88 protein-coding genes, 1 tRNA gene and 5 pseudogenes (1 of these 94 running past the window's edge) are annotated in these 115343 nt (G+C 41.1%); 55 read left to right on the top strand and 39 right to left on the bottom strand.

The features are described from left to right. Together V7K45_RS12425 and V7K45_RS12420 are read left to right on the top strand one after the other, a co-directional pair. Positions 1-282, top strand: the final stretch of a protein-coding gene (locus V7K45_RS12425; RefSeq protein ID WP_335003764.1) for a calcium-binding protein. It extends 1263 nt beyond the left edge of the window; the window shows 282 of its 1545 coding nt (coding positions 1264-1545); its start codon lies beyond the left edge, outside the window; its stop codon occupies positions 280-282. 625 nt (positions 283-907) lie between these two features. Continuing rightward, positions 908-1417, top strand: coding sequence for a DUF6174 domain-containing protein (locus tag V7K45_RS12420; protein WP_335003762.1), 510 nt, complete (start codon positions 908-910; stop codon positions 1415-1417). A gap of 423 nt (positions 1418-1840) precedes the next feature. On the opposite strand, the gene V7K45_RS12415 is transcribed toward V7K45_RS12420, so the two are convergent. Further along, a complete protein-coding gene (locus V7K45_RS12415) occupies positions 1841-3034 on the bottom strand; it encodes an FAD-dependent oxidoreductase (protein ID WP_335003760.1) in 1194 nt (397 codons plus the stop codon). Between the two features lie 438 nt (positions 3035-3472). Between V7K45_RS12415 and V7K45_RS12410 the strand changes: the two genes are divergently transcribed. Then, complete coding sequence (locus V7K45_RS12410; RefSeq protein WP_335003758.1) at positions 3473-4021, top strand: (2Fe-2S)-binding protein; 549 nt, start codon at positions 3473-3475, stop codon at positions 4019-4021. Between the two features lie 39 nt (positions 4022-4060). Here the strand turns inward: V7K45_RS12410 and V7K45_RS32985 are convergent. From V7K45_RS32985 to obgE, 3 genes and pseudogenes are all read right to left on the bottom strand, one after another. After that, positions 4061-4163 (bottom strand): annotated as a pseudogene (locus V7K45_RS32985) (IS701 family transposase); the annotation flags it as partial. A gap of 504 nt (positions 4164-4667) precedes the next feature. Then, positions 4668-4910, bottom strand: coding sequence for a hypothetical protein (locus tag V7K45_RS12405; RefSeq protein WP_335003756.1), 243 nt, complete (start codon positions 4908-4910; stop codon positions 4668-4670). Between the two features lie 721 nt (positions 4911-5631). Then, positions 5632-6660, bottom strand: a complete 1029-nt coding sequence (gene obgE, locus V7K45_RS12400) for a GTPase ObgE (protein ID WP_335003754.1) — start codon at positions 6658-6660, stop codon at positions 5632-5634. A 194-nt stretch (positions 6661-6854) separates the two neighbouring features. On the opposite strand from obgE, the gene aroA reads away from it, so the two are divergent. Further along, on the top strand, positions 6855-8135 hold the full coding sequence (aroA, locus tag V7K45_RS12395; protein WP_335003753.1) for a 3-phosphoshikimate 1-carboxyvinyltransferase: 1281 nt from the start codon (positions 6855-6857) through the stop codon (positions 8133-8135). 19 nt (positions 8136-8154) lie between these two features. On the opposite strand, the gene V7K45_RS12390 is transcribed toward aroA, so the two are convergent. Continuing rightward, on the bottom strand, positions 8155-8817 hold the full coding sequence (locus V7K45_RS12390; protein ID WP_335003751.1) for a class I SAM-dependent methyltransferase: 663 nt from the start codon (positions 8815-8817) through the stop codon (positions 8155-8157). Between the two features lie 170 nt (positions 8818-8987). Here V7K45_RS12390 and V7K45_RS12385 point away from each other — a divergent pair, with 170 nt between their 5' ends. The 4 genes from V7K45_RS12385 to V7K45_RS12370 all read left to right on the top strand — a co-directional run bounded on the left by V7K45_RS12385 (position 8988) and on the right by V7K45_RS12370 (position 11732). Continuing rightward, positions 8988-9422, top strand: coding sequence for a CoA-binding protein (locus V7K45_RS12385; RefSeq protein WP_335003749.1), 435 nt, complete (start codon positions 8988-8990; stop codon positions 9420-9422). A 215-nt stretch (positions 9423-9637) separates the two neighbouring features. After that, positions 9638-10576, top strand: coding sequence for a phosphoribulokinase (locus tag V7K45_RS12380; protein ID WP_335003747.1), 939 nt, complete (start codon positions 9638-9640; stop codon positions 10574-10576). 456 nt (positions 10577-11032) lie between these two features. Further along, complete coding sequence (locus V7K45_RS12375; protein ID WP_335003745.1) at positions 11033-11335, top strand: type II toxin-antitoxin system HigB family toxin; 303 nt, start codon at positions 11033-11035, stop codon at positions 11333-11335. Then, positions 11316-11732: a helix-turn-helix domain-containing protein gene (locus V7K45_RS12370; protein ID WP_335003743.1), complete on the top strand. Its 417-nt coding sequence runs from the start codon at positions 11316-11318 to the stop codon at positions 11730-11732. The genes V7K45_RS12375 and V7K45_RS12370 overlap by 20 nt, the downstream gene beginning before the upstream one ends. Positions 11733-12045: 313 nt before the next feature. Here V7K45_RS12370 and V7K45_RS12365 read toward each other — a convergent pair whose 3' ends face one another. Next, positions 12046-12459, bottom strand: coding sequence for a hypothetical protein (locus V7K45_RS12365; RefSeq protein ID WP_335003741.1), 414 nt, complete (start codon positions 12457-12459; stop codon positions 12046-12048). A gap of 348 nt (positions 12460-12807) precedes the next feature. On the opposite strand from V7K45_RS12365, the gene radC reads away from it, so the two are divergent. Then, complete coding sequence (radC, locus tag V7K45_RS12360) at positions 12808-13539, top strand: RadC family protein (RefSeq protein ID WP_335003739.1); 732 nt, start codon at positions 12808-12810, stop codon at positions 13537-13539. Between the two features lie 112 nt (positions 13540-13651). On the opposite strand, the gene V7K45_RS12355 is transcribed toward radC, so the two are convergent. The 3 genes from V7K45_RS12355 to V7K45_RS12345 form a co-directional block, all read right to left on the bottom strand. Beyond that, positions 13652-14443 (bottom strand): SDR family NAD(P)-dependent oxidoreductase, encoded by a 792-nt coding sequence (locus V7K45_RS12355; RefSeq protein ID WP_335003736.1) that lies wholly within the window; start codon positions 14441-14443, stop codon positions 13652-13654. A 245-nt stretch (positions 14444-14688) separates the two neighbouring features. After that, the gene (locus tag V7K45_RS12350; protein ID WP_335003734.1) at positions 14689-16161 is read right to left on the bottom strand and encodes an alpha/beta hydrolase; all 1473 of its coding nucleotides are present in this window, start codon (positions 16159-16161) and stop codon (positions 14689-14691) included. 158 nt (positions 16162-16319) lie between these two features. Further along, complete coding sequence (locus V7K45_RS12345) at positions 16320-18275, bottom strand: hypothetical protein (RefSeq protein ID WP_335003732.1); 1956 nt, start codon at positions 18273-18275, stop codon at positions 16320-16322. Between the two features lie 730 nt (positions 18276-19005). Here V7K45_RS12345 and V7K45_RS12340 point away from each other — a divergent pair. The 9 genes from V7K45_RS12340 to V7K45_RS12300 all read left to right on the top strand — a co-directional run bounded on the left by V7K45_RS12340 (position 19006) and on the right by V7K45_RS12300 (position 29778). Continuing rightward, a complete protein-coding gene (locus tag V7K45_RS12340; RefSeq protein ID WP_335003730.1) occupies positions 19006-20400 on the top strand; it encodes an NADH:flavin oxidoreductase in 1395 nt (464 codons plus the stop codon). Between the two features lie 66 nt (positions 20401-20466). Then, positions 20467-21933 (top strand): c-type cytochrome, encoded by a 1467-nt coding sequence (locus V7K45_RS12335; protein ID WP_335003728.1) that lies wholly within the window; start codon positions 20467-20469, stop codon positions 21931-21933. Between the two features lie 12 nt (positions 21934-21945). Then, positions 21946-22356: a hypothetical protein gene (locus V7K45_RS12330; RefSeq protein ID WP_335003726.1), complete on the top strand. Its 411-nt coding sequence runs from the start codon at positions 21946-21948 to the stop codon at positions 22354-22356. A gap of 89 nt (positions 22357-22445) precedes the next feature. Then, the gene (locus V7K45_RS12325; RefSeq protein WP_335003725.1) at positions 22446-23879 is read left to right on the top strand and encodes a c-type cytochrome; all 1434 of its coding nucleotides are present in this window, start codon (positions 22446-22448) and stop codon (positions 23877-23879) included. A 92-nt stretch (positions 23880-23971) separates the two neighbouring features. After that, entirely contained in the window at positions 23972-25612 is a 1641-nt protein-coding gene (locus V7K45_RS12320) for a lipoxygenase family protein (RefSeq protein ID WP_335003724.1), read from the top strand. Positions 25613-25641: 29 nt separating this feature from the next. Further along, the gene (locus V7K45_RS12315) at positions 25642-25947 is read left to right on the top strand and encodes a putative quinol monooxygenase (RefSeq protein ID WP_335003722.1); all 306 of its coding nucleotides are present in this window, start codon (positions 25642-25644) and stop codon (positions 25945-25947) included. A gap of 19 nt (positions 25948-25966) precedes the next feature. Then, entirely contained in the window at positions 25967-27019 is a 1053-nt protein-coding gene (locus V7K45_RS12310; protein WP_335003720.1) for a saccharopine dehydrogenase family protein, read from the top strand. 347 nt (positions 27020-27366) lie between these two features. Continuing rightward, complete coding sequence (locus V7K45_RS12305; RefSeq protein ID WP_335003773.1) at positions 27367-28920, top strand: cation:proton antiporter; 1554 nt, start codon at positions 27367-27369, stop codon at positions 28918-28920. A 231-nt stretch (positions 28921-29151) separates the two neighbouring features. Further along, on the top strand, positions 29152-29778 hold the full coding sequence (locus tag V7K45_RS12300; RefSeq protein WP_335003718.1) for a pentapeptide repeat-containing protein: 627 nt from the start codon (positions 29152-29154) through the stop codon (positions 29776-29778). Positions 29779-30140: 362 nt separating this feature from the next. Here V7K45_RS12300 and V7K45_RS12295 read toward each other — a convergent pair whose 3' ends face one another. The 5 genes from V7K45_RS12295 to ruvC form a co-directional block, all read right to left on the bottom strand. Continuing rightward, complete coding sequence (locus V7K45_RS12295) at positions 30141-30695, bottom strand: DUF3124 domain-containing protein (protein ID WP_335003716.1); 555 nt, start codon at positions 30693-30695, stop codon at positions 30141-30143. Between the two features lie 75 nt (positions 30696-30770). Then, positions 30771-31448, bottom strand: coding sequence for a potassium channel family protein (locus V7K45_RS12290; RefSeq protein WP_335003714.1), 678 nt, complete (start codon positions 31446-31448; stop codon positions 30771-30773). A 271-nt stretch (positions 31449-31719) separates the two neighbouring features. After that, the gene (locus tag V7K45_RS12285) at positions 31720-34725 is read right to left on the bottom strand and encodes an MFS transporter (RefSeq protein WP_335003712.1); all 3006 of its coding nucleotides are present in this window, start codon (positions 34723-34725) and stop codon (positions 31720-31722) included. Positions 34726-35061: 336 nt separating this feature from the next. Beyond that, complete coding sequence (gene infC / locus V7K45_RS12280; protein WP_099103961.1) at positions 35062-35595, bottom strand: translation initiation factor IF-3; 534 nt, start codon at positions 35593-35595, stop codon at positions 35062-35064. Between the two features lie 406 nt (positions 35596-36001). Continuing rightward, the gene (gene ruvC / locus V7K45_RS12275) at positions 36002-36493 is read right to left on the bottom strand and encodes a crossover junction endodeoxyribonuclease RuvC (protein ID WP_322638139.1); all 492 of its coding nucleotides are present in this window, start codon (positions 36491-36493) and stop codon (positions 36002-36004) included. A gap of 243 nt (positions 36494-36736) precedes the next feature. On the opposite strand from ruvC, the gene V7K45_RS12270 reads away from it, so the two are divergent. From V7K45_RS12270 to V7K45_RS12260, 3 genes are all read left to right on the top strand, one after another. Next, positions 36737-38122, top strand: a complete 1386-nt coding sequence (locus V7K45_RS12270) for a gluconeogenesis factor YvcK family protein (RefSeq protein ID WP_335003709.1) — start codon at positions 36737-36739, stop codon at positions 38120-38122. A gap of 189 nt (positions 38123-38311) precedes the next feature. After that, complete coding sequence (gene tsaE, locus V7K45_RS12265; RefSeq protein WP_335003707.1) at positions 38312-38767, top strand: tRNA (adenosine(37)-N6)-threonylcarbamoyltransferase complex ATPase subunit type 1 TsaE; 456 nt, start codon at positions 38312-38314, stop codon at positions 38765-38767. A gap of 1269 nt (positions 38768-40036) precedes the next feature. Continuing rightward, positions 40037-40675, top strand: coding sequence for a PadR family transcriptional regulator (locus V7K45_RS12260; protein WP_335003705.1), 639 nt, complete (start codon positions 40037-40039; stop codon positions 40673-40675). A 94-nt stretch (positions 40676-40769) separates the two neighbouring features. On the opposite strand, the gene V7K45_RS12255 is transcribed toward V7K45_RS12260, so the two are convergent. Together V7K45_RS12255 and V7K45_RS12250 are read right to left on the bottom strand one after the other, a co-directional pair. Continuing rightward, positions 40770-41768, bottom strand: a complete 999-nt coding sequence (locus V7K45_RS12255; protein ID WP_335003703.1) for an aldo/keto reductase — start codon at positions 41766-41768, stop codon at positions 40770-40772. A 62-nt stretch (positions 41769-41830) separates the two neighbouring features. After that, positions 41831-42562 (bottom strand): SDR family oxidoreductase, encoded by a 732-nt coding sequence (locus V7K45_RS12250; RefSeq protein ID WP_335003701.1) that lies wholly within the window; start codon positions 42560-42562, stop codon positions 41831-41833. 208 nt (positions 42563-42770) lie between these two features. Here V7K45_RS12250 and V7K45_RS12245 point away from each other — a divergent pair, with 208 nt between their 5' ends. Further along, complete coding sequence (locus V7K45_RS12245; protein ID WP_335003699.1) at positions 42771-43685, top strand: AraC family transcriptional regulator; 915 nt, start codon at positions 42771-42773, stop codon at positions 43683-43685. Positions 43686-43812: 127 nt separating this feature from the next. Here the strand turns inward: V7K45_RS12245 and V7K45_RS12240 are convergent, their stop codons facing one another. After that, on the bottom strand, positions 43813-44499 hold the full coding sequence (locus V7K45_RS12240) for an HAD family hydrolase (RefSeq protein ID WP_335003697.1): 687 nt from the start codon (positions 44497-44499) through the stop codon (positions 43813-43815). A 236-nt stretch (positions 44500-44735) separates the two neighbouring features. Here V7K45_RS12240 and V7K45_RS12235 point away from each other — a divergent pair, with 236 nt between their 5' ends. After that, on the top strand, positions 44736-45515 hold the full coding sequence (locus V7K45_RS12235; RefSeq protein ID WP_335003695.1) for a glucosamine-6-phosphate deaminase: 780 nt from the start codon (positions 44736-44738) through the stop codon (positions 45513-45515). Positions 45516-45827: 312 nt separating this feature from the next. Here the strand turns inward: V7K45_RS12235 and V7K45_RS12230 are convergent, their stop codons facing one another. Beyond that, entirely contained in the window at positions 45828-46319 is a 492-nt protein-coding gene (locus V7K45_RS12230; RefSeq protein WP_335003693.1) for an orange carotenoid protein N-terminal domain-containing protein, read from the bottom strand. Between the two features lie 963 nt (positions 46320-47282). Here V7K45_RS12230 and V7K45_RS12225 point away from each other — a divergent pair. After that, complete coding sequence (locus V7K45_RS12225; protein WP_335003691.1) at positions 47283-47660, top strand: hypothetical protein; 378 nt, start codon at positions 47283-47285, stop codon at positions 47658-47660. Between the two features lie 108 nt (positions 47661-47768). Here V7K45_RS12225 and V7K45_RS12220 read toward each other — a convergent pair whose 3' ends face one another. Both V7K45_RS12220 and V7K45_RS12215 read right to left on the bottom strand, forming a co-directional pair. After that, on the bottom strand, positions 47769-49217 hold the full coding sequence (locus V7K45_RS12220) for an AAA-like domain-containing protein (RefSeq protein WP_335003689.1): 1449 nt from the start codon (positions 49215-49217) through the stop codon (positions 47769-47771). Positions 49218-49794: 577 nt separating this feature from the next. Continuing rightward, positions 49795-50190, bottom strand: a complete 396-nt coding sequence (locus tag V7K45_RS12215) for a hypothetical protein (protein WP_335003687.1) — start codon at positions 50188-50190, stop codon at positions 49795-49797. Positions 50191-50783: 593 nt separating this feature from the next. On the opposite strand from V7K45_RS12215, the gene V7K45_RS32980 reads away from it, so the two are divergent. The 3 genes from V7K45_RS32980 (at position 50784) to V7K45_RS12205 (ending at position 54380) form a co-directional block, all read left to right on the top strand. Further along, positions 50784-50906, top strand: a complete 123-nt coding sequence (locus V7K45_RS32980) for a Coq4 family protein (protein ID WP_442941986.1) — start codon at positions 50784-50786, stop codon at positions 50904-50906. A 70-nt stretch (positions 50907-50976) separates the two neighbouring features. Continuing rightward, on the top strand, positions 50977-51246 hold the full coding sequence (locus V7K45_RS12210; protein WP_335003685.1) for a Coq4 family protein: 270 nt from the start codon (positions 50977-50979) through the stop codon (positions 51244-51246). A 401-nt stretch (positions 51247-51647) separates the two neighbouring features. Beyond that, positions 51648-54380, top strand: coding sequence for a zinc-dependent metalloprotease (locus V7K45_RS12205; RefSeq protein ID WP_335003683.1), 2733 nt, complete (start codon positions 51648-51650; stop codon positions 54378-54380). A gap of 75 nt (positions 54381-54455) precedes the next feature. Here the strand turns inward: V7K45_RS12205 and V7K45_RS12200 are convergent, their stop codons facing one another. From V7K45_RS12200 to V7K45_RS12190, 3 genes are all read right to left on the bottom strand, one after another. Further along, positions 54456-55343, bottom strand: coding sequence for an alpha/beta fold hydrolase (locus V7K45_RS12200; RefSeq protein WP_335003681.1), 888 nt, complete (start codon positions 55341-55343; stop codon positions 54456-54458). Positions 55344-55501: 158 nt separating this feature from the next. Next, positions 55502-56011, bottom strand: a complete 510-nt coding sequence (locus V7K45_RS12195) for a HugZ family pyridoxamine 5'-phosphate oxidase (protein ID WP_335003679.1) — start codon at positions 56009-56011, stop codon at positions 55502-55504. A 163-nt stretch (positions 56012-56174) separates the two neighbouring features. Beyond that, positions 56175-56831 (bottom strand): DUF3386 domain-containing protein, encoded by a 657-nt coding sequence (locus V7K45_RS12190; RefSeq protein WP_335003677.1) that lies wholly within the window; start codon positions 56829-56831, stop codon positions 56175-56177. A 100-nt stretch (positions 56832-56931) separates the two neighbouring features. On the opposite strand from V7K45_RS12190, the gene V7K45_RS12185 reads away from it, so the two are divergent. Beyond that, positions 56932-57603, top strand: coding sequence for a LuxR C-terminal-related transcriptional regulator (locus tag V7K45_RS12185; RefSeq protein WP_335003675.1), 672 nt, complete (start codon positions 56932-56934; stop codon positions 57601-57603). Positions 57604-58093: 490 nt separating this feature from the next. Next, positions 58094-58771, top strand: coding sequence for a hypothetical protein (locus tag V7K45_RS12180; RefSeq protein ID WP_335003673.1), 678 nt, complete (start codon positions 58094-58096; stop codon positions 58769-58771). A 229-nt stretch (positions 58772-59000) separates the two neighbouring features. On the opposite strand, the gene V7K45_RS12175 is transcribed toward V7K45_RS12180, so the two are convergent. From V7K45_RS12175 to V7K45_RS12165, 3 genes are all read right to left on the bottom strand, one after another. Continuing rightward, on the bottom strand, positions 59001-60512 hold the full coding sequence (locus V7K45_RS12175) for a BamA/TamA family outer membrane protein (RefSeq protein ID WP_335003671.1): 1512 nt from the start codon (positions 60510-60512) through the stop codon (positions 59001-59003). A gap of 72 nt (positions 60513-60584) precedes the next feature. Further along, complete coding sequence (locus V7K45_RS12170) at positions 60585-61394, bottom strand: DUF3598 family protein (RefSeq protein WP_335003669.1); 810 nt, start codon at positions 61392-61394, stop codon at positions 60585-60587. A gap of 24 nt (positions 61395-61418) precedes the next feature. Next, positions 61419-62321 carry a cell division protein FtsX gene (locus V7K45_RS12165; protein ID WP_335003667.1) on the bottom strand — a complete coding sequence of 301 codons (903 nt, stop codon included), beginning with the start codon at positions 62319-62321 and terminating at the stop codon, positions 61419-61421. A gap of 512 nt (positions 62322-62833) precedes the next feature. Here V7K45_RS12165 and V7K45_RS12160 point away from each other — a divergent pair. The 3 genes from V7K45_RS12160 to V7K45_RS12150 all read left to right on the top strand — a co-directional run bounded on the left by V7K45_RS12160 (position 62834) and on the right by V7K45_RS12150 (position 64399). Continuing rightward, on the top strand, positions 62834-63121 hold the full coding sequence (locus V7K45_RS12160; protein WP_335003665.1) for a Mo-dependent nitrogenase C-terminal domain-containing protein: 288 nt from the start codon (positions 62834-62836) through the stop codon (positions 63119-63121). Between the two features lie 500 nt (positions 63122-63621). Next, positions 63622-64185, top strand: a complete 564-nt coding sequence (def, locus tag V7K45_RS12155; protein WP_322668450.1) for a peptide deformylase — start codon at positions 63622-63624, stop codon at positions 64183-64185. A 10-nt stretch (positions 64186-64195) separates the two neighbouring features. Then, positions 64196-64399: a hypothetical protein gene (locus V7K45_RS12150; protein ID WP_094351396.1), complete on the top strand. Its 204-nt coding sequence runs from the start codon at positions 64196-64198 to the stop codon at positions 64397-64399. Positions 64400-64462: 63 nt separating this feature from the next. Here the strand turns inward: V7K45_RS12150 and V7K45_RS12145 are convergent, their stop codons facing one another. The 4 genes from V7K45_RS12145 to V7K45_RS12130 form a co-directional block, all read right to left on the bottom strand. After that, on the bottom strand, positions 64463-67990 hold the full coding sequence (locus V7K45_RS12145; RefSeq protein WP_335003662.1) for an NB-ARC domain-containing protein: 3528 nt from the start codon (positions 67988-67990) through the stop codon (positions 64463-64465). Between the two features lie 329 nt (positions 67991-68319). Then, the gene (locus V7K45_RS12140; protein WP_335003660.1) at positions 68320-69666 is read right to left on the bottom strand and encodes an efflux RND transporter periplasmic adaptor subunit; all 1347 of its coding nucleotides are present in this window, start codon (positions 69664-69666) and stop codon (positions 68320-68322) included. Between the two features lie 446 nt (positions 69667-70112). Then, positions 70113-73577, bottom strand: a complete 3465-nt coding sequence (locus V7K45_RS12135) for an efflux RND transporter permease subunit (RefSeq protein WP_335003658.1) — start codon at positions 73575-73577, stop codon at positions 70113-70115. Between the two features lie 78 nt (positions 73578-73655). Next, positions 73656-74204, bottom strand: a complete 549-nt coding sequence (locus tag V7K45_RS12130; RefSeq protein ID WP_335003656.1) for a PadR family transcriptional regulator — start codon at positions 74202-74204, stop codon at positions 73656-73658. Between the two features lie 983 nt (positions 74205-75187). Between V7K45_RS12130 and V7K45_RS12125 the strand changes: the two genes are divergently transcribed. From V7K45_RS12125 to V7K45_RS12060, 15 genes and pseudogenes are all read left to right on the top strand, one after another. Further along, the gene (locus tag V7K45_RS12125) at positions 75188-75433 is read left to right on the top strand and encodes a hypothetical protein (RefSeq protein WP_335003654.1); all 246 of its coding nucleotides are present in this window, start codon (positions 75188-75190) and stop codon (positions 75431-75433) included. 258 nt (positions 75434-75691) lie between these two features. Next, positions 75692-76492, top strand: coding sequence for a PD-(D/E)XK nuclease family protein (locus V7K45_RS12120; protein WP_335003653.1), 801 nt, complete (start codon positions 75692-75694; stop codon positions 76490-76492). Between the two features lie 186 nt (positions 76493-76678). Beyond that, a complete protein-coding gene (locus tag V7K45_RS12115; protein WP_335003651.1) occupies positions 76679-77320 on the top strand; it encodes a GNAT family N-acetyltransferase in 642 nt (213 codons plus the stop codon). Positions 77321-77507: 187 nt separating this feature from the next. Next, on the top strand, positions 77508-79559 hold the full coding sequence (locus V7K45_RS12110) for an amylo-alpha-1,6-glucosidase (protein WP_335003649.1): 2052 nt from the start codon (positions 77508-77510) through the stop codon (positions 79557-79559). Between the two features lie 139 nt (positions 79560-79698). Beyond that, positions 79699-80721 carry a glutathione S-transferase family protein gene (locus V7K45_RS12105; protein ID WP_335003647.1) on the top strand — a complete coding sequence of 341 codons (1023 nt, stop codon included), beginning with the start codon at positions 79699-79701 and terminating at the stop codon, positions 80719-80721. Between the two features lie 34 nt (positions 80722-80755). After that, complete coding sequence (locus V7K45_RS12100; protein WP_335003645.1) at positions 80756-81211, top strand: VOC family protein; 456 nt, start codon at positions 80756-80758, stop codon at positions 81209-81211. A gap of 204 nt (positions 81212-81415) precedes the next feature. Beyond that, positions 81416-82090, top strand: a pseudogene (locus V7K45_RS12095) (response regulator transcription factor). 55 nt (positions 82091-82145) lie between these two features. Continuing rightward, the gene (locus V7K45_RS12090; RefSeq protein ID WP_335003643.1) at positions 82146-82358 is read left to right on the top strand and encodes a CopG family transcriptional regulator; all 213 of its coding nucleotides are present in this window, start codon (positions 82146-82148) and stop codon (positions 82356-82358) included. A 287-nt stretch (positions 82359-82645) separates the two neighbouring features. Beyond that, positions 82646-83995: a hypothetical protein gene (locus V7K45_RS12085; RefSeq protein ID WP_335003641.1), complete on the top strand. Its 1350-nt coding sequence runs from the start codon at positions 82646-82648 to the stop codon at positions 83993-83995. Between the two features lie 180 nt (positions 83996-84175). Further along, positions 84176-88846 carry a response regulator gene (locus V7K45_RS12080; protein WP_335003639.1) on the top strand — a complete coding sequence of 1557 codons (4671 nt, stop codon included), beginning with the start codon at positions 84176-84178 and terminating at the stop codon, positions 88844-88846. Positions 88847-89076: 230 nt separating this feature from the next. After that, complete coding sequence (locus tag V7K45_RS12075) at positions 89077-89703, top strand: hypothetical protein (protein ID WP_335003637.1); 627 nt, start codon at positions 89077-89079, stop codon at positions 89701-89703. Between the two features lie 118 nt (positions 89704-89821). Continuing rightward, a complete protein-coding gene (locus V7K45_RS12070) occupies positions 89822-92002 on the top strand; it encodes an OmpA family protein (protein WP_335003635.1) in 2181 nt (726 codons plus the stop codon). 50 nt (positions 92003-92052) lie between these two features. Continuing rightward, positions 92053-92577, top strand: coding sequence for a Rab family GTPase (locus tag V7K45_RS12065; protein WP_335003633.1), 525 nt, complete (start codon positions 92053-92055; stop codon positions 92575-92577). A 5-nt stretch (positions 92578-92582) separates the two neighbouring features. Then, positions 92583-93350 (top strand): annotated as a pseudogene (locus tag V7K45_RS32975) (PAS domain-containing protein); the annotation flags it as partial. A gap of 12 nt (positions 93351-93362) precedes the next feature. Next, a pseudogene (locus V7K45_RS12060) lies at positions 93363-95012 on the top strand (ATP-binding protein); the annotation flags it as partial. A 20-nt stretch (positions 95013-95032) separates the two neighbouring features. On the opposite strand, the gene V7K45_RS12055 reads toward V7K45_RS12060, so the two are convergent. Beyond that, on the bottom strand, positions 95033-95461 hold the full coding sequence (locus V7K45_RS12055; protein ID WP_335003628.1) for an ATP-binding protein: 429 nt from the start codon (positions 95459-95461) through the stop codon (positions 95033-95035). 150 nt (positions 95462-95611) lie between these two features. On the opposite strand from V7K45_RS12055, the gene V7K45_RS12050 reads away from it, so the two are divergent. Further along, positions 95612-96799, top strand: coding sequence for a PP2C family protein-serine/threonine phosphatase (locus V7K45_RS12050; RefSeq protein WP_335003626.1), 1188 nt, complete (start codon positions 95612-95614; stop codon positions 96797-96799). Between the two features lie 42 nt (positions 96800-96841). On the opposite strand, the gene V7K45_RS12045 is transcribed toward V7K45_RS12050, so the two are convergent. The 4 genes from V7K45_RS12045 to V7K45_RS12030 all read right to left on the bottom strand — a co-directional run bounded on the left by V7K45_RS12045 (position 96842) and on the right by V7K45_RS12030 (position 103185). Then, positions 96842-97168 (bottom strand): STAS domain-containing protein, encoded by a 327-nt coding sequence (locus V7K45_RS12045; protein WP_335003623.1) that lies wholly within the window; start codon positions 97166-97168, stop codon positions 96842-96844. Positions 97169-97241: 73 nt separating this feature from the next. Continuing rightward, on the bottom strand, positions 97242-97955 hold the full coding sequence (locus V7K45_RS12040; RefSeq protein ID WP_335003621.1) for a PIG-L deacetylase family protein: 714 nt from the start codon (positions 97953-97955) through the stop codon (positions 97242-97244). Between the two features lie 72 nt (positions 97956-98027). Next, a complete protein-coding gene (locus V7K45_RS12035; protein WP_335003619.1) occupies positions 98028-100022 on the bottom strand; it encodes a glycosyltransferase in 1995 nt (664 codons plus the stop codon). Positions 100023-100272: 250 nt separating this feature from the next. Next, positions 100273-103185, bottom strand: a complete 2913-nt coding sequence (locus V7K45_RS12030; RefSeq protein ID WP_335003617.1) for a DUF3131 domain-containing protein — start codon at positions 103183-103185, stop codon at positions 100273-100275. A gap of 107 nt (positions 103186-103292) precedes the next feature. On the opposite strand from V7K45_RS12030, the gene V7K45_RS12025 reads away from it, so the two are divergent. Together V7K45_RS12025 and V7K45_RS12020 are read left to right on the top strand one after the other, a co-directional pair. Continuing rightward, positions 103293-103421 carry a hypothetical protein gene (locus tag V7K45_RS12025; protein WP_335003615.1) on the top strand — a complete coding sequence of 43 codons (129 nt, stop codon included), beginning with the start codon at positions 103293-103295 and terminating at the stop codon, positions 103419-103421. Between the two features lie 195 nt (positions 103422-103616). Then, positions 103617-104936, top strand: a complete 1320-nt coding sequence (locus V7K45_RS12020) for a hypothetical protein (RefSeq protein WP_335003613.1) — start codon at positions 103617-103619, stop codon at positions 104934-104936. 30 nt (positions 104937-104966) lie between these two features. Here V7K45_RS12020 and V7K45_RS12015 read toward each other — a convergent pair whose 3' ends face one another. Beyond that, a complete protein-coding gene (locus V7K45_RS12015) occupies positions 104967-105641 on the bottom strand; it encodes an S-layer homology domain-containing protein (RefSeq protein WP_335003771.1) in 675 nt (224 codons plus the stop codon). Positions 105642-105889: 248 nt separating this feature from the next. On the opposite strand from V7K45_RS12015, the gene rpiA reads away from it, so the two are divergent. Beyond that, on the top strand, positions 105890-106597 hold the full coding sequence (gene rpiA, locus V7K45_RS12010) for a ribose-5-phosphate isomerase RpiA (RefSeq protein WP_335003610.1): 708 nt from the start codon (positions 105890-105892) through the stop codon (positions 106595-106597). A gap of 426 nt (positions 106598-107023) precedes the next feature. Beyond that, positions 107024-108652, top strand: coding sequence for a serine/threonine protein kinase (locus V7K45_RS12005; RefSeq protein WP_335003608.1), 1629 nt, complete (start codon positions 107024-107026; stop codon positions 108650-108652). A 186-nt stretch (positions 108653-108838) separates the two neighbouring features. On the opposite strand, the gene V7K45_RS12000 is transcribed toward V7K45_RS12005, so the two are convergent. The 3 genes from V7K45_RS12000 to V7K45_RS11990 form a co-directional block, all read right to left on the bottom strand. Continuing rightward, positions 108839-110017 carry a CapA family protein gene (locus tag V7K45_RS12000; RefSeq protein WP_335003606.1) on the bottom strand — a complete coding sequence of 393 codons (1179 nt, stop codon included), beginning with the start codon at positions 110015-110017 and terminating at the stop codon, positions 108839-108841. A gap of 217 nt (positions 110018-110234) precedes the next feature. After that, positions 110235-110319: transfer RNA gene (locus tag V7K45_RS11995), tRNA-Ser, on the bottom strand. Between the two features lie 343 nt (positions 110320-110662). Next, positions 110663-112108 (bottom strand): PQQ-dependent sugar dehydrogenase, encoded by a 1446-nt coding sequence (locus tag V7K45_RS11990; RefSeq protein ID WP_335003604.1) that lies wholly within the window; start codon positions 112106-112108, stop codon positions 110663-110665. A gap of 68 nt (positions 112109-112176) precedes the next feature. On the opposite strand from V7K45_RS11990, the pseudogene V7K45_RS11985 reads away from it, so the two are divergent. The 3 genes and pseudogenes from V7K45_RS11985 to ilvD all read left to right on the top strand — a co-directional run. Further along, a pseudogene (locus tag V7K45_RS11985) lies at positions 112177-112469 on the top strand (IS1 family transposase); the annotation flags it as partial. A 189-nt stretch (positions 112470-112658) separates the two neighbouring features. Next, on the top strand, positions 112659-112931 hold the full coding sequence (locus tag V7K45_RS11980; protein WP_335003602.1) for a hypothetical protein: 273 nt from the start codon (positions 112659-112661) through the stop codon (positions 112929-112931). Between the two features lie 194 nt (positions 112932-113125). Continuing rightward, positions 113126-114832 carry a dihydroxy-acid dehydratase gene (gene ilvD, locus V7K45_RS11975; protein ID WP_335003600.1) on the top strand — a complete coding sequence of 569 codons (1707 nt, stop codon included), beginning with the start codon at positions 113126-113128 and terminating at the stop codon, positions 114830-114832. The last annotated feature ends 511 nt before the right edge of the window (positions 114833-115343 follow it).

Here is a 115343-nt window from a genome sequence, read left to right as displayed (position 1 = left end):
ACTGACTTCAGCAACTTTAGCGATAAAATTGTCCTCGATAAGACAACTTTTGCCGGACTAAATAATCTGTCCCAAATTAAGATAGTAGCTAATGATGCAGCAGCTGCAACTAGCTCTGGACTCATTACTTACAGTCTTGGAACTGGCAACTTGTTCTTCAACCAAAACTTGACATCACCAGGCTATGGGACAGGTAGTTTGTTTGCCAACATTGATAACGATAACAATCAATTCACAGCCCCACCATTATTATCAGCGACAAACTTTGAGATTGTTGCGTAAACATCTTTCAAAATCCATAGAAGTTAAGGCATGTCTGCAAGCTCACAGCTAAATCATAATTAGCAACATTGATGATTGTTAATTAGGGATAATTGAATCCTCCTCATACTTGAAGTATGAGGAGAATTATACAGCAGTTCTTTTTTTGCATGAAGCATGAGGCTGCGAAGGCAAAAGCCAGAAACTCTTTATATCTCAATACGCTTGGGTTAAGAGTTATTAGTGTAGATAATTGGTCTTTCAAGATGCGATAAAGGCTTGAAAGTCTCTTGTTGCCCTTGTTTCTTTCATTAGTTAAATCCAGATAGATACGAAAAACTTAAGAATTACTGCGTAGGCGTAGCCAGCACTTCGAATGCGCTCAGTACAAGAAGCCTGTTATCACCGTAGGCATCGCTTTGGAAAAGGAGGCAATTTTGAGCGATCGAAAATATCCCGGCAAAGTTCCTAATTTATGTATTGAAAGTTAGATTATGGATGGACATTCTGAAAAATACACCTTTATTTATCTACATAAAAAAATAATTCAAAGATAAAGTTTATTTAAACAGAACCTGGGAAATAAGTTGAAATTTGCTGTAGCATAATAATAGTTAGATTTTGTACAATTAATAAATCGATTAATATGCGTTTACCTATCATCATCAGTGCAACCCTATTGCTTTCTCTAGGTATGAACCTACCAGCTATATCCGAAACTAGCGCAGAGAAAGCACAATATCAAACGCAAACAAATAATAGCTTGAATTCAAGACGGTTGAGATTTAATAAGCGTTTGTGGGAGCGGGCAAATATTTATAACTATCGCATTACGGTTAGCAATAGTTGCTTCTGCATACCAGATGCTAGAGGGCCAGTAGTTATTCAAGTACGTAATGGTCAAACAATTTCAATCACTTCTGTAGCAACTGGTAAACCAGTTAATCCGCAATTCTTTCAAAAATATGACACCATTCCCGAACTCTTTAATGTGATTCAAGATGCTATCAATCGTAAAGCATTCAACCTGGATGTAGAATACAATGCTAAACTTGGCTATCCAACTAAAATTAATATCGATTACAATAGTCAAATAGCTGATGAAGAAATCTTTTTGACAATTGAAAATTTTCAGGAACTGAAAAATAAACGCTAAACTGATTACTTGCGCTCCGTCTCGGTCAAAAAAAAACGGTAAATTAGCAACTCCAAAGCGAGATTTAATACTTCAAGTTACCCCAAAAAGCTAATAGCGATCCAATACGCTTGGGTTAAAGGTCATTCGTGTAGATAATTAGTCTTTCAAGACGCGATAAATCGCGTCTCTACATCTGGATTTTGTTGCTTATTCTGAACTGTATTGGATAGCTATTAGCTTTTCACAAAAATTAACACTTTGATTAAGTTATGTTGATTTTGTGCGACTAATTCTCAATTATTCAACGAATTTGTTGTGTTTGAGGGCTTGACTAAAAACAGTTACTTCTGATAGCCTCAAATTACTCGATAAGATTAGCGCTTGCTGTAAGTTTATACGCTAGTTGCGATCGCAGTAACTTTACTAATACCACAATAGAATTTAACTTTTTACAGATGGCTTAAAGTCGTACACCCATTTGTGAAAATCATCATTCATACTCATTTGCCGCTCTTGCGTCTGCCCGTTAGATGCCACGGTGTTAATATCGTAGTACCGCATTTCACCCAAGGCACTACGAGCTTGAATGAGTTTTGTCCGTTCGATGCGACATTGTTCGTAGCTAGTCAGAGCTTCTTGCAGATTAGCTGAATCAGAAAAACACTCTCGTAGTTGGTATGCATCTTCAAAAGTGGTATTGGCTCCTTGTCCCATTGCAGGTGCCATTGGATGAGCGGCATCGCCTAAGAGAGTAACTCTGCCTTGACTCCATTGAGTTAACGGTGGGCGATCGCAAATCGGCCCTTCCCAAATTTCCTCGGCTGGTGTCGCTTCTACCACCACCCGGAAGGATTCATCCCAGTCGGCTAATTCGTGGAGAATACGAGACTTCACTTCATCAGCGCTGTGCGAAAGGGAGTATTCAGGCGAGAACTTCCGACTAATCCAACTGGTATAGCCGCCGCCTACATTCAGAAGGTACATAAACTGTTGATTGCCTTTGGCAAAAACTAGTTCATAGTCATTAAATAGCTCGTGGCGATACTTAATGACGGCACGCCAACACATACTACCGATATAATTAGGCTTACCCTCGCCAAATAAAGTTTCTCTGATGACAGAGTTGACCCCATCAGCCCCAATTAGCAAATCTGCATCTACCGATTTTTTGCCATCAAAATGAATTTTCACACCGTTTGCATCTTGCTCAAAGCCGATGCAGCGATGATTGAGGTGAATGATGTCAGACGGCAATCTTGATGCTAAGACTTGCTGTAGACGATACCACCAAACAGTTAACAACGGTTGTCCGTATTGCTCTAAATATTTAGTTGCGTTAGTTCGGATTGTCTCTCCCTGAATACTCTTTAAAACCGTGTGGTGAACTTCGCATCCTGAACTTTTGAGGGTTTCGACAATTCCCGGCGCGATCGCATCTAGAGAATACAAGCCATTGGGAGCTAGTCCGAGTCCAGTTCCCGCCGGACGAAATTCTTGGGCTTTTTCGTATACTTGAACCTCTATCCCTTGGCTTCTCAGTGCGATCGCAGCAGCCAAACCGCCTGGGCCAGCACCGACAATAGCAACTTTCTCTACTAGGGGTTGGGATAATTTCTGAGTTAAATTTGTTTTCATATTATTAAGTTCGAATTCAGAATATTCTTACGAATCTATACGCTTCTTCCATATCTGAAAGTAACTTTACTTTTGAGCTATATCCACAGTCATTACTTTTACTTTTAAGTAGTTTTATTTTTTAGTCAATCTTCCTTAAGAATCAACCCTGAATTTGTGTTCTAATGGATTATCATCACTTTTGCGGTTACTGGAAGTAATAATTGCACACTTCAGCATTTTTTACCAATCCGAAAAATGCAAATACTTTTAGTCAGTTCATTGCCGCTTATTGTAAATTTCCTACAAGTCCTTGCTTAAGAGATTAGCTTTTATGCCTTATGCCATGCGATATTATGGTTACTTTTTGGAGTCTAAATATCAGGAAGTCAAGCTAGAACAACAGCAGGCTTTTTTTCGCTACTATAGTAAATGATGTAATTTTTATCTACGTGAGACATGGAAGGAAATTCCTTAGCTTCAATAACTTCAGACTCATTTACCCAAGAAGTGAAAATATTCGGTTCAGAAGAAGTAGAATTATCACTGAATATCAATAATATATCTTACTCGCTGAAGCTAGAACCTCGTGTTACATTACTAGATGCACTTCGAGAAAAGCTGGGTTTGATGGGCACTAAAAAAGCTTGCGATCGCGGTGAATGTGGTGCATGTACTGTATTAGTTAATAATCGGCGAATTAACTCTTGTATAACTCTAGCAGTAATGCACACCGATGCTGAAATTACCACAATTGAGGGATTAGCACAAGATGGGAAACTCCATCCTATGCAAACAGCCTTTATTACCCATGATGCTTTTCAATGTGGTTACTGTACATCAGGTCAAATTGTCTCAGCAGTAGGGATGATATTGGAAGAATCGCCAAAATCTGAAGCAGAAATTAGAGAAAAGATGAGTGGAAACCTTTGCCGTTGTGGAGCATATCCAAATATTATTGCGGCGATTCAGGATGTGCTAGAGGAAAAGCAAGATGCAGCCATTTAGTTATGCTAAAGTCACCTCAGAAGAAGTGGCATCGCCACAGTTGTGACTAATCAGTTCTAAATGCTCTGCCAAAAAAGTGAAGAGTGTAATTAATCTGACTACTTAACAAGTACTGGCAATAGTTAAGTTTAGTAAATTTCATGAAATACATAATTTATATTATGTATCCTCAACTGATTTTCTGATGATTTGAAGAATACTTAACGCAGTCGATTACTGTTACTAATTTCAGCAATCCCCTTTGAGTAGGCCACTTCTTTATAGTACAAAAATACTGCAAAGAGCGATCGTACTATGCCAGAGCGTAAGTCCTAACTAAATTACAAAAAGTGTGACAAAAAAGGAATTTTGACTCTATCAGGTATTGCACCGAGATAGACCTAATAAACCTGCAAGATGCCTACTTTAGCTTATAGGATCTTCCAACTATGGAGCAATACGCTTGGGATAAGCTTTTTTCTCCCCCCTGCTTCCCCTGCATCCTCTGCTCCCCCTGCCTGCCTCAACGGATAAATTTCTTAACCCAAGCGTATTGAACTATGGAGGCTCTTTGAACTTCAAGCTGCTTATCCAAGTCTGAAGGCAAGCTTTCCCCCATGAACTAAATAGACTTTTTACCGAAAATCTCTCACGCTTTGTCTCTCAATCAGCTAGGGTCTGCCTCTAACAAAGACATCAAGTCTTTGAAACGTTTATGCTGTGCTAACCATTCTTTACAAACTTCTTTAGTAAGCTGTATCTCTTCTTGTGTCAAAACTTCATCAGGCTTCTGTAGCGCTAAAATCTCAGATGCTTTTCTTGCTTTTTCATATTCCACACCGAACTTGACTAATTGTGTATGAAATAATTTTTGTTTCTCCTCGACCGTTAGTGGAAATTTTTGTTGCATCAGTAAAAAATTGTTGAAACTTCAAATCTGAAGTATCTAAATGAGTTTACAATTTTTCAAAATATACGTTTTTAAACTTGTTAACTTCTACTCTTGGATAGATGAGAACACAAAACTTAATTATTTTTTAATACTTAAATTTACCCTTAAAAATTGGCGTCTATGACCCAATTTTTGTCAAAAACCGTTAACATCGTTGGGTATTACTTAACGATCGCTACTGTAATTTTGTCGGTCATAGCCGAGAAGAATTAATTGGTAAGTCATATCGTGTTCGGTTAAAGACTTATCATTAAGACGGCAGGGGAGCAGGGGGACTTGGGGCCCCCTTTGGGGATAGCAGGGTGGTTTCATACAAGCAGAGAATAAATTAAAACCGGGTTTCAAAGGCTCTACCCCCGTGGGGGAGAGGAATGGAAGTGAGGAAAAAAACCTGGACACAAAACGAAAAATCAAGACTTATGTATTTTTATTTTTTCATATGAAACTACCCTGCTTGTTTACCACCAACCCCATCGGCCAAAGTACGAGGATGGGTCTTGCCATGAGCTACCAAATCATTACAGAAAAACATGCGGTTCTTTAGAATATCTTTCGCAGCTAGGACAAGGCGCTGAGTTTGCGATTAAGATTTCCCCGATCTAGGATAAGTCAGCATAATTCGTAATTGATAAAGTAGTAATTACGAATTACGTTAGCGACGCAAGAGCGTCATTGCGAATTAGCTAAATACCTCCACCTCTTCGGGAACCTTCATTTGGTCGATAATTCCCCAAATTTCCTGTAACATCGGCTCTAATCCGATGCGAGTAACCGCAGAAATCACAAAAACCGGGGCGTAGGAGAGATGATTAAGTTGGGTAGCTAACGCCTCTAAATCGACGGTTTCGCGATCGACTGCATCAATTTTATTCAGCGCCAAAATTTGCGGACGTTCTGCTAAACCCCGTCCATAAGCTTGTAATTCTTCCTGAATTGTGTAGTAGTCTCTAACCACATCATCACTAGTAGCATCAATTAAGTGAAGTAGCACCCGCGTGCGCTCGATGTGGCGCAAAAAATCATGTCCCAGTCCAGCACCATGAGCCGCTCCCTCAATTAGTCCGGGAATATCGGCGAAAACAGTACCATCGCCAGTAGGTTTCCGGACTACACCCAAATTTGGAATCAGGGTAGTGAAGGGGTAGTCTGCGATTTTTGGACGTGCAGCTGATAAAGATGATATTAAAGTGGATTTACCAGCATTTGGTAAGCCAATAATCCCCACTTCTGCCAAAAGTTTTAACTCTAGGCGCAGCTGCTTTATTTCCCCTGGTAATCCTGGGAGGGCATATTCTGGGGCGCGGTTACGGTTGCTCAAGAAATGCTGATTTCCCAGTCCGCCTTTCCCACCTTGGGCAATCAGCAAAGTCTGCTTAGGTTCAATTAAATCTCCTAGCAGTTCGCCAGTTTCAGCATCATAAATGGTTGTACCGCAGGGAACTTCGATAATTAAATCCTTTCCTGCTGCCCCAGTGCAGTTATTTGGCCCCCCACGAGTACCCTTTTCTGCCTGAAAGCGATGGTTGTATCTGAAGTCCAACAAAGTTTGTAGGTTTTCTTCGGCAACGAAAAATACCGAACCACCTCGTCCCCCATTACCACCAGAGGGGCCGCCAGTCGGCACGTATTTCTCTCGCCGGAAAGCGACAATACCATCGCCGCCTTTACCAGCTTCAACTTCAATTTTTGCTTGATCGATAAATTGCATCTTTCCAGAGTCCTGTTAGCGGATAGCTAGGGTTTAGCCCGTGCTGAGTTATAGGCGAGTTATAAATTATAAGTTTTAAAATCTTATTCCTCACTACTTTACTTGTAACTCACACTCCCTACTCCCCTGCTCCTTTTGCTCAAGATATGGGAATATTATAAAGTTGTAGCTAACCGCCTACGTAGAGGTTTAAAGTGGATACCATTGCAATTCCTGCTCTGAATCGGCCAGTGGATGCCACGGTAGAAATTCCTGGTTCTAAAAGTCTTACCAATCGAGCGTTGCTTGTCGCTGCTTTAGCACAAGGTGACTCTATTTTAGAAAATGCTTTATTTAGTGAAGACAGCGAGTATTTTGCTAAATGCGTAGAGCAATTGGGCATTCCCATTACTTTGAATCCTCAGTTGGCACAAATTCAAGTGGCGGGAAGGGGAGGCGAGATTCCAGCTAAACAAGCAGATTTATTTGTGGGTTTGGCAGGTACAGCAGCACGGTTTATTTCGGCGCTGGTAGCACTGGGAAACGGCGAATATCGCCTAGATGGTGTTCCCCGGATGCGAGAACGACCGATGGGCGACTTGTTGACGGTGCTGCAAACGGGTGGAGCAACCATTAACTTTGAGGGAAACTCCGGGTTTATGCCGTACACCGTCTATAGTCGGCAATTCGCTGGCGGAAATTTTCGGGTGAAAGCGAACCAAACAAGTCAGCAACTTTCGGCATTGCTGATGATTGCGCCTTATGCTCAACAAGACACAATTGTTGAGGTTGAAGGTACGTTGGTTTCTCAGTCTTACGTCAAAATGACCTGTCGTTTAATGGCAGATTTTGGCGTGGAGGTGATTCAAATCGGCGATAATCAATTTCAGATTAAAGCAGGTCAACGTTACCAAGCTCGACATTACACAGTAGAACCCGATGCGTCAAATGCTTCTTACTTTTTTGCCGCCGCCGCCGTCACGGGTGGACGGGTGCGGGTAAAACATTTGACCAAACAATCCTGTCAGGGTGATATTCTCTGGCTGAATGTTTTAGAACAGATGGGTTGCCAAATTAAGGATGGGGATGATTACACCGAAGTGACGGGGCCGAAGCAATTGCAAGGCATCGATATTGATATGAATGATATATCGGATCTAGTGCAAACATTAGGAGCGATCGCACCCTTTGCCAGTTCACCAATTACCATTCGGAACGTGGAACATATTCGCTATAAGGAAACTGACCGAATTAAAGCTGTGGTGACAGAGTTGCGGCGGCTAGGAGTTGAAGTTGAAGAATTTGCAGATAGACTGAAAATTCAACCTGGCCCCATTACCCCAGCGGCGATTGAAACTTATCACGATCATCGAATGGCGATGGCTTTTGCTGTCACTGGCTTGAAGGTTCCAGGGATTGTAATTAAAGATCCTGGTTGCACAGCGAAGACTTTTCCAGATTACTTTACCCGATTTTTCCAAATGCTCGAACAATAAAAAGCTATTTTCGCTCAACTTACTTTTTCAGTGCCAGAGTTAAGCCATCTGCGATCGCTACTACACTAAGACTAACTCGCTGGTCTTGATGCAGTTTTTGATTAAAGGCACGAATTCTTTTAGTTCTATTATCTTGCACTTCGGGGTCGGCAACCCTGCCTGACCAAAGAACATTATCGATCGCAATCAATCCCCCCGAACGCACTAATTGCAGCGATCGCTCATAATAGGCATCATAGTTGCTCTTATCTGCATCGATGAAAGCAAAATCAAAAGTTTCTGCTTCTTTTGTTGCCAGAAGCCAATCCAAAGTCTGCAAAGCTGGGGCAATGTGCAGTTGAATTTTATCTGCCACTCCTGCTTGCTGCCAATAACGCCGAGCGATCGTTGTAAATTCTTCACTAATATCACAGGCTACCACTTTACCGTCCGTCGGTAACGCCAATGCCACCACCAGGGAACTATAACCTGTAAATACCCCAATTTCTAAAGTTTTCTTAGCTCCCAGCAATTGCACCAGTAACGCCAAAAACTGCCCCTGTTCGGGAGCAATTTGCATTCTCCCGATTGGATACTGGGCTGTTTCTTGTCTCAGTTGGGTTAAAATTTCTGGTTCTCGGAGAGAGATTGACAGTAAATAGTTATAGAGGTTTTGTTCGAGTCCTAATGTTTTAGTTGTCATAGGCATTGGGCATGGAGAATAGGGGACGAGTCTTTGATACTCGTGAATGATTTTTTAAAAGTCAAAATTATATTTAAATACAACTCAGTATGATAAACAAAGCGATGTCTACGATGGTCACTGAGCTTGTCGAAGTGCGGGCTGCGCCTACGCTCAGGATATTTTAAATCATGCCAAACCTTAAAGAAAATGATAACGCTCTGCGCGAGGTGTTGACCCAAGCCAAAATCATAGCTGTTGTAGGTCACTCTGATAAACGCGATCGCACCAGTTATCAAATCGCCCAATTTTTGCGACAAACAGGCTATACAGTTTATGCCGTCAACCCACTAATTAAAGAAATTGACGGTCAACCCAGTTATGCTGCACTCCAGGAATTACCCGAACCCGTGGATATTGTTAACGTGTTTCGCCGTTCTGAATACTTGCCAGAAATTGTAGATGAAGCAATTTCTATCAATGCGAAAACTGTATGGACACAACTGGGTATTTGGCATCAACCATCAGCACAAAAAGCTATAGATGCAGGACTGAATGTGGTTATGGATGCTTGTATCAAAATTGAATATCTGCGTCTAAAAGTAGGGTTAACAGGGGATATTTAGTTTTTCTGCGTACAGATATTCTAACAATCATGTAAATTGTTATTATTATGCAAAAAGCGTAGTTTACCGCCGTAGGCATCGCACAAACATTTTATGTATGTGTAGAGATATTGCATACCAGGTCTTTGTTTGAGTTACTAGCTTAAACCCTTCTAGAATAAAAACTATTGTAGGTAATTTTATTACTAAAGTTGTTTTTATTGTGGGAGGTTATGATGAGCCGTCCAATAATTCTTGGTATTGTCGGCGACAGCGCGGCTGGTAAAACAACATTAACGCGAGGAATCGCTCAGGTACTCGGCCCAGAAAATGTCACGCTCATTTGTACAGATGATTATCACCGTTACGATCGCCAACAACGTGCAGAAATTGGCATCACTGCCCTTCACCCCGATTGCAATCACTTAGATATTATGCAGCAACATCTATCGTTGCTACGCACGGGACAACCAATTCTGAAGCCAGTTTACAGCCATAAAACCGGCACATTCGAGCCACCACAATATATCAAGCCGAATAAATTCGTCATTATTGAAGGATTACTCGGTTATTCTACCCGTGCTGCTCGTGATTCCTACGATGTTAAAGTTTACCTTGCACCCCCAGAAACACTACGTTCTAAATGGAAAGTTAAACGAGACACCCAAAAGCGCGGCTACACAGCTGAACAGGTATTAGCGGAATTAGAAAAGCGCGAACCAGATTCAGCAGAGTTTATCCGTCCGCAGCGGCAATGGTCTGATATAGTCATTAGTTTTTATCCACCCACCGAGGAAGATGATGAAACCAATGGACATCTGAATGTCCGTCTGGTATTACGTCCGACAATTCCCCATCCAGATTTTACCCAGATTGTCAACTCTGGCTATGGTAATTCTGACTCAGCGATCCGTCTAGGGTTAGACAGAGATATGAGTAAGCCTGTAGATGTCTTAGAAGTTGATGGTCATGCAACCTTAGACCAGGTAAATAAGCTAGAGCATATTATTTGTTCTGATATGCCCCATTTACGAAGTATTTGCGATCGCGAAAGTAATCCAGAACTGGGTAAAATTGCTGGTACAACTGGAGAAACACTGCAAAGTTATCCTCTGGCTCTGACTCAGTTGATTATTACCTACCACATGCTGAAAGCAACGCAAACTTATCAGTAATTAGCGACAATGAAGAGGTTTGAATCGTTTGCGATCGCGTGCAGTATTGGACTGTTAAATTATGCGATGCCTACGGCGGTAAACTACACACTATTAGTCTGTCAAGTTTAAATTGATGGGTAAGTAAGTTCGTAGTAAGGACTTTAGTCCTTATTTTCTAAGCACTTTAGTGCTTACTACAAACCCTCAAAACTATCTTGACAAAGTAATATAATTATGATCCTAAACTTAGATGCTCATGATTGTGACTTGACGGGGGCTTGCAGCAACTCAATATTGCACTTATTAAACTTGGTAACAAGCATATTTTCACTGAAAGTCTATTGTCGTTAGGGGTAAAGCGAAAAACCTAATCATTAAACTCTTGACATCAACTTAGCAATTTGCTAAGTTTGAATAACTACGACGCTGAGAAGGACATTCTTATGAGCTTTATTTTGAAAAAATTCATTTATTATGCATATTATTTCCAATACAGCACTAAAACTTTTTTATCAAAAGTATCCCGATGCTGAATCTAGTTTACGTGGTTGGAATAAAGTTGCAAAATTAGCCAAGTGGCAAAATATACTTGAAGTTCGCCAAGCTTTTAACTCTGCCGATTCAGTAGGTGAACTTACAGTTTTTAATATTCAAGGAAACAAGTATCGCCTTATTACCTATATTGACTATCAAAGTCAAAAAGTCTTTATTCGCAACGTATTAACTCATACAGAGTACGATACAGATAAATGGAAAAATGACCCTTGGTTTAAATAAACGTCCTACCTACATTGAACTGCTGCAAGCATTTCCTCCTCGTCCTATCAAGACTGAGGATGAGTTATTTGCTACCCAAAAAGTTATTAATTATTTGATAGATAGCGCTCCGTTAACATTGGATGAAAAAGATTATCTTAATATTTTAGGCACTCTAGTTTACGAGTTTGAACAAACGCAAGAGCCTGTGCCTGATATTTATGGAATAGATTTACTTAAAGTTTTGATAGAAGAAAATGGGCTACTTCAAAAAGATTTAGTACCCATTTTCAAAACAGAATCTATTATATCGGCCATATTGAAAAAGCAGCGTAAATTAACAACTAGACACATTGAAGAACTGGCGAAGTTTTTTCATATTTCACCTGCTGCTTTCTTCCCAAATAGCCTTGAGTAACTTGTTATTGGTTGATTGTGGAAGTGCGATCGCCTACGGCGGGCGGGTACGCCATCGCAACTTTTAAAACTGGTAACAAGTTTTATTAATTTACTGGGGAAAAATTACTATCAAAACTTTATCTTGTCAGTAGAAAGATAATATCACAGTTTTGATGTATTTATATTTATAAAAATAATATGTTAATAGTAGCCTAAGTAGGTCAAAATAAATTGAACTAAATTGATTAATAAAACAATATTCAGATTACTTTTTAGTGAGGACTTTAGTCTTCAAATGGGGGCTAAAGTCCTTACTAAAAATCTTTAATTATTTACGCTGCTCTGCTTATATAAAAATTTTCTAACATCTTCTTATCTTTTAAATTTTCTAATGATGAAGTCAGTCTTCCACAAAAATTTTCTATATCAGTTGCTTTATCCCAAGCTTTGATTATTAAAATATTTTGATGTATATATAAGAGCTTTTCTATTGTATAATCAATAACATTTTCATCTTTAATTACTAGTCTGTTTACAAGTTCAACTAGCGTAAATTGCATGTAATCTTGATAATATTCTTTGTTTTTAGCTAGTGAATTTTCTCCATTTTCATCTTTACAATTTAATTCTGTGAATATTGTTATTTCATGTTTTAGTTTATTTATCAATGAATTTAAAGGAGATAAGATTGTATCTAAATCTTCTTTTGACAGATTGTCCAGTTGTTTCCTTAACATTTCAGACATATTTTTGTTAAAATTTGTACACTAAATTTAGTATCTTCTGAATAATTGCTTACGTCAACGGTAAAAAAGATAACTAATCAAGGACAGATTAAAAAATTTTCTAAAACCTAGCTTTAGACGATAAATTTTGGACCAAAGGTTGCTGGAATGTAGTCAATCCGAGCTTGATCGCAGATTGGCAGCCAGTGGCTAAGGAGAATAGGGTTCATGATTCTAATCAGAGCAAGATATATAGGAATAGAGAAAATTTCCTAAAATTAAAGATTTTCTCAAATAAAGATGATTTTGAGAGCAAACGAGGGATAACTAAGGATAGTTCTATGTGTGGTGCTATTTTCTTAGTTTAATATGACCTATTGCCTCAGAATTGCCGACCTACCTACAAATGAGCGTCCGCGTGAACGCTTAATGACGCATGGTGCAAAAATTTTAGCCACAGCGGAGTTAATCGCAATTCTTCTAGGCACTGGTCAAGGGCCGGGAAAACTATCTGCTGTGGGTTTGGGACAATATATCTTGAGCGAATTAGCTAAACACCAACGCGATCCTTTGGTAGTTCTGCGAGAAGTCAGCCCTGCTGAGTTGATGCAAATTTCTGGTGTTGGCCCAGCGAAGGCGACAAGTATCTTAGCAGCAATAGAATTGGGTAAACGCGCTTTTCAATCTCGACCCAATGATGGCACATTAATTGATAGCCCACTTGCTGCTGCTGCTACCCTCAGTCAAGATTTGATGTGGCAGGTACAAGAACGTTTTGCTGTGGTGCTATTAGATGTCAAGAATCGTTTGCTGGGTACGCAAGTAATTACCATTGGTACTGCAACCGAAACCCTAGCCTCTCCCCGTGATATTTTTCGAGAAGTTATTCGTCAAGGCGCAACGCGGGTAATAGTTGCCCACAATCATCCTTCTGGGAACCTTGAACCCAGCCAGGAAGATATAGAATTGACGCGTCAGTTATTGTTAGGGGCGCAGCTTTTGAGCATTCCAGTACTAGATCATCTGATTTTGGGCAATGGCAATCATCAAAGTTTACGGGAACTAACAACCTTGTGGGATGAGCATCCACAGGGGGATTAGCAGGGGAGAGGGGAGCAGGGGGGCAGAGGGGACAAGAGGTAATAACTTGCAACAAGTCTTTCTCCTTGTCCCCAAGTCCTCTTCCTCCTGCCTTAATTATTTACGCCCACTACTACTTACTTTCCTGCATATTTCTGACTAGTTTTGTTACCAGCTTTCTGGGAGTAAATCTTACAGATTCAGCGAGTAGCTTATTTTTAATTCCAGGAACGACAACAGTTTTGTTTTCAAATAGACCACGATAGCCGATTTCGGCTACTGTTTCCGCAGTCATAATTTTTTGACCGCTTACCAACTTTGAGTCTTCCATTGCGGCTCTTTGTTGAAAACCAGATTCTGTAGGCCCTGGACAAAGTGCTGTTACAGAAACGCCTGTACCTTCTAACTCATTAGCGATCGCTTCTGAAAACGATAAGACATAAGCTTTACTAGCGTAGTATACTGCCATCAGCGGCCCCGGTTGAAAAGCAGCCGTGGAAGCCAGATTTAATATCTTTCCAGATCCCCGTTTAACCATACCTTTGAGAAATAACTTGGTTAAATGTGTCAGACATAAAACATTAACCTGTAGCAATTGCATTTCAGCATTCAGGTCAATTTCGTTAAATAATCCGTAGGTAGCAAACCCGGCATTGTTCACCAACACATCAACATTGATTGATGCTTGTTCTAGCTCAGTGAAAATTTCTTCTGGGGCTAATGGGTTAGATAAATCCTTGGAAATAACTTTGACATCAATGCCAAATTTCTTTTTAAATTCATCGGCAATTTTATTCAGTTTTTCCAGACTTCTAGCTACCAACACCAGATTGTAACCATCCTGAGCAAATAATTTCACAAATTCATAACCGATGCCGCCAGATGCACCAGTGATAAGAGCCGTTTGTTTGCGATTAGTCTGCATAATTTTCCTCTATTAACAGCTTGAAATAAATAGACATTTGGTGAAAATAACTATGTGTTAATCTAGAAACACTATAGATATGTAGGTTATATCTCTCCATTCTTTTTCACACATGTCTTTTATAAATCATTAGTTATTAGTCATTATTAACCTAACATTCTTGAAGCTTGATTATTCTCTCTCCAGAATAATTAAAAAGTGCTAAGTAAACACAACTAATCACTGACTACACAACAAGCACTTATTTATTTCCATTGGGAAATTTCCAAGCGAACTGCTGCATTTGTTCCTAAGACTTTTTGTCCGCGTTCAGGTAAGGAAACATACGCAACATATATACCTGGACTAGATTCTGAAGTCGGATTTAACTTTGTTACTGGCTCTTTTTCTTCAGAATTCCAACTGTATTTAGCCTCATAAGTGCTATTTGATTCGGCAACATCAGTAATTAGATAGTCAGACCACAAAGGTACTTGGTCGAGATGATGGTCACGTAACCAATTCGTCTCTTGTTTTGTAAAGGAATGCAGTGCTAAACGCAGGGCATATCTACAGGTATTATCATCATTGACTGAGTTTCTGGGGATTAAGAAAGCTGTAAATAGCGGAATAGGTTTATCTGTTCGAGTTAACTCTTGTGTAATTGGGCAATAATGAGCGATCGCTTGCTCATATATAGGAATAGGAAGACCACGCAAAGCTACCCTAGTTTCTAGTTGATAAAAGTTCTTGTCCAGGTCTTGTAACTCAACATTGCTCAGGGACAGTTTCACTTGAATATCACCGAACAAAAATCGTTGCAGGTTTTGATAACCTTCTTCGGAGTTCAATATGCCATAACGTCCACCATGAGAGCGATGAACATAAGCACGATGAGATCCAAGGATATAAGCTTTATCAATCTGAACTAGACCATCACTTTTCACACCAACAAGATTGCGTGAAAGACCAAAAGCTTCTTCATAATCATGTGCATTCGTGCCGATTAGAGAAAAAACGCGGTTTGGCGAAAATGCAGTATCTATGCTTTGTAATTGTTGTAGCTGAAAGTTATCGGGTAACTCAGTTGTTGGCTTTATACCAGGTGTTAAATACTGATACATCCGCTGGGGGCCAAAGTCATCAGAATTATTCAATTGGAACCTGTCTCTAAGGTTTTCAATTAAGCCACCCCCGACCTCAAAATAAATACCGCCATGAGGTGTAGCGTAAGTAAAGAATTTGTCAATGTGATCGGCAGCTTGTTCGCCTTGTTCTGGATAAATCTTTTCAATCAAACTGCGACAAACAAGACCTCCCATCGAGTGGGCAACAAGATAAATTTTGTCAGCACCCGTCGTTTTTTTGACATTCTGGATCAAGTCTCTTAAACCCTTAGCTATCTCCTCCATCTCTTGTCGAACTACACTTGAGGAGCCAAAGCTAGGTGTAGATATATCATAAAATCGATAGATCCAAATAGTTTGATGAAGTTGACCGGACAATCTTTTAATCTGATTGCTCACATTCTGATTGTCAACAATCGGTTGATAACCATGATCGGTCATTAGCCGCAGCAATGGACTCTCGAAAAAAAACTTCTGGGGATTTTCCTTCTCATCTACTCGAATATGGGTTGAACCACTATTGAATCCATAAAAGGGATCGTTGACTGTTTGCTCAACGTCTTTTTCTGTACCTGCATATCCACGAACGAAGACGATTGGTAAATACGGCATATATATCCTTGCTATTTAATCAATATTTTTTCTCGTTCCCAGATTTAACCTGGAAACGAGTGCAGAATATCAAGACAATTTGTCTTAGTACAACATTTTATTAATTCGTAGCGAATTCTCTGCGTTTAAAACACTACGATTTTATACGGAAGTTGTACTTAGAAAGTTTTCACAAACTCAATTAGGGCTTTCTTATCTTCATCTGGCAGATTTGAACCAAAATAATGACCCTCATCTTCTACAAAGTCAGGAGATTTGTTGGCTCTTAAAAGTACACGTGCCAACTTACCCTTAATTCCACCCTCCGGTTTCAAGTCTTGAAAAAGGCTGCCGAGATTGAGAGATGTAATCGCCTCTCTCATGTTGATGCTTGCCAGCAAATTCACAGGTGTACCTTTAGGAACAGGAAGTTTAAATCTTGGATTCGGATCTCCTGGAGGAAGCTCTAATTTAGTATCTCGATCTGTCCTGCTGATAATTCCCTCACGCTTTTCAGGCCACAGCAGCTTTTCCATCGCATCCGTATAGGCTTCTACACGTCCTTTCACTGAAGGATCTTCGTTGTAAAGTCCTAGTGTATTGTTGTGAAGAAGTGGTGCTGTTGCCCAAATGCTCACTAGTGAAGGTGTACGGTAATAACCCAAACCGCCATCAGGTATCTTGAATTCGATGGGTTTTTTCTCATTGAAGGGATTGTACAGCGTCAAAGTACCTGGTGATGGCAGTTCTTTGAACGTCTTCGACGAGAACTGATCCCAAATATGCCCCTTAGAGGCATTTGTCCCTAGCGATCGCGCCGCATTAGTACCAATTAAAGTAACTGGGTAACGTTGATCGTCAGACAAGAAGTTGTGGTCGAGGAAATTACTACTGAGTACAGACTCTTCGTACCATTTTTGAGCCTGTTCTGGGTCAGCAGCGATCGCAGCAGGTGGCTTTTTGCTGGAATGGCAACTAGCACAAGTGCTGGCAAAAACTAGCTTGCCACGTTTGAGAACTTCTTCATCTTTAGTCAAGAACTTTTCACCATCTGGTGCATCTTTCAGGTGCATCGGCTTGATGGTTTTTAAGAATGCTTCGGCATCAGCCATACGTGCTTCTGTCTGTCTCCAGCCTTCGCACTCCTTCCGCGCCTTTTCGATATCAAAAGGTTTTTGGGGAGTTCTGCCTAATAAAGGCTCATGGAGACTTGTCCAGTAATCGCCGCACATCCCAATGTTGACGTAGACGCGTAATGAGGCATTTGCCACTCCTGTAGAGTCTGCACCATCCTTGAGAATATGATTAACATCCTTGATTGAACCATCGTTCATCACCTCTGGATATTTGGGGCGATCGCCTAAATTAAAAATGGCATTAATCGCATTCGGATTGTTAATATGATCGGTGGCAATCCGAGAAGTATCAGAGGTACCAGGTTTTTGAGAGTCAAGTACTTGCTTAATAAAACTATTATTTGCAACGCTGCTTCCAAATAATTTGTTTTCCTTGATGTACTGATTACCCAATGCTGGTACCAGGTTTTCCCATCTTGGATGTTCCTTGTCTTTAGGTGGATTAAGGGGATCTAACGCTACGTGACAGATGGCGCAGGACTGGCCAATTACGTATGGAGGCTCAATTTGTGAAGTTTTGGCATATTCAACAGGGTTCCATTTTGTCGAGTCGAAGTTGGGGTTTTGAAACTTACGCAACCCAATAACGCCAGTTGAAAGTGGATCTTTACACTCATCTAGCCACAAACCATATTTATCTGGTGCTGTTGCTTTTTCACATCCAGGATCGTTAATTGCACCATAACGTTGCAATCGCTCGTCATGCACGCGCGAGTCAATCAGCTTTAACAAGTCAACACCACCACGCGTTCGCTTGGCTAAATCGCGATAGTACTTAGAATTACCGCCAGTCCATAAGTACCAAGTGCAACGACCCCGTTTCTCGGCATCTGTCAAATTCTCCTTTGTGTACTCTGGGAGATAACCGATACCCTCGCAATTATCAGGGTATTCAGATGCACCCGTATCCGAATACTTACTACTTATGGGCGCAGGTGTTTCACTATACTCATCGGCTAGAGCTGTAGGCGTTCCATAAAAACCGCAGACTATAAACATAGTCGCGAATAGCAGGAGCAGACAGCCCTTAAAAATTAGACTTGTCTTTTTCATAAAACTCTCTGGTCATAACACCTAAACCTTTCCCACTGCACCTCACATTTGCAGAGGTACACTAATGCTTCATCACCAATTTCCCATTTTCCAGATTTAGTCTTGGGATATTTTGATGATTAATGTACCCTACTGAGGTTCGTTATATATGAAGTTACTACACAAATTTGCAAAACGTCATCAATAAACTTTTATACATTTCTAAATCAAAAATTTAAAAAATTGTAAATTTATAATGGTGTTCAATAACCAATTTGCTATGGTTGTATCGATTTCCTAGATACTTGGTTAAGTTTGTAACAAATTGTTAGCAGCTACTTTTAGCTACTTTTAAGGTTGCCTTAACCTTTTAAGAGAAATAAAAGACGGAAATTTTCACTTTTTTTAAGAATTGCTCTGTAAATACCGTAGGTTTACAAATTGCAAAAGTCTTTATATAACTGTAAAAACCAATAAGGATAAATATCCATGCTGAAACTGGTTAAGTAAATTTAAGTAACAAAAACTTAATACTTAGCGATCGCATCCGAAAACCTCCACTGTAGATTTGTAGACATAAAAAATTGCTCTCCCAGAGACACTAGAAAAAATAGTTCTCTGGCGAGACTGTTAGTGCTACGAATAATTTTGACTTCTAATTTTATTGCCGAAACAATAGATAAAGACAGAGAAACACATGGAAAACGATATTATATTTGAGCCATTGAGATTCCGTAATCTCACAGTAAAAAATCGAATATTTCGCTCAAGTATTTCTGGCAGATGGGATAACTATGATGGTTCAGGTACTCAAGCCCGAATCAACTGGGAAGAAAAGTTTGCTCGTGGTGGTGTAGGAGCGATTATTAGTTCTTTTGTCCCAGTCGCCATCCGGGGACGAATTATGCCCAATTATGCCACCATTAACTGTGACGATCGCATTCCATTTTGGCGAAAAGTAGGAGAAAGAGTCCACGAATATGACTGTAAATTTATTTTGCAATTAAGTCATTCGGGACGACAGCAAGATATTGGTGGTGTAGAAAACTTAGGAAAAAAAGCCTTAAGTTCCACTAGCCAAACAGAGCCATTCCACGGCTTTTTGTGTCAAGCGATGACACTAACAGAGATTAAAGAAACAATTCAATACTTCGCCGATGGTGCTAGACGTGCCCGTGAAGCAGGTTTGGACGGAGTGGAATTGCACAGTGCTAATGGATATCTTTTTAATCAATTTCTCAGTTCTGGAATTAACGACCGTCAAGATGAATATGGTGGTTCATTAGAGAATCGAGCGCGGTTTTTGCTAGATGTAATTAGAGCAATCCGCAAAGAAGTAGGCAACGACTTTCATTTGCAATTCAAAATTAGTGCCGTTGACTATAACAACGCCGTCACCTTTTGGGAAAAACCGGGTAATACCATAGAAGATTCCATCCAAGTTTGTAAATGGGCAGAAGAAGCTGGAGCTGATGCCGTCCATGTCTCAACTGGTAGCTTATTTCCTCACCCACTCAATCCCATTGGTGATTTTAATTTTGATGTCATTACTAGAACTTATGATGCCATGTTGTCGAGTGGTGTCGAAACCACACGCAACTACATTTTATTTCGCAAAGCATTTTTGCATCCAATTTTCAATTTTTTATGGAATCGTGTAAAAAAGCAATTGCCTCCTCAAGCATTTAGTGGTGATGATGTAAAAGACCCGAAAATCAAGCAGCTACTAATAGAGAACCAAGGCAGAAACTTACTAGATTCCAGAGAAATTAAAAAGCACGTTAATATTCCTGTATTATGTACAGGTGGTTTACAGCAAGCTTCTTATATTCGTCAGGCAATAAACGATCGTTATTGTGATGGCGTCACAATGGCTCGTACTCTAATTGCTAATAATGACCTAGCTAAATCTTTTCAAGCAGGTAAAGACCTAGCAGATAAACCCTGTACCTATTGCAATAAATGTCTGCTGAATGTAATTGAAAATCCCTTGGGTTGTTACGAGCAGGATCGCTTCAATAGCTATGAAGAGATGATGGAAGAAGTAATGTCAGTCTTTCATGAAACTCAGTTTGCTAATTTATCTAGATAAAAAAGCGATGCGGATCGCATCGACAATTTCGCTTACAAATAATCTCGACAACATGGGGAGTGTTTCATGACTGAACAAACAAACCCTACCCTACTTCCAACCTCAATCAAAGGAATCTTCCAGCGGATTTGGGTTGTGATTGTAGGTATTGTAGCAGTAGCAGTATTTTTCCTTTGGCCTGTTTTGTCTAACTCCCCAGTGGATTATGCTGATATTGAAAGCCACTTTAAATATGGTTCAATCGGCAGCGAACCTATCAATGGCATCCCTTACTGGATTTGGAAAGTTTTACCAGAATTATTCCCAGATAAATTACCTGGAAAAGGTTATACTTCTCTGGGATTTATCAAAGAACCTGACAAAGATTTACCTATAGGTTTTTCGCAACGGCGAGTCTTTATCGATAGAGTTGCGTTGAATTGTGCTGTATGTCATACAGGAACGCTACGAAATACCCCTAATAGCGAACATCAAGTCATCACGGCAATGCCTGCTAATGTAGTTAATTTGCAGGGATATATCAAATTCTTATCAGCAGTTGGTGTAGATGAGCGCTTTACTGCTAACCGGATGTTGCCAGAAATTGAAAAAATCAGTGGTGGTCTTAATCCCATTGAAAAATTACTTTATCGCTTCATTGCAATTCCTCAAACTAGAGATGCACTAATTAATCAGGCATCTCGACTTAATTTCGTTGAAAAACAGCCAGATTGGGGCCCAGGAAGAGTAGATACTTTTAATCCTTATAAAGCAATTCAATTCCATTTCCCAATGGATAAATTGCGTGAGGATGAACTGATTGGTACTTCTGATTTTCCCTCAGTTTGGAATCAAAAACCCCGTGAGGGATTGCAGTTACATTGGGATGGTAATAACACTTCTGTTAATGAACGAAATAAGAGTGCAGCTTTAGGTGCCGGAGTCACACCCACAACGATTGATTTGCCTCGAATTCAGAGAGTTGCCGATTGGCTTTGGGAACTACCACCACCAAAATATCCCTACGAAGTTAACGAAACTATAGCAGCGAAGGGAGAACAGCTTTTTGAAAGCAATTGTGCTAGTTGTCACGCTTTTGGTGGTGCATATACAGGCAAAGTTGTCCCAATTCAAGAAATTGGTACAGACCCTCATCGTCTCGACTCATATACCTACGAAACGATGTCTAACCAAAATACTTTGTATACAGGGTATCCGTGGCGCTTTAAGAATTTCCGCAAGACTAATGGCTATGCAAATATGCCCCTTGATGGTGTTTGGTTACGTGGCCCTTATCTGCACAATGGCTCAGTTCCCACCTTACGGGATTTACTAGAAACACCAGAAAATAGACCTAAAGAATTCTATCGTGGCTACGATGTGATTGACAGAGCAAAAGTTGGCTTTGTATCTGATGTCGGTGTAGAAAACGGTAAGCAATACTTTAAGTTCGATACCACAAAACCTGGAAATAGTAACAGTGGTCATTTATATGGGACCGATCTTCCTACAGAAGATAAAAATGCACTAGTTGAGTACATGAAAAAACTTTAAAAGGAGAAAAAAATGAATAATTACGCTAAATGGTTTAGTCGCGTTACTTGGCTTGGCATTATTGTTAATATGCTTTTTGTCATTCCTTCTTGCTTCTTTCCAGAATTAATGCTGACGTTCCTTAAAATGCATATACCAGATCCAATTATCTGGGTTCGTGCTGCGGGAATGCTGTTGTTTATTATTAGTGCATTTTATATTCCTGGGGCACTTGACCCGTACCGATATCAGGCAACTGCCTGGATATCAATATTTCCTTCAAGAGCTTTTGGATCGACATTTTTCATTTGTGCAGTACTTTTCTTTGGACAAGATAAAGGATTTTTATCCATTGCCTTTGTAGACCTGTTTTTTGGATTAGCGGAACTAATTCTTCTGACCTTAGCAATGCGTAGCAAAATGCAATCGCTGCAATTCCAGTGAAGCAATTCTCCTAATTTTATCCCTATTCTAGTGTGGGTATATTTCCTGCACTACAAACAGATTCTTCTGCAAAGGAGCAAAAGAGTGCCATGACAATACTCAAAAATAAAATAGGTAGGGTAATCACAAGCATTGTTTTAATTGTGGTTCTTTTAGCTGGTGTAGTTGGGTATGTGGGATGGTACAACCTTTTTCGAGAGGTTCCCACATATTATGAATCGTCTGAAGAACACTTTAAATATGGTTCTATTGGCACAGAAGAAGCGCAAGGTGTTCCCTATTGGATTTGGCTGGTACTACCACGAATATTCCCGGATAAATTACCAGGACCAGGTGGTTATACTTCCTTGGGAATCACATGGGAAGAGGGTAAAGAAATGCCAGTTGGGTTTACGAAAAAAACCATTGGCTTCCCTCGTGTCGGTATAACTTGCGCTGTTTGCCATACTGCTACCTATAGAAAAACAGAGAAAGATAAACCCACAATTGTGGCCGCTGCTCCTGCTAATAAGTTTGATTCACAAGGCTATTTACGATTTTTGAGTGCAACTGCTGGTGATGCCAGATTTACAGCAGATTATATCCTTGACGAAATCAAATATAATTACAACCTTTCTTGGCTAGAAAATTTACTTTATCGCTATGTGCTAATTCCTCAAACTAAGAAAGCATTGCTGCAACAAAAAGCAGACTATAGTTGGACAGATTCTCGTCCTAACTGGGGGCCTGGTCGAATTGATCCTTTTAATCCAGTTAAATTCAATACTTTAAAGTTGCCCAAAGATAACACTATTGGCAACTCTGATATGATGCCTCTTTGGAATCAAAAGATGCACAAAGGGTTTGCACTTCATTGGGATGGGTTAGAAACTTCACTAACGGAAACTGTTCAAACTGGAGCAATTGGTGACGGTGCTACCAAAAAATCACTTCCTGTAGCCGATTTACAACGAGTAGAAGATTTTATCCAAGAACTACCACCTCCTAAATATCCATTTGCTATTGATGAGCAAGTGGCTGCAAAAGGAAGTCAAATTTTTGCTAATACTTGTGCATCTTGTCACGCTTTTGGTGGGGAAAGAACGGGTACTATCATCCCTGTGGAAGAAGTGGGAACTGACCGCCATCGGTTAGATATGTGGACGCAAGAAGGAGCAGATACTTATAATCATTTTGGTGATGGCTACCCTTGGGATTTTAAGAACTTACGTAAAACTAATGGGTATGTATCTGTTTCCCTAGATGGATTGTGGTTAAGAGCGCCATATTTACATAATGGTTCAGTCCCATCTCTACAAGATTTGTTCGAGAAACCAGAGAATCGTCCTCAAGTTTTCTATCGGGGATATGATGTCTACGATCCGAAAAAAGTTGGTTTTATTACTGAGGGAGATGAAGCCAAAGCTATAGGTTTTAAATACGATACCAAGGTAACTGCTAATTCAAATCAGGGACATATTTATGGCACTGATTTATCTGATGGGAATAAAAAAGCTTTGATTGAGTATCTGAAAACTCTGTAATTCAAGTTATTGCTAAATCACATCAGTATTTAGCAAATTTCTGATGTCGATCGTTTACTACCAAATGCTAAAAAACCGAATTGGAGATAATCGTGAAACCATATTTACCACAAAACGATCCTGATGTTAATGTCCGAATTAATTGGCTAGATAAAAATCGAGAAGAGTACAGATTTAATTACGATTATCTAGCTCCTTTACCAGTAATAGATAAAGTTCCTCATAAGGAAATATTCTCGGCGGAATATACTGCTAAACGTTTGGCAAGTATGGCAACTCTTGCACCAAATATGCTAGCTGCCAAAGCTAGAAACTTCTTAGACCCGTTAGACGAATTGGAAGAATATGAAGAACTTTTGTCACTCTTACCAAAACCTGATGTTATAAAAAATTACAAAACAGACTCTTGTTTTGCAGAACAACGACTTTCTGGAGCGAACCCATTAGCTATTCAAAAAATTGATGTATTACCTAAGAATTTTGCTGTAACTGATTCCCATTTTCAGAAGGTAGCAGGTACAGAATTTACTTTGGAAAAGGCACTTAAGGAAGGCAAGCTATATTTCTTAGATTATCCTTTGTTATCTGATATTAAAGGTGGTGTCTATGAGAATGTTAAAAAGTACCTTCCCAAGCCACAAGCTCTATTTTATTGGCAAAGTAATGATAGTCCTAATGGTGGTTCTCTAGTACCTGTTGCTATCCAGATTAATCATGACTCTGGTGCAAAAAGTGTAATTTATACACCAGATGACCCCCATTTAGATTGGTTTTTGGCAAAAACCTGCGTTCAAATTGCTGATGGCAACCATCAAGAATTGGGTAGTCATTTCGCCTATACCCATGCAGTTATGGCTCCGTTTGCGATTGTTACTGCGCGGCAACTAGCAGAAAATCATCCCATCGCTTTACTGTTAAAACCCCACTTCCGTTTCATGCTATTTGATAACGATTTGGGACGCACTCAGTTTTTACAGCCTGGAGGCCCGGTTGATGAGTTTATGGCAGGTTCATTGGCGGAGTCTCTTGGATTTGTGGCGAAGGTTTATGAAGAATGGAGTGTGGAAAAGTTTACCTTCCCTCGATTAATAAAAAGTCGTCAAACAGACGATCCAGAAATTTTACCGCACTTTCCTTTCCGGGACGATGGCATATTAATTTGGAATGCCGTTGAAAAGTTTGTGGCTGAATACTTGCAACTCTATTACAAAACCTCACAGGATATCAGTGACGACTATGAGTTGCAAAATTGGGCTAGAGAATTAGTGGCTCAAGATGGTGGTAAAGTCAAGGGAATGCCAGCCAAGATTGAGACTCTAGAACAACTGATTGAAATCATCAGTGTGGTAGTATTCACTTGCGCTCCTTTACACTCTGCTTTGAATTTCTCTCAGTACGAATATATGGCTTTTGTACCCAATATGCCCTATGCAGCCTATCACCCAATTCCAGAAACTAAGGGTGTCGATTTGGAAACTATCATGAAGATACTTCCTCCCTTTAAACAAGCTGCCGACCAGGTAATGTGGACTGAAATTTTAACATCGTACCACTATGACAAATTGGGTTTTTATGATGAGGAGTTTGCCGATCCATTGGCGCAGGAAATTGTGGTGCAATTCCAACAGAATTTGCATGAAATAGAACGGCAAATAGACATTAAAAATCAAACTCGTCCCATACCTTATAACTACTTCAAGCCTTCGCAAATTATTAATAGCATCAATACTTGAATTGGTTTTAGTAAAAAAGAGGAATCACAATGTCAAATCACAAAGTAACCGTCACCGCTCGATTAAAAGTGAAGCCAGGTTTGGAAGACAATTTTAAGCAGGAATTTCAACCTGTAATAGCTCTCACTCTTGCAGAAGAAGGTTGTATTAATTACGATTTGCACCAATCTTTTGACGACCCATCTTTGTTTCTGTTACATGAAAACTGGGTCAGCCAAGAAATTTTGGCTCAACACTTAGAGCAGCCGTATATTAAAGCTTTGAACGAAAAATCAGGACAATTTTTGGTTGAACCACCTGAAGTCAGGTTATGGCAGCAGATTGCAAACAATTAATTCCTAGCTGGTGATAATAATGACATCAAGGGTGTTATTGTATGGTGCAACTGGCTATGCTGGAAAACTGATTGCTGAATCTGCTAAAAATAACGGACTGGAATTAATTTTAGCTGGACGCAATCAAAGTTCACTAGCAGCTGTAGCCAATGAATTAAGTTTGGACTTTCGGGTTTTTGGCTTAGACGATCCGCGATCGCTCGCTCTCTCTCTTAAAGATATAATTGCTGTCATCAACTGCTCTGGGCCTTTCTCCAAAACCTCAAAGCCGCTTATCGATGCCTGTCTCCAAACTAAAACTCATTATTTAGACATAGCTGGCGAAGTACCTGAATTTCAGGCGCTACAAGCACGAGATGCTGAGGCTAAAAGTGCAGGGATAATGCTTCTCCCTGGTGTGGGATTTGGGGTTGTCCCTACTGATTGTGTAGCTGCTTACCTCAAACAGAAGTTAGCCGCTGCAACGCGACTGATTTTAATCTACGAAACAGTTGGCGGTGTATCTCAGGGAACTGCAAATACAGTACTGCCAACTTTACATCATATCGGGGTAATCCGAGAAGCAGGTAAGCTCATCCCATCTCGCCCAGCATCGAAAAGACGTAAAGTTGATTTTGGTTATGGGCCTGAGACAGCAGTAACAAATCCTTGGCGTGCTGATATTATCACTGCGTTTCAGACTACGGGTATTCCCAATATTGAGGTTTATACTGTATTTCCCAATCCTGTGCGCTTTTTGATGGAGTCGAGCCAGTATTTGGGATGGTTATTTAACTCGTCTTTATTCCAAAGTGCTTTAGCAAGTCTAATTAAAACTCTACCAACTGGGCCAACGGCGGCAGAACGAGCCAAAGGGCAAGTTAGAGTAATTGGTATTGCTGAGGATGAAACTGGTCAACAAGTAAGTGCAAAGCTCTTAGGGCCGGAAGCATACGATTTTACGGCATTAGCAGCTGTAGCAGCGATCAAACGGGTAATTAAAGGCGAAGTTAAAGTAGGATTCCAGACTCCTGCATCTGTATATGGGGCAGATTTTGTCCTTGAAATTCCTGGAGTTACCGGGTTCGAGTAAAGATACAACAGAAAACTGGGTTTTTTAGGCTTGATTGCGAAAAAACCCAGCTTTTTTTTGCAGACTTAACATATTGTTTCTCTGATGTATCGATTCGGGGTTTAGCTTTTGCTGCTTTGCAAGCAAACATTACCTACCTTATTCCACAAGGGAGTTATTGCTGTAGCAGTGAGCACAGGATTAGCGGTGGCGATCGCTTTGACTCTAGATTAGCTGGTGAAGTTGCCGAGCTATGTTAGCGAGTACTGGCTGGTTCCATTCTGAACCCACACCCTGAACTTGCTAATTTGGCATGAATGAAGAGAGAATCTATCAGTCAAGTCAAACTAACTTTCCAAAACGCAATAGTGGATGTTACCGAATTAGTCAAAGTTTCAATTATTCTCTTGGTTGTGGCTACAGGAGTAGCTTTGCTGTCCCGGCGGTTGGGAATCCCTTATGTTACGGGTTTAGTATTAGCAGGTTTGCCCATCACTGAGCTTTTGTCTCGTCGGATTGGTTTAAGTCCAACCCTTGTTTTGGATCTTTTCCTGCCAATTCTCATCTTTGAAGCTGGTATTAATACAGATGTCAGTCGCCTACGCAGTACTTTTAAACCAATTGCCTTACTAGCTGGGCCAGGGGCTGTGATTTCCAGTGCAATTATTGCCGTCCTGTTGAAATTTGGGCTGGGACTGAGTTGGATACCTGCGTTATTTGTCGGAGTAATTCTGGCAAACACTGATACTGTTTCCATGATTGCTGTATTTAAGGAGATACCAGTACCCTCGCGGCTTTCCACCATTGTTGAAGGGGAAACTTTATTCAATGATGCCGCTGCCCTAGTTTCCTTCAACTTGATTGTGCAAGTATATTCAACAGGCTCACTCACATTTATCGAGGGAATCCAACAGCTGCTATTTATCTCTCTAGGAGGCTGCGTTGTCGGGTTAGTCTTGGGTTACTTGAGTATACCTGTATTCGCCCGTTTAGATGATGCTCTTAGCAGTCTTTTACTGACAGTCGCAGTTGCATTAGGAACTTTTCAGGCTGGGCAATTTCTCGGTGTATCAGGCCCTGTGGCTGTAGTTGTTGCTGGATTGATTTTCGGGAATTTTGGGCTTTCTCGCAATACTTCTGCTTCTAGCCGCATCACTTTGTTGAGTTTTTGGGAATATGCCAGTTTTACTGTCAACACCTTTATTTTTCTGTTGATTGGTGTAGAAATAAATTTGGTAACGCTTTGGAAAACTTTACCTGCAATTCTACTTGCAGTTTTGGCTTTTCAAGTCGGGCGAGTTCTTACAGTTTATCCGCTACTAGCATTAGTTCGTTGGATTGACCGCCCAATTCCGCTGCGCTGGCAACATTTACTGTTTTTAGGCAACATCAAAGGTTCACTCTCAATGGCTCTAGCGTTGAGTTTACCTACAACACTGCCAGGGCGAGAAGTTTTGATAGCTATAGTCTTCGGCTGTGTGCTGGTGTCGTTAGTGGGACAGGGTTTAAGTTTGCCTTGGGTGGTAAAACGCTTAAAATTATCTAAATTTTCCGAAGTTCAACAACAGGTTGAAGAGTTGCAAGCCCAGCTGATGACGGGTAAGGCGGCACAAGATGAATTAGATAGCCTATTGAAATCAGGGGTATTACCAAAAGCCGTTTATGAAGAGATGCGTTCAGCTTATCAGGTACGAATTGCCGGTGCAGAAAAGACACTGCGGGAACTATATAATCGTCGCCCTGATGAGGTGGAAGGTAGAAGTGGCAAGAGCAGTAAACTTGAAGCTATTCGCCGACGTTTACTCTTGGCAGAAAAAGGAGCGCTCAATGAGGCAATGCGAAAGCGAATTCTCTCAGAAGAAATTGTGCGCGGGCGGATACAAACTCTTGATGAACAATTACTGAAATTAGAGGATGATTAAATATCAGTAAATCGCAAAGTTTTTTCCGAGAGAGTGAACGTCAAGATTTTGTAAATTGAGATACATTTTTTGCTGAACTATCTGAAATCGGAGGTGAGGAGTAATTACTTTTACTTATATTAAAGTAACTTCTCAAGTGTTCTAACCACATGGAATATAAATACCTTTAACAGTACCAAAAAGTTTTCAGACATCCTTTTAGAGCATGTTGGTGATTGCGGAGGTGTATAGATGAGAATAACTGTTGAGGAGTTGTTGGAGCAGTATGCTGCTGGGGAAAGAGATTTTACTGGAGTTGATATTTTTCTGGAATTGAGGGAGGAAGGAATGTATGGCATCAATCTGAGTGGAGCTAACTTCAGGTATGCCAACTTACAAAGACTTATTACCTGTAGCCAAGGAATCAATTTGAGTGGCTCTGACTTGAGAGGTGTCAACTTGGAATACGCTCATTTTGAACGAGCCAACTTGAGCGGGGCTGATTTGAGTTACACCAACTTGTGGCGAGCTTGTTTTGACAACGCCAATTTGAGTAGAGCCGATTTGAGTGGCGGCACCTTGGATGAGGTTATTTTCTTCAAAGCTAATTTGAGGGAAGCTAATTTGAGCGGTGCTAGCTTAAGCCAAACTTGTTTCCTTTGTGCTGATTTGACTGAAGTTAACTTCAGTTTTGCCAGGTTTTATCAGACCGACTTCTCCGAAGCTAATTTGACTAAAGTTAACTTCAGAGGAACTCAGTTGGAAATCATCGATAATATCGAAAGTCTTGTACTCTGTGAAAGAGTTGTTTTCAAAGATACTCTTTTCAAAGATACCATCATGCCAGACGGTACTATCAGAACTAAATATATTGACTGAGAAAGCTATCAATTCTGTGTCGCTTAGAAGAGATGTAAATAATTAATATTGAATGTTCAAATTAAGAAAATTCAGGACAAAGTTTCTTACTTTAAGCTAATCAGCATTAAAGTTGCATAATCAGGGCGGGCAAGATGCCCAACCCACAAGACATTGAGAAAATTTTAATATGCAAATTAAATGTGTTTTAGCTTAATTGCTGTAAACGAGCAATGTCAAGAGGAATATATTCCCATGCGGAGCATAGGAACGAGGAATTAACTTGATTAGGAATTACGTTAACGTCCCGTAAAGCGAGTCCGCGTACTCTGTAAGAGTTGCAAGCTACGCTTTTAGCGTCTGGTAGAGAGCGTGATTACGAATTATTTTAAAAGCGATCGCTTATCGTTATTTTGACTTTTAATTACTCTACCAGGACTGATAAAAGAAATTCCTTGTTGAAAGTCAGTACCAATCATGACTGCCTCTACTATCGGTTCGGATATTTCGGTTTGGGCTACCCACTCGACAATGAAATTTGCGCCTAAACCTCCACTGGTGTCATTTCTATTGATAAAAAAATCTGTTGAAGCCAGTGCATCAAGTTGAATAGGGCGCTCTAAATACTGTTTAACTAATTTCCCTTCTGAGTTGTAGTAGCGCACAGAAGTAACAATAATCGGATTGGTCAAATCTGTATTGCGAATACTAAGCGTAGCTGCTAACTCAAAAATCTCTTGGCGATTGTGATGATAGATATGAGAGTAGACTGGAACATAAACAGTTTGACCGCTGGCTATCTTAAAATTCTTATCCAGCGTCACTGTTTTTTGCAATGGGGTTGCTGGAATGGCATTGGGTTGTGACTTGGGTGTTGATTCACAAGATGCAAGAATAATAACAGCGATCGCTAAATAAATATATTTATACAGCTTCATCAAAACTATTTACACCAATTTTTTATATATGTGTAGCTAACCCCGCCAAATAAGCAGTTTAGCTAGTAACTGCGCTCAACATCTTTGTTGAATAAAATTAATGACTTGATGTAAAGATCCTGGTTTAGTCACAATCAGCACAGTTGAATGAGGTTCCAGTATTGTACTACCGTTAGGAATGATCAAATCTTCGTGGGGATGGGATTGATAGCCAATAATTAGCGAACCAGTAGGGAATTGGGAATCTTGAGCAATTTCGGCAACGGTACGACCAGCAACATAGCAGTTGTTGGGGATGGAAAGTTTCAGAACCTCAATCTGTCCCTGCTCAAAATGCATCATTGATTCCACTTGCGGATACTCAATGGCGTTCACCATTGTTGAAACTGATAGTTCAACAGTACTGATAATATGGTTGGCTCCAGCTATCCGTAGTGGTTCGGCAAAATCGGGATGGCGCATCCGACTTAAAATATGGGTGACGCCGTAGTGTTTAGCAAGAGTTACCATTGCTAAGTTTAAGGCATCACTTCTCAGAACTGCTGCCAAGGAACCGGCTTTGCGAATCCCCGCTTCTAACAATACTTCTGTACTCACAGCACTGCCTTCAAAAGCCATTGCTCCCACTTGTTCGCGGGCGTAGCGGCAAGCGATAGGGTCAATGTCAATTACAGCAACAGTATGTCCTAGTTCTACCAGTTTTTGCGCTAAACTTAAGCCCACTAAGCCTGCTCCACCGATGAGTACGTACATGATTCCTGATATTCTTTGAATTTTTACTTCAGTCTACAGGTTAACAAATAGTCATTTGTCATTTGTTATTACAGTAATTTTTATGTATTTGAACCACATCTATCGTAAGGGCACAGCAATGCTGTGCCCCTACCACGTGGTCTATTTACCTGAAAATAGCTGTAATTCTGCTCCCTCTGCTTCAGAATAACTTGCACAGTTATTGGATATTTTTTTATTTGAAATCCTTTAGCAGGAATGGAAATCACAAAATTATTCACGCGGAGGTTTTTTAATTGTAATTTTTGAATTGGTATTTTTCGAGCAACTCTTTAACTTGAGCGGACACTAAAGGATGTGGATCTTTTTGTAACTGGGGGAGGATTTGCAGGAGAACGCGATATGAAACCATATTTAAATATGCGATCGCAGCTTCTCTGACAAAGCCAGTGGGATGACGCAAACTCACTAATATCTCAGAACTGGTCAGTCGGATTCGTGTCACTTGAGCATAATGAAAACAGCAAGCTAGACACCAGTCAGAAAGGAAATTACCCAACATCAGCAATCTGTGGAGGCGATCGCTAACTACCATGTTCTCATATTCTACGATCTTGGCTTCGACAAGATATTGCAATTTTTCGGTTTGTGGGCGGTTGTCTAAAATATTCAGCAATAAAGACTTTGAAGACAAAGTTACCGTATGCTCTAAGATTTCTAACCCTCGCGCTAAGTTTACCACTGAGAGCGATCGCAGATTGAAGGATGCTGCCTGCATCTTTTCTGGCGAATAAAGCAGTTTCAATAATAGTAGCAGCCGCTCTTTCACATCCAATTCCAATTCTAGAAGGGCGCGTTGCAGTAATTCAGAGACAATCACAATCCTTTGATTGGATTGGTGATTTTCTTTTTGGTCTAGTGTTTGGAAGTCAATACATGCAGCGTAAATTTCACCTAAAAACTTTAATTCCTGCTTAATTAAATTTTCTACCCGACTTTCATAAAATCGATCTACTAAACCTTTAATTCCTGGTTGTTTGTGGATTTTTAGTAAGCTGCGAAGAATATGATCTCTAGTAGTACCCCAGGATATTTCCAAGTTTTCCCATAAAGTCTCCAATGCTTGCTGGGTTCCGACTTGAGCAATGGTACGCCAAGCATACATCCGCACTACTTCTGGTTTGTAAATATTGGTTGCCAACCGCAACAGCATTTCTAAAGCTTCATTTTCTAGCCGCACTAGGGCTGACATGGCTGTACTGCGGGTTGATTTGTAATAAAGTGCTGCAATCAGTGCTGAATAATACTCTTCTAAATGAGTGGCTGAAATCATTTCTAATACGGCACAGCGCACCCGTAACGACTCATCTTGTAATAAATTCGGGATATGAATCCGCAATGCCTGCAAATAAACTGCTTCTCTCAGCGCTCTGACTCCATTCATCCGTTCCCGTTCTTGCTTATGAGTCAGCATCCGGCGCATGGTTTGAGTAGCTGCTACCTTTTGCATGGGCGTTCCCTGGCGTAAGACTAAAGCGGCGGCGGTGGCGCGGATGAGTGAGTTTTGCCGGGGGTGTAAATAGCCTTCTAAAAGGCTTAAATTGGGGTTTGGTTCAGCCAGCCAAACGTAACGCAGCGCTAAGGCAAAAACTTCGGGGTTAGTTTCTTGGGATTCTTCTAACAAAGGACGGATGGCGGATAGATAAACCGGATTTACACCTCCCATCAGCATCACTTCCAAACTTTGGCGCTGCAAATCTGGGCTTAACTTCACTAGTAACGGGGCTAAAACTTCCGCCGCTCCTTGGGAGTCAATTTGGGCTAAAAGTTCAATGCAAGAGCGTTTATCAGCCTCACTGCCTTTTTCTGCTAAAGCTTTGACTACACCCTGTTTGAAAAATCGCAAGCCGACATTGGTTGCGCTCAAGTGACCCCGCGCCACACTCAAGACTAACAGTTCCACATAGCGCGATCGCAATTCCCAAACTACTGTTAAACAAGTGCCAGTTATCAGCATTGTTTCTGCTACCAACACCCATTTTTGTAGTGATACGGGTACAAACCGCCCACAAACCAAGATAGTTGCAAAAATTAGCGCTCCTGTCAAACCTGTGGCGATCGCTTCGGCGGTTCCGCCAGATAAAGTCTGCATCCGGCTGCGAATTCCCTCTGGAATCGGTTGATACAGAATGGGGCCGCTACTCATAACAAAGGTGTAGCGCAGAAGTTCATCGCAGAATTTAACAATTATCAAACCCCAGAAAAAGCTTTGCGATTGGATGGCTGGAATTAAATGCAGCAATACCAGCACTCCTGGGAGTGAAAAGCCGACGGTGATTGGTAAAAGCGTCGCAGTGAAAAATACCCCCATACGTTCGATGAGTCGGCTGGAAAAAAACCACTGCAACAATAACTCACACAGTCCCAACATCCCACCAAAAAGACCCAAAAAGCTCGCAAGTTCTCGGTCGCTCAAATTGGATTGGAGTTCGCGCAGATACTGAAAATCTATTAACAACCCAATAACTTGCAACAGTCCCACAAAAGCAAACAACTGCCAGACGTACCGCTTCAGGGGACTTTTAATGAAACGCTCCCGTGAAGCTTGTTGTTCGGGAACTAGTCTTTGTGGGGTTTCAGGGAAAGCTGCTCGATAGCGATGAGTTAAATAGAATAGAATTCCCGACCCTAATAAAATCACCATACAGGCGATGAAGATGATCTTATTCAGCGTGGTGTATTGCACTAGCCAAGGCAAACTAAAGCCACTGATCACATCTGCTACTAAAAGCCCACTACTCACCAGTGGGTAAGTCCGTTTAATCTCCCGAATATTAAATATTTGGTTGGCGACAATGGAAGTGTTGAGGTCATTGACCACATAAAGTGCATCTACCCACAGTCGCAGCAGAAATGCCGAAATCACTGCCAGGTAGGAAAAATGCGATCCCCAACGTAATACAACTAATAAAACTAATGGCATCAACATGCAAGGTGCGATCGCCACAATTACCCGACGTAAGGGAAAAATCTTTTGCAGCCAAGAGTATAAAAAAACCAGTCCGGCACTCATTGCCGCACTAGCAATATACATCCACGGCAGCAGGTGAGTTCCATATTCATCTAAAAACAGCGCTACCGTACTGTCTTCTGCCCACCGCAATCCTACACAGACCATTGTGTAAAAAAGAAACATTATCTGGGTGCGTTCGCTCTCCTCTGGCCGGAGATTCACCCACTGTAGTAGTCGTGGTAAAGCAACTTTATTTGCAGCCAACCAGTGATTTTTCAGTTCCATGCAGTTTTATTTTCTGGTAGTATCACCGCGTAATGGGGAGCGGGGGCAGGAGGCAGGGGGGCAGGGGTGCAGAGGGGCAGAGGGGAAAGAAATATACCTCCTTGTGCCCTTGTCCTCCTAGCTCCCTTGGAAATAGCAAAAGTCCTGAGCAACTGAGTATTATGTTTCCCACTCAGCGTTCAGGATTATCGATTTTAGATAAATTTAAACGCTTTTGTAGGAGTGCATAGCTAACTGTGCGCTCAAAGCGTATATTGCATTCAAATTAAAGATGAAAAAATCCCCTGGCTAGAAGTCAGGGGATTTTCAAACTTGGTCTATTAAATAGTTAAAGAATTATTTTTTAGGCGAGATGAGCATCATCATGTTTCGTCCTTCTTTTTTTGGCGCTTGTTGAAGCTCACCAAAAGGCTCCAAATCCGTTGCCATTCGCTTAAGCAAATCTTCTGCTAGGTCGCTGTGTTGAATTTCTCGACCCCGGAACATCACAGTTGCTTTGACTTTATCGCCATCTTTCAAAAAGCGCTCTGCTTGCTTAACACGCACATTGTAGTCGTGTTCTTCTATTTTGTAGCGCATCTTAACTTCTTTGACATCAGCCGTGTGCTGTTTTTTCCGGGCTTCCCGCGCCTTTTTTTCCTGCTCAAACTTGTATTTCCCGTAGTCCATAATCCGACAAACCGGCGGGTCAGCTTTATCGCTGATTAGCACCAAATCTAGCTCTTTTTCTTCTGCTAGTTGTAGTGCTTCCAGTGGGGGCATAATTCCCAGTTGGGCACCGTCAGTGTCAATGACCCGAATTTTCGGGAAGCGAATTCGTTCGTTAATTTGGGGCAGATCGCGAGTTCTTTTCTTCTCAATCACAGCCATTATGATTAGTGGGAGCTCTTAAATGAAGGATTTGGTGTGGTCTAAATTAATATGCCTCAGAGGCAAAATACAGAAGTAACTCAGGACTGAAAACATAGTCTCCAGTTCTAGGGTAACTAATCTATAAAATAGTTGCCTCGTTGTATTTGCCATTTTACTCAGTCTGAGAGAATTTCTCTGCAATAGTTAATCTAAATTACACAACCTAGACTCATATTAAATATTATTACAATTATTTAGCAAGACTTTTGGCGATCGCGTAACCGCCCACCGTGGGCGATCGCATTGAGCAACATCATCAGGACTAGCCCTTAAGCGTTTTTTGAAAGAGAGTCCAGTATTGGTGATGGTTCGTGGGCTTTTAGAGAAAGCATTATGTCCCCAAACCCAAATCTTTGATGAAAACCTACAGCTGATAAGAAGCCGTTAAAGCCACTGCCAAAGCATCCGCAGCATCATCCGGCTTAGGAATTTCATCTAAATCCAACTCCCGCGCCACTGCTTCTTGCACTTCTGACTTATCAGCATTGCCATAGCCTGTTAAAGCTTGTTTAATTTGAGCTGGAGTAAACTCTACATAAGGAAGACGACGCTGCCCCAACACTAAAATAACTATACCCCGCGCCTGTGCAACCAGGATAGTACTTGACATCCGATAGAAGAATAGTTTCTCGATCGCCACTAAATCTGGTTGAAATTCCTCCATCACGGTGTGTAAATCATCAAACAAGGTACATAAGCGCTGTCCCATTTCTACATCTGCTGACGTTTTAATTACTCCAAAATCCAGCATATTTACTGTAGTCTCTGGTACTTTGTTGAGATTTTGTGTACAGCTAATTGCCCCAAATCCTAAAATTGCCAGTCCTGGATCTAATCCTAAAATTCGTTTTTCCATTAAATTCACTTTTATCAAGCCAGGGTATTGTTTAACTAGAAATCCTGGCAATCTTCACGACTTGCTCTTAGTCTAATAGGATTGATAAATATAATAGTTTCACGCCTGGTCTTTTAAACCAAGCGGTTTAAGGAGGCAGGAGGCAGGTGGTCACTTCGACTACGCTCAGTGACCACCTGCCCTCTGCCTTTCTTCGGTAAATTTTCTGTTAATTATTGTTTGTAGCACTGCTCCAAATCAGGTATGTCAATTGGTTTTCTCAGACAAGCCCTCAACGCCCTGCAAAAGCAGTCGCGCTCTCGTACTTATCGGGTTAACCAGTGGTTCAAATGGTTATCCCCTGGACTATCGGTAAAACGTTGGTTGTTAATTAGTGTTGGAGGTGTACTGCTGGCAAGTTTGGGGTTAGCCATTTGGATTAAGCTAACCCCAATTTTTTGGATGATTGAGTTGGTTAGAGGTTTCTTGGGAGTGATCGCCAACCTCTTACCGAACTATATTAGTGGGCCTTTGGTGCTGCTTGGCGGCTTGCTGTTGGTGCTTTGGGGGCAAACTCGCACCGTAGGCTCAATTACTAAGGTACTAAGAGCAGAAGGCGGAGAGGAACTCATTGATGTCTTGCTGGCCCATCGTCGATTGTACCGAGGCCCAAAAATAGTGGTAATTGGTGGTGGTACGGGACTTTCTATGTTGTTGAGGGGACTGAAAACCTACAGCGCTAATATTACTGCAATTGTCACTGTCGCCGATGATGGTGGATCTTCTGGGCGTTTGCGTCAAGAATTTGGAGTGCTACCACCAGGGGATATTCGCAATTGTTTGGCTGCACTAGCTGATGAAGAAAAGTTATTAACAGAATTGTTTCAATACCGTTTTCGGGCTGGAGATGGGTTAACTGGTCACAGTTTTGGCAATTTATTTTTAACGGCAATGAGTGATATTACTGGAGATTTAGAACAAGCAGTTGCAGCCAGTTCTAAAGTTCTAGCGGTGCGAGGACAAGTACTACCAGCAACTCTCAGTGATGTTCGCCTTTGGGCAGAATTAACCGATGGTCGTCGTATTGAGGGAGAGTCTAATATTCCCAAAGCTGGCGGTAAAATTGTCAAAATTGGCTGCATTCCGGCTAATCCTCCGGCGGTACCAGCAGCTATTAAGGCAATTAAAGAAGCTGATTATATCATTATTGGCCCAGGTAGCCTCTATACAAGCCTAATTCCTAATTTATTAGTACCAGAAATTGCCGATGCGATCGCTCAATCAGATGCCCCCCGTATTTATATCTGCAATATCATGACTCAACCAGGAGAAACTGAAGGCTACACTGTTGCCGATCATATCAGAGCAATTGATGCTGCTTGCGGACAAAGACGATTATTCGATGCTGTATTAATACACAAAAAATCCCCTTCGGAGCAATCACTTATCCGCTACGCCCAACAAAACTCCCATCCCGTTTTCCTCGATAGAGAAGCCGTAACTCAACTAGGGCGACGGATTGTTCCAGCTAATGTTTTGTATGAAGATGAAACAGGTTTTGTACGTCACAATCCGCAGAAACTAGCACAAGTGTTATTGCGGTGGTACGGTAGAAGTCAGTCCCTTCGGGTAATTCAAAATTCAAAATGACGCTCTCTACGAGATGCTAAAAGCGTAGTTTGCTTCTCTGTAAGAGTACACGGACTCGCTCTAAGCGTTAGCGCAGCCTCTCGTAGAGTAAGGCTTTACGCTGCGCTAAAAAAACTCAAGATTAAAGAAGAAGAAAATTTGTCATTTGTTTAGACTAATTAATAATAACTAATGCCCAATACCTAAATTATGAAAATTTTTCTTGCAGATACAGAAGCGACGCTGCGCTTAGGTATTACTCTTGGCGAATCCTTGACACCTGGCAGTGTAGTTTTACTAGAAGGTGATTTAGGCGCTGGTAAAACTACTTTAGTTCAAGGCATTGGTAAAGGTTTAGAAATTGCTGAACCCATTGTCAGTCCTACTTTCACGCTGATTAATGAGTACACTGAAGGACGCTTTCCTCTTTACCATCTGGATTTATATCGCTTGGAACCGCAAGAAGTCGCAACCCTAAATTTAGAAAGCTACTGGGAAGGTGTTGAAGTGATACCAGGAATTGTGGCAGTTGAATGGGCGGAACGATTGGCCTACAAACCAGATAGTTATTTGAGCGTGAGTTTGACTTATGGACATGAAGGCACTCGTCAAGTCGAACTCACACCATTCAATTGTGCCATTAGCGAAGTCATTGCCGCAATTTAAGCTCATCTCTCGCCTAAAGTACGAGGGATTTCAGTTTTTTGACCGCAACACTCAAAAATTCCTGCAAATAATCGAGAGAGAACTTTATACTCGTCCTATCTGCCACTACCACGTTCGCCACCGTCAGTTCCTAACATTGTTATCTCAACTAAAACAAAAATATTTAATCAGCTTTTCTTCAATAGAAAACTGGTAGTCAACTTTGCTGACACCTGCTCCTATAAATTTAGGAAAGTTCGCAACACACTGGCTTTCTTCAAAAGGGAGACTATTTTTTCTTTCACTCCCTTAAATCCAGGAGGGGTTATCTTATCCAAATAGTATTGAACCTAAAGTGATTCTCAACTAAACGGGATATAGGCATCTACTAGTTTTATTGCTGTAATAAGCAGTCAAAAACTGATTTAGATGGTTGGTATACGAATCAAGCAAGTGTAAATAAACTGTTGTTGGGGTCAATGAAAGTTTTGAGAGAACCTAGTCAGCTTCGATTGAATCCGATTAGTTCCCTACTGTGCGTCAAAAAAGGAATCTAGATTATTTAGCAGCGAATGCTAGTAAAAAAGTTAAGCAATCATCAGTTTATGTATAATTTTAACTTTTCTTACACTTAGTATTCCCAAGTTAAGTTCACAATCTATACAAAAAAATAAACTATTTTATAAATTTACAAAATTAGTTTTAATAATTTTAATTAGCAATAAATTCTTATATTCACATCTGTAATTAGCACCGATCTCAATAAAATATTTAACTAAAATATCTCGTATTTATACATATTTTATCTATGGTACTCGTATTAGATTTGTGAAAAAAACTCAGTACACTTTTATTCCTTCTTCCCTATTCTCCGCGCTGCATTGAGTTTCGGCTGCGCTCAACTACCGCTTGTCGTTGGCGCAGTCTCTCCAAGAGTTGTGTTCCCTATTCCTGTTCTCTCCCTACGCAAATAATTTCAGGAATCAAAGCGGATTCCTATAGAAAGACAAGACACGAAAAAAGCAAACCATCTAAAGATACAGGGTTTTATCTGTGGGCTGAACTCTTTGTTATATCTATCACTTCAGAGTCAAGTAAAAATGCTTAATCTACGATAAACGCCGTAGATTAAGCATTTTTGCAATGGATGGAGTCTTTTGTCGAACAAGTGCAGACTATTAGCTAGTCGAAGTTGCTTTCGTTACAAATCTTAATCAAAATTCTATTCCGATATATCGCGATATATTCCGATATATCGTATATTAGAGAAAGTTGATTTGAAATTCACTTATGTTTAGACATTTTCGGTCACGTTTTGGCGTACCTGCATGGGCAGGAGTTAGCGAAGAGGATTCATTGCTTGTCAGGTCTTGGTTTGAACATGGCAACCATCATGACAAGCATCATGGTAGACATCATGACAAACGCTTTGATAATGAAATGTTTGGTCGGGGTTGGGGAGATGAATATCGGACTCGTCGGGGTGACATCAAGTTCATTCTGCTGGAATTGTTATCCGAGCATCCTAGTCATGGTTACGACCTGATTAAAGAGATGGAAACTCGCTACGGTGGTTTCCGGCGCCTCAGTCCTGGCTCAGTGTATCCAACACTCCAATTGCTGGAAGAAGGAGGTTATCTCAAGAGCGCACAGGAAGGAGGCAAGCGGATTTATACAATTACGGATGAAGGTAAACAATTATTGGCAGAACGTACCCAACAAGAACCTTCAGATACTCCTTGGGATACCTTTAAAAGTTTTGTTACAGGTAAGCCCCAAGAGTTTATTGAGTTGCGGAATGCCGCTACAGAGTTAGCTGCTGCGGTGGTGCAGGTCGCTCGTAGTGGCAATATGGAGCGGATAAATCGGGTGCGAGAGCTTTTAGAGCAAGTTAAACGGGAAATTTACGCGATTCTGGCTGAAAAATAAGTAGAGGCTCGTATTAAGGACTTTAGTCCTTATTTTCTAAGCACTAAAGTGCTTACTACAAACCCTCTAGAGTTTCCCTACGCTGTTAATTGCATTAGCGTTCGCTGTCCAACATTTGCATTTGATGTTCATCATAACGAGTCCCTGCGATCGCAGATGCCTGAATTGCTGCTTCAATCTGGGTTAAGTCCTCTGGCGATAGGTTCACATCCAGAGCCGCCAACGATTCGGAAAGTTGGGTGCGCTTGCGTGCGCCGATGACTGGCACAATATTTCTGCCTTTTGCAAGTACCCAAGCAATAGCCAACTGCGAAGGAAGAACTCCTTTCTCGGCGGCAATTTGCTTTAGTTCTTCGATCGAGCGTTGATTCTGAGCAAGGTTTTCTTTACTAAAGCGTGGTAAGTAAGCACGGAAGTCTCCCTGTGTGGCTGGAATAGAGCCACTCAACAGCCCTCGTGAAAGCACACCATAGGCAGTCACACCAATACCAAGTTCTTCCAGTACAGGAAAAATCTCGCTCTCAGGACTACGGCTAATCAGGGAGTACTCGATTTGTAGGTCACTGATGGGGTGGATGGCATGGGCGCGGCGGATAGTGTCCGCTCCCACCTCCGATAGCCCGATATGTCGGACGTAGCCAGCCGTGACTAGCTCGGCGATCGCGCCGATGGTGTCTTCAATGGGAACTTGCGGGTCTAATCGAGCTGGGCGGTAGATGTCAATGTGGTCTACTCCCAATCGGGTAAGACTATAAGCGACAAAGTTTTTCACCGACGCGGGACAGGTATCTATACCAATCCATCCACCATCGGGAGTACGTAAAGCGCCGAATTTCACCGAAACCAGTGCTTTGTCTCGACGATCCTTGATTGCCCGACCAATTAGCATCTCATTGTGTCCGCTACCATAGAAATCGCCAGTATCCAGTAATGTAATCCCGCGATCGAGAGCTGCTTGGATAGTTGCAATGCTTTCGTTTTCGTCTGCTACGCCGTACATACCAGACATACCCATACATCCGAGAGCTAGGGGGAAAACAGTTAGACCTTTAGAACCAAGTTGGCGAGGTTGAATTTTATTTTGGGTAGTCATATAGGGGTTCTCAGTTGTTTTACTGCTAGCTTAGGTTGAAAATTCTCCGCATCTTTGCGTAACTATACGCTGCCTGTAGGACGGACGATAATCTCATTCACATCAACGTCATCCGGTTGTTCGATTGCAAAGGCGATCGCTCTGGCGATCGCTTCAGCCGGAAGCGCAATCTTGCGGAATTCCTGCATACCTTTGCCAGCTTCGGGGTCAGTAATGCTATCGGCTAGTTCTGACTCCGTTACGCCCGGCGAAATAACTGTAACGCGAATGTCAGTATTTTCCTGACGCAGCCCCTCCGAAATTGCCAACACCGCAAACTTAGTGGCAGAGTAAACGGCGCAGGTTGGCCAGACAGCGTGTCCGCCGATGGAGGACAGGTTGACGAACTGGCCAAATCCTTGGCGTTTCATCAGCGGTAGCCCAGCGGCGATGCCATTGAGTACGCCACGGATGTTCACGTCAATCATCCAGTCCCATTCATCAACTTTCAGCGCTTCTAGCTTTGAGAGCGGCATAACGCCTGCATTGTTAACGATGACATCAATGCGGCCAAATTTGCTCTGAGCAAATTCTACAAAGGCTTGGAAGTCGGCGCGATTAGTAACATCGAGGGTCTGATACTCCGCCGAGCCTCCTTCAGAGCGGATTGTAGCCACGAGGGTTTCTAGCCGCTCCGTGCGTCGTGCGCCCAGGATGACGTGGATGCCCTTACGAGCGAGTAGACGTGCTGTTGCCTCACCGATACCGCTGCTTGCGCCTGTAATTAGTACGACTTTCTGTTGATTGGTAGTCATAAAACCGGCTCTCCAAGTTGTTGTATTCTCTAGCACACTCTTAATCTAAGAGAGTCAAAGCTGGATGCGGTAATCTGAACCTCCAAAATTCTTGCCTAATCCTGCATTTTTCTTTATTGTTGCTCGTAAAAAGATAAACTGACCTCAGCAGCTAAATAGATTGCGGCTGCCCTGAATGTTGGTTTCATAAAGGATTTCAAACGACATTATGGAACAGACTGTTAGAAAACAGCAGTCCGAGCTAGCTGCTCTGATTGCACAAAACAGTAATGGAGATGGTGTCCATCCCACAGCGATCGAGCGGTTATTCTTGATCCGTTCCTCACAACCTACTGCGCCTCTCCATGCCCTGCATGAGCCTGCCCTGTGCATTGTCGCTCAGGGCAAGAAACAGGTAATGTTGGCAGACAATCTGTATGTTTATGGTCCAGACCAATATTTGGTGGTGTCCATCGATTTGCCTGTTGTCGGTCAAGTGATTGAAGCAACGCCAAGCGTTCCGTATCTGTGTCTTCGGCTCGATTTAGATATGGGAGAACTCAGCACGCTGATGATGGAGGCGAAACTAGAGGCTCCAGCGAACGAACCACCGGAACCAGGCTTGTCTATTAATCCTGTTAGCCCGCAACTACTTGATGCCGCAATCCGACTTGTACGATTGTTGGAAACGCCCCAAGATATTCCCATCCTCGCACCTTTGATTGTCCGAGAAATTCTCTACCGTTTGTTATCTGGCGAACATAGTGCTAGATTGCGACAGATTGCTTTAGTCGATAAACAACTCCAAGCAATTAGCAGAGCGATCAACTGGCTGAAATGGAACTACGAAAAACCATTTCGGATCGATACGATCGCTCGTGAAGCGCGCATGAGTCCCTCGTCGCTTCATCATCACTTCAAGTCAGTCACCACCATGAGTCCTTTGCAATATCAAAAACAACTTAGGCTTCAACAAGCCCGTCGTTTGATGCTGGGGCAAGGTATGGATGCGGCAACAGCTAGTCATTATGTGGGTTATGAAAGCCCCTCACAGTTCAGCCGTGAATACAGTCGCTTGTTCGGCGCACCACCGTTGCGTGATATGGCTCGGTTAAAAAGTGGAGTTTTTGGGGATGGGGGATGAGGGGCAGGGGAGCGGAGGGGCAGGGGAGCAGGGGAGCGTAGGAGAAGTAATAGTAAGTCTTTCCCCCTGCCCCTCGGTCACTGAGCGTAGCCGAAGTGCTGCCCCTCCGCCTCTTTGCCCAATGTCCTCAAAAATTAGAAGCGATCGCACTTAAATCTGGCTCGATGAGTGAGTTTAGCAATGTCCATAACTGCAAATCAGTAAAGTCTGGAATTGCCATAAATGCACCGACTGACTGCAAAATTTGCGGATCGTGGGTGGAGGCAATGCCAATGGTGCGAATATCTGCGCCCACTGCTGACCGAATACCGGAGGGAGAGTCTTCTAAAGCGATCGCTTCTTCTGCTGTAATCCCCAATTTATTCAGGGCAACTTGGTAGGGCACAGGATCGGGTTTTCCTGCAATACAATCATCCGCTAAAACAATTGTATGAAAAGCTTCTTTTATCCCCAAAACCTCTAGCATAAATTCTGCATTTAATCTAGGGGCATTAGTTACTAAGGCACGTTTTAATTGATGTGTTTCTGTCCATGCTAGTAGTTCAGAAAATCCACTTAGCGGTTTGAGATGTGGGGCGAGTTTGCGGAACAACGCCTCTTTTTCGTCTGCAAATTTTTGCCCTTCTGCTACTGATAATTGTGGCAGAATATCTTTAACAATTTCTGGATTTAACCTTCCACTAATTCGGGATTTATAAAATGTTTCATCTATTTCTATGCTGTAATTTAACAGCATTTCCCGCCAAGCTCGATAGTGTATGGGGTCAGTGTTGACAATAGTGCCGTCTAGGTCAAAGAGAATTGCAGCCAGCATAATTTTTCGGTAGAATGTAAATAATTGTTAACTTAATTTAAATAGTTTACATTGTTTTTTGTCTTTAGTGATTGTTCCTTTGTTAATACGGGGATTGGGGACTGGAGAATAAAATTTCAAGAGTCAGAAATTAATCTGCTAAATCCTAAAATCTATACTGGATAGGGCATATAAGGGCAGACATATAAAACCTCTCAAAAAACTGCCGTATAATTGATAACCTTCTTCGTAAGCAAATGGTAGCCGCCACAAACTTTTTTCGCGTTGACGATTTACTAGTGCAGATTTACAACTCTGAAGTCGAAATGGCTGAGGATGTTGCCGAAATCGTGCAAAAGTATTTACAGCAAGTTCTTAATCTTCAAGATACAGCTGCTGTATTGTTAGCTACAGGAAACTCCCAACTCAAATTTCTTGATGCTTTGATTGCATTGGGTGGTGTAGATTGGTCAAGGATTATTCTGTTCCATCTAGATGAATATTTGGGAATTACTGCCGATCATTCTGCTAGTTTTCGGCGTTATATGCGAGAACGTGTAGAAAAACGGGTTAATCCTAAGAAATTTCACTATATAGAAGGTGATACATTGCAACCAGTAGCAGAGTGCGATCGCTACACTAAATTATTGCAAGCACAACCAATTGACTTATGCTGTCTTGGTGTTGGCGAAAATGGACATTTAGCTTTTAACGATCCGGCTGTAGCAAATTTTCAAGATCCTTACAGCGTGAAGCTGGTAAAACTGGATACTGTGAATCGTCAGCAACAAGTAAATACAGGTCACTTTCCGAATTTAGAAACTGTGCCACAGTATGCTTTTACTGTCACCATTCCAACAATTACTTCAGCTAAAAAAATTATCTGTCTTGCTCCAGAAAAACGTAAAGCGAATGTTGTAAAAGAAATGCTGCAAAGTTATATTGGTAGAAACTGTCCGGCTTCTATTCTCCGTCAACAAACCCAAGCGACGTTGTTTTTAGATGTTAATTCTGCTAGCGTACTAGAATTACCTTAAACTTATCCATTTCCAAGCTAGTTATTGCAGCGATCGCTGGAATTGCATAAGGTAGTTTCAGTATACAGTAACGCTATGACTATTTAGCGAGATTTTATATCCCAATTCGCAAATACTGATACACTTTGTTCTAAAAATTTGATGTTTATAGAAGTCATAAACATCTCAAACTAATGAAATAAAAGTTTCTAAATACGCCAGTCATCAAAATTTGGCTTTATATTAAGCGACTGGCGAATCTAGCAAGCTTTGAAATGAAGGGTATAAATAACTTAATAGATACCCTTAACCATGCTCAAAAGTTCAAAAGTGCTAAATTCCAGCACCTGATTTCGCTTCAGTACCCATTGGCGAAACATAATCACGGAAAAGAGTAATCTGCTGCTCAAACTCTAATCCTTGAATTTTGCCAAACAAAGCTTTAGCTTCGGAAGGAAGTTGATAATCATTAGGTACAGGAATGATAGTGCCATTTTCCATTCCTTGAGATAATCGATACCAAAACAGAAGTTTTGTCGTATCACCCAAAGAGCCATACTCACGAGAAATTTGGGTATCTGCTTTATTAATCAAATCACGCTGAACTTGTAATTGTTGTTCGTGAGATAATTCCTTAACTTGATTAAATAAACCTTCAGCTATTTCTGGAGAAACAGTACTAGCTCCAGGAGCGGCTGGAGTAATCGAACCCCCCATTTCTTTATAGATAAACCAAAACAAAGCAAGTTGTTGATCTACATTTAACTGTTGCCAAGCTTGAACGTGTTCGCGAATAGTAGGATCGTTAGTTTGTGTGTATGTCATGATTAACTTCAATCGCAATTACTTATTTATTCTTAAGTAATGTTATCAAATGTACATTTTGAGTTTTACCCTACTGAAGACAGATGTCTGAAAATCATAAAGAAGATCGTTCAAAGCGAAAATAATGCTTGGCAAGTGCCAAATGAAAGAGTTAGCAATTAGAAGTCTGTTGCCAAATTGAATGATTGTTAAAAGGTATTTCCCTGGATAGATGTTACCTTGATTGTAATAGTGAATAAAAAAGCACTACTTGTTAATCTTTTAAATAGCTCAATAGACTTCTTGGCATTTGTCGGGAAAAGGTTCTGTATTGTCCCTTTCCCCTTTAACCTTTACCCTTTTCCCCAAGAATGCAAAAAGCACAAATGCCAAGAGGTCTAATTTACAACTTACGCATTGACAGAAGCAACCAATTGTGGATTAAATCTTGTTACAAGGCTCTGCACTGTAATCTTCTTGTGGGTAGGCTACCGTCTCCAGTCAAACAAAGAGGCAGCAATCTCTAATAAGCTATTTCTATGTTCTGTATGGGCAAGAGAACAATGGGAAATTAAGCTTTTTTCGACTTATATATACACTTTAGCTTGTTAAGGGAAGTGAGACAAAGCGTAGCTTTGGCTCTTTGAGGTTCTTTGTTTGTGATTTATGCAAGAAGTTTACTGTCTTCTCTACACGAAGTTGCGCGAAAGCAGTGATAGCGAGTTTGCGAACATTATTAGTAATTACAAATGACGAATCGTTAATCTCTAATTTTGCAGGTTGCGATCGCTCTTCATAATTCAGTTTTTAATTATTTTCTATAACTGTCTTAACTGTCTTAACTGTCATTGCATTTTTTTGAAGATAGCGAGAAAATACAAACTTGATATTCAAAAGCACAGAAACAACGCACCTTTAAAAACATTTATTCACCAATAATGCAATTATCTCAATCAATTCTATTCTTCGGGAGAAGAAAAAATTATGAATTCATTCAACGAAAGACAAAATTATATACTAACACAAGGTCAAGGGATTTATCTGTCTGGCACTCCCATTAAAACCGAAAATTTTTCTATTCAAAAGACTCTACGCAATGGTGGAAGAATCCGTTTCAAAATTCGTTATTCTGCTGAAATACAGGGTTTCTGTCTGCTAGAAATTTTTCTAATGAGAGCAAAAAATGGAACACTAACTGCTGGCATGACTATCCCCAATAGTGGTTCGACAGCTGGTTTTCAAGAACAAGAGCAAGAATTTGGTATTTGGGAGGCAGAAGATTATTACTTCTTTTTCAAAATGTCTTCCAATAATGGAAAATTTTATATCGAGGATTATCAGCTTTATTGGTCAAACAATTAATTATTTTTCGTTGGAAACCTTGTTTCTAATCTCTAGATGGTCGCCAAATAGGGCATTAAAGGGAGCCATTACGGTGAACTTTAGAGAAAGAGTCTGTGATAGTTTTTCTCAAGCACGTTTTTGCAATGATTTATATTCAAATTCAGTAACACCTATTTGTTTTCTAAAGTAAGCACGGTAGAGTTGACAACGCGGTAGGATGCGATCGCTTTCATAAGCGATCAAACCCAAGCTTTCGAGCTTATGAGCGTCAATGGGATTGAGAGAAATGCTTTGATTTGCGGCTACAACTTCAACATACGCCTTTACTAAACTAGGATTTTCTTGTAAGATTGCCCAGTGTCGCCATAGATGGTAGCGATAGATACCGCCGTTAGCGATCGCATCTTCTATCAGTTCTTCTAAGGTCATTCCTTGACAGCATAGATAATATAGAGCAATCCGAATCAGTGCTGGATGTCCCCCCACGAGAGACATCAGTTGGTTAACTTCATTATTAGAAGTCCAATCTAAGCCATGTCGTTGGGCTAAGTATTTTACTTGGTATTCAGTAAATTCTGGCAGACGTATCGGTAGTCCAATATTAAATGGAGAACGGTTGATATCCAGGGAGACATATACTTCTGTGGAGTAAACTACCACTAGTCTGAGTTTCTGCCAGTTGGAGTCTTGTCGTGCTTCTTCATACCAAGAGCGCAACAACCCAAAGAACTCTGGAGCAATTTCTGGATATTCAAAAAAGCGGTCAACCTCATTTAATACTAAAACTACTGGACTTTTGCACTGCTTGAGCAAATAAGATTGCAAATATAAACTGCAACTTAACTTACAACCTATTTCCTCATCCCAGTTTTCATCTAGCTTGGGTTCAATGTCTAATTCTGTTGCAATTTGCCAACAAAGAGAACGCAACAGTTTATTTAAATCTGTTAGACACCTTGAATCGATTTGGTTGCAATTCACGTTTACCGAGCGATAACTTTGCATCTTGGCAAAAGCTAACAGCCGCAGCACAAGAGAACTTTTTCCCATTTCTCTTGGTGCTCGAATCCGGATCACACAGCCTGGTTGAATTACTTCTCGATAAACAAGTTCCTCAATTGGGGGACGATCGACATAGAAGGGGGAATCTACAGGTACGGGGCCATCTGGGTATGACCAAAGATTTTCGAGATGGTTATGGTGTTGAGTCGCAAATGAATCCAAGGATAAAGACGTAAGTAATTTTCTTTCTTCTGTGTCTAAAATCATTGAAAGAACTTGAGAACCTTCAGTATGATTCTGCTCGCTCAGGATTCCATAGTCTTCCCTGCACAATTCTAGATTAAAGGCGCTAAAGCACAATTTCAAGGTTTTTTGATCTACGCCTGTATTCAACGACCATAATCGGTTGAGAGTTTTGGTAGATACCTTCATGCGATCGCCTAAATCTTCTAGAGTGAAGCGTTCTCCATTGTTTTCTACTTTTTCCATAGCCAGAATCGCCCCTTGTAAACGCTTTAGCCCAGCGATCGTTAGGACAAGTCCCCGCTTTCGCGTACTCTTAGATTGCTTCATATCATTAATTATCTATCTACTTTTTTTCTGACCGTCTTAGCTATCTCCTCATTGTTTCACGTTTTTAAGCAGTTATTGAACAGTTACTTACCCGTTCTTAAAATGTTTGCCAGTTAGTAAAAAAATATACGCTTTTATTTGAAGAGAGTTAGATGGGTAGGTATAAATAAACGCCACTACATCAATTGCCATTTTTGCTATTTCTATGGAAAGGAAAGGTGCTGACATTTCTGTATCAAGCATCCTTTACCATGTGCAAATAACAAATGACAAGTTTTAATAGTTCACTTTATTTGTACCGATTTATTAAGTGCTATAAAAAGTAACACCGTAGGAGAGGAATGGAAGTGAGGTATTTTGAATGCAGCAATAGGGGCGCATAGCTAATATGCGCCCCTACTAAAGACCTATATTTTAGGCAACTGAGAAACGCTACAATCTTTCATTAAGAAGAATAAGCGCGTTACCCAAGAAGTAGTTGAAGACTTTGTTGATTTAATACCAACGTCTCTATGCGTAACTAATTTATTGGCGAAAAGTTATTACTACTTGCTGCCAATAGGATATTTTGACGCATTTAGCGTGCAACTTTGTCTGTGATATTTCTGCCTGCCTTTGCCGCACTATTCCCTACATCACTAGCAGTTTCTTGAGCGCCCTCTACATACCCAGATCCAAATTCTTTGAAGGCTTCTCCTGACTGTTGTCCAATCTTCTGAAGTCGTTCGCCAGGAGAAGCTTCTGTTTCACGAGCATCTTTAAACCACTGCCCTACTGTTTTCGGTCTTTGAGCATCATTCTGCTCTACCTTTTCACGAACTCTCTCTTTTAAGCCTTTGTCACTTTGCCCATCACTAACATTCGTTGTCAGCATTAGGAAACCAACTAGGACAACAGCTAAAAAACCTTTTATCTGAAGTCCTTTAAGCAGAGAATTGATGTGACTAATCGTCCTAGAAATCAAATTTATCATGCTAATTAACTGATTTTTTGGGGTACTAGTAAAGACTAACTATAAAAAGGCAATCATCCTTCTAGCAAAAGGCATATCTTAGTTATAAAAAAGAAAGGCTTATTCAACCCTGGGGAAGAGAGAACTTATTTACGCTCTTTTGTGGATCTGAAAAAATACAATATTTGTAGATTGGGTTGAACAAAGTGAAACCCAACAAAAGCAAGGATTCTTGGTGTTAGGTTACTCTGCGGGAAGCCTCTTTGTGTCTACGTTCCTCAACTATAGCTACACCTGTATTTATAAAAACTAGTCACAACAAGGGTTTATGATTTTATCTGTCAAGATTTCTAGTCTGTTATTTGGTCTACTCACCTAACTCTATCCTTAACAGTTATTCGATGTTAGATAATTTTGTATCAAAGTCTACCTCTAACTCTTTCTCAACTGTTGTTAGCCCATTACTGAAAAGTATTATGCTCAAAAAACTACAACAATTCAAAGTAATTCTGGCTGATAAAAACTCAGATAATTTGGGTGATATTCCCATTCTTAAATCTGAGTTTATTGGTACTTAAGTTTCTCCAAAAGTCGCTTCCAAACTACAACCAGTAGTGGGATATTATCTCGCAATTGATTTGAACCAATTAAGCCAATATCCTCAAGGCACTTTTGGACGAGAATATGCCAATTATATGCAAGCAAATCAACTAAGAACCATTAAACATCAGCCCTGAACTAGAAGACGTTGCCAAACGTAATCTATTTGCTCTGCAATATTTAGTTACCCATGATATTTTTCCTGTCTTGCTTGATTTTGACATCACTTATGCGAGAGAAATTGCTGTACTTGCTTTTGCTGCTACACAAAACTACAGTAAATCACTCCAAATCGGTCTGTGCTTGGCTAGATTGCTCTATTCAATTTTAGCTCCCCAACAAATCAAAGCGATTTTCGACAACCTGGAGAAAGGGCGAGAACTAGGCAAGAAAGCTGATTTTCTGTTGGGCTACCGCTTTGAAGACCATTGGGAAGAACCAATTGACCATCTGAGAAACAAGTTGAGATTACCATAAATTTCCACAATTCATCTGAAAAAAGGATTTACTTGCTTAATACAGCCTTTTTACAAGCCCTGCTCTTTTTTTATAAAAAATGCTTGATATTGCTTAGGCTGCCAAATGTAGCGCTAAATACATTTTTAATGCTACATTTGGTTTTTAATACAGATATAAGCAAAAAAAACATATATCTTTAGGGTTAAGAATTATCTGTCTTAAGACATAAATATTTAATGGGTAATTCCTAAAGAGCTACTAATAACAATTAATATTCACAGACTTTTAGGTTAGAGACATTGTTTATCTGACTAAGTGGATTTATATGGTAGTCCTTAGATATTTGAAGGACTTGCAGATGACAAACTAATCCACATTTTTCCTTAACACGATAACTGCTTCAGGTGGAAAGTCAAAGGATGAAATACTGGATAACGAAATTAGTAATCTGTATAGTATTATTGTCTAACTTGTTTTTATCAAATGATTATGCAAAAGCAAACCAACTTTCAAATACTTCTAATATTGATGTACAGCAATTAAATACACTGCCAGTAGTTGAAAACGTAGCAAGTGCTGACAAGAATCTTGCTGAAATTAAAAAGGAAGATTTTTGCCGATTTAATGGGATTGTTAATCGGGTAAATAAACTAGAGGGACTCTTCACACTTTATTGCAGCGAGGATTCGGGAAAAGTTTTCTTAGAACTTAAGCCAGAGCAGCTAAATAAAGATTACTTAGCTATAGTAACATTGGAATCAGGCGTTGGAGAAAGTGGGATTTATAGTGGATTACCTCTCTCTGATTTTATCTTTTACTTCCAACGAGTAAATAATAGATTGCATTTTGTTGTGCGTAATGTAAAATTCCGTACAGATAGTATACCAGAACAGCGATCGCTTACTCGCTCATTTAGCGATTCAGTTCTTTATTCACTCGAAATAGCTACTATCGATCCAAAAAGTAAAAATATTCTGATCGACCTGAATGGGCTGTTAATGCAGGATTTACCTGGATTAACTCCTCTATTAAAATATTCTTTACAAGCTGATTATCGGTTAGATGTACGCAAGTCATATTTTGGTGATGTTAACAGCTTCCCAGAAAATGTAGAGATTGATTCGATTTACGGTTTTTCATCAATAGAAGGCTCAAATTTGATCGCTGTACCTGATAGTAGGGCACTCAATCTGAAGGTACACTATAGTTTTTCTCAGATTAGAGAAAACAATGGTTATATTCCCAGACTTGCTGATGACAGAGTTGGATATTTTACTACTGTTTTCCAAGATTTCTCTAATAATAATGCTCGCGAATCATTTGTACGTTATATTAATCGCTGGCATCTCGAACCGTCCAATCCCGATGCTCCCTTATCTCCACCCAAAAAACCAATTGTGTATTGGATTGAAAATGCTGTACCACTAGAATACCGCGATGCGATTCGTGAAGGCGTTTTGATGTGGAACAAAGCATTTGAAAAAGCTGGATTTCAAAATGCCATTGAAGTGCAGCAAATGCCAGATGATGCTAATTGGAAACCAGCAGATGTACATTACAACACCATTCGCTGGTTCAATTCTTTAGATGCAGGTTTTGCCAAAGGGCCGATGCGCGTCAACCCATTTACCGGAGAAATATTGGATGCAGATATCATTGTGGATGCCAATATGGTGCGCTTAGTTCAGCAAGAATATCACGCACTGATGGAGGCAAATTCATGTCAAGAAAATACGAAAGGACGTGAAGACGCGGGGAAATTCCTGGATAAATTTGTCTCCTCTTCCTCTGCTGACTTTTTCTCCTCAGAGTCCTGCTATGGTATGGAATCTTCAAATCAAGCAGCTATGGGGGCGCTGGCGTTATCAATGTTGCCAGACACTACACATAGTAGTGAAACGATTAAGGAGTATGTGCATCAATATTTGCGTTCTCTCATCGCTCACGAAGTCGGGCACACTCTGGGTTTGCGCCACAACTTTTACGGCAGCACCATGTTAGCGCCAGAAGAATTAAATAATACTGAAATCACTCGCACCAAAGGTTTAGTGGGTTCGGTGATGGACTATGTACCTGTAAACATAGCACCACAGGGAGTACAGCAAGGTGACTATTTCCCAAGAGTTATTGGGCCTTATGACGAATGGGCAATTGAGTATGGTTATAAAAGATTTCCATCAACAGCCCTTGAGGTAACTATTCCAGAATCAGAAAAAAGTTTTTTAGACCAGATAGCCCTAGCGTCGCCTCAACCAGAATTATCTTATGCAAGCGATGAAGATATCTGGGACATCAATCCTTTAGCAAATGTCTGGGATATGAGTAGTGATGTGCTACTTTATTCGCAGTGGCAAATGGATAATGCTCGTTTTATGTGGCAGCGTCTTGATAAGGGTTATCTATCGAAAGGCGAAAGCTATAGTAACCTGCGCCTTAAGTTTAATAGAGTACTTAAATATTATTTTCGGAACGCCACTTTGCTTTCTAAATACATTGGTGGACAATCGTTTCGGCGTCTCCATACTAGTAATGATGGTGCTTGGGCATTTGTACCTGTTTCACTTTTAAAACAACGTCAAGCATTGACAAAATTGCAAGAATATGTATTTGCAGACGATGCTTTTAGTTTTTCACCACAATTGCTCAATCAACTAGCACCATCGCGTTGGGAAAACTGGGGCAATTCTGCACCTAATAACCGCCTTGATTATCCAATTCACGATCGCATTTTGGGTTTTCAAAGTACGATATTGCGATCGCTATTAGACAGCGATCGTCTGAATCGGTTACAAGATATAGAATTAAAAACTCTGCCTGGAGAAGCGCTTTCCATACCAGAACTATTCGACACCCTGCAAACAGGCATCTGGACAGAAGTTTTCGCCTCCAGAGAACCAAAGCCAATTTCTAGCATCCGCCGTTCATTGCAACGAGAACATCTGAATATTTTGTTAGAGATGATGTTGGGTACTACTAATACACCTGAAGACGGTCGGACATTGGCTTGGTATGAATTGCGCCAACTGCAAAAAGCCATTGATGCCAGACTTAAACAACTTGGCGAAAGCCTTGATATTTACACCTTAGCTCACTTAGAAGCTTCTGGCGATCGCATTACTAAAGCATTAAACGCACAGTTACTTTCTAAATAGTCATTTGTCATTAGTTATTCTCCCCTGCCCCTCGGTCACTGAGCGTAGCCGAAGTGCTGCCCCCCTACTTCCCACTCACCCAAGATACCGCTGCAATAAACCAATGAAAACTTCTGGTATTTCCAAATGAGGTAATATTCCGGCATCTGCGATCGCATAAAAATCTCGAATTGCTCTTGGATTTAAATTTGCCAAGCGTTGCCCTAATTTAATGTTGGTAAATTGTGCCTTTTCTCCCCAAAAAATAACGGTGGGAATTGTCAGTTGTTGAATATATAAACTCAGATCGAAGTAAAGATCGCCCCGCAAAAATGCCAAAGCAGCAAACTTGGCATTAGCTTGTTGTGCCGAGGTTAAATAAGCCTCCACCATTTCTTGAGATACTCGTTGGGACTTAGCAAAGAGAAAACTTTGTAAAAAATTTCGGACTGCAATTTCATTTTCAGCACCAAGCATATAAATAAAATTGTCCAACAGAGGCACATTGATTACCGAAAGCGGAAGTCTGCGTCCAGCACCCTGCCCAAAATCATCAAATCCAGAGGGGGAAACTAAAAACAGTGCTTTAAATAAATTGGGTTGAACAATAGCTAGGCGAATAGCAAAAGCGGCTGTGAGAGATGAGGCTACCACTGTCACCGGCTGGCGACAAGTTTGGATGATAAACTCTGCGATCGTGCTGAGATAATCCCTAATTTTATAATCCCGCACTGGATGGGCCGATTCTCCCCAGCCGATTAAATCGGGGGCTAAAATGCGATAATTAGAAGCAAAAGCTGGGTAAACTTTAGACCACTCATAAGCAGATGCTCCACCACCAAAGTTATGGAGAAATAGTAGTGGGGGTAAATCTTCAGTGTCAGCAATTGTCCAAGGTGCATTCGTTTGAGTATAGTAAACCATTGCTCCCAAGGATGTATGGATAACTTTATGTCCAAAGCCAGGAGGTTGAAACTGAAGCATAAAATTAAAAAGTTTAGTTTATTTGAATTTACATACAGTCAAACTAATTCAGGATTCAAAATACATCAGTCTGAATAGCTAAAGAATCAGGAGAAGATTTGATGAATCAATATATAGCAAAATTCAGTAGTCAGAATGGGCTACGCCGCATTCATAATTTACCCTTGTTTTTTCTCGGCATCTCCTGTGATTTGCACAAGTTGATGAAGGTTATCACCACTAATATGATATGCTCCCCCAAAACCAACTACAAAACGACCTTCACTTGGGGTTAGCCGGAAAATCCGAAAATCAGATAAGCCGCGCAAAACCTCGATAATTTCACCAAACCGCCCTTGAAATTGCTCAACAATTTGATTCCACTTATCAGTTTCACGCTCTATCAAAGTTGCCGTGCAATCAAAACTCAAACGACGACGGGCAAAAATTAGATTACTTTTAGCTTCATCCTCAATAAACAAGACACTAACATGAGGATTAGCATAGAGGTTTTTGGTATGAGTCGAAAGACCACTGACGTAAATGTAGATATTTTTAGAATCATCCATTACAAAAGGAGCATAACTAGCATTGGGTATTGACTGCGCGCTCACAGTGCTAATAATTACACTCTCAAATGCTTCAGGAAACTTTTCGTACTCAGCTTGAATATTTTCAAGTTGACTCATAAGTAAATTACCACGCTTATTAGGAACACCTAATTAAGTATCTTAACGTGATTGAGCGATGTCTAGGATGGGCTACAGCTACGCATGGAATGCCCAAAAATAAAAGCGATCGCTCCCTTTTAACTCAAGAGCGATCGCTAATTTTTGGATTACTGAATACAGCTTAAGCAGCAACAGGTTCCAACAATTTAATGTCAGAGAAAATAAATTCCTGAGTAGAAAATTCTCCTGCTGTCTCGGTGCGAATCTCCCGACGATTTAGGATGAAATAGTCACCAACTTTTTCATACTCATCAATAAATTCGCTTCTACCGCCTTTTTGTTCCCCAGTTTTGGGGTCGTGGTACACAGAGTCATACTCGTGAGACAAGTAGCCTTCCCCAGTGTCGTGACTGCTAAAGGTGTCAATCGTCACGTAAGTACCGTGGATTAGACGGTGAACGTGGCAGACTTCATTATTGCGGACTTTGTATTTATCGCCTTCAGCCTTACCACCCATTAAAAGCTCAACCGCACCAGTTTCGTCAGTTTTACCATAGCTAAACGTATTGGCGCTGTGGGTGTCTTCAAAGCTGCGGCGGACGCGGTGAATTGCTATCTCCCAGGCTTGACCATGAATTGCTTTCTGGGCTGACTCATCATCTACATCCAAAACTTCGGCTTTGAGATTGGCAGTGATGATAACTTTGCCTGCAAACACTTTATCATCATGCTTATAGGTAATATTTGCAGTATAACCAGGGAAATTCTTGTCCCAAGTATAGCGGTTTTCATAAGCAGCCCGGAAAAGTTCCTGAGCAGAGAGTTGTGTAACTGTCATGTGCTTCTCCTAGTCGCTACTGTAATTAGCGTTTTAGTTTCCTTGGTATTAGCATAGAAGTAATTGTTGAGGCTTGGATAGTCCCCAACTGGGTACACTTATGGCTAATTCTCTACACGCTGTATTTCATGCGATCGCTAATGTCCAGAATGAGCAAGAGTTAAGACTCGCTCTCACGGATAAAATTAGCGAGCATTTTGGCGTGCAAAATTGGGGTATTTATCTCCTTGATGAGCAGCCAAGCACTGAGATTAATGTTCCAGGCATTCCGGCAGTATGCTTAGAGAGCAATCCAGTGGGGCGCTACGTGGTTGAGCGTCATGCTCCCGCCCACGAACAGTTATTATTATCGCCAGGAGACTGGAAGCATTTTTGTTCGCGTTCCGACCACGAACACGTGATGACCGGGCCAATTGTTTGCGATGGTCGTCTTGTCGGAACCCTTAACTTGGCACGTGACAAGGGAAATCCTGCCTTTAATGGCAACGATTTAGCTGACTTGAGCGCTTTATGCATTCATTTGTCATCAAAAATGGCAACCCTACGGACAAAACCCAAAATCTCCAATTCCCTTTTAGTGAGTCCTCTAACAGCGCGTGAGTTAGAAATTGCCGATTTGGTGGCGCAGGGATTAACGAATGCGGAAATCGGAGAAAAACTTTGGATTACGCAAAATTCCGTCAAACAAGCTTTAAAGAGGATGTTTCGGAAGTTGAAGGTTTCGGCGCGTGCAGAAATGGTGGCAAAATTACAAGATATACAAGTTTCTTGAAGGGGACAGGGGAAGGAGGCAGTGTTTCGACTACGCTCAACAACCAGGCAGGGGGCAGGTTTTTTGGGCTTTCTGCGTAGATTTGGGAATTAGAACTATCAGCCGGACATGATATTAAAACTTTAATTCTGGGTATAAAATCCAGTTTTAAAACAAGAATTGTATTGAGTAGAGTGTAGCGAGATACAATTCTTCTTACTTTAATCTCACGCTTTTAAACCTGTGTTATTCCTGCCTCCTGCCTCACTTCGACTACGCTCAGTGACCACCTGCCCTCTGCCCCCTGCCCCCTGCCTTCTGTTATAAAGACTCTAACTGATGGTAATCTAAGATTGTAGAACCAAATCCAATAAAAACTTTTGTTTTTGACAGTTTTCTTTTTGGGACAACAGTAATATAAATCGTGGATAAAGTCTTTAACAATTAAGACTTGGTGATGATTTAAGTAAGTTCTAGAGAACTTAGTTAGTTTTTTAACAGGAGAAGTAGGGTGCTTAACAACCTTCATCAGTTATTATCTCCCCGAAAGTGGGGAATTCCCCTCGCGGGCTTAGGCTTACTTCTCGGTTTGGGCTTTCTAGCCAAGCAAACTCAAGTAACATCATTTACAGATTCTCGATTATCATCGGCTCGGATTCACAAAACCTCCGAAAACTCTCTTTTGTCGCAGCTGAGAAAAGTTCGAGAGCAAAGAAGTCAACTTAATGCGGCTTCTGGAGGCGGAAACACAGCACCTATAATCACAGCACTGGTTCCAGGCGATCAGGCAACTACAAAAAGCGCAAGAGTTTTACCAAAAGCAAATTTTCCTGTAAAAGATGGGATTTACCTTTATGGTCAATCCCCAAAACCCAACCAGCTTGGTCAAGGTTATATCATATTTCAAAAGCAGCAGGACAAGGTAAGGGGTGCGCTGTATATGCCCCAATCAGAGTTAAATTGCTTTCAGGGTACAATCAACCCATCAGGAGAGTTGGCGATGACGGTTAATACTTCGTCAAATGAAGCCAGTTCTGAACAATCGAATCAAGTAGCTACAAGCAATAGACTGCCCAAGGTTGGTGAGGATGAGTCAAATTCTTATGCTTACTCCCTGGCTCTGCAAGACTTTTATCGGTTAAATTCGATCGCAGCGAGCGATCGCCGCACGTTGCAAATGTGCAATTAATCTTCAATAGACCTCTTGCAAAAGTTCCTTTGCAAGAGGGGGGAAAGGGAAAAGGTTAAAGGGAAAAGGGTTTTTATGAGCCGCTTTCCCCTTTAACCCTTACCCTTTTCCCCACTTCTGCAAGAAGTCTAATATCTTGATTATGTCCTTTTGGACTAGACACACTCAAGCAGCCCTGAGTGTGTTATTAAGCAATTATCAGTAGTTTTCTAGGGCTTTGTGCCACCCGTTAAAATCGCTGACCTGTTGTAACTTCAAATCTAAGTTCTCCTCGATCGCTAATTCCTAAATCACCTCGAATCAGCCCAAAGGATGACTTGACGCGCAATCCTAAGCCGTAACCAAAGCCACTTCCGGGTTTATCTCGTAGCACTCCTGGTTCTCCTAGCACGGTTTCGCTAGACCCGAAATCTGAAGCGAAGTCAGTAAAAACAACTCCTCCAATTGAGTAAGAAATTGGGAAACGATATTCCACAGAAGCTAAACCATAACTCCGACCACTGGCAACTTTTCCATAACCGTAACCTCTGACAGAATTTAGTCCACCAATATTAAAAGCATCAGCTGGTGGAAAGTCTCCAAGAATCGTGCCAATTTGGAAATTAATCGCCAACATTTCTGGATTGTCAGTGGGTCTACCATTACCGATCCAACTGACTGGTAAATACTGAATATAATCTCCCCGTAGGCGGTTGCTAGAAATATTACCCAATCCAATCGGAATTGCTTGTTCTGTGCTGAGAGTGAGAATCGATCCTTGAGTCGGATTTTCTCGGCGATCGCGTTGATCTTTAGATATAGAAAATAATACTGTATATAAGTCATCAATGCCAGTACCGCTAAGAGATAAAGGACTCCCTAATCTATCGACCTGTGCAACGTTATAGTCGCGATCGCGTAGGCTAATTCTGGTATAGTTCAAACTTATAGCTGCATCCCACCGATCAAAAGATTTTAAAACTCCCACAGAACCGCCAAATCTTCCCTCGCGTACTTTGTCACCGTTAGACAATCTGATATCGTCGTTGAAAGTTCCCGATGTATTACGAGTACGAAAAGCTCTGATGCTGTAGCCTAAGCGGTTTGGTTCTTGAGGACGATAACGACTAATGAACTGACCATTAAATTGGACATCTTTACCACTGATTTGCACAATTGTATCTAATTTATCGTTAAGACCGCTGATATTTTCATCTTTATAACCCACTCGACCATATAATCCAACATCGTCGTTGTTACCGCCTCCTAAAATTAGAGAAGGGAAGTTACGCTCTTTGATTTCATAAACGAGATTAACGCTATTGGCATCTTCTTGTCGATAAACATTGACTTCATTAAATGATTCTAATCTTCGCAATCGTTGCAAGTCTGCTGCTAGTAAATCTTCACGAAATACGTCACCAGGTTTGAGTTTCAGCAGACCAATGATAAAATCTTTTTGAGTACGTCCTTTGATTGGCTGACCTTTGTCATCGAGCAATTGATCTTTGTTATTAACAAAACGAATTTGGATGTCTTTAACAACTCTTTGAGAAAACTCGGTAGACTGGTTATTTAGTGGAGTTAATCCGATATAGTCACCATATTTTGCATATCCTCCTTCTATCTGCAATGTAGGTTTGGTTGTCACAATACTACTAGTGCCATCTTCAGTAGAAGATTGCGAGTCTGCAACGGCCTCTAGATTTTCTCCAGCTATTAAGATGACTGCGATCGCAACTACAGCTATTTGAATATACATAAATAAAGCTTTGTCATTACCCACATTTTGGCAACAGTTAAATATTTGATCAGTAATCAAGCGGACATGAGATCAAAGCTTTCTTTCTTCAGTAACTAATGTCAAACTAACCCATTCACCTTTCTCGTTGTAGCTGCGAATCATCCGTTGGCGCAGGTTTGGCTGGATTAACCAACCCGCTTCGATAAAAAATGGTTGGCGTAACTGCACTTTGACAGGTGATGTTGCAGAAGCGCCATTTGGCAAAAATAATACTTGTACCTGCTTTTCTGGGTTTTGATCAAAGAGAACAATCGGGCCTTTGATGGTAGCAGTTGAGGTAATAGTGCGTTCTGCAAAAGAGGTACTTTGAATTAATCGGCCAGCATCATCAAGTTGTAATTTGAAGGTTGTAGAGTAAGTATCAGGCGATCGCAAATCTGGATATATTGTCACTGCTTGACCTTGCCATTCTCCCAATAAATCATTTATCTGTAAAGTTGGACGTTCATCTGCTGGGGTTCCAGCGAGATGTTCTCGAATTAAAATTAATTCCTTTAGCTGACCAGTATTATCAAACAGTTGTACCAGACGCAAGCGGCGATTTTCATGAACAAAAGCGAGTTCTCCACCAAATTCGGAAAATGGCCCTAGCTGAATTAAACCTTCAGAAAATGAACCATTTTCAAAAAACAGCAGACCCCCTCCCACAGAATTAAATTCTCTGATTATATCTTGTCCCGAACGGCTCAAAGTTAAGCGCACTTTCTGGCTATTGTTCAAATGTTCTAAGGAAAGACGACTAGGAGTATCGTTCAAAAGTGTTCCTTGGGGAGAAAAATTAGTGAATGAACCTTCCCAAACACCGAGATTCTGCAAAAAACATTCCCATTGTGATTTCATAGTGATTTTGTCATTTGTCAATGACTATCCTTTAGCAAAACGTCGGACAGCAAATAAGCTCCCCATTAATCCTACACCTGCACCGAAACTCAAAAGAATCAGAGGCAATAATAAAATTTCTGCTGGAGTGAGTTGAACTCTGTTGGTGATGACTTGGATAAACTCAGGTTGATTGACTAGCAACTTACCGAGAAACTGTTGAATTACAGAAATGAAACTCCAAGCGATCGCACCACCGACCAAACCAAAGGCAATTCCTTGTAAAATAAACGGGAGGTAAATCCAAGCAGAGGTCGCTCCCACTAGCTGCATAATTTCAATTTCTTGGCGACGCGCCATGACAATCAGCCTAATTGTGGTGGTAGTCACTGCGATCGCTGTTAAAGTCAGAATCATCGTAATTGTTAAAGTAATCCAGTTCAGACCCCGGTGCAACTGGGCAATGCGTTTAACGGCTTCATCGACATACTGCACCGTTTCAACTCCTCGTAATTTAGCCAACTGTGTTGCTAAGGTTGGTACAACTTGAGAATTACGCGCTTTTACCTTCATCTCATCAACCAGAGGATTCTCACCTAGCTGCTGAGTAGCACCCTCAATATCAGAAATTCTCATTTCCTTAACTAACTTAGTCCAAGCTTCTTGTTTGGTAATGGTTTTTATCGCCGCCACCTCTGGCATTTTGGCGATTAGTGGCTCAATACTTTCGATTTGCGTATCTGGTTCGAGATAAACTGAGACTTCTAGCTGGCTACCAAACTGATAGAGGAGTTTTTCAACTTGCCAAGAGGTTTGCAAACTCAAGCCGAATAAAAACAGTAACACCGTCACAGTACTGACAGCAGCCCAATTCATCCAACCTCCCCGCAATAAACCGAGGAAAGTTTCTTTCAGCAGATAATCAAGTTTCGTGAAAGATTTAAACACACATCACCTCAAAATTTGAACTTAACGCCAAAGCAATAAGTTCAGCTTTTGCGTTTTTGCGTCAATAACACCACTATTTATAGTCAATGGTGCAAAGTTTGCCAATATATCAGCTTTTATCTATTGCTACTTCCTTCTTCTGTCCCAATACTTTTCGGTTAAGGGGGAAAGGGGAAAGGGAAAGGGTTTGAATTTACCTTTCCCCCTTTGCCCTTTAACCTTTTCCCAGACCAAAAGAGAGATTGTTAGGCTTATCCGAAAAGTATTGTCTTCTGTCCTCCTGCTGCCTTGACCATTTACTCGCCACGCTATTTGCCACAGATATACTTACTATTGCCTCTAACAGTTATTGATAATAATTGGCTAGCTGTTCTAGTTTCTCAGCAATTCTACGGTTCTTTAAACTGACCTCCAAAAAGTGGAAAAATAGTTTGGTATTTCTACTATGTTTTTCTCTGAATATCGTAGTAATTTGATAGGGAGAAACAGATTGATGGAAGGAAAGTTGAATCATGAACTTATTAAATAAAGCCAATTTGGACAATAGCTTCTTAAACCAGATCCGCTATCAGCTTGAGTCCGTAGAAATACATAATTCTAAGCTAGCCAGACTATTGTGCAAAATAATTCCTTCCAATTGCCCTTTTGCAAGAACTGTTAAAGTTTTCGGTCGGACTCTGTTTCAGATTCCACCTTTATGTAAATTGAATCCTCTTTACGAACAGATAGTTGGTCTTCGTTTTAAGTGTTTATTATATTTAGTTAATGAATGTGGTGAGGATGCCAGAAAATATTGCTAAATATAGGTTTCCATCAATAAAAAATTGATTGGAGAAATCTTTGTTACTAAGAAAAATTGTATAGAGATCCTAGTTGTAATCAGGTGTGAATCAGAAATAGACTGGTGAACGACTTACAATCGATTTCATATTCGGTGAGGCTCAAAAGCTTTAAAAGTACTGTTTAATGACGACAGCCTCGATAAAAAGATCGCTCCAAGTATGATGCAACGCGACTTCACAAGAATTATTTTGGAGATTGGTACTACGTCTCAGGGGATATTTAAAAAGTATTATTGCTAACAATACAACCTCGGAGACATAACCCCCTAGCAAACCTTCCTGACAATAAAATAAGGTTTTCACAGCCTCTCACTCTTAGCATCAGCCTGCCGTTAGGCAAGCAAAAAGAGGAATGGCATCTGGGTTTTTGGTATACTCCAGGACTTTTTAAACATCCTCTAACTGAGATTGATAGAATGAAAATAGTAGGAATTTTCACCATCTAGCCATCGAGACTCATGCCCTCTGAAATTGCTGTCGAGAAAAAAAAGTTAAAAAATCCACCTTTGGAACTTCATTATTTAGGCGATCGCGTGCTGCGTCAAGCTGCAAAGCGGATTTCTAAAGTTGATGACGAACTTCGCCAAATAGTGCGCGAAATGCTGCAAACTATGTACAGCAAAGATGGCATTGGTTTGGCTGCACCCCAAGTGGGAATTCACAAACAACTAGTTGTCATCGACCTGGAACCAGAGAACGCAGCTAATCAGCCTTTGGTGTTGATTAACCCCACTATTAAACAAGTCAGCCGCGACCTCTCTGTTGCCCAAGAAGGATGCTTGAGTATTCCCAACGTATATTTAGACGTAAAGCGCCCCGAAGTCGTAGAAATTGCCTATAAAGACGAATACGGTCGTCCCCGGACATTAAAGGCTAATGACCTCTTGGGCCGCTGCATTCAGCACGAGATGGATCACCTTAACGGCGTGGTATTCGTAGACCGTGTAGAAAACTCCTTGACTTTAGCCCAGGAGCTATCTAAGAATGGCTTCTCGTATCAAGCGGTGAAACCAATAGCATAGGGGGGCAGTAGTGTATTTAACTCCAAAAAGCAGTTTATTTCTGGGCGGTTCTTGTGTAAGTGCGATCGCCGCCGTCGGTTCGATTTTTGAACTCGGTTACGGACAACCAGATTTTGGTTTTACAGCCACGGCAATTATCCTGGTATTAAGCATTCCACTTACAGGATTATTTTTCTTTGCCGCAGTTAAGGACGCAAGGGCTAACATGAAATAAGCATCAGGTACATAAAAAAGGTAAAAGGATGAAGGAAAAAGGCAAAATTCATTCTTTTACCTTTTATTTTTGCTCTCCATCTTCCACTGCCCCTAAAGCTTTGAGCGTTACTAACTGCGCTGCGGTTAATCCTGTAACCCCGGTGATATTCATTTTTTCGTAGGGTCGTGGCGATCGCAGTGTTCTTACACACTCACCCGTCGATACATCCCAAAGCTTGATTGTCTCATCTTGGCTACCACTAATTAGGGTTTGCCCATCGGGAGTAAAGGCAACTGACTTTACCCAATTAGCCCCCTGCAAGGTTTTCAGGCACTTGCCATTATAGACATCCCATAATTTTATTGTTTGGTCTTCACTGGCACTAGCTAAAATTTGACCATCGGGACTAAAGGCAACTGACCAGATTCGATTAGTATGTTCTTGCAAGGTTGTGAAGCACTTGCCCATGAAAACATCCCATAACTTCACTGTTTGGTCATCACTGCCACTAGCTAAAGTCTGACCATCTGGGCTGAAAGTAACCGATCTGATCCGATTGCTATGCCCCTCTAAAATATGGAGACATTTCCCCGTATAAATATCCCATAACCTCACTCTTTGGTTTTCACTGCCACTAGCTAAAGTTTGACCATCGGGACTAAAGGCAACCGATCTTACCCAACTGGTATACCCTTTCAAGGTCTGGAGACATTTGCCGGTGTAGATATCCCATAATTTCACCGTTTGGTCGTCACTGCCGCTAGCTAAAATTTGACTACTTGGACTAAAAGCAACCGATCTAATTCGATTGGTATGTTCTTGCAATTTTTTCAAGCATTGTCCCGTCTGAACATCCCATAATTTAATTGTTTGCTTTTCACTGCCGCTAGCTAAAATTTGACCATCAGGACTGAAGGCAATTGACCGTACCCAACTATTATGCCCTTCCATAATTTTGAGGAATTTATCGTTACGGACATCCCATAATTTCACTGTTTGTTTTTCACTGCCGCTAGCTAAAATTTGACCATCGGGACTAAAGGCAACTGACCTTACCCGATTGCTATGCCCTTGCAACGTTGTTAAAGACTTCCCGTCCTGGACATTCCATAACTTCACTGTTTGGTTTTCACTACCACTAGCTAAAGTTTGACCATCGGGACTGAAAGCAACTGACCTTACCCGATTGGTATGCCCCTGGAAGGTTTTCAGACATTTACCATCATTAATATCCCATAATTTCACCGTTTGGTCGTCGCCACCGCTAGCTAAAGTTTGACCATCGGGACTAAAGGCAACCGACCAGACGCGATTGTTATGTCCCTGCAAGGTTTTCAGGCATTTACCATCACGAAGATCCCATAATTTCACCGTTTGGTCGTCACTGCCAGTAGCTAAAATTTCACCATCAGGACTAAAAGCAACTGACCTTACCCAACTGCTATGTCCCTGCAAAATTTTCAGGCATTTACCATCACGAACATCCCATAACTTCACTGTTTGCTTTTCACTGCAACTAGCTAAAGTTTCACCATCGGGACTAAAGGCAACTGACATAATTCGATTGGTATTTTCCTGCAAAGTTATCAGACATTTGCCGATGTGGACATTCCATAACTTCACTGTTTGGTCTTCACTGCCACTAGCTAAAGTTTGACCATCGGGACTAAAGGCAACCGATCTTACCCAATTGCGATGTCCGTGCAAGGTTTTCAGGCATTTACCGTCACGAACATCCCATAATTTCACTGTTTGGTCATCACTGCCACTAGCCAAAGTTTGACCATCGGGACTGAAAGCAACTGATTTTACCCAACTGCTATGTCCAATACAGGTAAACAGTAGCTTTCCATCGTCAACTTGCCACAAGTAAGTTCTGCCATCAGCATCACCCGTAGCCAAAAGTTTTCCATTCGGGCTAAATGCGACTGACGAAATACTAACTAATGTTTCTGCAAAAACGCATTTAGCTAAATCGCTATTGGCAAAATTTACCCGATGCAAATTCACACTTTGTAAATATGCTTGCCAAATAGTCAGATTTGAAAAGTCATAGCCGCTAAAATCAATTTGTAGTTGACAAAGAATATTTAATAGATTTCCACCTGCATATCCTGCTGTTTGGGGAGTTTGTTGCAGGGACAATAAAATTTGATATAGATGATGTTCAATATTTTTAGCATATCTAAAAATAGTTAATAATCGATCTATTATTGGTTTAATAATCAGGGCAATCTGAGTGTTTCTAATATAATCTTTGGCCGTTGCTTCCATTAAAGCATGGCTGATAAATAGTCTAATATTACGAGTGCTAATTTCGTCATAAACCTGTTCAATCAGTTGGTCGGTGATGTATTCCATGACCACAGATTGGAGGGTGAAAAGTGCTGTTCTTTGTTCAATTAGCGATCGCCTCCGTAGAGATTCTAGCGCTTCCATCACTTCCCTTTTGGTCAAGGGACGCACAATATCATTGAGCAATTCGTCTAGAGAAACTAACTCGCGCTTGATTGCTAGCCAATAAATTATTTCTTTTTCGATCTCTGACAACCGCTCAAATTGCTGGTCTAGTAAATTTCGGGTGTCGCCAAAAATTATCTCTCCTTCAGCTAGAAAAGCAGCGATATCACCACCAAATAACTCCCGAATTGGTTCAGAAACTAGCTTTAACGCCAAAGGATTGCCGGAATACTTCTCAACTAGCTTGGCCCATTCCTGTTGTGAGCCAAATAACCCTTTATCTTGGAGAATTTCTTGCCCTTCTGTTTCTCCTAAGCCAATTAACGATAATGTTCTGACTGGCGATGCTTCTCCCTCTAAAGGAGCAAATTCTTTTGGTTTTTCACGAGATGTCAGCACCAAACAGCTTTGATGCGGTTCTTCCCCTACCCGACTAAGTAATTGACCATAATCTTCATATTCTTGTTTATATTGTCCGGCGCGATCGCCTGATTGTAAAATTGTCTCTGTATTATCAAATACCACAAGACAACGATGCTCTCGTAAATAATTAATCAGCAGCGTTACTCTAGCATCTACTGTTTCTGGCAAATCTGTTTCCTTGTCATCAGATAAAAATCTAATCAAGTTCTCTAACATCTCTGCAACGGGTGGCGCATTGCGGAGACTTCGCCAAATCAAGTACTCAAAATTTTCCTGAACTTCCTTTGCCAGTTTTACAGATAAAGCAGTTTTGCCGATTCCGCCCATTCCCAATATTGCCACTAGCTGGCAGTTATCCTTAATTAGCCACTGCGTTAACTGAGACAATTCTGCTATCCGTCCCCGAAAAAAGCAGACACCAGGCGCTTCACCCCAATCTTGGCGATTTTGGGTAATGGATTTTTCATTGTGTGAAGACGCTTGATACTCAGATTCTATAACTTGCTGTAACTTAGTGAGCTTACCTGGGCCGCTACCAGTAACATTAAATTTCTTGTAAACTTCGCTCAATCTTTTGCGTACTGCTTCGGCACTGATTGCCAATTTTTTCGCGATCGCATTTGGCGATTGTCCCTGAACAGCATATAAAAATACTTCTATCTCGCTGCTAGACAAGCACCGTTTTTCGGCTAAAGCCAAAAGAACGTTTTCGGGAATGACACTCATACTCACACACAGACACATTACAAACCAATGTTATCTCACATAGTGAGATAACATTACTGCCAATACGTTATCCCCTCAATATTTCGGGATAGACATTTGCTGCTCTTGCTGCTCTGAGAATGCTTTCTTGGGCTTTGTCGTTCTTTTTCTGACAGGGTGCGCGATCGCACGGATGAGTTTAGTGTACCTCACCTAAACAGTGCTGAGTGCTGAGTAACGAGTGCTGAGTTTAGGAGTTAGAAGTTAGGAGTTAAAAATTTATTATTCTCCCCCTGCTCCTCTGCCCCTCTGCTCCCCTGCCCCTCTGCTCCCAACGATAATACACCGACCTACTTAGTTTGTGCAACTGGCTGCACGCGCAAACCCTCTGTCTCATCAACCGTAGGAGTGGCAATCAGCGATTCATTTCCTGTCAGACCTGATGTAATTTCTATTTCAGTACCATAATCTCGCCCAACGGCAACTTTTTGATAATGCACTGTGTGGTCTTGGGTTACAGTTGCTACCTGCGTACCTCCGCCATTAACGACTAAAACACTATCTGGCACAACAAAAGGAGGATTGGTGCGGTTAATGGCAAATTTGACATTGGCATACATCCCAGGCCGCAGCGTCGCGTCCGAATTGTGTACTTCTAATTGTGTCAGCAAAGTGCGAGTAGTTGGATCTATGGCATTGCTAGTACGCACTACTTTACCCGTAAACACTCGTTGGGGTAACTCTCTAACTGTAATTTGTGCTGTTTGTCCAGTTTGAAGTGACTGTGATAAACTCTGGGGAACACTCACATTTACCTTTAGATTGTCATAAGCAGCAATAGTATAAAGGCTGCTATTGCTAGTGTTAGTGTTGCTGTTACTGGTGTTGCCATTACCTGCTGAAATTAAAACACCTGTATTGACATTACGTGCAGTAATCACTCCTGCAAAGGGAGCAGTGACTTTCTTATAAGACTGCAATACGGTATTACGCTGGAAGTTTGCTTGACTTGCGTAGGCGTTAGCTTGTGCTGCTTTGATGTTGGCAGAATCAGAATTAACAGTGTTTTGTGCTGCCTCAACGCTGGCAAGATTAGCTTGATATGTAGCATATTTTGTATCTGCATCTTGTTGAGGTACTGCACCTTGTTTGACAAGAACTTGCCAGCGCTCCCAACTCTGACGTGCTATCAAGAGATTAGCGCGGGCTTGTTTCAAATCAGAAATACTTTTAGCTAAATTAGCACGAGTTTGAGATACATTCGCTTGTGCTTGCACTAACTCTGCCTTCGCTTGCAGAACTTGCTGATCGGTGTCTGGCGAATCAATCTCCGCCAACAACTGACCGGCTCGGACGCGATCGCCAATATCTGCGTACCACCGCCGTAAATACCCAGTACTGCGAGCGTAGATGGTCGTTTGATTCTGGGCTACAACACTACCAGGTAGTTCCACTTTGGTAGCACCAGTAGCGCGACGGGGAGTGATTACATTGACTGAGGGTACAGTGCTTGCTTCTTTGACTGCTGCTTGTAATTCTGACTTTTGGCTTAACCGGGGCAGAATGCCTATTGCCAGTAAGCTACCAAAAAAAACAGCACCAATTACAGCCCAACCAATTCCACCGATGCCGCGTTTTTGTTTTCTAGAAGTCGTTTGTTGTTCAGAATCAGGAGATGGACGATGTTGAGAATCCATAGGTAAACTGTCCTGTATTATCTTAATTTGCAGAAATCTAGCAGCTAGAGTCATTACCATTATTTGACTTCTTGCAGAAGTTCCATTCGTCGGGTAAGGGGTAAAGGGGAAAGCAGCTTAGAGGATGTTTTAAAAGTGGTTGGCTGTAATTTTAGGCACTTGTTGATCCCCCCAACCCCCCTTAAAAAGGGGGGCAAACTTTCTCAAAGTCCCCCTTTTTAAGGGGGATTTAGGGGGATCTAAAACGTTTTTATACCGACCATAGGACGTTTAAAACATCTTCTTAGAAAAAACTCTTTTCCTTTAACCTTTTCCCTTTCCCCTACGGTGTACACACAAGTTTCTGACTTGCACCTTTGTTGCATCGACTTGCAAAAATTAATCTACCCTACGTTACGTAGTAACTTTAAAAGATTTATGTGTACACCGTAGCTCCTAAAATATGTCTAAGACTTGCCTTGAGATGATGACAACGAGTAGGCTGTCTTTGAATCGGAGAAATTTAAATCATCATCATCTTCATCAATAGGACGAGGTTGTTGACGCCGCATAATGCTGTATACAACAGGTACAAAGATCAGAGTCGCGACTGTTGCAGCTGACAAACCGCCAATTACAGCGCGACCCAAGGGCGCATTCTGTTCACCACCTTCACCAAGACCAAGAGACATTGGCACCATCCCAATCAGCATGGCTAAGGCAGTCATCAACACCGGACGCAACCTTGTGTAGCCTGCCGCTAGGGCTGCTTTATAGGCATTTTCCCCTTCTACACGTTGCTCATTCGCAAAAGTAATCATGAGAATACTGTTCGATGTTGCTACACCTATACTCATAATTGCACCCATTAACGAAGGGACGCTCAGGGTGGTACGGGTGACAAACAGCATCCAAACGATCCCTGCTAAGGCACTTGGCAACGCCATCATAATAATCAGGGGATCGAGCCAAGATTGGAAGTTCACCACCATTAAGCAGTAAACCAACACAATTGCAAACACAAGTCCTAAACCAAGTCCCAGAAAGGAAGAGTTCATCGTTTGCACTTGCCCACGGATATTAATCTGACTTCCCTTAGGCAATTTTTTCTGATAATCAGCGATGATTCGATTCACATCGCTGGCCACTCCCCCCAGGTCGCGACCAGAGGCGTTAGCGTAGATATCGAAAACTGGCTGAATGTTGTAGTGATTCACAACTTGCATCACTGTGTCGCGTTTGACACTAGCCAAATTACCTAAAAGTTGGGGTGCAGTTTGACCGTTGCCAACTGGCGTATTTTTCAGGCTGTCAATAGAATCAATTTTATACTGAGGAACTTGTACAGCCAGGGTGTAACTCACGCCTTTTTTGGGATCGAGCCATTGGTTGATTGCAGCTTGACCGCTTGAACTTAAGGAAGTGAGGACGCTATTAGCAACATCACGCTGGGTCATACCCAATTGTTGAGCCTCGGTGCGATCGACATCAAGACGTAATTTGGGAGCATCGACAACTTGCTGGAGATGTACATCTACAGCCCCAGGAATGCGTGTCATTCGGGCGGCGATTTGTTGGGCAATTTCAAAGTTGGCTTTTGAGTTTTTCAGAGGGCCAGATATTTGCACGTCAACAGCAGCAGGCAAACCGAAATTGAGAATTTGAGTCACAATATCAGCTGGCTCAAAAAAGAAGGTGTAGCTGGGAAATGTCGCTTTCAATTTCTGGCGGAGTTCCTTGATGTAAGAAAAAGTTTCACCAGATTCTTTTAAGGACACAAGAATATCAGCATCAGCCTGTCCAATTGTCGCGCCGTTGTAGCCATAAGTAAGGTTAATGCCACTGGTGGGTAAGCCGATGTTATCCAAAATCAGAGAGAGATTCTCTTTCGGTACAGTCTGGCGGATAACGCCTTCGACTTCGCTGACAATTCTTTCTGTCTCTTCCAAACGAGTACCAGGTAAGGCTCGAACATGGAGGCTAAACTGACCACCATCGACTTCCGGGAAAAAGTCTTGACCGACGAACGGCAACAAAACTCCGGCACTGACGATAAAAGCACCAAACAGCACAAAGACTATGCGGCGGTGACTTAATGCTGAGGTCAGGACGTTGTAGTACCAACTGCGAAATTTATCAAATTGTCGGTTAAACTTTTCGTGTAGCCGCCATATCCAATCTTTCTTCACAGATTTGGCAGTTGTCGTTGTTGCTTCTGACTTTTGGCGATCGCCGTGACCATTATTGTTTTGGACTGGCGAATCAGTGTGGCGATCGCGATTATCATGGATTTCGACTAATGAAGAATGGCTGTGGCGATCGCCGCGACCATTATTGTTTTGAACTGGTGAATCTATATAATGGCTGTTGTTACCGTTATTATTTTGAACTGGTGAATCTAGATGATGGTTGTTATTACCATTATGCTCCTCGTTTTCTCTATGCCAGTCTACTTCGGATGGTAAAAGATAACTTGCCATTGTCGGTACTACAGTCCGAGATAGCACATAAGAAGCAAGCATCCCAAATACTACCGCCATCGCTAGGGGGACAAATAGGTACTTTGCCACTCCACTGAGAAACACGACCGGCACAAAGACAATACAAATACATAATGTTGCTACAAGTGCTGGTGTGGCGATTTGCTGCGCCCCATCCAAGATTGCTCGCTTGATGGGTTTACCTTGTCCGAGATTTCGGTGGATATTTTCAATTTCTACGGTGGCATCATCTACGAGAATACCAACAGCTAAGGACAATCCACCTAAGGTCATGATGTTGAAAGTTTGTCCCAAGCGACTCATCACAATAATTGAAACTAGCATCGAGAGGGGAATCGATACGGCTACAATTACGGTGCTGCGCCAACTTCCCAAAAAAATCAAAATCATCAGCGCGGTGAGACAGGCTGCAATCAATCCTTCTTTGAGAACGCCTTGAATCGAAGCTTTCACAAATATAGATTGATCGAACAAAAACGCTAAATTCAGTTCTGGGGGCAAGGTGGATTGGATGCGAGGCAAAGTTTTTTTGACTCGCTCGATCACATCAATCGTTGAGGCGTTGCCACTCTTCAGGATACTAAGTAAGCTCGATCGCCTGCCATTCTGACGTACAATGTTCGATTGCACGCCAAAGCCATCTCTTACCTGGGCGACATCACGAATGGAAATGACAGTACCATTAACTTGCTTAATCGGCAAGTCATTGAGGGCTGCCACCACATCTGGACTATTGTTGATTTGTACGGCGAAGTCGCGATCGCCTATTTTCATATCCCCTGCTGGCAAAACCAGGTTTTGGGCACTGACAGCATTACTCACGTCTTGGGCAGAAATGCCATTAGCCAACATCGCTTGGGGATCGATATCAACCATAATTTGCCGAGGTTTACCACCATAGGGCAGAGGTACACTTGCTCCTTGCACTGTTGCTAATTGGGTGCGGACGAAGTTGGTAGCATAGTCGAAGAGTGCTTCTTCCGGCAAGGTTTTGCTACTGACACTCATTTGGATAATCGGCACGGAAGAAGCGTTGTATTGAATGATGAATGGCGGTGTAATCCCAGGTGGCAAAGGGCGGAGAATTGTTTGGCTGACGGAGGTAATTTGAGCAACTGCGGAGGCGATATTAGCGTTGGGTTGAAAGAAAACCTTTACAACGCTAACACCACTCAAAGATTGAGACTCAATGTGTTCGATGTCACCAACAGTTGTTGTCATAGCGCGTTCGCTAATGGTGACGATTCGCTGTGCCATTTCCTCAGATGTGGTTCCCGTGTAAGTCCAAACTACGCTGACAACCGGAATGTTAATTGCAGGAAAAATATCAACTGGTGTACCAAATATCGTCACTACACCCAGGATCGCAATCATCAAAGCGGCGATCGCAAATGTATACGGAAGACGTAAAGCAATTTTGACGATCCACATAGTTAGTTAGGATACTTCAAAAGTTTTTTGTGTTAAAGCTGTTCTACTCATTGCTAATTGCTCATTGCTAATTGCTCATTACTCAGCACTCCTTATTGAGGTTGGCGTTTGAGCTAATTGCAGTTGTTCTGTTTGGAGTTGCTCAACTAACCATTCAATTTCTGATTTGATGACTTCAACTGCCCGCTTTTGCACTTTCGCTTGGTATAAATCATCAGTAACTTCCAGTGCTTTTTTCTCTGCAAGGCGTAACTTACATGACGTTAATCGATGTTCAATTAACTGCACTCGTTCTTTGGGTAATAAATGGCTAAAGAAAAAAAATTTGATTAGAAATCGCGATCGCGCATTTACCCAGCTTTCATGAGGATATGCCAACATCTCTTGATACCAAGTGTTTTTGCCGAGGGGTGTAATCTCATATACCTTTGCACAATGTCCACCTTCTTCTCCTTGTTCTGCACATAAAATCACTTCACCTTGTTCTTCCATGCGCTTCAGCAGAGGATAAATCGCGCCATAGTTGACACAAATACTGCAACTCATAAACATCTCTAGTTGCTGTTTGAGTCGATAACCGTTTAATGGTTCTCGCTGTAATAGACCTAATACTGCCAACTTCAGCATTTTGATATATCAATCTGATATGTCGATCAACAATATCAAATTGAGCTTTTTTAGCCAAGTACCCAAGGTTCAATTGTCAGCATTCTCTGTCATGCCGCAGGATGCTAGCTGGATAAATTATCTGTGGGGTAGGAGCAAGTGAGACGCCATAGGTGTCAACTTAAGCTGGAAATAGCTTATCTGTTGGCTTCCATGCCCGCCCGTCAATAAATTTTCGGGCTAATAGCTTAAGTCTACTGAAGTAGACTGGAGATTTTTGGCAATCTTTTAGTCATCTGAAGATGATTTTAGCTATGAGACGGGAATTTCAATTTCCGGCAGACGAGCGGTTTCACGTTAAGTTGACACCAATGGTGAGACGCCCGCCTCACAATAGGTAGTTGAGTATTTTTTTTGAAAGTCCTTTAGTGCCAAAAGTGAGGATTCATTGGGGGATTTCAGCAGGATTTGTAGTATCTTATGCTATTTAAATAATTTTCTCTACAGTTTACCTTGACCTAAGTAACTAAGTTACCTTATAGTGAGTTTAACAGCAAAAACCACGGTATCTTAGTAAGGTTACGGGTGAATTAAAGAAACTTAGTGAGTAAAAGAGAAAGGCAAAGGCTGGAATTGCAAATTCTGAAAAAGGCAAGTATACAAATTGCCTGTAGGAATTTCAAGGGTTCAATGTGCGTAGTACGCCTTCTATGCAATTACGCGCATTGAGCGCCTAATTTTTGATATCCAGATTGCCCTGGAAATTCATCAAAGAGCTTAATTTTTCATAATCTGCAAATATCAAGACCACCTTTATTGGTATTCCCACTCCACTCAGGAGTAGGACTTTTGTGTACCTCGAATTGGTGGGAGCAAAGCTGTGGGAAATTCGCTGTTTATTTAGTGTGGTCAGGGGAGCGCGAACTGCTACCTAGATTCAACTTTCAAAACAGGAAAAAAACTATGAAACCCAGTCTCAAAGATAACGATAATCTGTTGTTCAGATGGTTTTGTATAGGACTCAAATATTTTCTGCTGGCACTGCTGGGCCTGGGAATAGCCTTTGTTGTGTCTCACACTTTTGGGGCAAAGGCGATAGTTGGGATGCTTTTATCGGCAAGTCTACGGTCATGGGTTGCCAAGATAGCGATTTTCCTAGTCTGTCTATTTGCGATCGCTATGATGTTCGAGTCTTGGGGTTAAAGCTCATAGTGACCATAAATAGCCTTTGGCTGAGTGAAGTCAGCTAAAGGCTTCGTAACTTTTTACTTGGAGATCGTATCATGTCTAACAACAACGGCTCTGGAGTAGAAACATTTTCGCCACTTTTAGTAATCTTAAAGGTGAGTTGCAGAATACAGCATACTTCAAGTTACTGAAGCACACAACGATTCATTTCAAAGCCAGGTATAAAGCCTGTTTTACTTCTGACTCCTGAATTCTGTTAGCGGATAGCTAGGGTTTAGCCCATTCTGAATTCTGCTGTAATTTCCTTCTAAAATAGAAGAATGCTGTCAACTCCCACTCAACTATTGCGACTGTCTCAAGGACAACTTAACTTACTAGAAGCTTGTCCGCGTAAATTTCAACATACCTATCTCGAAAAACTTAATTCTCCTTCAAATCCAGAACAAGAAGAACGGCTAACTTTGGGTAGTCGTTTTCACTTGCTAATGCAACAGCGAGAAATGGGTTTGCCGATTGATAGTTTTCTGGAAGCAGATGCTCAACTGCAAAGCTGGATGCTAGGTTTTGCTGATGCGGCTCCAGAAATTTTAACGCCTGCATCTGATAATCAAACTTTCCGTGAAAGCGAACACTACCGCACCTTGCAAGTTCAGGATTATTTGCTCACGGTTATCTATGATTTATTGATTGCAGATAACCAACAAGCGCAAATTCTCGACTGGAAAACTTATCCTAAACCACCCAATAAACGCAAGTTAGAATCAAACTGGCAAACACGGCTTTATCTATATGTATTGGCAGAAACTAGCGACTATTTGCCAGAAAAGATTTCCATGACTTATTGGTTTGTCCAATCTGAAGGCAAACCCCAAAATATTAAATTTAATTACAGTACTGCTCAACACGCACAAACAGGAAAGAAACTTAATCAACTATTAAGTCAGTTAACTAATTGGTTGGAAAATTACCAAAAGAACCAGCAGTTTCCCCAAGTGGTGGAGGGTAGCAAAACCTGTGATTATTGTCAGTTTGCCAAACGGTGCGATCGCATCCAATCTACTGAAGAAGCAGTGAAAGACTCATTGCCAAATTTTGACAGTATTCAAGAAGTCTCACTTTGATTTGATCCGCAGGATTGTGTTGCTAAAACAGATTCCTTATACCTGTAGACTGTTGCATAAAATCAAAAAGTAGTGTAAATTCCTTTTTCTAAATCTAAAGCATTTGCAAGCATTTTTATTAAAAGAGCTAGATTCGGTAAATACTCTTTTTTTCATTTATGAAAATAAATCACAACTTCTAAATTTATGTCAACTTTTGATGAAACTGAAGCAATTTATGTACGCGAATTAGGAATTGACGACATTGCTCTCGTTTACCACTTGGGAGAAGGGTTATTTACGAGCGATTTATATCCTTATTTATACCGTACCTGGGATGAATGGGAAGTGATTGGACTTTATAACACCGATCCAGAATACTGTCTTGTGGCTGAAATAGATGGGGAATTAGCAGGATTCGTTTTGGGAACTATCATCACCAAAGCATCCTGGACTTATGGATATATTTTATGGCTGGGAGTTAGTCCCAAATATCAGCGTCGGGGAGTTGCAGACAAGTTGGTTGATAAAGTCGTTGCCCGGATGATTGAAGATGGAGCGCGGTTTATGCTGGTAGATACTGACCCCACCAATACTTCAGCATTAAAGTTTTTTAATCGCAAAGGTTTTGGTAATATCCGCCAGCATATTTTTTTGTCGATGAATTTAAGCAAGCACGAATATTATGGCAGATTAATTGATTACGAACACCAAAAAGCTGAAAGAGCCGGTTACAAGCGATCGCGTCCAGCAATTCGTGCCCGTAAACCTGATAGTGTAGCGAATGAAGTCATTCTCAATCCTCTAGTAAATGAATCTCAAATAACTGAGGATCAATCCCCAATCTAAAAAAAGTTAGGAGTAGCCCTTTCAATTTGGGTAAAATTTTTGGACAATAATTCCTCTTTTCTCCGTGTTCTCTGCGTAGCTGTAGTTAAAAATAAATTACTTTTAAACCGTAGACGCACAGAGAACGCAGAGAGAAAAGCATGATGGCGATCGTTAATTTTGAATTTAGAGCAAAGTGGCGTGACTTATGTGTATAGAATTTGGGCGGGAAATCTGCGGCAATCTTGATATTGCAGAATCGCGGGAGTGGTTAGTTACTAACGGTATTGGTGGTTACGCCTCTGGGACTGTGGCTGGTTTATTGACTCGCCGCTATCACGGATTATTGGTAGCAGCATTAAAACCACCTTTGGGTCGCACCTTAATGCTGGCAAAACTAGATGAAACTGTATTGTATGGCGTTAGCGCAGCTCCTCAGCATGAGGCTCGCTCTTATTCTCTAGACACCAACCGTTGGGCAGATGGTATTGTCAGTCCGCACGGTTATCAACATATTGAACGTTTTTCTCTGGAAGGTACAATTCCTGTATGGTGTTTTGCTGTTGCTGATGCCTTGTTAGAAAAACGCGTATGGATGCAACAAGGCGCTAATACAACTTATGTCCAGTATACTTTGCGTCGTGCCACTCAACCGCTAAAGTTAACGCTCAAAGCAATAGTCAACTACCGCGATTATCACAGCGACACTCAAAGTAATGGTTGGCAGATGTCTGTTGAGGAGGTAGAACAGGGGATTTGTGTAACTGCTTATCCGGGTGCTGTACCACTATATCTACTGAGTGATTCACCTAAAGGCGATGCCTACGGCGGCAAGCTACGCAGCGTTTCACGTGTTAGTGTCTCTATTGTCCACAATTGGTATCATGGCTTTGACTTGGCAGTTGAACGCTATCGGGGATTGAGAGATAAAGAAGACCACCTCCACGCCGCCACTTTTGAAGTTACACTGAATCCTGGGGAAGCGATCGCCTTTGTAGCCAGTACAGAAAAACAACCAAATCTCAATGGTGAAGCTGCACTAAAGTTACGTCGCGCTCAAGAACAGAAGTTAACGGGATTTTGGAAAACTAATCGACCCCTGAAAACTAAGGAATCACCTAGCTGGATCGACCACCTAGTACTAGCTGCTGACCAGTTTATTGTCGATCGCTCATTGCCAGAAGACCCCTACGGTAGAACCATTATCGCTGGTTATCACTGGTTTAGCGACTGGGGACGCGACACGATGATTAGTCTACCTGGTTTGACAATTTCCACTGGTCGTCCAGAGGTAGCACGCTCAATTCTTCGCACCTTTGCCAGATACGTAGACCAAGGAATGCTGCCTAATCGCTTTCCCGATGCAGGTGAGCAACCAGAATATAATACAGTCGATGCCACTCTCTGGTACTTTGAAGCAGTCCGCGCCTACTACAGCGCTACAGATGATGATACTTTGCTTGGTGAACTCTTTCCCATACTTGCAGACATCATTGATTGGCACTGTCGCGGTACACGCTACAACATCCATCTCGATGCAGCCGATGGCTTACTTTATGCAGGCGTTGCAGGCGTACAACTTACCTGGATGGATGCCAAAGTTGACGATTGGGTAGTTACGCCCCGAATTGGCAAACCGATTGAAGTTAACGCCCTCTGGTACAATGCTTTACGGACAATGGCAAAGTTTGCCCGTCAGCTTGGTAAACCACACCAAGAATATGAAGCAATGGCAGAGCGGGCAAAGTATAGATTTTCTCGCTTCTGGAATGACGAGATAGGTTATTGCTATGACGTTTTAGACAGTCCTGATGGTGATGATGCGGCGTTACGTCCTAACCAAATATTTGCTGTATCTTTACCAGAAAGTCCGCTTACAGCTGCCCAGCAGAGGGGTGTAGTGGAAGCTTGCGGGCGAATGTTGCTGACTTCTCATGGGTTGCGATCGCTTGCCCCCAATCATCCTCAATTCCAGGGTAAATACGGGGGCAATCAGTATCAACGTGATGGAGCTTACCACCAGGGAACCGTTTGGGGTTGGTTGTTGGGGCCGTTCGTCTTAGCACACCTGCGTGTCTACAAAAATCCCGAACAGGCTCGTCAATTTTTGGAACCAATGGCTAATCATTTGACTGCACACGGTGTTGGCAGTCTCAGCGAAATTTTTGATGGTGATGCTCCGATGACTCCACGGGGATGTATTGCCCAAGCGTGGACAGTGGCAGAGGTTTTGCGTGCTTGGTTGGCAACAACGAGTTGATACGCCGAACTATGCTCTATCTACAAAGCTGATTTTGTCAAGAATTTTTAAGAAATTAACATCCTTCAGAAAAGGAAAGACGTAATGCTGAAGTAATCCTCAAAAGTTTATAGACACGCCCTAGTGTTAGGAGGAAATTATGCCGTCAGGAATGATGATCGAAGGCAAATGGACAACCGATGGGAATAAATCAGATCCCAGCGGTAAGTTCAAGGAAACGCCGACAACGTTTCGCGATCGCATAACAGCCGATGGTTCTAGTGGGTTTAAGGCAGAAGCAGGACGCTATCACCTCTACATTTCCTTAGCCTGTCCGTGGGCGCATCGCACCTTAATTATGCGAGAACTCAAAGGTTTGAATGATGCCATCTCAGTCTCTATCGTCGATCCGATTATGAGCGACAAGGGATGGATGTTTTCTGAAGCACCGGGAGCTATTCCTGACTGGGTGAATCATACTCAATATTTACAAGAGATTTATCTGAAAGCCGATCCTAAATACACAGGACGAGTCACTGTTCCGGTGTTGTGGGATAAGCAAACTCAAACAATCATCAATAACGAATCTCGCGAAATCATGCGGATGTTTGATGTAGAGTTTGGGGAATTGGCAACACAAAAAATAGACTTATACCCACGCGACCTACAGTATAAAATTGATGAAACGATTGATGCAATTTATCTACCAATCAATGTTGGTGTATATCGCGCTGGTTTTGCGACTTCACAAGCAGCCTACGAAGATGCGGTAACTGAACTCTTCGAGAGTTTAGATCGATGGGAAGCTATTCTGAACGAGCAGCGATATTTATGTGGCAATCAACTCACCGAAGCCGATATTTGTATGTTTGTCACTCTGTATCGCTTCGATTCAGTGTATTACGGTCACTTTAAGTGCAATTTGCGGCGAATTATCGACTATCCAAATCTCTGGAATTATTTACTAGACCTATATCAGCGTCCTGAGTTCAAAGCGACTTGCAATCTAGACTATACCAAGCGCAGCTATTACATGAGTATGACTGATATTAATCCAAATCGAATTGTCCCTAAGGGGCCGATCGTTGATTTTGACCAACAGCACGATCGCGTAGGCGTAGCCCGTCGTAGACATCGCTTCACTAAAACGTCTCCTAGAGAAGTTATCGCTCCCTATTCATAGAAAAGAAATTGCACAATCTAACTGGAGTAACACCATGAGCCTTGTATCAGGTATCCACCATGTTGCAGTGGTGACAGCAGATATCGACCGCTTTATCGACTTCTATACTGATGTATTCGAGATGCCAGTAATCTTCCAAGAAACGACCCCAGCCTTTCGTCACGCACTTCTGCTAGCTGGATCGCAGAGCGTGCTTCACGCAGCAGAGATGCCTAATAATATTCATAGTTCTGGATTGCCGGATATGTTTGGACGAGGACACATCGACCACTTAGCTTTGAATGCCCCAACAGAATCAGCATTTCAGATTATCCGCCGCAAACTGATAGATCGAGGTGTGAGTGATGGCGCGATCGCCGACCTTGGCCCAGTACTTAATTTATCATTTTCCGATCCTGATGGTATGCATATTGAAGTTTGCCTGATCGTCGATGCTTCACTCCAGGGTTTTCACCAACCGCGGCCATATTTAGAGACTATCAACCAATAGGTTGAAGTTAGCGTTAGCCCCCTTCGCTGTTTGTGGTTAATTAATAGTGTCGATTTCGTCTGCTTATTTTTAACTTGCGATCGCATTCAGAGAAAATAATCATGATTTATCATAATTTTGCTCGCAGCCAATTGTTTTGCCCAATATAAAGGGTTTTCCTATGACTGAAATTGAAATTTACAGTGCTGCTTTAGGAGGAAAAATATGACAGCACATATCCTTTTGATGGAAGATGAAGTCAAACTGGCGCGATTTGTCGAATTAGAACTTAATAGCGAAAGATACCGAGTAGGTGTTGCCCATGATGGCATCGCAGGCTTGACTCTGGCGCAAGACTCCTCCCAGATTTAGCAATTCTGGATTGGATGCTTCTAGGGTTGACGGGTTTGGAAACTTGCCGGCGTTTGCGAACAACAGGTAGTACCAGTGATTTTGTTGACAGCAAAAGATGAAGTGAGCGATACCTACGCCTCGCTGCATTAGATGCAGGAGCCGATGATTATGTAGTTAAGCCCTTCAGCATTGAGGAACTATTAGCTAGAATTCGCGCTCATCTCCGGCGCACGCAAGAAACAGACGAGGATTTGTTGCAATTTGAAGATTTAAGCTTAAATAAGCGCACTCGCGAAGTATTTCGGGGAAAAATGAAGCATTCAGTTAACAGCAAAAGAATTTGACTTATTAAAATATCTCCTTTCACATCCCCGTCAAGTATTTACTAGAGATCAAATTTTAGAGAAAGTTTGGGGTTACGATTTCATGGGTAATTCTAATATTATTGAAGTATATATTCGTTATTTGCGACTCAAGTTAGAAGAAAATAATGAAAGACGTTTGATTCATACAGTCCGTGGTGTAGGCTATGTATTACGGGAGTAATCGTAATGACTTGGTAATTTCGAGAAAAGCAACATATTCAAGATAAAAGAGAATTATGAAGAAAAAATGGGCTGTTAAACGACTGACAGTAAATCTCACAACCGAGGAAATGAAGAAACTTGAACAATACTGTACTCTTACAGGAAGACCAGCAACAGATGTAATTCGAGAATTGCTTCGAAGTCTTGAGGTTGACAATGCTGAAAACTCTGAGATAGGAACAGCAGACTCAAAAATCACTGTTGGCAGTTCGTCAAAATCACACTAATTATCGACTCGAATATAGCGTTTCCTTATTAGAATCAGCTACAGCTTAACCTCACCCCCAACCCCTCTTTTCACTAAGGAGAGGGATTGGGGGTGAGGTTTTGATATGTACTTTATGCACCTGAGAACTTCTATATCCCGCCAAATTAACGCCTTTACGCCTTTTGCCTTTGCTATGTCTTAACAAGCATCGATTATGGGCATCATAATCCCAGTCCGAATACATCAGCTAGCAGCCAGAAAACTATTTGGCAGCAAGTTTTGCATTTACAAATATAGTTTCAACCGATGGTATATAGTTTTAGACCTTATCTCTTTGTTTCTCGATATAGTTTGTACGCTGTATTTCTTTTGGGATGCGTACAGATTCAATTGGGAGTAATCTGTAGCGTAGGTATTTGGATATTATCAGAAGCTAAATTACAAGCAGCCCAAGCACATCAGACCTGGAAATCACCTTTAGGATTGACTGAGCAAGTCACCACAGTAAATCCTGAGCCAGCAGAGCAATACTCAAAACCACTCCCCTATCGATTAAAACCAACACCTATTTTGCTGGCAGCACCCGAAAACTTCAATCCTGATTTGCGATTACCACCATCGCTACCCGAACCACCACAGAATTCTAGCCCACCACCGCTACCCGAAACACCGCAGCAGAATTCTAGCCCACCACCGCTACCAGAACCACCGCAGCAGAATTCTAGTCCACCAACAACTTCCACCAAACCAAAAACGCCGGATGTAGTTTTGGAACGTATTGATACAGACTATCACTATGAGGCAGACAACTTTGGTCAAACGAATTTTTTCCTAGAACCAACAGTTCAGTTTCGATTGAGAAATGGCAATAAAATATTTTTCAAGACAGGTTTTAACTTCTTTGAGCAACGCGGTGTTGAATCAATTACCAATTTTCCCTTGCAAGTTGGATGGCAAGGAAAAATTGGACAAATCACTTTACAAACAGCAGCTGGAGTCGATGTGTTCAATCGTTTACCCACAGCTATTAATCTCAATGTTAAGGTGGATGCTCCTATTTCGCCGCCGCGAGTTTCGTCATCAGGTCGATTGCTATCGGCAGCAATAATATCAGGTAATTTAGAACAAGGGCCTTATAAATCTAATGCTCGAACTTTAGACAATCAAATTACCGCTTGGCGATTTGGGCCTGATTTATACTGGCAGATTGACCGTAATACCAGCTTATATTCGTCATTGCGTTTGGGTAGTTACAACGATGGTAATTCTGAGGTGCAGTCTTTTAGTAGGTTAGAGCGCAAGTTCGGACAATTTTCTTTGGCAGCTAACTTGTTTACTTGGAGTTACGATCGCGATTTAGAACGCACAAGCGGTTATTTTTCTCCACCAGATTTCTTAGTTTACAACGGTGAGGTAGCTTGGGAGGGAGATATTGCTCAATTCTTACGCTGTCGCCTTGCTGCCAATTTAGGACGACAGCGACTTAAAGGAGAATTTGACAACGCCAATACCTATCAAACGCGCTGTACGGTAAAACTGTCGCCCAGTATAGAAGCAGACTTGGGCTATAGCTTTAGTAATATCCGCAATCAAGAAACCGGTGGAAGCGCCTACGGTGGTAATTCCTTCACAGGACAGTTGCGGGTCAAATTTTAACAAAAAAGAATTCAGGAGTCAGAATTTAGAATGAATACAAAATCAAGCACGCTATATATTTTTGATTTTTTGAAAATTATTAACTTTGACTATCAAAGGATTCTTAATTTTCACTTCTAACTTCTAACTCCTGGATTCTGAATTCTGTTTTTAAAATCAAAAATGGTATAAGGCTGGAGAATGAAAGCACCATTACCTGATAACGAAACACAGCGAATCGAATCTCTTTTGCAGTATAAAGTACTCGACACTCCTTCGGAAACAGCCTTTGACGACCTCACCCGTTTAGCCTCGTATATTTGTGGAACTCCCATTGCCTTAATCAGCTTAATTGATACTAATCGTCAGTGGTTCAAGTCAAAAGTTGGTTTGGATGCCCTACAAACACCCCGCGATTTGGCATTCTGCGCCCATGCTATTGTGCAACCTGAAGTTTTAGTTGTGCCTGATGCCACAGAAGACGAAAGGTTTGCGACAAACCCCCTAGTCACCTCAGATCCGAATATTCGGTTTTATGCTGGTGTACCGCTGACTAATCCGGAAGGATATGCACTAGGAACACTTTGTGTAATCGATCGCGTACCAAGAAACCTCTCTCCAGAACAACTTGAAGCATTACGAATTATTGGTCGCCAGGTAATTAAGCAACTAGAAATGCGCCGCAATTTAGCAAGTTTGGTATTGGCAAGTGATACACGCAAACAGTCTCAGAAAACACGCAAACAATTTTTTCAAAGAATAGCCGGAGGATTTGGGTTAGCATCGGCAATTTTAGTTTTGATTGGCGTGATTTCTTATCAAAACACACACAGGTTGATTGATACGAATAATCAAGTACAAAGAACTCAAGAGAAAATCAATCAACTAGAAGAATTACTGTCTGATATGAAGGATGCTGAGACTGGACAACGCGGTTACATTCTCACTGGACAAGAAAGTTATCTAGAACCTTATCAAGCAGTAATTGGAAACATCGATCGCAAAATTGTAGAACTGAAAGATTTAATCGCAGATCAACCTAACCAACAAAAGCAGTTCGCAACTCTTGAATCTTTGATAGCTGCAAAACTTGCCATACTCAAGCAGACTATATACCTGCGTCAAAATCAAGGATTCGAGGCGGCGTTGCAGGTAATCCAGACAAATCAAGGAAAACATCTCATGGATGATATCCGCAAGCTCGTCCATGAGATAGAAAATCAAGATAGAGGGTTGCTTCAACGGCAGTCACAAGCTGCAAAAGCCACTGCTAACAACACAGTTTTGACACTGGCGATCGCTATTTGTTTAAGTTTTTTGATTCTGGCTATAGTCTACTACTTTATTTACCGTGAAGGAAAAGAGCGGAAATTAACAGAGGAAACACTGAATCAAGAACGCAACTTTATCTCAGCAGTCCTTAATACAACCAGCGCTTTAGTAATAGTTATTGACACGGAAGGGCAAATCCTTCGCTTCAATCAAGCTTGCGAACAAATTACTGGTTACTCATTTGATGAGGTGAAAGGGAGGCATTTCTGGAACCTGTTTCTACTTCCCGAACAGGTAGAGCCGGTTAAAGCAGTTTTTGAGCAGTTGCGATCTGGTGAAGCACCCAAAGAATACGAAAACTATTGGGTAACTAAGGATGGCAGCCGACGGCTCATTTCTTGGACTAACACTACCTTGAAAGACTCTGAGGGGCAGGTTGAATACATTGTTGCTACAGGTATTGACATCAGCGATGTCTTTGAGGAACTTCGCTTGCGCAAACGAACTGAACAGCATTTGAAAGCAGAGTATGTTACAACCCGAATCTTGGCAGAGTCAACCACAATCAATGAAGCCATGCCCCAAATCTTGCAAGGAATCTGCGAAAGTTTGGGATGGGATTTAAGTGAATTTTGGATGGTAGATGGGCGAGCAAATCTACTGTCTTTGCTAAATTCATGGTATAAAATCTCCTTCGAGATGCAAGAGTTTGACATCCTCAGTCGGCAGCTGACATTTGCACCAGGAATTGGGCTTCCTGGCCGTGTCTGGGCTAGTCTTGAACCTGTTTGGATTGCTGATGTCGTTAAAGATCGGAGTTTTATCCGCTCTCAAATCGCTGCCGAAGCACAACTGCACGGAGCTTTCGGTTTTCCGATCTGTAGTGGTAAAAAAATCATCGGTGTGATTACCTGCTTTAGCCATAAAATCCAGCAAGCTGACCCAGATTTGGCAAAAGTCATGAATTTGATTGGCGAGCAAGTAGGGCAGTTTATTGAGCGCAAGCAGGCAGAAGAACAACTCCAACGCCAAAACTTGCGATCGCAACTATTTACTGAAATCACCCTCAAGATTCGTCAGTCTTTGCAAATCAAAGAAATTCTCCAAATCACTGTCACCGAGGTTCAAAAAATTCTCCATAGCGATCGAGTTTTGATTTATCAGCCTTTCGCTGATGGCTCTGGAGCTACCGTGGTTGAGGCAGTAATTTCTGGCTGGCTAGCAATTAAAGAGAAAGAGCTAGTCAATGCTTACTTTCAAGCCGAATACATCCAGCAGTACTATCTACAACAGTACCGTCAACAACCGAATCTAGGGCTTGCTGACTTGAATATAGCTGAAGTCCAAAAAAACCATCTTGAATTACTGCAACAATTTGGAGTCCAGTGTAATTTAGTCATACCCATTCTTGTCAAAGAAGAACTCTGTGGTTTGCTGATTGTCCATCAGTGCGGCAGTTCTCGCCAATGGTCTAGCTTTGAAACTCATCTTTTACGGCAAATAGCTGACCAAGTAGGTATTGCCTTAGCCCAAGCCCAAATGTTAGATGCAGAAACTCAACAACGACGAGAACTCGAAATTGCTCGTCATCAAGCTGAATTAGCTTCTCAAACCAAAAGTGCCTTTTTGGCCAACATGAGCCATGAAATTCGGACTCCCATGAATGCTGTGCTGGGGATGACAAGCTTAATGTTAGAAACTCCCCTAAATTCTGAACAGCGGGATTTTATGGAAACAATTCGCATTAGTGGCGATGCTCTCTTAAGCCTGATCAATGAAATTTTGGATCTGTCCAAACTAGAGGCTGGGGAAATGGCACTAGAAACTCTAGATTTTGACTTATCTACCTGTGTAGAAGAAGTATTGGAATTATTGGCTCCCTCTGCCCATCATAAGGGATTAGAAATTGCAGGATTAATTTACAGTAACGTCCCTACCCACCTCCAAGGCGATGCTGGCCGTCTGCGGCAAATTCTGATGAACCTGATTAGCAATGCAATCAAGTTCACCAGCAAGGGTGAGGTAATATTACGAGCAGAATTGCGATCGCTTTCCTTGACTACAGCCACCATCTATTTTGCGATCGTAGATACCGGTCTTGGCATTACCCCTGAAGATCAATCCAAACTTTTTAAGCCATTTACCCAAGTAGATGCTTCTACCACCCGTAAATATGGCGGCACAGGTTTGGGATTAGCCATCTGCAAACAACTGGTAAGCTTGATGGGAGGAGAAATGGGCGTAGAAAGTCGCTTGGGGGAAGGATCTAAGTTTTGGTTTGAAATAACTCTCGCCAAGCAACTTGACTCTATTTCCTTAGAAGGCGAACGCGAACTTTTGCTCAATCGCCGCTTGTTAGTAGTGGATGATAATGCTACTAATCGCAAAATCATCTACCATCAAGCTACCCGTTGGGGGATGCTGGTGGATCAAGCTGCTTCGACTACTACTGCCCTCAAAGCTATTCAGGAAGCCGCCAAGCAAAAAAAATTCTATGACATAGCTGTGATTGATATGCAGATGCCAGAAATAGATGGCATGACTTTAGGAGAACAAATTAAAGCAAATTCAGCGATCGCTGGGCTACCTTTAATTATGCTTACTTCTACTAATCAACGCGATGAAATCCAACGAGCGCTAAAAATAGGATTTGCGGCTTATTTAGTCAAACCTATTAAGCCGTCCCGACTTCTCGATACCATCATGACTATTTTAGGAACGCAGCCAGAAGAAGAGTCAGAAGTCAGAATTCAAGACTTAAAACTGAAAAATTCTGAAAACAACCGCAACTATTATTGTGACTCCTCTAAACTTAGAATTCTCTTAGCTGAAGATAATTTGGTGAATCAGAAAGTCGCTTTGAAGCAACTCAAAAGCCTGGGTTATAGCGCTGATGTTGCTGGTAATGGGAAAGAAGTTTTGCAGCTATTAGAAAAAATTCCCTACGATTTAATTCTGATGGATTGCCAAATGCCAGTTCTCGATGGTTTAGAAACCACAAAAGAAATTCATCGTTGGCAAGAAAGCTACTTTGCTAGTGGTTATCGTCCGGTGGTAATTGCAATGACAGCTAATGCCATGAAAGAAGACCAGCAAATGTGTCTAGATGCCGGAATGGATGACTATTTGAGCAAGCCAGTAATAAAAGAAAAATTGGCGGCAGCACTAGAGCGTTGGGGAAATGCGATCTTCGAGGCAAAAGAAACAACTGCCACAGAGCAAACAGTTTCTACAACAGATGTCGGTGCAGTTAACCTCCCAATTGATTGGGAACGCTTACACCAACTATCGGAAAACAACCCAGAATTTGAATTGGAACTACTGCAAATATTTGTTGAGGATATTCAAGCTCGTCTAGAGTTAATTAAAATAGCGATCGCAGCTCATGACTTTGAGCAAATAATATACCAAGGTCATCAAATTAAAGGTTCTAGTGCCAATATGGGAGTTACAACCATGCATCTAGCAGCCGAAAAACTAGAACAACTAGCTTATAAGCAAGAGCGTCGAGGTTCTAGTAACTTAATCGTAGAGTTAGAAGACTTTATTAAACGCATCCAAGAGTTTTTGAACTATAAAGATAGTAACGCCACAACCTGAAATAATAATATTTATTAATCAATTCACGGGATAAACACTTATTTTACATTTCTCATTACTAATTTCCTATTTTACAGATAGAAATTTTAACCGATTGGGAATAATAACAAAGTATATTCGGTGAGTTAGCTGCATCATAAGCTAAGAAGTTTTAGCTTAAATGTCAGTTAAATACATCATCTATTATTCCCAATTGATTCCCAAAAAGTGAGGTTTTCCTAATGAGTCAGATGAGTAGAGACGATGTACGAGAAAGACTTGGTAATATCGATCAGATCCGCGATATTATTCTTGGAACACAGCTAAGAGAATACGAAAATCGATTTAGCAAGCTGGAGTCAGATATATCTCTCCTACAACAACAGACACGATTGCATGTTGAGCAACTCAAGTCCAACTTTTCGGCCGAACTAAAAGCAGGATTTGAATCGCTGGATAAAAAGCTGAAATCACTGAACCTCGCAACTCAAGAAGAAACTCTTGACTTACGGCAACAGGTTGATAGACTTAATAAAAAGTTCTCTAGCAGCGTTCAGTCACTTGATGAAACCTTAGATAGCCAAACTACCTCGATTCGAGATGAAATCTTTCAAACTAAAGTCCAATTACAAGATGATGTTACGGCATTACGGGATCTGATTTTAGAAGAAATAGATCGGCGCTTCTCACAGCTGACAGACACGAAAGTTTCTAAAGACGATATGGCTGAAACTTTGTTTGCCTTGGGAATGCGTCTGAAAGAAACTGAATTTATTCCTAAATTGCGAGAAGCAGCCAATGAACGCAGCGATGAATATACTGCTGTACCGCTTCTAGAAACTACAAAGTTATCAAAAGTAAATGTTAACTCACTCTAACAGTACAGCAGAATCACATTCATAATCAAGTCAGAAAGTCAAGAGAGATGAAGGAGATAATGACTCCAAACTCCAAACTCACAATCCCTAACTCAGCACTCTAAAAAGGATAACTCAGGTGGAAAATTCGATTTCTCAATCTGTTGAGTTGAAGTCAGAAACAGCTGTGCAGCTTGACAATTTGCTGCATTTGCTTATCGATCTCAAAATTATCGAATCCCCTGAGCAACCTCCTTTATTACCATCAGAAACTGATAATAGTAATGAGTATATTCCAGAAGAAATTGAATTACTGCAACTTCCTTCAGTGACATTAGAAGTATGTGAAGCTTATTTAGAGTCGGATTTTAATTTTCCTCAAGATATATCTAATTACTCGCAAACTACTCAAGGAAAATTAGAAGAATCTATTGAAATATTTACAGAATTTGAAGAAAAATTAGACAACTCAGAAGATGCATTGCAAAAATTACGGGAGATATTAGTCGGATATGAACTAACAGAAATAAACAATATTACAGATAAGTTGGAACAAAATTTAACAAAAATAGAGCATCAAATTTATGACCCTAAAGAGCTAATAAATCTACTACTACCGTGGATTTCTGAACTTTTAAGGCTGAAGATTACAGAGTCGAGAGAGGAAATTGTCCAAATAATCGCTCCGATCATTGATGAAACTATCCGCAGTCGCACTGAACAGGATAAAGTTAGCATGAGTACAGCGATCGCACCTGTAATTCCTCTAGCTATTTCCCAGCAAATTATTATAGCTCCAGAAGAAGTTTCAGATGCGATCGCTCCGGCAATGGGACGAGCCATAAAAAAGCAAATTGAAATTGAGCAGAATATTGTGGTGGATGCACTCTACCCAATTATTGGTAGTACCATAGCCAAATATATGGCAGAGACAATCCGTGCCATTAATCGACAAGTTGAAGAAACCCTTAGTGTTGAAGGCGTTAAACGTAAAATTCGTGCCAAGCTACAGGGAGTTTCGGAAGCAGAATTAATTCTTAAAGAAGCTCTGCCATTTAAAATTCAAGCCATTTTCTTGATTCATAAAACATCTGGTTTAGTTATCTCAGATATTCAGCACTCTCATGTAGAGCAGCTAGAGGCTGAAATGGTAGCAGGAATGCTGACAGCAATTCGTAGCTTTGCCAATGATTGCATCAATCAATCTGGAAGCATAACAGAATTAGATGCAATTGAATATGGAACATCCAAAATAATTTTAGAAGTTGCAGGATACTGTTATTTAGCGATTGTTGTACAAGGAGAACCAAGCAAAAACTTTATTTGGAAAATGCGGCAAACATTCAGCAGAATTATTAAAAATTATGGTAATATAATTGAAAAATTTGACGGCGACCCAGATTTAATTCCTCTTAAAATTCATACACTTTTAGAAGAGTTAAAAAATTCAGGTATTCAGGATAAAAAGAAAGCGAAAATCTCGGTACTACAGCTATTAGCCTTAACAGTTATCGGTACCATTTTCATTCCTTGGGGTATTTGGCAGTACCGTAGTGGAGTTATACATTCCATTGAAAATCAAACTTCGTTGGCTTTAACTTCTGTTCCAGAACTAGCCGTATATCGGCTCACTGTACAAGTAGAACACAACAAAATAAAACTAACAGGACGATTACCTAATCAACTTCTTCGCCAGAAAGCCGAGCAAACTGTCAAAATCACCTCTCCTAATTGGTTGATTGACAATCAAATTTTATTAGTAGAAGTACCAGCAGATCCCGTATTAGCTGCTGCTGAAGTCAAACGAGTCACAGCAGTTTTAAATCAAAGTAACGATATAGCAATTTCCGCTCAATATATCACTGGTAAAGTAGCTGTTGAAGGAACTGTCAACCAAATTACAGATGCTCAGATTATTGCAAATGCATTTGCACAAATTCCCGGTGTCAAATCTGTCTCTAGTGCGGTGCGAGTAGAACCCCCACAGATTGAAGTTCGATTTTACTTTCAACCCGACTCAGCGAGTTTAATGAAAGCAGATATAGCACACAAGATTCAACAGGTTAAGTTTTTCCTTAATCAGCACCCAAATAAGCATTTAAAAATCATTGGTTATAGTGACCATACTGGCGCGAACAAATCTCCAAAATTGGCACTGGCGCGAGCAATGGCTGTACAACAAGCACTGATTAAATTAGGCATCGAGCCATATCGCCTACAGGTCATTGGTAGGACAAATTTACCACCAGGAATTGATGTAACTCAACCCTTATGGTTAAGCCGCTGTGTCGCTCTAGAAGCGATAAACAAGGAATTTTAAATTTATAGTAGTTATGATTTTGATAAAATATTCTCTACTTTCCTTCAACTATGTCTACAATCTCTAAAAAAATATGCTTATTTGGTGATTTTGGTGTTGGTAAAACTAGTCTAATTCGCCAATTTGTAGAGTGTCAGTTTAGTGATGAATACCTTTCAACTGTAGGAGTAAAAATCTCTCGTAAATTGGTTTCTGTTTCCGAGCAAGACCCACATTATGAACAAAAATTACAGTTAATAATTTGGGATATTGAAGGTAGTAATAAGTTTAAAGCAGTCGCTAAAAACTATTTTCAAGGTTCTAAAGGTGCTGTGATAGTCGGTGATGTGACACAAGCAGAAACGCTCAATCATATTCATGAGCATATTCAAACTTTTTTAGCTGTTAATCCTAACAGCTATATTGTTGTTGCACTGAACAAATCAGATATGATTGCAGCCGAATATTTAGAAAAAATTCGGCAAATGCATCAATTTACTAATCAAGCTAATATATTAGACACTTATGTAACCTCAGCTAAAACTGGTAATAATGTTGATAAAATATTTCAAGCTTTAGCCACTCGTTTAATTTAATTAAGATGAATTCATTTTTTACAAACCTATTAGCTGTATGTGGTATTGAATATTTGATAATTGATGAAAACTTAAAGATTCTAGAGATATCTTTGGGATTAAATCATTTTACCGATCTTCCTAATGAAGTAAGGCTCGGTCAAGATGTTCGGATTTTGTTTCCAGAATTAGAGGGATTAGAAGATATTTTTGATGCAATTCTCCAGGGAGAACAAGATAATTTTGAATTAAAAGGAATTATGCGATCGCAAGATACGCCTTCTCCTTTATATATTGATATTCGTATTACTAATAATCTCCAAGAAGACCATTCTAGGAATCAGCTAACCATTATTGTTGAAGATGCGACAGAACGGATGGTGCTTGAGCAATCTTTATTTCAAGGTGCAAATGAAGCAAATCTTTTATTACGCAACTTAAAAGCTTCTAAACAATACATTGACCAAATTGTGACATCAATGGCAGATGCCTTGTTAGTAACAACGCTATCAGGCGAGATCAAAAAAATGAATTATGCCGCACAAATCTTATTGCAATACAACGAAATAGAACTCATCGGTCAACCGATCGCAAAAGTTATTGGAGAAGCCAGGAAATATCAATTGATAATTGATGATATTGATATATCCCACAGTCAAGACATAAATTTTTTAGCAAAAGAAGTAGAAACCGTTTGTTATACCAAAAGTGGTAAAACAATTCCCGTAGCTTTTTCATCCTCAATTGTAAAGACAGAAATTGAACATTTTCAAGGTTATGTTTACATTTTGCGAGACATGACTGAACGAAAGCAGGCAGAACTTGCTAAACAGGAATTCTTAGCGATGATTAGCCATGAAGTTCGGACTCCGATCGCATCGGTAATTGGTATGGCCAGTTTGTTGCAATACACTGAATTGACTGCTGAACAGCAAGATTTTGTTGAAACCATTTACACCAGTGGAAATTCCTTACTCAAAATTATTAACGATTTCCTTGACTTCTCCAAAATCCAATCGGGTAACTTAGAACTCGAAGAGGAACCTTTTGCTTTACGAAATTGCATTCATGAGGCTCTTTATCTACTTGCGCCTACAGCTAGAGAAAAAGGTTTAAAACTCACATTTTTAGATAGTCCTCAACTTCCTACTACGATTGTGGGGGATATCACCAGACTGCGCCAAGTCTTGATTAATTTAATCAGTAATGCGATTAAATTTACCGAAACTGGAAGTATAGAAGTTTCAGTTATAATCCGCAAGAAGAGCGATATTAATCATTCTTATGCTGCAAATCCTGACGAAATTCAGTTTAGTATTAAAGATACAGGCATTGGAATTCCACGCGATCGCCTGGAGCGTTTATTTAAAGCTTTTAGTCAAGTTAACTCCTCCATTACTCGACAGTATGGCGGTACTGGCTTAGGTCTTGCTATCTGCAAGCAACTGTGCGAGTTAATGGGTGGCAGAATTTGGGTTGAAAGTGAGCTGAATGTAGGTAGTACATTTTACTTTACGATTGCCGCTTCTGTTATTTCAGAGGAGTCAGCAGCCAGTGTGGTCTTCTCCCAACAGGAGATACCAACAGCAATCGAGCCTTCACAAGTGGAACAACTGGCGTTCAGAAGTCAAGAGTTATTCAGCGTCAGTGCGTCTTCTTCCCCGTCTCCTGACCTACATAAATTAAGAATTCTTTTAACTGAAGATAATCTGGTGAATCAGAAAATAGCCTTGAAGCAACTCAAAAGTCTCGGCTACAGTGCTGATATTGCTAATAATGGAAAAGAAGCGTTGCAACTATTAGAAAAGATTCCTTACGATTTAATTCTGATGGATTGTCAAATGCCGATTCTCGACGGTTTAGAAACCACAAAACAAATTCATCGTTGGCAAGAAAGCAGCTTTGCTAGTGGTCGTCGTCCTGTAGTAATTGCAATGACAGCTAATGCAATGAAACAAGACAAACAAATGTGTTTAGATGCTGGAATGGACGACTATTTGAGCAAACCGGTGATGAAAGAACATTTGGCTGCAACGCTAGAGTATTGGGGAAATGTAATATTCAAAGTAAAAGAAACAGCTGCCACAGAGCAAACAGTTTCGACAACAGATGTCGGTTCAGTTGACCTCCCAATTGATTGGGAACGCTTGCATCAACTTTCAGAAAATAACCCCGAATTTGAATTAGAACTACTACAAATATTTGTTGAAGATATTCAACCTCGTCTAGAGGTCATTAAAATAGCGATCGCAGATCGTGACTTTGAGCAAATAGCGCTCCAAGTCCATCAAATTAAAGGTTCTAGTGCCAATATGGGAGTTACAACCATGCATCTAGTAGCAGACAAACTAGAACAATTAGCGATCAATCAACAGCGTCGAGGTGTTACTAACTTAATCGTACAGTTAGAAGATTTTATTAAACGCATCCAACAGTTTTTAATCATCAGTCAGTAGTTACTATCTCCCTACTCCAATCATAGGCATTTTTTGTAAGATTTACTAATAAATAAACAGTAACGATTATCTACTGTCGGCTCATAACTCAATTTGTCGGCAATGGCAAACATGATTTTTAAACCCCGGCCGCGCTCTCGATTGTTATCCTCAAATTCAGATGTTTGGCGCAATTGCTGTTCTAAGTTAAATGGTTTGCCTTGAGACCAGATGCGAATTTCTATGTATTCATCTAACCGCACAGCTTCCATCTCAATCGGAGTTTCAATAGGTAAGTTTTTGTGGGCATGTTCGACAATGTTAGTAAAGCCTTCCATCATCAGCGTTTGACATTGCCACCAAATTTCTCGATCGGGAATAGGTGGTTGATTCATCTGCTCGAACCAAGACAAAACTTGAGGCGAAACTGTCAGGTCTGTATTGACTTTGAGATAAATTTTCTGATTCACTTCTTAACTAAGAAAATATTTTGAAATCATCATATTCGTTAATTAGTTTATTTAATTTGAGTATTTTTACTATACATTAAAAACTAAATTGCATATAACTTAAATTAAAGCAACTATTTACCAATTATTTTACTTAGTAAACTGTAATTTATGTTTAAAATTCTGGTTATTGATGATGACCCGACAGTGCGAGCAGTACTGAAAAGCACACTCCAAAGGCAGGGTTATGAGACTACTGTAGCTAGCAATGGTGAAGAAGGAATTATCCAAGCACAACTGCTACATCCTGCCCTGATTATCTGTGATTGGATGATGTCACAGGTAGATGGGCTAGAAGTGTGTCGTCGAATTAGAACAGATCCAGAATTGGCAACTACTTTTTTTATTCTATTGACGGCTAGGGGAGCAGCTCGAGGAGAGGAGGAAGATAGAGTTAGAGGGCTTGATGCGGGAGCGGATGAGTTTATCTCCAAACCAATAGAGATGAATGAATTAAAAGCACGGGTAAGAGCAGGACTAAGGTTACACCAGCTAAATCAGGATTTGCAAAGTCAAAAGCAAGCTTTGGAGACACTAAATCAGGATTTGCAAACTCAAAAGCAAATTTTGGAAGCAGAATTGTCTGAGGCCGCTGATTATGTGCGATCGCTTTTACCCTCACCGCTTGTAGGAGCAGTAACTACAGAAAATCTGTTTATTCCCTCAGCGCAGCTAGGGGGTGATTGCTTCGACCATTATTGGATTGACGAGGATCATTTGGCAATTTATTTGTTAGATGTATCTGGTCATGGGGTGGGTTCAGCCCTCCTATCGGTATCCGTACAGAATGTTTTGCGATCGCAATCTCTACCAAACACTAACTTTTGTCAACCAAGTGAAGTCCTGAAAGCTCTCAATCATGCCTTCCAAATGAATAAGCACGGTGATAAATACTTTACAATCTGGTATGGAGTTTATCACCGCCTTAAACGTCAACTTATTTATGCCAACGCCGGACATCCACCAGCTTTACTGTTATCTAATACCTCCACAAACAACATCGAACTTAAACAGCTAACTTCTTTAGATTTACCAATTGGCTTTTTACCTGAAGTCAAATTTGAGGATGCTGTTTTTCAGGTTGAAGAAAACAGCACTTTATACATTTTTAGTGATGGTGTTTATGAAATTAATCAGTCAGATGGTAAAATTTGGGGGATCGATGCATTCATTGACTTACTAACCAAATATAGTCAGAATACCTGTAACCTCAATCAACTATTAGCAAAGATTCTCACCTTAAAAACTCAAGATAATCTTGATGATGACTTATCTTTAGTCAAAGTTTACTTTAGTTAGAATAGTCAGCTATGCATACTTAAAACTGGGTTATTTAACAGCTTATTGTGTTGCTAATACTTGACGATAAAAGTCATCTTTGTCAGTAAAGGTTTGAAAAATTCTATCCATTTTAGTTAGTTCAAACAACATCCTGACTTGATCGCTTATCGAACAAACAAACAGTTTAGCTTTAGCAGTTCGTACCATCTGCATTGCTGATACTAAAGCACCTAAGCCAGAGCTATCAATAAACTTTACTTCCTTCATATCGATTAATAAAATATCAGCGCCATTTGCTAGCATACTACTAACTTCACGACGTAGTTCATTACCTTTAATTCCATCTAATATTCCAGATATTTCTAGTACTTTTACACTCAAATTCATGGTTTTATTCTCCTATTATGTAGTTATATTTTGGCATTGAATTCAGGTAAAGCGCAATAGAGAAAGTCTGTAATTAGCTTTGTTTTACTACTTGCTGATGACTATTATTTGCGATGGCCATAAAAAAACTAGCATCAACCCATTGCCGAGAAATTTCAAAAGCTTCAAAATAGCCGTCTTTTTGACCTAACTCACGTGCCCAGAACCGAGACAGAACAAGTATGGCATCAAGTTGCATAAATGCTTTATTTAACTCTGATTCATAACAACCGATTGCTGCAACTTTTTCCTCAATTACAGAAGTTATATCTACAAAAAAGTTGGGTTCAAAACCGCGCAAAAAAACAGGTGGGGCTGAATACCACAAGGGTATATTTTTGCGGGTAGCAACATTAGAAACTGCGATCGCACATACTTCATGATCTCTATGCCCATATTTTTCCGGTTGTGGTGCGTGAGTAATAATCAGATCCGGTTGCCAACGTCCAAGAGCTTCTTCAGTAACTTTAATCACTGCTTGTGTGGAGAAATTGCACTCCTCAAGTGCATGAAACTCGTAAGTTGCACCGATGATTTTGCCAGCTGCATCTGCTTCTTGATGACGTGTACCCTTAACAGGCGAACTAGAAAGACCGCCATCAGTCAAAATTAAGCAACGAACATTCCATCCTGCCTTAGACATCAGACTGAGAGTACCAGCAGCAGGTAGAACTTCATCATCAGCATGAGCATAAATTGTTAAGACAGTTCGCTGACCAAAGTTTTTTGAGTCTGAATGAGTGTTCATAGCTGTTTTTTCTAGGCTGGATTTATAAGTCAGTAGTCATTCTTCCTTCTGCTCACTCCTTATACTTACCTTTTAAACCTCTTTTGGAGGCTGCCAAACAGATGCGCGGATGATCGCCCACAAAAGTAATAAATTATAAATAGCCCATGCACCATTAAGCAGGTGAACATCAGGATTATTTAAATGGCCAATTGCGAATTGGTAAAGGCTCCATAACATTCCTAAGATGGTAAGGATAAAAACAACCAACTGCGGCCAAACAAGCCGGAGATAAATCCCAGATTGCCGTTGCTTAGGTGTAACTTGGAAATTAAGTTTTTGTCCTGTGAACACACTCCATACAGCTTGGATTAATAAGGGGAATAAAGCGATCGCATATTGTTCAGAACGCCATACTTCTCTAGCTGGAATGCCCCAAGTAGCTGTAAGGAAAGTCAGACGGTTAATAATAAATGCTGGGAAAAAGTGTATAGCAAAGTCAGACCCGTAGCTTCTAACTGGAACAATGTCTGTAAAAAAATAGATAATTGGACAAGAAATAAAAACCAGAGTTGCAAAACCAGAGAAATAACTATACATCGTCTTGAAATATTGCAACCTTTGCCAAAACGTTAGCCCTGATTTTGTCAGTGGATTTTCTCTCACTAGCACTTGGATAGTTCCTTGTGCCCAGCGTAACCGCTGTTTTAGAGTAGAACTGAGATCGTCTGGTGCTAAACCTTCTGCCAAAAGTTCATTGTGGTAAATAGATTTCCAGCCAGCACTATGCAGACGCATAGCTGTATTCATATCTTCCGTAATGCTATTACTGGATACCCCACCAACTAAATCAAATTCATCTAAACGTTTTTCATCTTTGGCAAATTCATCAGCAAAGTTTTGCAGTCCTACACTAACTAATGCCTCACGTCTGAGAATCGCATTTGTGCCCGTATAAAACGCAGCATTCATGCCATCTTTACCTTGTTGAAGTGGCCCATAAAATAAATTTGCTCGATGTCCAAAAGGATCGCCTGGAGGAATATTGTAAAAATCCTGGCGGGTCTGTACAAAAGCAATTTGATTCTGGTCGTATTTTCCGATTAAAAGATTATAGGTGTAAAAATAAGGCAGAACTCGCTTGAGAAAATTTCGCTTGGGAATGTGGTCAGCATCTAGAGTAACAATAAAATTTCCTGACGTTTCTCCAGAAAAAATTGCATAGTTGATGTTGCCTGCTTTCGCATGATGTGCAACACCAGGCGTCTTCGGACGAGCAATGTAACGAAAACGAGCCAGTTCAACTAGTTCTAGTTCTTTTTTGTAAATAGCTTCTTCTAAAGCTTTCCGTTCGGTAAATAGGCGTTCGCGTAGCGTCTTTGCAGGAAAATCGCTAATACTTTGATGAATCGGAGGTAGCCAAAGAATCAGCGATCGCAAACTTTCCACAAATCCAGCCGCAGGCTGGGTCAACACTGATTCTGATGATGTTTGCAGCCATTGTTCGGCAGCTTGAGTATTAGGTGTCAGATTTTCTAGTTGCTTCAAACGCTCCAACAATCCAGCATGTTCTGCATCAATCCGTTCCGCTTCTAGCTGTAACTGTGGGGACTGCAAATCTTGAATACACAATCTTTCTGTCATTGCTCGCATATCAGCCGAATTCCCATCATCCAGCACATAAACGCGTAACTTGATGGGGGGATAATCCATTGCTAAGGCAGCTTTGGCAGTTTTTTCGACAATTTCCGTCGGCTCATTATAGCAGGTTACAAATACATCCACTGTTGGCCAGTCGGCTTTGGGTATGGGTGGGGTCATCTGGTCGAGAGACTTAATTTGTCTGACTAAAGGTCGCCACAACCCAATTACAAACATGACGCCACCGAAATAGCTGTAAATCTCAGCTATCAACAAAGGAATAGAAATCCAGAGGGCATCAAAATTGATCGAATGGGTGACGCGCCATTGCAAATACCAGATGCCAAAAATTAAATTGATTTCTGCTAAATAACGAAATAACAGCGTTCTTTTTTTGAGTAATGAGCGGCTGTTACCAGAAAAGTTTGTCAGAGAAACTGAAGCCATCTTAGTACCAATAGTTAATGTATCTGCATCCTCATCAAAATAAGTATTCCCTAGTTAAATTTGCGACTAACAAATTTTTATCGCTCGCTCCAAAATTGGCGTTGCTGAATTGAGCTACAAATCTAGATGTAGAGACGTAGCAATGCTACGTCTCACAAGGATTTTGGATTACTAGGACTTATACAAAACTACACACTGTAGGGGCAATTTTATGAATTGCCTTTACCTGAAAATCAGGGTTTTGGTTATGTTATTTTGTGCCAGTTACTAGATGAGTCTTTTCACTATCTGAAACCCAGTAACTTCCAGAACTATCAGAAGTTAACTTGGTTTGTTGTGTGGCGCTGTTTGGTAGACCTCGCCCAGAATTTCCCTTGGTAACTGTCTGCCACCAAAGGGAGTTCATAGTAGTAATCGGACGAATTAAGGGTTGTCGATTTGTCACATTGTATAGTAAGGATTGCAAAATCATACTGTTGGTGCTGCTGGTAAAACCAACTGCTGTTTTGCCGGTGGTTTCGTAGAAGCCCTCATAAAATCCAATTAATGGATTATATAAGTCAGTCGTTCCTTCTTGTAACTGTTGACTATACTTATTGTCTGGAAGCAGGGCATTATAGGCAAAAGCTACTGCTGTACTTACCAATCGCCCCTTTGGTACTGGTTGACCATCATCTCCTAAAGCTACCCAAGACTCCCCTTGTCCAGTAATTGTACTGTGGACAGTGTAAGGTTTACGGTCGATCAAGGTGGTGGCTGAGGCTGTGAGCGTGCCGGTGCGACGGTAACGTTCAGCTTGTGCTTGAAAAATTGGTTCAAAGAGCGATCGCATTTTTGGATCTAATCCAAACTCCAATCCATAGAGTACAAAAGGATTGCTAACTGTATATTGGTTAACTTTCGAATTAGTATCTGTGCGATGGCGTTGAATTGGGACTTTCAATCCCTCCACTGAGGCAGTTTGATATTCACCCCCAACAGCAGAACGATCGAGATTAAACCCCCATAATTGAAAAGCACGAGCGGCATATTCCTCATAACCCAAACGGATTTCGGGGTTAACGCGGGTGAGATATCGTCCATCTTCTTCTTTGGTAACAGTGGCACTGGAGAGAATACCTTCACGCACCACACGCAAGTATGACCAATCCAGGACAATTTTATCTACAGCAGTCGTGTATTCTGGATGACAGCTTTTTAAGTTGTACAGCGCTGCCAGCATTCTACCTAAATCTAAAGCTGACCAACCGTTTCCTTCGGGAACTGGATTTCCACCATAATCGACTGGTTGCAGCGATCGCGTATCATAACTCCGACTTGGCAATTCTCCAGCAAATAACGGTAACTTTGTCAAAGCTCCTAAGAGATGGCGGGTACGCTGGTCAAATTCTTTAGGGGTAATTGTATCGAGCGATCGCGCCGCATGGAGTGCTGCGAGATAATCTCCCAATCCCCAGAGGGTTGCACCTTTGAAATCACTGCGATCGTCTATCAGCCCACTCTTGGAGTGATAATTTGCTTGAAAGTATCGCCAAGCCGCCTCTGCATAGCGCCGTTCAATAGGCGTTAGCGATCGATCTAGTTTCAGGTTAGATGATGGCTGGGGACTATCCACTGGTGGAATAGGTGCAACAGCTACTTCTGTCGGTTTAGAAGTATTCGCAGGGGTTGCGATCGGAGTCGTAACAGGAGAATTCGGTTGATTTGCAGGTGTTGCTGAAGAGGCATTTTCACTAGGTTTGCCAGTAGAATTGGATTGATTTGAGGATGTTGCTGAAGAAGCATTCTCACTAGGCTTGCCAGTAGAATTCGGTTGATTTGAGGGTGTTGCTGAAGAAGCATTCTCACTAGGCTTGCTAGTAGACACACTCGTAGAAGCGGAAGCAATTAACGGGTGATTTCCCCTAGCTTTGTAGTATAAAATCTCTAAAATTAACCCATTAGTATTACCTGTCAAAGCTTTGTTGGGTTGTTTTGATTCTTCATAGATCCCAGCATAGTAACCGCTATCATCAGGACTGCGAAGATCCTTAACTGCATCAAAAACTTTTTGGGCATAAGCATTATCTGGAAACAGATAGCGCCAGCCAAAAGCAGCTTTTGTACTGAGGCTGCGAAACTGTGGATAAGGTTGATTGGTATCGGTAATAGTTGCCCAATTTGTACCGTTGGCGTAAACGGTGTTGTAGAGAAAATAAGGTGCTTGATCGATATTATCTTCTGTCACCGCAGTTAACTGACCTGTGGTATCAAAACGCCGTTTTTGCACATCTAAAACCTTAGCAGCAAAATCAGCTAACTCACCCTGCAAGCCAAATTCAATCCCATCAAGGATATAAGACTCACTCACAACATAATTATTAGCGTTGGTGGTTTGAAAGTCACGGCTATCAACAGGGATTTGCACACCATTAATTTCAATTAACTTAAACGGTTCTAAAGCAATAGCTTTGGGTGCTGAGAAACCCCAAAGTTGATAACCCCTAGCGCCGTATTCTTCGTAGCCGAGTCGTCCTTCTTGCACTAGTAAGGTTTTGTTGTCAGGGAGAACAGTAGCGCCATAAAGTTGTCCATCTTTGAGCGATCGCGCCACCTGCCACTTCGCGATAATTCCTTTGAGCCAGTCATTATATTGCGGATGACAGGTACGGATGACATCAAACGCAGCCAGTATTCGCCCAACATCCAAAGCAGACCAGCCAAGACCGCGCTCCAGCGGATTGTTACCATAATCAACCATCTGTGCGGTGGCTGCATTATAGACTTTATTGGGCAAAGCATCTTCAAATAACTTCAGACTGCCAAGAGTCGTCAAAAACTTATTGAGGCGGGAATCAAAGTCTGCTTGATCGGTAAGATTCAACCATCGTGCAGCATTCAATGCCATCAGGTAGTTACCCATATCCCAGAGTGTACCTGAAGGATAACCCCCAGTAGAATTGGTAAATCCCGTTGCTGGCTGATAATTTTTGACAAAATACTGCCAAGCCGCACGAGCATAAGTTTGTTCTTCAGATGTGAGCGGGGTTGTAATATTGCTACAGCTATTGGAATTTTGAGATAAGACTGGTGTCGGGATGTAAAACAAAAATTGCAGAAATGTTCCAATAAGGAACAATGCAATCCATCTCAACAGCTTTTGTTGAGGGAGTTTGTATATCATAATTCAAAGAAGGAGTTAAAAGAGCGTCATAGCCCGTCTGTACAGTTATAATTCATAAATTAAGTTTTATCAGGTATAAAAAATAGACTTGGCGATCGCTTTGGTCAATGGCGGTCAACTATTTCCACCGCAGAGATGCCACCTCTGCTAATCTGTCGGTTAGTCCTGTAGAAAATCAAGATAGCGAAATGGAAGCTGGGGCGATCGCAGCTAAGATACTCAAAATTTATTTTTAGACTAAACCGTTTAGTTTAAAATAGTGATTAGTAAATTTTTGACTTACTTATAACTAATAATTTCTTGAGAAGTTACGATGAAATCACAATCGAACTTTAGTTGAGACGTTTCCTTCCCAGGCAAATAAAAACATCAAACAGCAATGCCTCTTCCGTTGAATTTTACCAATTTATAGTAAATCTCACTTAGCACCCATGCCACATCGTCATTATCCTCCCGCTTACTTACGCTATCTCAAAGCCAGGTTATGGAATCTAGGGCGGCCTGGTTTTTGGGGAACTGCGATTTTTTTATCTGTAGTTGGGCTAGCAACCTGGGAATACTGGTCAAATCCAGATATTTTCGTTTATAAGCAAAAAAAACCAGTCGTTTTACAAAAGTCTGCTGATTCTTCCCTGTCAGAAGAAAACAAAGCTATTGCAGCAGATATTGATAACCTGCCAGCTTTATTTAATGACTTTGAGCAAGGAACCTCATCAACGGCAAATGCGCCTGAACAACAGACTGAGGCAAAAAAGAGCAAAGGCTTATTAGATGATGTAATTAACAAACAAAAGTCTGCTAATAATACCAAATTAAATTCTGGTTCAGGTGTTAACGGCGACACCTCCCCAGCCGCGAAAAATCCCTTTGTCCAACAAACAGACAATTTATTGCGTACTGGAACAGTTGATAGTAATAACCCGTTTCTAGGTCTTAAAACTTTTAATACGGCGTCTGAACCAACAGGGGGAGACCAAACATCTTCTGGCTTGGGTGTTGGATTCACTAATCAAACCAATAAGAATCAAAATTCTCTCTCTATCAACCCTCTGGAAGCAGCGCTTAATCAATCGACAAATCAGAAATTGTCTAGCTTCAGTAGTAACACTGCAACTCAGACAAATGCTGTAGGGCAACTCTCCGCTCCCGGAACAACCTTAATGCCACCCAGCAATAGCTTAACCAGTCAGAATTCTCTACCAAACACTGGGTTAACTACTGGGACAGGTAACACATCAACGGGTACGAATTTACCACAAAATTCCTACAATAATTTAAATAATGGTCAAGTAGTGCCTAATAATGGATTAACTACGGGTACGAACTTACCGCAAAATCCCTACAATACCTACACTAATTTAAACAACGGTCAAGTAGTCCCTAATGTAGCACCAAGTAATACTGTACCTTACTCTACCCAAAGTCCGAGTCAAAGTGTTGTCCCACCCACAAACCCTGTAGGTTATGGGAATTATGGCTTGCAGCAGCCGACGCAACTACCACAAACTAATTATGGGAATTATGGCTTGCAGCAACCGACGCAACTACCACAAACTAATTATGGGAATAATGTATTGCAGCAACCGACGCAACCACCACAATCTAATTATGGGAATTATGGCTTGCAGCAATCGACGCAACTACCACAAACTAATTATGGGAATAATGTGTTGCAGCAACCAACACAATCCAATTCCGTATATCTTCTTCGCCAACTTCGAGACAAGTATAAAACTCCGGGTCAAAACTGATTTTAAGTACGTCGGCTAGATAAAGTCTAGCTAAGGTGATTGTGGGCTATTTGGAATTATCGGAACTTCCGGTGTTTCGGGTTGTTGCTGTTGTCGTTGCAAATATTTACTCAATACATAAGCCATATCCCCACGGGTTACAGGTTTTAACGGGGAAATATTGCCTTGAGCATCTGTATTCAGAAATCCCTCACTAGCTACTGTAGCGATCGCTTTTCTAGCCCAAGTTGGGATAGACTTTTCATCTGGATGTGAAGCCAGAATCTCATTCACAGCGGCATCAGGAAATTGAAATACACCATAAGCCTGGGCGAAAATAGCCAGAGCTTCTGCCCTTGTCACCTTTTGGTTAGGAAAGAATTCATTGCCCCGATAGCCTTTCATGATGTCGGTTTTTAGCACTGTCTGTATATCATTAAATGCCCAATAAGAACGAGGAACATCTGGAATAGTTAAATTTTCTTTGGTAACAGCTTCTCTTTTATCTAGGCGAAATGCTTTTACCATAATCGAGGCTAATTCTGCCCGACTCAGTAACCTTTCTGGATAAAATTTGCCATCGGGAAAGTTTGTCATCCATTTGACAGCAGTTACTTGTTGAATCGAATCAGCTGGGATTCCAGAATTAGATTCTGGTACTTGAGCAATTGCTGGCAAGCTTTGTAGTAGTGCCATTAAAGATAGAGTAACTGAAAGCTGACGCATCATGATAAGCACTTTTAACTGCTAACGTGAACTTAAAAAACTACGTTACTGAGGTTAACGCAAAATTTAATCTCAGTTAGTTAATGACGGATTTGAGCAAGGCTTTGTTGCTCCCATTACGTAGTGCGTTAGCTGGTTTTGATCGTCAAGAGAGTAGAAATCAGCAAAAACTTGTTTTTTCCCTTTGATGTTTTGGCGTTATCCGCCCACTACTATGGACTATAGTCAGTTTTTCAGGAGTTTTGGGAATGACAGCAGCAGATCCCGTAAAGTTGATGAAGCAAGAAGTTGGCAAAGCCGCCGCCGCCCTAGTCAAGTCGGGTTCCATTGTCGGGTTGGGTACGGGGTCAACTACAGCATATACGATTCAGTTTTTAGGCGATCGCCTCAAGTCGGGCGAACTCAAAGATATCATCGGTATACCTACCTCGTTTCAGTCAGAAGTGCTGGCGAAGCAGTACGGTGTCCCTCTCGCCACCTTAGATGCTATTGACCGCATCGATATTGCCATTGATGGCGCAGATGAAGTCGATCCGCAGAAGAATTTGATTAAAGGCGGTGGTGCAGCACATACCCGCGAAAAAGTCGTAGACTACCTAGCAGAACAGTTCATCGTCGTAGTAGACAGTGGCAAGTTAGTAGACCGCTTAGGTTCTAGTTTTGCTGTGCCCGTAGAAGTGATTCCAATGGCAATTACACCTGTCACCAATGCCATTAAAAAACTCGGTGGTAAACCAGAACTCCGCATGGGTGTAAAAAAAGCTGGGCCAGTAATCACTGACCAAGGGAACTTTGTCTTAGATGTCAGATTTGACTCCATCGAAGATCCAGTCGGACTAGAAAAGACATTGAATAACATTCCCGGCGTTCTGGAAAATGGTATCTTTGTTAACTGTGTCGATTTAGTTTTAATTGGCGAAGTCAAAGATGGTCAGCCATTAGTGCGGCAACTGTAAAAATTTTGGATTTTAGATTTTGGATTTTAGATTTCAGAGACATCTAAAATCCAAAACTAAGCAAGATTCTAGTGAGTTTAAACAGAAATTTTACAAAATTCGCAAGTTGTACATCATTCATTTTGAATTCTGACTCCTGAATTCTGTTTTGACACTAAACTTTAGCCTACTTTTCTATAAAACCTAAAAAATAGCCTTAGCCCGTCTTCCGCTTTAAGCTTGCCGCACTCCCGCGTTATCATCTGAGAAAGATAAAACTGTTGCGATCGTGGGGAGGTCTTTCTCACTTCAGGAATTTCAACAACTACATCCCGTAAAATAGACAGGCAAGAATCCTGCCCTATAAAAATATGGGAAAATTTTTGGGAAATCCCTCAAAACTCAAGGCTAGGTACTTATCTGCTCACTCAGGACTCAGGACTCTTTATGTTAGCAGGCACAATTTTGCAGGATGGAAAATATACCCTAATTCAAGAAATAGGGCGGGGTGGCTTTGGCATTACCTTTAAAGCTACGCATCACTACTTGGGTCAGGAGGTGGTGATGAAAACCATCAATGAACGGCTGCGACAACATCCTGATTTTGCCAAATTCGAGCGCCAATTCCAAGATGAAGCCAGACGATTAGCTACGTGTATTCACCCAAATATAGTCCGAGTTAGTGACTTTTTTGTGGAAGCTGGACTGCCTTATATGGTGATGGAATACATTCCTGGTGAAACCTTGGGAGACGCATTTGTATTACCAGGGATAACTCTGCCAGAAGCCACAGCAATTCATTACATCCGGCAAATTGGAGCAGCGTTGCAGGTAGTACACAACAACGGTTTGTTACACCGCGATGTCAAACCAGATAATATTATTCTTCGTCAAGGAACACAAGAAGTAATACTAATTGATTTTGGCATTGCCAGGGAATTTAATGGTGGTGTCAGGCAGACTCACACAGGTTTGGTTTCTGAGGGTTATTCTCCGATTGAGCAGTATATGACGCAAGCGGCGCGCACACCCGCTACAGATGTTTATGGTTTAGCGGCAACCTTGTATGCACTGTTGACAGCCCAAGTTCCCATGCCAGCATTATTGCGCGATCGCGAACAAATGCCTTCCCCTCGCGAACTGCAACCACACTTGAGTGCTGCTGTCAACCAGGCAGTAATGCGCGGTATGGCAGTAGAGTCTCGTTTTCGACCAGCGACAGTTGCTGAGTGGCTGCAATTGCTACCTGGAAATGGGGTGAATGGAACACCGCAAATCTTACCCACTTACGCAGTGCCAACTGTCAATTTATCTGCCCAGCAGGCAGCAACTGTAATTGGGAAAAGTGCCCAAAATTCTATTCATAGACCATCTGTGCTGGCGCAACCCAACCCAGGTTTGGCTAAGGAAACTGTACTGGCTAAAAAGCTGGGGTCATCTAAAGTATTTATTGGTATGGGTGTAGCCCTAGTTGCTGCGACAGCAGGTTTTGGGATCGCCAGTATATTACACAAATTTCAGCAGCCGACTGCCAAGCCACTTGTTGAAAAGCCAACTCAAGAATCAGGTGGGAAAGCACCTAATTTTGATAGTACATCTTCACCCAGAGGTGAAGAGACTAACACCACTTCAAGAAGCGAAAAAGCACCTGTCTCTAATTCCAAGCAGCGTCGCCGCAATCGTCGTTCTTCCCAAGAAGAATCTACCAGCAGCCCTACAAGAGAATCGCAACGCGGTGATTCCGAACAATCCACACCTTCACCTAGCGTTTCCCCGACACCTTCGTTAGTGGAGAAACTACGGGCAATCCGCTCATCTCGAAAAGCTTCCCCCTCCCCTGCACCGTTGCCATTCCCACAAAATAACTTACCAGCTTCTAGTCAAAATCCTGCCTCTCCTCAACCCGTAAGTCCATCAAAACCTCTACTTATACCACCAGCAGCACCAACAGAATCCAAACAATCAGATCCTTCTGCTGTGGTAGTACCAACACTAGAAAAGCAAAATTCACCGACTAATAGCCAACCCCAGAATATTCAGAAGTTCGAGGAAAAGCCACAAGATGACAATAACTAGTCAATTTTGGATTCTAGTAAAGCAGTGTGGTAAGTCTACAACCACCCTGGCTCCCAACACTTGTCGGGTTTTGGGGGAAAGGGACTCATGTTAAAGGGGAAAAACCTTCTATATCGAGCCTTTCAATCCTTTTCCCTTTAACCAAGCAATATTGTGCTAACTTCTATTAACTAATTACGAATTATTTTAGGAAGGATTAAGTTTATTCAGTACAACAACTTCCCCTTTCTTATTAATCTTCACCGGATTTTTGGGAAAAGCTTGATTATTCAAATAACGCATAAGTCTTACAGTTTGAAAACTCCGATCGATATGAGGAATTCCCTGCCTATCCATCCGAACGGGAATAATTTTACTTGATACCAAATTTCCTACTGAGTTGAGTTTGACTTCTAAAATCATTGAGTCACCTGTTTGGGCATTTGTAGATAAAGTTCGATATCCCAAAAAGTTTCCTAAAGAATAGGCAATAATTTTTCCTTTATAAATTTCCATCGCTCTCGGAACGTGAGGCCCATGTCCTAATACTAAGTCTGCTCCTGCATCAATCATGTTCCGAGCAAACGCGATCGCATTACCTCGATTTTCTCCATAAAAAAACTCTGTTTGATTCTTAACGTGTAGTGCCCCCGTTCCTTCCGCTCCAGCGTGCATCGATACTACTACAATATTGGCTTTATTTTTGGCTTCTGCCACAAGAGCTTTAGCTGCTCCTAAATTATGGATTGAGTTATACATTTCATAAGGAGAAAATCCGATCATTGCCACAGGGATATTGTTAGCTTCCAAATAAAGAATTTGATTTTTATGACCTAATGTTGCAATGCCTACAGCCTGAAGATTTTTCATTGTATCTTTGAACCCTACCGGGCCAAAGTCCATAGCATGGTTATTTGCCATATTGAATACATTAAAACCAGCTTCAGCAAAAAGCTGGGCGTATGCAGGTGGAGAGCGAAAAGCAAAGACTTGTCCTCGACTAATATCTTTGGCAGTATAGGGATAATTAGTTAAACTACTTTCAAAATTACCAAACAAGATATCAGATCCTTGCAAGTGAGTTCTCACTGACTTTGGTAATAATTGATCTCGAAAACGGGGTAATCTATAGTTAGGGAAATTAGTGCCGGGAATAATATCTCCAACGGCTTTGATGGTAATAGTATCTGGAAAGGTTTGTTGTTGTGTTTTTGATGGCGTAACAGAAATAGCTAATGGAAACTGCACAGGCTTAGTAGGCATAGTAGCAGCGTTTAATCGCTGTGATTGACCAAGCCGGATAATGACTCCTATACTAATACTCAGATATAAAGAAACGCCGATCAGACTAAATGAGAATACTCGCCCCAATCTGCGATCTACCATCGTTCACTCCTCACACGATGGCATTAGTTTATCCCAAAAATCTGTAAAATCTGTGTTAGCGGTGTATATTTTAGTGTTATTGGCAAATATTTGACTACGTAAATGTTAAGCGATAATCCTATCTAACTTGTAAATAAACAGACAAGTTGTTCAAGACCCTTGCTAAAGGTAGGCAAATTTCAGCCACATTCTAGTAAATTTTCAGTAATCTTTTGAACGGAGAGGGGGGGATTCGAACCCCCGTTGGGTTTCCCCAAAACGCATTTCGAGTGCGTCACCATGAACCGCTCGGACACCTCTCCAACTATTTATTCAGACATTTGAGTATCTATTGTACATTCAAATGCTGTAAATTTAGGGAAATTTTGCTGGATTCCCTATACTACTATAGCATTATCGCTTTTTTTGCGTAATGCAATTCTCTAGAAATGCCAATACTACTAAAGCCCACAACATTTTTCATCATGACGGTTGGTGAAATTACCTGACGAGTCAATCAGACGTAGAGATTTATATAAAGCTGTGAAAAAACGTTTCTTATGTCAGGACGAGGGGTCAAGAAAGCTTAGGAGTACGAGCTTGTTTCAATCGGCATAGCTTGGGTGCCTAATTTCGATTAAGTAATGCAGAAATACCCAATTTACTTTACTTGGTAGGCATAGAGACTTCCCAAATTCCTTGATTTCCGCCATATTCTAGAACATAAATCTTATTGCTAATAATCTCAGCATCAATGGGATTACTAAAACCTATGACAAGGCGCGTAGCATTAAGTTTATAGTTGGTATTTCCTACTTTAGTTAAATTTAAATGTAGTAGGTCTTGGCTGGCATCTTTAAAAGGACCTGTTAGTTTTTCGCCAGTGGGATCGCCTGCTGTCCAACTCAACATAAATCCATCTCTATTGAATTCTGGACTCATTACTCCTTGCGTATCAAAAACTAAGCCTAAAGGAGAACGGTGTGTTGTAAAAGTACTAAAAGGTTGCCCAAGAACACTAGCATCTTTGATTTTTCCATCTACAGGATCGCGGTAATTATCTGCGTCCGGGCCAAGATTAGGAATTGGTTCAATCAAATTTCCAGTAGGTCGAATAGGAAAGGTGGGATCGTTACGATAGTAGCCCTTTTGGATAGCGTTAAATTGAGGGCTTAACAATCGGTCAGTGGCAGGATTATATTTAGGAAATTGTTGTGGATTATCTGTTCCACCAATACGCCAAGGAAAGCCGTAATTACCACCTAAACGTAGCCAATTTAATTCTTCTGACATGTCGCGATCTGGGCCATTTTCTGTACCAAATAAATCCCCATTGGGCGCAAAAGCCATATCGAAAGTATTACGTATTCCTTCTGCAAAAATATAGCCAGCTGTCTTTAAAGTTGCTCGATTGTTTGCCAGAAAGAGATTGTTACCATTACTAGGAAGACGGAGTATACAGGCGGTTAATCCGACTTCACGAGTATTGGGATATAGACCATCAACAGACTGAACCTCACCATGATCGGTACGAGAACCGCTATTCACATAGATAAAGTTACCATCTAGGCTAACAACTACGCCATTGAAGCGATGGTCATAAGCTGTTTTGCTTTTGGGATAGGCTGCACTCTTAGCTAAGATAGACCAGATACGCTGTCTTGTACTTGAATTAATTACACCTTTAACAATAATTGCTTGAGTTTGGTTATTCACAAGGTCTGCATTGCCAACTAAATAAATTGTGCCGTTAGGGCCAATGGCCATACCTTGAGTTTCACTTAAATTATGATTACTAGAGTTGTATACAAGGGTTTTGGTAGAGGAGGCTAAATTGACTTGATAAATCTCACCATTTCGTTTGAGGTAATAGAGTGTATTGTTTCGTGGATCTTTTACAATCCGCACAGAAGGAGAGACTGAGAGTGTATTAATAATATTGCGAACCTTGATATCAGAACGCAGGGCTTTAGGTACAACACTTACTCCAGTAGTGCTGTGATTTAATAAAACTATTGTAAATAATAGTGTTATTGTAAACAACAGCGCTTTAACAGCAATCTGATTGAAAAATCTGCGTTTAACTTGGTTAGATGATTTAATGTTACTCATGATTTTCTTGATAAAATATTTAGTTAATTTTGTTGTTAAATCCCTCTTTATGAGGAAAACCTTTTTGAATTTTAGCTTGTGTTTTAGGAGACCATAGTGCTGAAATATTTAAACCTTTATGAGACATTGTTTGCTATTGGCAGTGCTATTTTTATGCGACGGATGGATGGAAAGTTTACCCTAGTTTTATTAACCCAGAAGATAATGTCGTAAGTAAAACATATATGACCAGAGTAGAAGGTGAAAATGCACGTTTACGTCATTATCTTATACACCTACAGACGCTCCTAACCTCGCTATCGAAAAAAAATTATACTATTCCAAATCAATAGATATGCTTATAATATTCAATCTTACTTAGGCTTATAAGGTATACATAAATACCCGTATTTAGCTAATTCATCCTGCATTTATGCAACGCCTATTAGTGCAATCATACTACGCTCCCATCTTTGAAAAGCGCACCTGGAAAAACTTTCCAACACAATATTTCGGATTTTCTGATAACTTACTGTATTGTGGGATATCCTACCTTGTGGAAAGCCAAATAATGACTATGAATATGCAACGACTCATCAAAAAAACTTCTAACCCAATTCGCAAGACAACAGAAGTAACTCCACCATCGACTGAACTGATTGAGATGCCTGAGAGCCAAGATATTCCTGAATCGCTGGTTGAACCAAATCTACCTGTGTACATTGAAGCATCCGAATCGGACTACATCTGGGAACACTATCGCCCTTTGCGCTCGGTTGGTAACTCTGGCTGGCAACCGTCTGATGTGTGGCGCGAGTTGAGGGTTGATAATTTCTGTGGGTGAGTAATATGAACGCAGAGAGCCATTCGATTTATGGCTGAAATGTAATTTCTCAGCTACAGCAATAAAGTAGCGCAGATTTCGTAGTATCATATTTTTGATACTTTATAAGTATCAATTTTAAATAAATATATATTGGACATCTCAAAAAAGGCTACATATCATACTCGTACAGAGATTTGATTGAGGCCTGAGCAATGAGTGAAAAAACAACGTCAGAGAATTTTAGAAGTAAAGCTGTTACACAAGGGGTACAGCGATCGCCAAATCGGGCTATGCTGCGTGCAGTAGGTTTTCAGGATGAAGACTTTAAGAAAGCAATTGTCGGTGTGGCTAATGCCTACAGCACCATCACTCCCTGTAACATGGGGATTAATCAACTAGCACTCATAGCTGAAGCTGGAATTAAACTAGCCGGGGCAATGCCGCAAATATTCGGCACAATTACTATTAGTGATGGGATTTCGATGGGAACTGAGGGAATGAAATATTCCCTAGTGTCACGAGAAGTGATTGCTGACTCCATTGAAACCGTCTGTAATGGTCAAAGTATGGATGGTGCGATTGCTATCGGTGGTTGTGATAAAAATATGCCAGGGGCAATGATTGCGATCGCACGGATGAATATCCCGGCTATCTTTGTTTATGGTGGGACAATTAAACCCGGACACTACAACAGCCGTGACTTGACTATTGTGAGTTCCTTTGAGGCTGTGGGTGAATACAGTGCTGGCAAAATTGACGACACCGAACTTATGGAAGTAGAACGCCGCGCTTGTCCTGGTGCTGGTTCTTGCGGTGGAATGTACACAGCCAATACTATGTCCTCGGCCTTTGAAGCGATGGGTATGAGTTTACCCTATTCTTCCACAATGGCGGCAGAAGATGACGAAAAAGCCGATAGCACTGAAGAATCAGCCAAGGTATTAGTAGAAGCAATTCGCAATCAATTGTTACCCCGGCAGATTATCACGCGCAAATCTATAGAAAATGCTATTTCTGTAATTATGGCTGTGGGTGGTTCAACTAACGCCGTGTTACATTTTCTAGCGATCGCTCGTGCAGCTGGTGTAGAACTTAATCTAGATGATTTTGAAACTATCCGCGATCGCGTCCCGGTTTTATGCGATTTAAAACCCAGTGGTAGATATGTCGCCACAGACTTACATCAAGCTGGTGGTATTCCCCAAGTAATGAAAATGCTATTGATGCATGGATTACTTCACGGTGACTGTATCACCATCACAGGTAAAACTATCGCCGAAATTTTAGCAGATGTCCCCGATGAACCACCCACTAATCAAGATGTAATTCGGACTTGGAATAACCCGATGTATGCACAAGGTCACTTAGCCATCCTGAAAGGGAATCTCGCTCCAGAGGGAGCAGTAGCAAAAATTACCGGGGTGAAAAATCCCAACATTACTGGTTCTGCACGGGTATTTGATTCCGAGGAAGAATGCTTAGATGCCATCCTTGCAAGAAAGATTAAAGCCGGTGATGTAATTATCATCCGCTATGAAGGGCCGAAAGGCGGCCCTGGTATGCGGGAAATGTTAGCACCCACCTCAGCAATTATTGGTGCGGGTTTAGGCGATGCAGTCGGGTTAATTACTGATGGACGCTTTTCAGGCGGTACTTACGGGATGGTAGTCGGACACGTTGCTCCCGAAGCCGCCGTTGGTGGTGCGATCGCTCTAGTCGAAGAAGGTGATAGCATCACTATTGATGCTAACTCTCGCTTGTTACAAATCAACATTTCTGATGCAGAATTAGCTAGTCGCCGCGCCAAATGGCAACCCCGTCCACCCCGTTATACAAAAGGCATCTTAGCAAAATATGCGAAGTTAGTTTCCTCTAGTAGTGTTGGTGCTGTCACAGACTTGGATTTATTTAATGAGTAGGGAGTAAGGTTGGAGACGCGATATCTCGCAATACGGTTAGGTTAAAGGGCAAAGGGAAAAGGGGAAAGGTTTTCAATACATCCTTTACCCTTTACCCCTTACCCTTTCCCCAGACCGCTTATCCGAACCGTATTGCGATACCTCGCGTCTCTCTACAAGAGTATGGAAAGACGGCTTTCTGGGATTGGCTGTGAAACTTACAGCAGAATTCAGAATATAGAATTCAGGAGTAAAGACATTTTATATCTGGGTAACAGACTTATACCAATTTGAAAAATGATTGCGACAGATGGAAAACTGAAACACTTATCCAATGGATGTTTCACAATCTAAAATCTAAAATCTAAAATCTAAAATGGTATTAGGGACTTCCAGATAAAAAAATATCCAATTAACTATTGTAGGGTGGGCGTCTCGCCATTGGTGTCAAGTTAAAGCAGATGCCCAAATGTCAAGCGACCTTGAGGCGTTGCGTCGGTGTCGCTGACGAACAGCTTTAACCAATCCCATA

Origin of the sequence: Nostoc sp. (genome assembly GCF_036917375.1) — a bacterium.
Lineage (GTDB): Bacteria > Cyanobacteriota > Cyanobacteriia > Cyanobacteriales > Nostocaceae > Nostoc.
This window is presented reverse-complemented; position numbering and strand designations above follow the sequence as displayed.

What these genes read in the sequence shown, in the direction of transcription:
- V7K45_RS12420 (WP_335003762.1), top strand. Translation starts at nt 908, where the DNA reads ATGCGTTTACCTATCATCATCAGTGCAACCCTATTGCTTTCTCTAGGT.
- V7K45_RS12415 (WP_335003760.1), bottom strand. Translation starts at nt 3,034, where the DNA reads ATGAAAACAAATTTAACTCAGAAATTATCCCAACCCCTAGTAGAGAAA.
- V7K45_RS12410 (WP_335003758.1), top strand. Translation starts at nt 3,473, where the DNA reads ATGGAAGGAAATTCCTTAGCTTCAATAACTTCAGACTCATTTACCCAA.
- V7K45_RS12405 (WP_335003756.1), bottom strand. Translation starts at nt 4,910, where the DNA reads ATGCAACAAAAATTTCCACTAACGGTCGAGGAGAAACAAAAATTATTT.
- obgE (WP_335003754.1), bottom strand. Translation starts at nt 6,660, where the DNA reads ATGCAATTTATCGATCAAGCAAAAATTGAAGTTGAAGCTGGTAAAGGC.
- V7K45_RS12390 (WP_335003751.1), bottom strand. Translation starts at nt 8,817, where the DNA reads ATGACAACTAAAACATTAGGACTCGAACAAAACCTCTATAACTATTTA.
- V7K45_RS12385 (WP_335003749.1), top strand. Translation starts at nt 8,988, where the DNA reads ATGCCAAACCTTAAAGAAAATGATAACGCTCTGCGCGAGGTGTTGACC.
- V7K45_RS12380 (WP_335003747.1), top strand. Translation starts at nt 9,638, where the DNA reads ATGAGCCGTCCAATAATTCTTGGTATTGTCGGCGACAGCGCGGCTGGT.
- V7K45_RS12375 (WP_335003745.1), top strand. Translation starts at nt 11,033, where the DNA reads ATGCATATTATTTCCAATACAGCACTAAAACTTTTTTATCAAAAGTAT.
- V7K45_RS12370 (WP_335003743.1), top strand. Translation starts at nt 11,316, where the DNA reads ATGACCCTTGGTTTAAATAAACGTCCTACCTACATTGAACTGCTGCAA.
- V7K45_RS12365 (WP_335003741.1), bottom strand. Translation starts at nt 12,459, where the DNA reads ATGTCTGAAATGTTAAGGAAACAACTGGACAATCTGTCAAAAGAAGAT.
- radC (WP_335003739.1), top strand. Translation starts at nt 12,808, where the DNA reads ATGACCTATTGCCTCAGAATTGCCGACCTACCTACAAATGAGCGTCCG.
- V7K45_RS12355 (WP_335003736.1), bottom strand. Translation starts at nt 14,443, where the DNA reads ATGCAGACTAATCGCAAACAAACGGCTCTTATCACTGGTGCATCTGGC.
- V7K45_RS12350 (WP_335003734.1), bottom strand. Translation starts at nt 16,161, where the DNA reads ATGCCGTATTTACCAATCGTCTTCGTTCGTGGATATGCAGGTACAGAA.
- V7K45_RS12345 (WP_335003732.1), bottom strand. Translation starts at nt 18,275, where the DNA reads ATGTTTATAGTCTGCGGTTTTTATGGAACGCCTACAGCTCTAGCCGAT.
- V7K45_RS12340 (WP_335003730.1), top strand. Translation starts at nt 19,006, where the DNA reads ATGGAAAACGATATTATATTTGAGCCATTGAGATTCCGTAATCTCACA.
- V7K45_RS12335 (WP_335003728.1), top strand. Translation starts at nt 20,467, where the DNA reads ATGACTGAACAAACAAACCCTACCCTACTTCCAACCTCAATCAAAGGA.
- V7K45_RS12330 (WP_335003726.1), top strand. Translation starts at nt 21,946, where the DNA reads ATGAATAATTACGCTAAATGGTTTAGTCGCGTTACTTGGCTTGGCATT.
- V7K45_RS12325 (WP_335003725.1), top strand. Translation starts at nt 22,446, where the DNA reads ATGACAATACTCAAAAATAAAATAGGTAGGGTAATCACAAGCATTGTT.
- V7K45_RS12315 (WP_335003722.1), top strand. Translation starts at nt 25,642, where the DNA reads ATGTCAAATCACAAAGTAACCGTCACCGCTCGATTAAAAGTGAAGCCA.
- V7K45_RS12310 (WP_335003720.1), top strand. Translation starts at nt 25,967, where the DNA reads ATGACATCAAGGGTGTTATTGTATGGTGCAACTGGCTATGCTGGAAAA.
- V7K45_RS12300 (WP_335003718.1), top strand. Translation starts at nt 29,152, where the DNA reads ATGAGAATAACTGTTGAGGAGTTGTTGGAGCAGTATGCTGCTGGGGAA.
- V7K45_RS12295 (WP_335003716.1), bottom strand. Translation starts at nt 30,695, where the DNA reads ATGAAGCTGTATAAATATATTTATTTAGCGATCGCTGTTATTATTCTT.
- V7K45_RS12290 (WP_335003714.1), bottom strand. Translation starts at nt 31,448, where the DNA reads ATGTACGTACTCATCGGTGGAGCAGGCTTAGTGGGCTTAAGTTTAGCG.
- V7K45_RS12285 (WP_335003712.1), bottom strand. Translation starts at nt 34,725, where the DNA reads ATGGAACTGAAAAATCACTGGTTGGCTGCAAATAAAGTTGCTTTACCA.
- infC (WP_099103961.1), bottom strand. Translation starts at nt 35,595, where the DNA reads ATGGCTGTGATTGAGAAGAAAAGAACTCGCGATCTGCCCCAAATTAAC.
- ruvC (WP_322638139.1), bottom strand. Translation starts at nt 36,493, where the DNA reads ATGGAAAAACGAATTTTAGGATTAGATCCAGGACTGGCAATTTTAGGA.
- V7K45_RS12270 (WP_335003709.1), top strand. Translation starts at nt 36,737, where the DNA reads ATGTCAATTGGTTTTCTCAGACAAGCCCTCAACGCCCTGCAAAAGCAG.
- tsaE (WP_335003707.1), top strand. Translation starts at nt 38,312, where the DNA reads ATGAAAATTTTTCTTGCAGATACAGAAGCGACGCTGCGCTTAGGTATT.
- V7K45_RS12260 (WP_335003705.1), top strand. Translation starts at nt 40,037, where the DNA reads ATGTTTAGACATTTTCGGTCACGTTTTGGCGTACCTGCATGGGCAGGA.
- V7K45_RS12255 (WP_335003703.1), bottom strand. Translation starts at nt 41,768, where the DNA reads ATGACTACCCAAAATAAAATTCAACCTCGCCAACTTGGTTCTAAAGGT.
- V7K45_RS12250 (WP_335003701.1), bottom strand. Translation starts at nt 42,562, where the DNA reads ATGACTACCAATCAACAGAAAGTCGTACTAATTACAGGCGCAAGCAGC.
- V7K45_RS12245 (WP_335003699.1), top strand. Translation starts at nt 42,771, where the DNA reads ATGGAACAGACTGTTAGAAAACAGCAGTCCGAGCTAGCTGCTCTGATT.
- V7K45_RS12240 (WP_335003697.1), bottom strand. Translation starts at nt 44,499, where the DNA reads ATGCTGGCTGCAATTCTCTTTGACCTAGACGGCACTATTGTCAACACT.
- V7K45_RS12235 (WP_335003695.1), top strand. Translation starts at nt 44,736, where the DNA reads ATGGTAGCCGCCACAAACTTTTTTCGCGTTGACGATTTACTAGTGCAG.
- V7K45_RS12230 (WP_335003693.1), bottom strand. Translation starts at nt 46,319, where the DNA reads ATGACATACACACAAACTAACGATCCTACTATTCGCGAACACGTTCAA.
- V7K45_RS12225 (WP_335003691.1), top strand. Translation starts at nt 47,283, where the DNA reads ATGAATTCATTCAACGAAAGACAAAATTATATACTAACACAAGGTCAA.
- V7K45_RS12220 (WP_335003689.1), bottom strand. Translation starts at nt 49,217, where the DNA reads ATGAAGCAATCTAAGAGTACGCGAAAGCGGGGACTTGTCCTAACGATC.
- V7K45_RS12215 (WP_335003687.1), bottom strand. Translation starts at nt 50,190, where the DNA reads ATGATAAATTTGATTTCTAGGACGATTAGTCACATCAATTCTCTGCTT.
- V7K45_RS12205 (WP_335003683.1), top strand. Translation starts at nt 51,648, where the DNA reads ATGAAATACTGGATAACGAAATTAGTAATCTGTATAGTATTATTGTCT.
- V7K45_RS12200 (WP_335003681.1), bottom strand. Translation starts at nt 55,343, where the DNA reads ATGCTTCAGTTTCAACCTCCTGGCTTTGGACATAAAGTTATCCATACA.
- V7K45_RS12195 (WP_335003679.1), bottom strand. Translation starts at nt 56,011, where the DNA reads ATGAGTCAACTTGAAAATATTCAAGCTGAGTACGAAAAGTTTCCTGAA.
- V7K45_RS12190 (WP_335003677.1), bottom strand. Translation starts at nt 56,831, where the DNA reads ATGACAGTTACACAACTCTCTGCTCAGGAACTTTTCCGGGCTGCTTAT.
- V7K45_RS12185 (WP_335003675.1), top strand. Translation starts at nt 56,932, where the DNA reads ATGGCTAATTCTCTACACGCTGTATTTCATGCGATCGCTAATGTCCAG.
- V7K45_RS12175 (WP_335003671.1), bottom strand. Translation starts at nt 60,512, where the DNA reads ATGTATATTCAAATAGCTGTAGTTGCGATCGCAGTCATCTTAATAGCT.
- V7K45_RS12170 (WP_335003669.1), bottom strand. Translation starts at nt 61,394, where the DNA reads ATGAAATCACAATGGGAATGTTTTTTGCAGAATCTCGGTGTTTGGGAA.
- V7K45_RS12160 (WP_335003665.1), top strand. Translation starts at nt 62,834, where the DNA reads ATGAACTTATTAAATAAAGCCAATTTGGACAATAGCTTCTTAAACCAG.
- def (WP_322668450.1), top strand. Translation starts at nt 63,622, where the DNA reads ATGCCCTCTGAAATTGCTGTCGAGAAAAAAAAGTTAAAAAATCCACCT.
- V7K45_RS12145 (WP_335003662.1), bottom strand. Translation starts at nt 67,990, where the DNA reads ATGAGTGTCATTCCCGAAAACGTTCTTTTGGCTTTAGCCGAAAAACGG.
- V7K45_RS12140 (WP_335003660.1), bottom strand. Translation starts at nt 69,666, where the DNA reads ATGGATTCTCAACATCGTCCATCTCCTGATTCTGAACAACAAACGACT.
- V7K45_RS12135 (WP_335003658.1), bottom strand. Translation starts at nt 73,577, where the DNA reads ATGTGGATCGTCAAAATTGCTTTACGTCTTCCGTATACATTTGCGATC.
- V7K45_RS12130 (WP_335003656.1), bottom strand. Translation starts at nt 74,204, where the DNA reads ATGCTGAAGTTGGCAGTATTAGGTCTATTACAGCGAGAACCATTAAAC.
- V7K45_RS12125 (WP_335003654.1), top strand. Translation starts at nt 75,188, where the DNA reads ATGGTTTTGTATAGGACTCAAATATTTTCTGCTGGCACTGCTGGGCCT.
- V7K45_RS12120 (WP_335003653.1), top strand. Translation starts at nt 75,692, where the DNA reads ATGCTGTCAACTCCCACTCAACTATTGCGACTGTCTCAAGGACAACTT.
- V7K45_RS12115 (WP_335003651.1), top strand. Translation starts at nt 76,679, where the DNA reads ATGTCAACTTTTGATGAAACTGAAGCAATTTATGTACGCGAATTAGGA.
- V7K45_RS12110 (WP_335003649.1), top strand. Translation starts at nt 77,508, where the DNA reads ATGTGTATAGAATTTGGGCGGGAAATCTGCGGCAATCTTGATATTGCA.
- V7K45_RS12105 (WP_335003647.1), top strand. Translation starts at nt 79,699, where the DNA reads ATGCCGTCAGGAATGATGATCGAAGGCAAATGGACAACCGATGGGAAT.
- V7K45_RS12100 (WP_335003645.1), top strand. Translation starts at nt 80,756, where the DNA reads ATGAGCCTTGTATCAGGTATCCACCATGTTGCAGTGGTGACAGCAGAT.
- V7K45_RS12090 (WP_335003643.1), top strand. Translation starts at nt 82,146, where the DNA reads ATGAAGAAAAAATGGGCTGTTAAACGACTGACAGTAAATCTCACAACC.
- V7K45_RS12085 (WP_335003641.1), top strand. Translation starts at nt 82,646, where the DNA reads ATGGTATATAGTTTTAGACCTTATCTCTTTGTTTCTCGATATAGTTTG.
- V7K45_RS12080 (WP_335003639.1), top strand. Translation starts at nt 84,176, where the DNA reads ATGAAAGCACCATTACCTGATAACGAAACACAGCGAATCGAATCTCTT.
- V7K45_RS12075 (WP_335003637.1), top strand. Translation starts at nt 89,077, where the DNA reads ATGAGTAGAGACGATGTACGAGAAAGACTTGGTAATATCGATCAGATC.
- V7K45_RS12065 (WP_335003633.1), top strand. Translation starts at nt 92,053, where the DNA reads ATGTCTACAATCTCTAAAAAAATATGCTTATTTGGTGATTTTGGTGTT.
- V7K45_RS12050 (WP_335003626.1), top strand. Translation starts at nt 95,612, where the DNA reads ATGTTTAAAATTCTGGTTATTGATGATGACCCGACAGTGCGAGCAGTA.
- V7K45_RS12045 (WP_335003623.1), bottom strand. Translation starts at nt 97,168, where the DNA reads ATGAATTTGAGTGTAAAAGTACTAGAAATATCTGGAATATTAGATGGA.
- V7K45_RS12040 (WP_335003621.1), bottom strand. Translation starts at nt 97,955, where the DNA reads ATGAACACTCATTCAGACTCAAAAAACTTTGGTCAGCGAACTGTCTTA.
- V7K45_RS12035 (WP_335003619.1), bottom strand. Translation starts at nt 100,022, where the DNA reads ATGGCTTCAGTTTCTCTGACAAACTTTTCTGGTAACAGCCGCTCATTA.
- V7K45_RS12030 (WP_335003617.1), bottom strand. Translation starts at nt 103,185, where the DNA reads ATGATATACAAACTCCCTCAACAAAAGCTGTTGAGATGGATTGCATTG.
- V7K45_RS12025 (WP_335003615.1), top strand. Translation starts at nt 103,293, where the DNA reads ATGGCGGTCAACTATTTCCACCGCAGAGATGCCACCTCTGCTAATCTG.
- V7K45_RS12020 (WP_335003613.1), top strand. Translation starts at nt 103,617, where the DNA reads ATGCCACATCGTCATTATCCTCCCGCTTACTTACGCTATCTCAAAGCC.
- V7K45_RS12015 (WP_335003771.1), bottom strand. Translation starts at nt 105,641, where the DNA reads ATGCGTCAGCTTTCAGTTACTCTATCTTTAATGGCACTACTACAAAGC.
- rpiA (WP_335003610.1), top strand. Translation starts at nt 105,890, where the DNA reads ATGACAGCAGCAGATCCCGTAAAGTTGATGAAGCAAGAAGTTGGCAAA.
- V7K45_RS12005 (WP_335003608.1), top strand. Translation starts at nt 107,024, where the DNA reads ATGTTAGCAGGCACAATTTTGCAGGATGGAAAATATACCCTAATTCAA.
- V7K45_RS12000 (WP_335003606.1), bottom strand. Translation starts at nt 110,017, where the DNA reads ATGGTAGATCGCAGATTGGGGCGAGTATTCTCATTTAGTCTGATCGGC.
- V7K45_RS11990 (WP_335003604.1), bottom strand. Translation starts at nt 112,108, where the DNA reads ATGAGTAACATTAAATCATCTAACCAAGTTAAACGCAGATTTTTCAAT.
- V7K45_RS11980 (WP_335003602.1), top strand. Translation starts at nt 112,659, where the DNA reads ATGACTATGAATATGCAACGACTCATCAAAAAAACTTCTAACCCAATT.
- ilvD (WP_335003600.1), top strand. Translation starts at nt 113,126, where the DNA reads ATGAGTGAAAAAACAACGTCAGAGAATTTTAGAAGTAAAGCTGTTACA.